Annotated in this window: 102 protein-coding genes and 2 pseudogenes (1 of these 104 running past the window's edge); 60 read left to right on the top strand and 44 right to left on the bottom strand. The window is 73.0% G+C overall.

Going from position 1 to position 115343, the window contains the following annotated elements; genetic code table 11:
• Positions 1–2238, top strand: the 3' portion of a protein-coding gene (locus ACFY3L_RS40935) for a hypothetical protein (protein WP_389337361.1). 471 nt of this gene lie to the left of the window's left edge; the window shows 2238 of its 2709 coding nt (coding positions 472–2709); its start codon lies off the left edge, out of view; its stop codon occupies positions 2236–2238.
• Between the two features lie 37 nt (positions 2239–2275).
• Positions 2276–2512: a CDGSH iron-sulfur domain-containing protein gene (locus ACFY3L_RS40930; protein ID WP_389337358.1), complete on the top strand. Its 237-nt coding sequence runs from the start codon at positions 2276–2278 to the stop codon at positions 2510–2512.
• A 164-nt stretch (positions 2513–2676) separates the two neighbouring features.
• Here the strand turns inward: ACFY3L_RS40930 and ACFY3L_RS40925 are convergent, their stop codons facing one another.
• Positions 2677–3684 (bottom strand): iron-containing redox enzyme family protein, encoded by a 1008-nt coding sequence (locus ACFY3L_RS40925; protein WP_389337355.1) that lies wholly within the window; start codon positions 3682–3684, stop codon positions 2677–2679.
• Between the two features lie 62 nt (positions 3685–3746).
• Here ACFY3L_RS40925 and ACFY3L_RS40920 point away from each other — a divergent pair, with 62 nt between their 5' ends.
• Genes ACFY3L_RS40920 through pth2 form a run of 3 tightly spaced genes read left to right on the top strand, consistent with a single transcriptional unit; the run spans position 3747 to position 6249 of the window.
• Positions 3747–4733, top strand: coding sequence for a methyltransferase (locus ACFY3L_RS40920; RefSeq protein ID WP_389337352.1), 987 nt, complete (start codon positions 3747–3749; stop codon positions 4731–4733).
• Complete coding sequence (locus tag ACFY3L_RS40915; RefSeq protein ID WP_389337349.1) at positions 4733–5884, top strand: glutamate--cysteine ligase; 1152 nt, start codon at positions 4733–4735, stop codon at positions 5882–5884. Before ACFY3L_RS40920 ends, ACFY3L_RS40915 begins: the two co-directional genes overlap by 1 nt.
• A gap of 11 nt (positions 5885–5895) precedes the next feature.
• Positions 5896–6249: a peptidyl-tRNA hydrolase Pth2 gene (pth2, locus tag ACFY3L_RS40910; protein WP_389337346.1), complete on the top strand. Its 354-nt coding sequence runs from the start codon at positions 5896–5898 to the stop codon at positions 6247–6249.
• 152 nt (positions 6250–6401) lie between these two features.
• On the opposite strand, the gene ACFY3L_RS40905 is transcribed toward pth2, so the two are convergent.
• From ACFY3L_RS40905 to ACFY3L_RS40890, 4 genes are read right to left on the bottom strand one after another with little or no spacing between them, the layout of a single operon-like run.
• Positions 6402–7238: a carbohydrate ABC transporter permease gene (locus ACFY3L_RS40905; protein ID WP_389337343.1), complete on the bottom strand. Its 837-nt coding sequence runs from the start codon at positions 7236–7238 to the stop codon at positions 6402–6404.
• Position 7239: 1 nt separating this feature from the next.
• Positions 7240–8247, bottom strand: coding sequence for a carbohydrate ABC transporter permease (locus ACFY3L_RS40900; protein WP_389337340.1), 1008 nt, complete (start codon positions 8245–8247; stop codon positions 7240–7242).
• Between the two features lie 51 nt (positions 8248–8298).
• Positions 8299–9522, bottom strand: coding sequence for an extracellular solute-binding protein (locus ACFY3L_RS40895; protein WP_389337337.1), 1224 nt, complete (start codon positions 9520–9522; stop codon positions 8299–8301).
• Between the two features lie 29 nt (positions 9523–9551).
• Complete coding sequence (locus tag ACFY3L_RS40890) at positions 9552–10544, bottom strand: LacI family DNA-binding transcriptional regulator (RefSeq protein WP_389337334.1); 993 nt, start codon at positions 10542–10544, stop codon at positions 9552–9554.
• A 122-nt stretch (positions 10545–10666) separates the two neighbouring features.
• On the opposite strand from ACFY3L_RS40890, the gene ACFY3L_RS40885 reads away from it, so the two are divergent.
• From ACFY3L_RS40885 to ACFY3L_RS40865, 5 genes are all read left to right on the top strand, one after another.
• Positions 10667–12598, top strand: a complete 1932-nt coding sequence (locus ACFY3L_RS40885) for a glycogen debranching N-terminal domain-containing protein (protein WP_389337331.1) — start codon at positions 10667–10669, stop codon at positions 12596–12598.
• Between the two features lie 33 nt (positions 12599–12631).
• Positions 12632–12979, top strand: a complete 348-nt coding sequence (locus ACFY3L_RS40880) for an ArsR/SmtB family transcription factor (protein WP_389337328.1) — start codon at positions 12632–12634, stop codon at positions 12977–12979.
• Positions 12976–13620 (top strand): SRPBCC family protein, encoded by a 645-nt coding sequence (locus ACFY3L_RS40875; RefSeq protein WP_389337325.1) that lies wholly within the window; start codon positions 12976–12978, stop codon positions 13618–13620. Before ACFY3L_RS40880 ends, ACFY3L_RS40875 begins: the two co-directional genes overlap by 4 nt.
• Before the next feature lie 244 nt (positions 13621–13864).
• Complete coding sequence (locus ACFY3L_RS40870) at positions 13865–15163, top strand: ABC transporter substrate-binding protein (protein ID WP_389337322.1); 1299 nt, start codon at positions 13865–13867, stop codon at positions 15161–15163.
• A 15-nt stretch (positions 15164–15178) separates the two neighbouring features.
• Complete coding sequence (locus ACFY3L_RS40865; protein ID WP_389337320.1) at positions 15179–15697, top strand: PRC and DUF2382 domain-containing protein; 519 nt, start codon at positions 15179–15181, stop codon at positions 15695–15697.
• Between the two features lie 150 nt (positions 15698–15847).
• Here the strand turns inward: ACFY3L_RS40865 and ACFY3L_RS40860 are convergent, their stop codons facing one another.
• Positions 15848–16165 carry a DUF6401 family natural product biosynthesis protein gene (locus ACFY3L_RS40860; protein ID WP_389337317.1) on the bottom strand — a complete coding sequence of 106 codons (318 nt, stop codon included), beginning with the start codon at positions 16163–16165 and terminating at the stop codon, positions 15848–15850.
• A gap of 122 nt (positions 16166–16287) precedes the next feature.
• Here ACFY3L_RS40860 and ACFY3L_RS40855 point away from each other — a divergent pair.
• Positions 16288–17364: pseudogene (locus tag ACFY3L_RS40855) on the top strand (Hsp70 family protein); the annotation flags it as partial.
• A gap of 464 nt (positions 17365–17828) precedes the next feature.
• On the opposite strand, the gene ACFY3L_RS40850 reads toward ACFY3L_RS40855, so the two are convergent.
• The 6 genes from ACFY3L_RS40850 to ACFY3L_RS40825 form a co-directional block, all read right to left on the bottom strand.
• Entirely contained in the window at positions 17829–17939 is a 111-nt protein-coding gene (locus ACFY3L_RS40850; RefSeq protein WP_389337584.1) for a pentapeptide repeat-containing protein, read from the bottom strand.
• 1540 nt (positions 17940–19479) lie between these two features.
• Positions 19480–19677, bottom strand: a complete 198-nt coding sequence (locus ACFY3L_RS40845; protein WP_389337315.1) for a hypothetical protein — start codon at positions 19675–19677, stop codon at positions 19480–19482.
• 149 nt (positions 19678–19826) lie between these two features.
• Positions 19827–20618, bottom strand: coding sequence for a carbohydrate ABC transporter permease (locus ACFY3L_RS40840; RefSeq protein ID WP_389337312.1), 792 nt, complete (start codon positions 20616–20618; stop codon positions 19827–19829).
• Positions 20615–21475: a carbohydrate ABC transporter permease gene (locus ACFY3L_RS40835; protein WP_389337309.1), complete on the bottom strand. Its 861-nt coding sequence runs from the start codon at positions 21473–21475 to the stop codon at positions 20615–20617. The genes ACFY3L_RS40840 and ACFY3L_RS40835 overlap by 4 nt, the downstream gene beginning before the upstream one ends.
• 1 nt (position 21476) lies before the next feature.
• On the bottom strand, positions 21477–22760 hold the full coding sequence (locus ACFY3L_RS40830; protein ID WP_389337306.1) for an ABC transporter substrate-binding protein: 1284 nt from the start codon (positions 22758–22760) through the stop codon (positions 21477–21479).
• 178 nt (positions 22761–22938) lie between these two features.
• Complete coding sequence (locus tag ACFY3L_RS40825; protein WP_389337303.1) at positions 22939–23496, bottom strand: NADPH-dependent FMN reductase; 558 nt, start codon at positions 23494–23496, stop codon at positions 22939–22941.
• Between the two features lie 145 nt (positions 23497–23641).
• On the opposite strand from ACFY3L_RS40825, the gene ACFY3L_RS40820 reads away from it, so the two are divergent.
• From ACFY3L_RS40820 to ACFY3L_RS40810, 3 genes are all read left to right on the top strand, one after another.
• Entirely contained in the window at positions 23642–24007 is a 366-nt protein-coding gene (locus tag ACFY3L_RS40820; protein WP_389337300.1) for a winged helix-turn-helix transcriptional regulator, read from the top strand.
• A gap of 62 nt (positions 24008–24069) precedes the next feature.
• A complete protein-coding gene (locus ACFY3L_RS40815) occupies positions 24070–24846 on the top strand; it encodes a hypothetical protein (RefSeq protein ID WP_389337297.1) in 777 nt (258 codons plus the stop codon).
• The gene (locus ACFY3L_RS40810) at positions 24843–25214 is read left to right on the top strand and encodes a GntR family transcriptional regulator (RefSeq protein WP_389337294.1); all 372 of its coding nucleotides are present in this window, start codon (positions 24843–24845) and stop codon (positions 25212–25214) included. Before ACFY3L_RS40815 ends, ACFY3L_RS40810 begins: the two co-directional genes overlap by 4 nt.
• Before the next feature lie 46 nt (positions 25215–25260).
• On the opposite strand, the gene ACFY3L_RS40805 is transcribed toward ACFY3L_RS40810, so the two are convergent.
• Complete coding sequence (locus ACFY3L_RS40805) at positions 25261–26289, bottom strand: LacI family DNA-binding transcriptional regulator (RefSeq protein WP_389337291.1); 1029 nt, start codon at positions 26287–26289, stop codon at positions 25261–25263.
• Between the two features lie 195 nt (positions 26290–26484).
• On the opposite strand from ACFY3L_RS40805, the gene ACFY3L_RS40800 reads away from it, so the two are divergent.
• The 8 genes from ACFY3L_RS40800 (at position 26485) to ACFY3L_RS40765 (ending at position 39783) form a co-directional block, all read left to right on the top strand.
• Positions 26485–28263, top strand: a complete 1779-nt coding sequence (locus tag ACFY3L_RS40800) for a glycoside hydrolase family 127 protein (protein ID WP_389337289.1) — start codon at positions 26485–26487, stop codon at positions 28261–28263.
• A gap of 25 nt (positions 28264–28288) precedes the next feature.
• On the top strand, positions 28289–31597 hold the full coding sequence (locus ACFY3L_RS40795) for a discoidin domain-containing protein (protein WP_389337286.1): 3309 nt from the start codon (positions 28289–28291) through the stop codon (positions 31595–31597).
• 31 nt (positions 31598–31628) lie between these two features.
• Positions 31629–32633, top strand: coding sequence for a LacI family DNA-binding transcriptional regulator (locus tag ACFY3L_RS40790; protein WP_389337283.1), 1005 nt, complete (start codon positions 31629–31631; stop codon positions 32631–32633).
• Between the two features lie 38 nt (positions 32634–32671).
• On the top strand, positions 32672–33943 hold the full coding sequence (locus tag ACFY3L_RS40785; RefSeq protein WP_389337280.1) for an ABC transporter substrate-binding protein: 1272 nt from the start codon (positions 32672–32674) through the stop codon (positions 33941–33943).
• A 104-nt stretch (positions 33944–34047) separates the two neighbouring features.
• Positions 34048–34962: a carbohydrate ABC transporter permease gene (locus tag ACFY3L_RS40780; protein WP_389337277.1), complete on the top strand. Its 915-nt coding sequence runs from the start codon at positions 34048–34050 to the stop codon at positions 34960–34962.
• Between the two features lie 10 nt (positions 34963–34972).
• Entirely contained in the window at positions 34973–35755 is a 783-nt protein-coding gene (locus ACFY3L_RS40775; protein WP_389337274.1) for a carbohydrate ABC transporter permease, read from the top strand.
• A 74-nt stretch (positions 35756–35829) separates the two neighbouring features.
• Positions 35830–38286, top strand: a complete 2457-nt coding sequence (locus ACFY3L_RS40770; protein ID WP_389337271.1) for a beta-L-arabinofuranosidase domain-containing protein — start codon at positions 35830–35832, stop codon at positions 38284–38286.
• A gap of 9 nt (positions 38287–38295) precedes the next feature.
• Positions 38296–39783: a family 43 glycosylhydrolase gene (locus ACFY3L_RS40765; RefSeq protein ID WP_389337268.1), complete on the top strand. Its 1488-nt coding sequence runs from the start codon at positions 38296–38298 to the stop codon at positions 39781–39783.
• Between the two features lie 75 nt (positions 39784–39858).
• Here ACFY3L_RS40765 and ACFY3L_RS40760 read toward each other — a convergent pair whose 3' ends face one another.
• Positions 39859–40413 (bottom strand): hypothetical protein, encoded by a 555-nt coding sequence (locus tag ACFY3L_RS40760; protein WP_389337265.1) that lies wholly within the window; start codon positions 40411–40413, stop codon positions 39859–39861.
• A gap of 479 nt (positions 40414–40892) precedes the next feature.
• On the opposite strand from ACFY3L_RS40760, the gene ACFY3L_RS40755 reads away from it, so the two are divergent.
• The 5 genes from ACFY3L_RS40755 (at position 40893) to ACFY3L_RS40735 (ending at position 46940) form a co-directional block, all read left to right on the top strand.
• On the top strand, positions 40893–41750 hold the full coding sequence (locus tag ACFY3L_RS40755) for a metallophosphoesterase (protein ID WP_389337262.1): 858 nt from the start codon (positions 40893–40895) through the stop codon (positions 41748–41750).
• Positions 41751–41921: 171 nt separating this feature from the next.
• Complete coding sequence (locus ACFY3L_RS40750) at positions 41922–43559, top strand: ABC transporter substrate-binding protein (RefSeq protein WP_389337259.1); 1638 nt, start codon at positions 41922–41924, stop codon at positions 43557–43559.
• Positions 43556–44488, top strand: coding sequence for an ABC transporter permease (locus ACFY3L_RS40745; protein ID WP_389337256.1), 933 nt, complete (start codon positions 43556–43558; stop codon positions 44486–44488). Before ACFY3L_RS40750 ends, ACFY3L_RS40745 begins: the two co-directional genes overlap by 4 nt.
• Positions 44485–45321 carry an ABC transporter permease gene (locus ACFY3L_RS40740; RefSeq protein ID WP_389337253.1) on the top strand — a complete coding sequence of 279 codons (837 nt, stop codon included), beginning with the start codon at positions 44485–44487 and terminating at the stop codon, positions 45319–45321. Before ACFY3L_RS40745 ends, ACFY3L_RS40740 begins: the two co-directional genes overlap by 4 nt.
• Positions 45318–46940 (top strand): dipeptide ABC transporter ATP-binding protein, encoded by a 1623-nt coding sequence (locus ACFY3L_RS40735; RefSeq protein ID WP_389337250.1) that lies wholly within the window; start codon positions 45318–45320, stop codon positions 46938–46940. The genes ACFY3L_RS40740 and ACFY3L_RS40735 overlap by 4 nt, the downstream gene beginning before the upstream one ends.
• On the opposite strand, the gene ACFY3L_RS40730 is transcribed toward ACFY3L_RS40735, so the two are convergent.
• The 3 genes from ACFY3L_RS40730 to ACFY3L_RS40720 form a co-directional block, all read right to left on the bottom strand.
• Positions 46918–47772, bottom strand: coding sequence for a BTAD domain-containing putative transcriptional regulator (locus tag ACFY3L_RS40730; RefSeq protein WP_389337247.1), 855 nt, complete (start codon positions 47770–47772; stop codon positions 46918–46920). The two genes, ACFY3L_RS40735 and ACFY3L_RS40730, sit on opposite strands and share 23 nt — an antisense overlap.
• A gap of 147 nt (positions 47773–47919) precedes the next feature.
• On the bottom strand, positions 47920–48618 hold the full coding sequence (locus tag ACFY3L_RS40725; protein ID WP_389337244.1) for a TetR/AcrR family transcriptional regulator: 699 nt from the start codon (positions 48616–48618) through the stop codon (positions 47920–47922).
• Between the two features lie 51 nt (positions 48619–48669).
• Positions 48670–49371, bottom strand: coding sequence for an SDR family NAD(P)-dependent oxidoreductase (locus ACFY3L_RS40720; RefSeq protein WP_389337241.1), 702 nt, complete (start codon positions 49369–49371; stop codon positions 48670–48672).
• A 107-nt stretch (positions 49372–49478) separates the two neighbouring features.
• On the opposite strand from ACFY3L_RS40720, the gene ACFY3L_RS40715 reads away from it, so the two are divergent.
• From ACFY3L_RS40715 to ACFY3L_RS40670, 10 genes are read left to right on the top strand one after another with little or no spacing between them, the layout of a single operon-like run.
• A complete protein-coding gene (locus ACFY3L_RS40715) occupies positions 49479–50801 on the top strand; it encodes a beta-ketoacyl-[acyl-carrier-protein] synthase family protein (protein WP_389337238.1) in 1323 nt (440 codons plus the stop codon).
• Complete coding sequence (locus tag ACFY3L_RS40710) at positions 50798–52063, top strand: ketosynthase chain-length factor (protein ID WP_389337236.1); 1266 nt, start codon at positions 50798–50800, stop codon at positions 52061–52063. The genes ACFY3L_RS40715 and ACFY3L_RS40710 overlap by 4 nt, the downstream gene beginning before the upstream one ends.
• Positions 52060–52323 carry an acyl carrier protein gene (locus tag ACFY3L_RS40705; RefSeq protein ID WP_389337233.1) on the top strand — a complete coding sequence of 88 codons (264 nt, stop codon included), beginning with the start codon at positions 52060–52062 and terminating at the stop codon, positions 52321–52323. Before ACFY3L_RS40710 ends, ACFY3L_RS40705 begins: the two co-directional genes overlap by 4 nt.
• Positions 52320–53963, top strand: a complete 1644-nt coding sequence (accA, locus tag ACFY3L_RS40700; RefSeq protein WP_389337231.1) for a carboxyltransferase subunit alpha — start codon at positions 52320–52322, stop codon at positions 53961–53963. The genes ACFY3L_RS40705 and accA overlap by 4 nt, the downstream gene beginning before the upstream one ends.
• Complete coding sequence (locus ACFY3L_RS40695; protein ID WP_389337229.1) at positions 53960–54442, top strand: acetyl-CoA carboxylase biotin carboxyl carrier protein; 483 nt, start codon at positions 53960–53962, stop codon at positions 54440–54442. The genes accA and ACFY3L_RS40695 overlap by 4 nt, the downstream gene beginning before the upstream one ends.
• A gap of 5 nt (positions 54443–54447) precedes the next feature.
• Positions 54448–55812, top strand: coding sequence for an acetyl/propionyl/methylcrotonyl-CoA carboxylase subunit alpha (locus tag ACFY3L_RS40690; protein WP_389337226.1), 1365 nt, complete (start codon positions 54448–54450; stop codon positions 55810–55812).
• A complete protein-coding gene (locus tag ACFY3L_RS40685; RefSeq protein ID WP_389337223.1) occupies positions 55809–56591 on the top strand; it encodes an SDR family NAD(P)-dependent oxidoreductase in 783 nt (260 codons plus the stop codon). Before ACFY3L_RS40690 ends, ACFY3L_RS40685 begins: the two co-directional genes overlap by 4 nt.
• A gap of 16 nt (positions 56592–56607) precedes the next feature.
• On the top strand, positions 56608–57528 hold the full coding sequence (locus ACFY3L_RS40680) for an aromatase/cyclase (protein ID WP_389337220.1): 921 nt from the start codon (positions 56608–56610) through the stop codon (positions 57526–57528).
• Positions 57525–57953: a nuclear transport factor 2 family protein gene (locus ACFY3L_RS40675; protein WP_389337217.1), complete on the top strand. Its 429-nt coding sequence runs from the start codon at positions 57525–57527 to the stop codon at positions 57951–57953. The genes ACFY3L_RS40680 and ACFY3L_RS40675 overlap by 4 nt, the downstream gene beginning before the upstream one ends.
• Positions 57950–58372, top strand: coding sequence for a nuclear transport factor 2 family protein (locus tag ACFY3L_RS40670; protein WP_389337214.1), 423 nt, complete (start codon positions 57950–57952; stop codon positions 58370–58372). Before ACFY3L_RS40675 ends, ACFY3L_RS40670 begins: the two co-directional genes overlap by 4 nt.
• Positions 58373–58378: 6 nt before the next feature.
• Here ACFY3L_RS40670 and ACFY3L_RS40665 read toward each other — a convergent pair whose 3' ends face one another.
• Together ACFY3L_RS40665 and ACFY3L_RS40660 are read right to left on the bottom strand one after the other, a co-directional pair.
• The gene (locus tag ACFY3L_RS40665) at positions 58379–59320 is read right to left on the bottom strand and encodes a septum formation family protein (RefSeq protein WP_389337211.1); all 942 of its coding nucleotides are present in this window, start codon (positions 59318–59320) and stop codon (positions 58379–58381) included.
• Positions 59321–59419: 99 nt separating this feature from the next.
• Positions 59420–60349 carry a septum formation family protein gene (locus ACFY3L_RS40660; RefSeq protein ID WP_389337208.1) on the bottom strand — a complete coding sequence of 310 codons (930 nt, stop codon included), beginning with the start codon at positions 60347–60349 and terminating at the stop codon, positions 59420–59422.
• Between the two features lie 182 nt (positions 60350–60531).
• On the opposite strand from ACFY3L_RS40660, the gene ACFY3L_RS40655 reads away from it, so the two are divergent.
• Together ACFY3L_RS40655 and ACFY3L_RS40650 are read left to right on the top strand one after the other, a co-directional pair.
• Positions 60532–61797, top strand: a complete 1266-nt coding sequence (locus ACFY3L_RS40655; RefSeq protein ID WP_389337206.1) for a sensor histidine kinase — start codon at positions 60532–60534, stop codon at positions 61795–61797.
• A complete protein-coding gene (locus tag ACFY3L_RS40650) occupies positions 61794–62453 on the top strand; it encodes a response regulator (protein ID WP_389337203.1) in 660 nt (219 codons plus the stop codon). Before ACFY3L_RS40655 ends, ACFY3L_RS40650 begins: the two co-directional genes overlap by 4 nt.
• Before the next feature lie 40 nt (positions 62454–62493).
• Here the strand turns inward: ACFY3L_RS40650 and ACFY3L_RS40645 are convergent, their stop codons facing one another.
• Positions 62494–65637 (bottom strand): hypothetical protein, encoded by a 3144-nt coding sequence (locus ACFY3L_RS40645; protein ID WP_389337200.1) that lies wholly within the window; start codon positions 65635–65637, stop codon positions 62494–62496.
• Positions 65638–65903: 266 nt separating this feature from the next.
• Here ACFY3L_RS40645 and ACFY3L_RS40640 point away from each other — a divergent pair, with 266 nt between their 5' ends.
• Positions 65904–66986, top strand: a complete 1083-nt coding sequence (locus tag ACFY3L_RS40640; protein WP_389337197.1) for a glycoside hydrolase family 19 protein — start codon at positions 65904–65906, stop codon at positions 66984–66986.
• 63 nt (positions 66987–67049) lie between these two features.
• Here the strand turns inward: ACFY3L_RS40640 and ACFY3L_RS40635 are convergent, their stop codons facing one another.
• Together ACFY3L_RS40635 and ACFY3L_RS40630 are read right to left on the bottom strand one after the other, a co-directional pair.
• Positions 67050–67943 (bottom strand): MBL fold metallo-hydrolase, encoded by an 894-nt coding sequence (locus ACFY3L_RS40635; protein ID WP_389337194.1) that lies wholly within the window; start codon positions 67941–67943, stop codon positions 67050–67052.
• Between the two features lie 49 nt (positions 67944–67992).
• A complete protein-coding gene (locus ACFY3L_RS40630; protein WP_389337191.1) occupies positions 67993–68292 on the bottom strand; it encodes an antibiotic biosynthesis monooxygenase family protein in 300 nt (99 codons plus the stop codon).
• 121 nt (positions 68293–68413) lie between these two features.
• Between ACFY3L_RS40630 and ACFY3L_RS40625 the strand changes: the two genes are divergently transcribed.
• Entirely contained in the window at positions 68414–69931 is a 1518-nt protein-coding gene (locus ACFY3L_RS40625) for an MFS transporter (RefSeq protein ID WP_389337189.1), read from the top strand.
• 84 nt (positions 69932–70015) lie between these two features.
• Here the strand turns inward: ACFY3L_RS40625 and ACFY3L_RS40620 are convergent, their stop codons facing one another.
• A complete protein-coding gene (locus ACFY3L_RS40620) occupies positions 70016–70858 on the bottom strand; it encodes an SDR family oxidoreductase (protein ID WP_389337186.1) in 843 nt (280 codons plus the stop codon).
• Between the two features lie 140 nt (positions 70859–70998).
• Between ACFY3L_RS40620 and ACFY3L_RS40615 the strand changes: the two genes are divergently transcribed.
• The 4 genes from ACFY3L_RS40615 to ACFY3L_RS40600 are packed head-to-tail and all read left to right on the top strand — an operon-like array spanning position 70999 to position 75085.
• Positions 70999–71988: a methyltransferase gene (locus tag ACFY3L_RS40615; RefSeq protein WP_389337183.1), complete on the top strand. Its 990-nt coding sequence runs from the start codon at positions 70999–71001 to the stop codon at positions 71986–71988.
• 4 nt (positions 71989–71992) lie between these two features.
• On the top strand, positions 71993–73027 hold the full coding sequence (locus ACFY3L_RS40610) for a phosphotransferase family protein (protein WP_389337180.1): 1035 nt from the start codon (positions 71993–71995) through the stop codon (positions 73025–73027).
• The gene (locus tag ACFY3L_RS40605) at positions 73024–74019 is read left to right on the top strand and encodes an LLM class flavin-dependent oxidoreductase (protein WP_389337177.1); all 996 of its coding nucleotides are present in this window, start codon (positions 73024–73026) and stop codon (positions 74017–74019) included. The genes ACFY3L_RS40610 and ACFY3L_RS40605 overlap by 4 nt, the downstream gene beginning before the upstream one ends.
• A 10-nt stretch (positions 74020–74029) precedes the next feature.
• Positions 74030–75085, top strand: coding sequence for an LLM class flavin-dependent oxidoreductase (locus tag ACFY3L_RS40600; protein WP_389337174.1), 1056 nt, complete (start codon positions 74030–74032; stop codon positions 75083–75085).
• Here ACFY3L_RS40600 and ACFY3L_RS40595 read toward each other — a convergent pair.
• The 4 genes from ACFY3L_RS40595 to ACFY3L_RS40580 all read right to left on the bottom strand — a co-directional run bounded on the left by ACFY3L_RS40595 (position 75078) and on the right by ACFY3L_RS40580 (position 78829).
• Positions 75078–76619: a hypothetical protein gene (locus tag ACFY3L_RS40595; protein WP_389337171.1), complete on the bottom strand. Its 1542-nt coding sequence runs from the start codon at positions 76617–76619 to the stop codon at positions 75078–75080. The genes ACFY3L_RS40600 and ACFY3L_RS40595 overlap by 8 nt on opposite strands.
• Positions 76620–76702: 83 nt before the next feature.
• Complete coding sequence (locus ACFY3L_RS40590) at positions 76703–77545, bottom strand: alpha/beta fold hydrolase (protein ID WP_389337168.1); 843 nt, start codon at positions 77543–77545, stop codon at positions 76703–76705.
• 44 nt (positions 77546–77589) lie between these two features.
• On the bottom strand, positions 77590–78510 hold the full coding sequence (locus ACFY3L_RS40585) for a zinc-binding dehydrogenase (protein ID WP_389337165.1): 921 nt from the start codon (positions 78508–78510) through the stop codon (positions 77590–77592).
• A 4-nt stretch (positions 78511–78514) separates the two neighbouring features.
• Positions 78515–78829 carry a muconolactone Delta-isomerase family protein gene (locus ACFY3L_RS40580; RefSeq protein ID WP_389337162.1) on the bottom strand — a complete coding sequence of 105 codons (315 nt, stop codon included), beginning with the start codon at positions 78827–78829 and terminating at the stop codon, positions 78515–78517.
• 306 nt (positions 78830–79135) lie between these two features.
• Here ACFY3L_RS40580 and ACFY3L_RS40575 point away from each other — a divergent pair, with 306 nt between their 5' ends.
• Positions 79136–79834, top strand: coding sequence for an SDR family oxidoreductase (locus ACFY3L_RS40575; protein ID WP_389337160.1), 699 nt, complete (start codon positions 79136–79138; stop codon positions 79832–79834).
• On the opposite strand, the gene ACFY3L_RS40570 is transcribed toward ACFY3L_RS40575, so the two are convergent.
• From ACFY3L_RS40570 to ACFY3L_RS40560, 3 genes are all read right to left on the bottom strand, one after another.
• The gene (locus ACFY3L_RS40570; protein ID WP_389337157.1) at positions 79806–80231 is read right to left on the bottom strand and encodes a hypothetical protein; all 426 of its coding nucleotides are present in this window, start codon (positions 80229–80231) and stop codon (positions 79806–79808) included. The two genes, ACFY3L_RS40575 and ACFY3L_RS40570, sit on opposite strands and share 29 nt — an antisense overlap.
• A gap of 121 nt (positions 80232–80352) precedes the next feature.
• Complete coding sequence (locus ACFY3L_RS40565) at positions 80353–81141, bottom strand: hypothetical protein (protein ID WP_389337154.1); 789 nt, start codon at positions 81139–81141, stop codon at positions 80353–80355.
• A complete protein-coding gene (locus ACFY3L_RS40560) occupies positions 81138–81686 on the bottom strand; it encodes a SigE family RNA polymerase sigma factor (RefSeq protein ID WP_389337151.1) in 549 nt (182 codons plus the stop codon). Before ACFY3L_RS40560 ends, ACFY3L_RS40565 begins: the two co-directional genes overlap by 4 nt.
• Before the next feature lie 141 nt (positions 81687–81827).
• Here ACFY3L_RS40560 and ACFY3L_RS40555 point away from each other — a divergent pair, with 141 nt between their 5' ends.
• Positions 81828–82709, top strand: a complete 882-nt coding sequence (locus ACFY3L_RS40555) for a UbiA prenyltransferase family protein (RefSeq protein WP_389337149.1) — start codon at positions 81828–81830, stop codon at positions 82707–82709.
• 207 nt (positions 82710–82916) lie between these two features.
• Positions 82917–83384: a DinB family protein gene (locus tag ACFY3L_RS40550; protein ID WP_389337146.1), complete on the top strand. Its 468-nt coding sequence runs from the start codon at positions 82917–82919 to the stop codon at positions 83382–83384.
• A gap of 5 nt (positions 83385–83389) precedes the next feature.
• Here the strand turns inward: ACFY3L_RS40550 and ACFY3L_RS40545 are convergent, their stop codons facing one another.
• Complete coding sequence (locus tag ACFY3L_RS40545; RefSeq protein WP_389337143.1) at positions 83390–83875, bottom strand: DUF5997 family protein; 486 nt, start codon at positions 83873–83875, stop codon at positions 83390–83392.
• A 23-nt stretch (positions 83876–83898) separates the two neighbouring features.
• On the opposite strand from ACFY3L_RS40545, the gene ACFY3L_RS40540 reads away from it, so the two are divergent.
• From ACFY3L_RS40540 to ACFY3L_RS40525, 4 genes are all read left to right on the top strand, one after another.
• The gene (locus ACFY3L_RS40540; protein ID WP_389337140.1) at positions 83899–84687 is read left to right on the top strand and encodes a LysR substrate-binding domain-containing protein; all 789 of its coding nucleotides are present in this window, start codon (positions 83899–83901) and stop codon (positions 84685–84687) included.
• Positions 84688–84719: 32 nt separating this feature from the next.
• Positions 84720–85178 (top strand): nucleotidyltransferase domain-containing protein, encoded by a 459-nt coding sequence (locus ACFY3L_RS40535; RefSeq protein ID WP_389337137.1) that lies wholly within the window; start codon positions 84720–84722, stop codon positions 85176–85178.
• 20 nt (positions 85179–85198) lie between these two features.
• Complete coding sequence (locus ACFY3L_RS40530; protein WP_389337581.1) at positions 85199–86005, top strand: DUF72 domain-containing protein; 807 nt, start codon at positions 85199–85201, stop codon at positions 86003–86005.
• A gap of 134 nt (positions 86006–86139) precedes the next feature.
• Complete coding sequence (locus tag ACFY3L_RS40525) at positions 86140–87072, top strand: SDR family NAD(P)-dependent oxidoreductase (RefSeq protein WP_389337134.1); 933 nt, start codon at positions 86140–86142, stop codon at positions 87070–87072.
• A gap of 61 nt (positions 87073–87133) precedes the next feature.
• On the opposite strand, the gene ACFY3L_RS40520 is transcribed toward ACFY3L_RS40525, so the two are convergent.
• Positions 87134–87898, bottom strand: a complete 765-nt coding sequence (locus ACFY3L_RS40520) for a hypothetical protein (RefSeq protein ID WP_389337131.1) — start codon at positions 87896–87898, stop codon at positions 87134–87136.
• A gap of 74 nt (positions 87899–87972) precedes the next feature.
• Positions 87973–90726 carry a BTAD domain-containing putative transcriptional regulator gene (locus tag ACFY3L_RS40515; RefSeq protein WP_389337128.1) on the bottom strand — a complete coding sequence of 918 codons (2754 nt, stop codon included), beginning with the start codon at positions 90724–90726 and terminating at the stop codon, positions 87973–87975.
• 479 nt (positions 90727–91205) lie between these two features.
• Between ACFY3L_RS40515 and ACFY3L_RS40510 the strand changes: the two genes are divergently transcribed.
• Positions 91206–91364 carry a hypothetical protein gene (locus ACFY3L_RS40510; protein ID WP_389337125.1) on the top strand — a complete coding sequence of 53 codons (159 nt, stop codon included), beginning with the start codon at positions 91206–91208 and terminating at the stop codon, positions 91362–91364.
• 177 nt (positions 91365–91541) lie between these two features.
• On the opposite strand, the gene ACFY3L_RS40505 is transcribed toward ACFY3L_RS40510, so the two are convergent.
• Positions 91542–91955 carry an ATP-binding protein gene (locus ACFY3L_RS40505; RefSeq protein ID WP_389337122.1) on the bottom strand — a complete coding sequence of 138 codons (414 nt, stop codon included), beginning with the start codon at positions 91953–91955 and terminating at the stop codon, positions 91542–91544.
• Between the two features lie 103 nt (positions 91956–92058).
• On the opposite strand from ACFY3L_RS40505, the gene ACFY3L_RS40500 reads away from it, so the two are divergent.
• The gene (locus ACFY3L_RS40500; protein ID WP_389337120.1) at positions 92059–92364 is read left to right on the top strand and encodes an STAS domain-containing protein; all 306 of its coding nucleotides are present in this window, start codon (positions 92059–92061) and stop codon (positions 92362–92364) included.
• Between the two features lie 161 nt (positions 92365–92525).
• The gene (locus tag ACFY3L_RS40495) at positions 92526–93755 is read left to right on the top strand and encodes a PP2C family protein-serine/threonine phosphatase (protein ID WP_389337117.1); all 1230 of its coding nucleotides are present in this window, start codon (positions 92526–92528) and stop codon (positions 93753–93755) included.
• A 58-nt stretch (positions 93756–93813) separates the two neighbouring features.
• Here ACFY3L_RS40495 and ACFY3L_RS40490 read toward each other — a convergent pair whose 3' ends face one another.
• Positions 93814–94428, bottom strand: a complete 615-nt coding sequence (locus tag ACFY3L_RS40490) for a hypothetical protein (RefSeq protein WP_389337114.1) — start codon at positions 94426–94428, stop codon at positions 93814–93816.
• Between the two features lie 63 nt (positions 94429–94491).
• Here ACFY3L_RS40490 and ACFY3L_RS40485 point away from each other — a divergent pair, with 63 nt between their 5' ends.
• Positions 94492–94905 (top strand): ASCH domain-containing protein, encoded by a 414-nt coding sequence (locus ACFY3L_RS40485; RefSeq protein WP_389337111.1) that lies wholly within the window; start codon positions 94492–94494, stop codon positions 94903–94905.
• Positions 94906–94909: 4 nt separating this feature from the next.
• Here the strand turns inward: ACFY3L_RS40485 and ACFY3L_RS40480 are convergent, their stop codons facing one another.
• From ACFY3L_RS40480 to ACFY3L_RS40470, 3 genes are all read right to left on the bottom strand, one after another.
• Entirely contained in the window at positions 94910–95503 is a 594-nt protein-coding gene (locus ACFY3L_RS40480) for an HIT family protein (protein ID WP_389337108.1), read from the bottom strand.
• An 88-nt stretch (positions 95504–95591) separates the two neighbouring features.
• Positions 95592–96317, bottom strand: a complete 726-nt coding sequence (locus ACFY3L_RS40475) for a GAF and ANTAR domain-containing protein (RefSeq protein ID WP_389337105.1) — start codon at positions 96315–96317, stop codon at positions 95592–95594.
• 191 nt (positions 96318–96508) lie between these two features.
• Positions 96509–97024 carry an AAA family ATPase gene (locus tag ACFY3L_RS40470; protein WP_389337102.1) on the bottom strand — a complete coding sequence of 172 codons (516 nt, stop codon included), beginning with the start codon at positions 97022–97024 and terminating at the stop codon, positions 96509–96511.
• Between the two features lie 99 nt (positions 97025–97123).
• Here ACFY3L_RS40470 and ACFY3L_RS40465 point away from each other — a divergent pair, with 99 nt between their 5' ends.
• The 3 genes from ACFY3L_RS40465 (at position 97124) to ACFY3L_RS40455 (ending at position 99080) form a co-directional block, all read left to right on the top strand.
• Positions 97124–97426 carry a nitronate monooxygenase gene (locus tag ACFY3L_RS40465; RefSeq protein WP_389337099.1) on the top strand — a complete coding sequence of 101 codons (303 nt, stop codon included), beginning with the start codon at positions 97124–97126 and terminating at the stop codon, positions 97424–97426.
• Between the two features lie 27 nt (positions 97427–97453).
• Positions 97454–98092, top strand: coding sequence for an NAD(P)H-dependent flavin oxidoreductase (locus tag ACFY3L_RS40460; RefSeq protein WP_389337578.1), 639 nt, complete (start codon positions 97454–97456; stop codon positions 98090–98092).
• 256 nt (positions 98093–98348) lie between these two features.
• Positions 98349–99080 (top strand): SDR family NAD(P)-dependent oxidoreductase, encoded by a 732-nt coding sequence (locus ACFY3L_RS40455; RefSeq protein ID WP_389337096.1) that lies wholly within the window; start codon positions 98349–98351, stop codon positions 99078–99080.
• Between the two features lie 162 nt (positions 99081–99242).
• Here the strand turns inward: ACFY3L_RS40455 and ACFY3L_RS40450 are convergent, their stop codons facing one another.
• The 6 genes and pseudogenes from ACFY3L_RS40450 to ACFY3L_RS40425 form a co-directional block, all read right to left on the bottom strand.
• The gene (locus tag ACFY3L_RS40450) at positions 99243–101153 is read right to left on the bottom strand and encodes a DUF4118 domain-containing protein (RefSeq protein WP_389337094.1); all 1911 of its coding nucleotides are present in this window, start codon (positions 101151–101153) and stop codon (positions 99243–99245) included.
• Between the two features lie 3 nt (positions 101154–101156).
• Positions 101157–101531, bottom strand: a complete 375-nt coding sequence (locus ACFY3L_RS40445) for a SpvB/TcaC N-terminal domain-containing protein (protein WP_389337091.1) — start codon at positions 101529–101531, stop codon at positions 101157–101159.
• A 35-nt stretch (positions 101532–101566) separates the two neighbouring features.
• Positions 101567–101755 (bottom strand): annotated as a pseudogene (locus ACFY3L_RS40440) (SpvB/TcaC N-terminal domain-containing protein); the annotation flags it as partial.
• A 393-nt stretch (positions 101756–102148) separates the two neighbouring features.
• Positions 102149–108535, bottom strand: coding sequence for an RHS repeat domain-containing protein (locus ACFY3L_RS40435; RefSeq protein ID WP_389337088.1), 6387 nt, complete (start codon positions 108533–108535; stop codon positions 102149–102151).
• Positions 108532–111675 (bottom strand): FG-GAP repeat domain-containing protein, encoded by a 3144-nt coding sequence (locus ACFY3L_RS40430; protein ID WP_389337085.1) that lies wholly within the window; start codon positions 111673–111675, stop codon positions 108532–108534. Before ACFY3L_RS40430 ends, ACFY3L_RS40435 begins: the two co-directional genes overlap by 4 nt.
• Positions 111676–111793: 118 nt before the next feature.
• Positions 111794–115078, bottom strand: coding sequence for a BTAD domain-containing putative transcriptional regulator (locus ACFY3L_RS40425; RefSeq protein WP_389337082.1), 3285 nt, complete (start codon positions 115076–115078; stop codon positions 111794–111796).
• A 35-nt stretch (positions 115079–115113) separates the two neighbouring features.
• On the opposite strand from ACFY3L_RS40425, the gene ACFY3L_RS40420 reads away from it, so the two are divergent.
• The coding region (locus ACFY3L_RS40420; protein WP_389337079.1) for a hypothetical protein at positions 115114–115343 on the top strand (230 nt) is incomplete at its 3' end.

The raw sequence follows: 115343 nt of genomic DNA, 5'->3' as shown, positions 1-115343 counted from the left end.
CTGCACGCGCCGTGGACGCACGGGCAGCCGCCGCACCTCGTGCCGGATGCCCTGCCCCACCTGCTCCGGCTGCGCGGCGCCGACTGGTGCGCGACCCTCGGGCGCGGCCTGCTGCGCCGCTCGCGGTCCCGCGCGGCGGCGGCCCTGTGGCCGTTCACGGAGGCACTGCTGCGGGCCGTCGGCGCCCCACCGCCCGAGGAGCCCGCCGCCGTCGCCTGCTACGTCCGGATGTGGCGCGGCGACCAGCACGCCGAGTTCCTCGCCGCGGACCCGTGGTTCGACCGGATGCTGCCGCACCTGTTCGACGACGACCAGGTCGCCACCGCGTTCGCCGGCCGGTCGGGCTGGCCCGAGTTGCTGCTGGAGCTGGTCGCGACCGGCCGGGTCGAGCGGGGCACCCTCATCGCCGGTTGCCTGCGCCGCCTGCGCGCCGGCGGCCGGCCGGGGGTCCTGCAGCCGTTCCTCGCCATGCTCAAGCAGCTCGCCCCAGCCCCCGACGAGCTCGCCGGGCACCGGCAGGAGTTGACCGGGCTGCTCGGCGCGCCGCTGTCGACGGTGACGGACTGGGCGTACACGTCGCTGCGGGCGCTGCACGACACGGCACCCCTCGACCCGGCGACCCTCGCCGAGATCACCGCGGCCATGCTCAGCCGGCCGGAGAAGAAGCTGGTCCGCGCCCACCTCGGCTGGCTGCGGCAGCTGCCCCTCGATGGCCTCCTGGCCGACCTCCTCGACGGTCTGGTGGCGGGTCTGCACCACCCGATGGCGGAGCTCGCCGGGCGCACCCTCGACCTGATCGAGCCGCGGCTGCCGCACCTGCCGGCCGCCGCCCGCGACCGCCTCCGCGACGAGGTGCCGGCGCTCGACGGCGCTGTCGGGCAGCGCCTGGCCGCGCTGCTGGGCACGGCGGCGCCCGTGCCGCCGCCCGTCCCGGTCCTCGTCGCGGCGCTGCCGGTGGAGTTCCCGGCGCCGCTGGACCTCGGCGCCCTCGCCGGCGAGCTCGCCACCACCCTGCGCAAGGGCGACGACGACCCGGTCCGGCACGAGCTCATGCTCGACGGGCTGCTGCGCGCCGCCCGCGGCGACCGGACCGCCGCCGCCCGGGTCCTCGCCGCCGTCATGCCGCAGTGGGCCGGCCCGTGGCCCGACCTGATCGCCGCCGCGACCGGGTTGACGGCGCCGCCACCGTACGAGAACCAGTTCGCCCACCTGTACGTCACCACGCTCGGCACCTTCATCGAGCGGCGGTCCGTCGAGCTCGCCGCGCGACTGGCCGCCGACCCGCCGCCCGCGCTGCTCGCCACGCCGGCCACGCTCGCGGGGCACGTCGACCCGGACCGGGTCCTCGGGCTGCTGCGGCAGGCGGAGCGCGACGGCTGGCAGCCCGGCCCGGCCGACCTGACCCAGGCGCTGCTCCGGCTGCCGCGGACCGTCGACGCCACGGTCGCCGAGGCCGCCGCGCGGCTCAGCTCGCCCGCGGGCCGCCGGTTCGCGGACCACATCGGCACGGCCTCGGCCGAACCACGCACCTGGGTCGAGGAGGTGCCCGGCCAGGCGTACCACTCAGGCCGCCGGATCGCGATGCTGGACGCGGCGGGCCTGCCGGCCGACGTCGCCGACCCGCGCACCGGGGCACAGCGCGTCGCCGCCGTCCACCACCTGCCCCGCCTTGCCCTGTGGCCGATGGTCACGCCGTCGCACCGGGAGGTGGCGGCCGCGCACATCCAGCCGTTCCTCGTCACCCCGCACGGCAGCCCCGGCACCACGTTCCTCGAAGGGCTCGCCGCCGCCGACGGCCCGCCCGGACCGGCGATGTCGCTGGTCCTCGCGTACTTGTCCGGCTCGTCGCGGCAGGAGATGCGCCTCGCCGCGGCCGACGCGCTCGTCACCCTCGCGGCCCGGCCCGGCTGGGACAGCACCGCCGTCGGCGCGGAGATCGCGGCCCTGTCCGGTGACGAGCGGATCGTGCTGCAGCGCACCGTCCAGCCGCTCACCGAGGCGCTCAAGGCCGGCGCGCACACCGCCGTGTGGCAGGCGATCTCGGCGGCGCTGCCGGGACTGCTCACCGCCACCGCCCGCCCCGGCCTCGCCGACCTGCTGACCCTGGCCGCCGACGCCTGCCCGGCCGGCGGCCGCCTGGACCTGCCCGAGCTGCACGCCCTCGCGGCGCGCCCCGGCCGCAGCCGGCTGGCCGAGTCCGCCCGCCGCCTCGCCGGGCTGGTGACGGGCGACCGTTGACCGTTTGCCCCCACCGCGACGGGGGAAATCCAGAGGCATGACAGAGCCGGTTGCGTCCGTCACCGTCTGCGAGGACGGGCCACTGCTCGTGCGCGGGCAGTTCACGCTGCTCACGCAGGACGGCCAGGTCGTCGACCCCGGGCGGGCCACCGTGGCGCTGTGCCGGTGCGGGCGTTCGGCGATCAAGCCGTTCTGCGACGGCACCCACAAGGTGATCCGCTTCCAGGCCCCCAGCGCCCCGACCGGCGACCGGCCCCTCACCGGCGACGACTGACCCGCTGCGTTACGCCGCTGCTCACGACACTGGTTGATCGAAGGACGGATCCGGTCGCTCGCGTGACCAGATCCGTCCTTCGATCATGAGCACCGAGTGGTGCGCGACGGAGCATGAGCACCGAGTGGTGCGCGGCGGAGCGTGAGCGCCGCGGATGCGCGACGTCAGCCGACCGGTGCCAGCACCGGCTGCAGCGACGAGCGACCGGCGGCCCACGAGTCCAGGACGTGGGTGGCGAAGCGGCCGTCCAGGGCGAGCGCGCACGCCGCGCCGAACAGGACCTGCGCCGCCTGCGAAGGGTGCTGGGCGCAGAAGCCGCCGCACAGGTCGTGGGCGGCGACCTGCTCGTGGACGGCGTCGGCCTCGACGTGCTCGTCGTAGAAGCGGGTCGCGGTCGCGTTGCCGCCGAGGCGGCGCAGGCCGTCGCCGTAGCGGCGGTTCGGCAGCGACGACGTCATCTCGAAGGCGGCGAGGTGGCCGACGATCGCGCCGCGCAGGCGGCGGTGCAGGCCGAACAGCGACATGAGGTTGTTGGTCGCGAGCGTGACGGCCGGGACCACGTCGAGGTAGGCGCCGTAGGTGTCGTCCAGGTCGAGCTCCCGCATCGTGGCGCGGAAGAGCTCGGCGTGCATCCGCTCGGCGCGGCCGCCGCCGTACTCGTCGGACTGGATCTCCACCAGCGCGGCCTTGGGGCGGCCGGTCAGGCGCGGGATCGCCCAGGTGTGCGGGTCGGCCTCCCGCAGGTGATAGATCGAGCGGTGCTGCACGAACTCGCGGAACTGCTCGAGCGTCGCGCGCCCCTTCAGGAACTTCGACAGTGACGGGGAGTCGTCGGCGTCGACGAGCGCCGTGAGCGCGTGCGGCACCTCGTGCGGCGCAGGCGCCGCCGGCACGGCCACCGTCGCGCGCAACGCGTCCTCGAACCGCTCCTCGCAGGCCTGGCGCAACGCCAGCAGCGACGGCTGCCACTCCCACCGCTCGTCGACGCCGTCGAAGCCCCGGTAGTGCAGCTCGTAACAGATGTGCAGGCTCAGCTGCAGGTCCTCGTCGGTGCAGGCGTCGGTGCCCGCCGGCAGCTCCCGCCAGGCGCCGCCCGGCAGGTCGCGCGGCGGGCCGGCGAGCGCGGCGGCGAGCGTGGCGGAGACGGGTCCTCGCGGTCGGGGCAGGCGCATGGTCACCGTCTTCCCCGCGAACGAGCTGGTTAAGCGGGAACTTCCGGGGGAAAAGGGGCGGCATGATCTCGGCCACGGACGTGCCCGTCTACGCTGACGCCGCCCTGCGCCGCCTCGGCGACGCCATCAAGGACACCGGCTACCAGTTCACTGCGGTCACACCGGCCACACACGAACGGGTGAACCGGCGGCCGGAGAACGCCCGCGCCCGGACGCTGCGCGACGTGCTCGGGTGGAGCCGCCCGTTCGGACCCGGTGTGCTGCCCGACGACCTCGTCAGGCTGCTCGACGAGGCCGGCGCCCTGGAGCGCGACGGCGACAGCAACCGCGACGGCGGCACCTGGCGCAGCCGGGTCCGCTGTTCCACGCACGACGGCCAGCTGTTCTTCCACTCGGCCTACCCGCCGGCCGAGCCGGACGCCGTCTTCTTCGGCCCGGACACGCTGCGCACCTGCGACGCCGTCACCGCGCACCTGCGGACCCTGCCGGCCGCGCCGCGGCGGGTCGTGGACATCGGCACGGGCAGCGGCGCGGTCGCCGTCACGGTGGCCCGCATACTGGCCTGCGATGGGGGCCCGGACGCGGAGGTCCTCGGCGTCGACGTCAACCCGGTCGCCCTGCGGTACACGGCCGTCAACGCGGGGCTCGCCGGCGTGCGGGTCACGCCGGTGCGCAGCGACCTGCTGAACGGGGTCGACGGGCAGTTCGACCTCATCGTCTCCAACCCGCCGTTCATGATCGACCCGCAGGGCCGGCGGTACCGTGACGGCGGCGGCGAACACGGGCACGACCTGCCGCTCGCCGTGCTCGACACCGCGCTGACCCGCCTCGCGCCCGGCGGGTCGCTGGTGCTCTTCAGCGGCACCGGCATCGTCGATGGCCACGACCCGCTGCTCGCCGCGGCCGCGACCCGGCTCGCGGGCACCGGCTTCGCGTGGCGCTACCGCGAGGTCGATCCCGACGTGTACAGCGAGAACCTCGACGACCCGTCCTACGCGCACGCCGAACGCATCGCCGTGTGCCTCCTCATCGCTGAAAGGCGCCGCTGATGCCGCCGACCGTCGCCGCCACCGCGCCGAGCCCCGCCGCGCGGGTCGCCGAGAGCGCCGGCGCCCTGGCCGGGCAGACCCTGACCCTGGGCGTCGAGGAGGAGTTCCTCCTGCTGGACCCGGTCACGTGGCGCAACGCGCCCGTCGCCGACGACGCCCGCGCCTGCCTGCCCGACCCCGCCCGGGAGCAGACCAGGGTCGAGTTCCGGCGCAGCATGATGGAGATGGTGACGCCGGTCTGCACGACCCTGCCCGAGCTGCGCCGGCGGATCACCGCCAACCGGGCCGTGGCCGCGCTCGCCGCGCAGTCCGCGGGGGCGCGGCTCGTCGCCGTCGCCGCCACCCCGGTCGCCGAGCCCGACCTCAGCGTCGAGGACACGCCCCGCTTCCAGGCGATCGCCCGCCACTACGGGCCGATCGCGCACGACCCGGCGCTGTGCGGCTGCCACGTCCACGTCGGCGTGCCGGACCGGGAGGTCGCCGTGCAGGTCTGCAACCACCTGCGGCCGTGGCTGCCGGTGGTGCAGGCGCTGACCGCGAACTCGCCGTTCCACGCGGCGGCGGACACGCGCCACGCGAGCTGGCGCAGCATCCAGCTGGACCGCTGGCCGAGCCTCGGGCCGGCGCCGTACCTGACGTCCGTGGCCCACTACGAGCGCACCGTCGCGGAGTTGGTCGGCAGCGGCGTCATGCTCGACGACTCGATGGTGCTGTGGTGGGTACGCCCGTCGCGGCGCTACCCGACCGTCGAGATCCGCGTCGGCGACGTGTGCCCGACCGCTGGTGACACGGTCCTCGTCGCCGGGATCGTCCGCGGGCTCGTCGCCACCGTCCTGGACGACATCGCCGCCGGCCGCCCGGCCGTGCGCCCACCGGAGCACCTGCTGCGGGCCGCGCACTGGAACGCCGCGCACCAGGGCCTCGGCGGCACCCTCATGGACCTTCGTGGCCGCCGCGCGGTGCCGGCGTGGGACCTGGTCGACCTGCTCGCCGACACCATCGGCCCGGCGCTGCGCCGGCACGGCGACGACGGCGTCGTCGGCAAGGAGCTGGCCCGGCTGCGCGAGGAGGGGACCGGCGCCGACCGGCAGCGTGGCGCCGGCGACGTGTCCGGCGCGATGCGACTGCTGGCGGACCTGACCACGCACTAACATCGCTGGTCGTGAAGATCGAACCGAAGATGGTCCTCGTCGTGCGCACCGACCTCGGCATGGGCCGGGGCAAGATCGCGGCGCAGGTCGCGCACGCGGCGGTCTCCGCGGTGCTGCAGGGGCCGCACGGCGCGGTGTTCGAAGCGTGGCTGCGGGCGGGTCAGCCGAAGGTGGTGCTGAAGGTCGCCGGGGAGGCGGAGCTCGCCGAGCTGTGCGAGCACGCCGGTGCGGCGGGACTGCCGGTGCAGGTCATCCACGACGCGGGACGCACGCAGGTGGCCGCGGGCACGGCCACCTGCTGCGCCATCGGCCCCGCCGTCCCGGCCGACGTCGACCCGGTGACGGCGGCGCTGAGCCTGCTGTGACGGTCCACTGTGGACCCGCGGCGCCCCGGCGGCAGAACAAGCGCCGCGGCAGAACAAGCGCCGCGGCAGAACAAGCGCCGCGGCAGGGCCGGCGCCGCGGCCGCCGGCCCGACGGCCGGCATGCCGGGGTGGGAGACAGCGGCGGCGGGCCTTCAGCCCTTGACGCCGCTGCTGGCGACGCCACGGACGAAGTACCGCTGGAAGACGATGAACACGATCGCCACCGGGATGATGGTGAGGATCGAGCCGGCCATCATCACCGGGTAGTCGAAGCTCTGCCCGCCCGCGCCGCCGCGGCCCAGGGTCGACAGGCCGAAGGGCAGCGTCCAGTGCGAAGGGCTGGCCCGCACCACGATGAGCGGCATCAGGAACTCGTTCCACACCCCTTGGAACGACAGGATCGTCAGCGTCAGCAGCGCGGGCCGCGCCAGCGGCAGCACCACGTGCCAGTAGGCCTGGAAGATCGAGGCGCCGTCGATGCGGGCCGCCTCTTCCAGCTCCTTGGGCAGCTCGGCGAAGAACTGCCGCATCAGGAAGATCCCCATGGCGTCGACCGCGAGCGGCAGGATGAGCCCGGTGTACGAGTTGAGCAGGCTCAGCTCCTTCAGCACCAGGAACCGCGGCACGGTCAGCACGATCGGCGGCACCGCGAGCACCGCGATGATCCCGGCGAAGAGGACACCGCGGCCGCGGAAGTGCAGCCGCGCCAAGGCGTAGCCGGCGAGCGAGTCGATGAAGACCCGCCCAAGGGTCGCGGCGACCGTGACGAAGATCGAGTTGAAGGTCCACAGCGGGAAGTCGCTGTGCACGAGCACGTCCGACCACGCGCGCAGGTCGAAGGAGCGCGGCCACGGCGACACCGGATGAGCGGCGACCTCGGGTCGCGACTTGAACGACGTGCCCAGCGACAGCACGAACGGGTAGATGAACACGACGGCGAAGCCGGCCAGCAGCGCGTACCGCAGCACACGGCGCAACGAGAACGGCATCTCAGCGCTCCTTCCGCAGCACGAGCCGCTGCACGCCGGTGAAGACCAGGATGATGACGAGCACGATGAACGCGATCGCCGCGGCCCGGCCCATCGCGCTGTTCTGGAACCCTTCGCGGTAGATGAGGTACGCGGGGGTGAGCGTGGTCTTCTGCGGCCCGCCGGACGTCATCGCGTAGACCTGGTCGAACACCTGCCAGGTGCCGATCACGCCGAGGGTCAGCACGAGGAACAGTGTCGGCTTCAGCAGCGGCAGTGTGATCCGGAAGAAGCGCTGCCGGGCGGAGGCGCCGTCGATGGCGGCGGCCTCGTCGAGCTCCTCCGGGACGTTCTGCAGGCCGGCGAGGAACATCAGCATGAACGTGCCGGTCGTCGTCCAGGTCGCGAGGATCATCACCGAGCTGAGCGCGACGCTGGGCCCGGCGAGCCAGTCCCACCACGACAGGTCCATGAACTCGCCGCGCAGCGCGCCCGGCGGCTCGTGGACACCGGCCGCGCCCAGCAGCAGGTGCAGCAGCCCGTCGGAGTCGTCGAGCCACACCAGGTCGACCTTGCCCGGCAGCACCGCCGACAGCACCGTGTTGACCACGCCGGACGGGCTGAACAGGAAGACGAAGATGAACGCGACCGCGATCGAGCTGGTCACCGACGGGAAGTAGAACGCGGTGCGGAAGAACGTGCGGCCCTTGAGCAGCCGGGCGTTGACGACGAGCGCGAGGAGGAACGCGAGCGCGGTCTGCGCGGGGACGACGCCGAGCACGTAGTACAGGTTGTTGCGCAGGCTCTTGGCGAAGTCGCCGCGGACGACCCCGGGATCGGTCAGCAGGTCCTGGTAGTTGGCGACGCCGGCGGGTTCGGAGGCGCCGAGCGGGGTGAGCCCGCTCCAGTCGCGGAAGCTGACCCACAGGGCGAGGACGATCGGCGCGACCATGAACGCGCCGAGCCCGATCAGCGCGGGCGACACGAAGAGCCAGCCGGCCAGCCCCTGCCGGCCGTGGATGCGTGACATGCGGACTCCTCAGTGAAGGGGCCGCCCGGAGACGGCCCCTTCGTAACCTCGTCAGCCGAGGACGTCGGTCCCGGCCTTCTGCGTGCTGGTGACGACGTCGGCGACCTGCTTGTTGCCCTTGGCGAGGCCCTGGATGCCGTCGTTGAACGTGTCGATCGCGGTGCTGAAGCCCGGCACGAACACCGACTTCTTCGCGTAGTCGCCGCCGGCGACGAACGCCTTCAGCTCCGGCTTGTCCGCCAGCCACTTGTCCGCCAGGGACTTGCGCGACGGCATGACCGGGAACTCCTTGGTCACCGCGAACTGCTCGTCCGGCGAGGTGAGGAACTTGACGAAGTCGAGCGCGGCGGCCTTGTTCTTCGCCGCCTTCGCCACGCCGTAGCAGACGGAGAACGACATCGTGCCCTTGCCCTTCGGCCCGGCCGGCAGCTCGGCGACCGCGTACTTGACGTTGGGGAAGTCGTTCTTCATCGCGCCGACGATCCAGTTGCCCTCGATCGTCATCGACGTGGCGGCCTTGCCGAACGCCTCGCCGCCCCAGCCCGCGCCGACCGACGCCGGGGTGCCGAACCAGCCGGCCTTGTGGTTGTCGGTGACGTACTGCAGCGCGGTGCGCATCTCCGGCGTGTCCATCGTCATCTTGGTGACGTCGTCGTTCGTCGGCCAGGCGCCGGCCTGCGCCATGAACGCACCCCAGCGGTAGAACTCCGGCGCGAGCACCAGGCCCGGGTGGCCCGGCTTGGTGAGCGCCTTCGCCGCGGCGGTCAGCTCGTCCCAGGTCGTCGGCGGCTGCAGGCCGGCGGCGGTGAAGTCGGCGGTGTTGTAGACCAGCTGCAGCGTGGAGAAGTCCTTCGGCGCGCAGTAGTAGGTGCCCTTGTACGTGAAGGACTGCTTGAGCGTGTCGTAGAAGTCGCCGGGGTTGTCGACCTTGTCGCCGATCGGCTCCAGGACGCCGTTCTTGCCGAAGTCGGGCAGCTTGTTGTCGTTGACGTAGAAGACGTCCGGCGGTTCGCCGCCGGCGAGCGCGGTGGTGAGGGCCGTGTCGTACTCGGGCAGCACCTTCAGCTCGACGGTGTTGCGGCCCTGCTTGTTGTAGTCCTCGACGGCCTTGCGCAGCACGGCGTCCTCGGCGGGGGAGGAGGAGAACGCGTACATCGTCAGCTTCGCGCCGGTGGCGCTGCCCTCGGTGCCGCCGCCGCTGCCGTCGTCGCCGCACGCGGCGAGCAGCAGGACGGTGGCGATCAGCGCGGTCAGGAGGCGGGGTGTTCGTAACATGATGGTCGCTCCCAGGGGGTCGGGGGATTTCAGGGCAGAGCGCTGGAGGCTCGGACGATCAGCTCGGGTGCCAGCAGTTGCCCGGCCGGCTCGCTCGTGGCGGGGCTCAGCAGGGCGCGGATCATCGCGTGCCCGACGGCCTCGATCGGTTGCCGGACGCTGGACAGGTCGAGCGCGCCGGCGGTCGGGGTGTCGTCGAAGCCGACGACGGCGAGCCGGGCGTGCCGCTGCCGCACGGTGCGCAGCACGCCCGCGGCGAGCGTGTCGGTGGCGGCGACGACGGCGGTCGGTGGGGTGTGGTGGTCCAGCAGCGCCTCCGCGAGGCGCGCGCCGGTGGCGAGGGAGTCCTCCCCGCGCAGGTCGAGGTGGCGGGATCCGTCGAGCAGGCCGCGCTTGTCGAGCGCGGAGCGCCACCCGTCGGCGCGCCGGTCGCCGACCGCGACGCCCTCCGGGTAGCCGAGGAAGGCGATCCGCCGGTGCCCGCGGGTCACCAGGTGTTCGACGGCGGCGGCCGTGCCGGCGGTGTTGTCGATGTCGACCCACGGGTGGGTGTCGTCGGCGCCGGTACGGCCGAACGCGGCGAACGGGATCCGCAGCTGCCGCAGCGCCGGCGGGCGCGGGTCGTCGGACTGGATGCCGTAGAGCACGACGCCGTCGATCGCGCCGGCGCGGTGCAGCGCGTCGACGTTGGCGACCTCGTCGCCGGGCTCGTCGGCGGTGAACAGCAGCAGGTGGTGGTCGGCGGCCCGGCCGGCCTCGGCGAGCGCGTGCAGCAGGCGGTCGTGCATGCTGCCCAGCGCGTGCGGGTGCAGCGGCTCGATCCGGTAGCCGATCATGCGTGAGGTGGCGGCCCGCAGCGACTGCGCGACCCGGTTGGGCCGGTAGCCGAGCTGCTCGATCGCCGCCTCGACCCGCTGCCGGGTCTCGGGCCGCACCCGCTGCGGCGCATTGAGCACGTTGGACACGGTCTGCCGGGAGACGCCGGCAGCTCGTGCGACGTCCTCGACGGTCGGCGGATGCACGGGACCTCCCACGGTGGCGGTGTTGAACGTTCAAATCGGGTCTTGCGGGATGCCCGTTTGAACGTTCAACATGGGTGTTCGGACAGTCTCACCCCGCCCAACGGCTTGTCAAGAGGAGCGATATGGGGCAGCAGCCCTACCTTCACGAGCACGTGACGTGTGTCGCCGCGCCGGCCACCTGGCTCTCCGGCGCCTCGGGCCAGCTCCGCGGCGGCGCCGACGGCCTGTACGTCGACGACCGCCGGGTCCTGTCGACGCTGGTCGTCACCGTCGACGGCGTCGAACCCGTCCCGGTCCAGGTCACCCGGACGGGGGCGTCGTCGGCCCGGTTCGCCGCGGTGCTGCCCGGTCTCGGGGACGACGGTCCCGACCCGACCGTGACGCTCGTGCGGGACCGCCGCACGACGCCCCGCGGCGGGACCGAGACGCTCACGCTGACCAACCTCTCCCACACCACCCTGGCGGTGGAGATCGCGATCGCCGCCGCGACCGACTTCGCCACCATGGGTGCCGTGAAGGACGGGCAGCCGTCAGCGTCCACAGTGGACGTTCTCGGCGCCGGTACCGACGCGGCGGACGGCAACGGGATGCGCGTGGCCGTGACGGCGGACCCGCTGCCGGACGCCGGGCCGTTGGGCTGGCGGGTCGCGGTCGAGCCGCGGGCGAGCTGGACCACCACGGTGCGCTTCGCCCGCGCCGACGCCCCGCCGATCACCCGCTCCGCCTCGCCGGGCGAGCTGCGGGTCACCGCGGACGACCGGCGCCTCGACGCGCTCGTGCGCGCGAGCGTCGACGACCTCGAGGCACTGCGGCACGCCGACGGCGACGACGCCTACTACACCGCAGGCAGCCCCTGGTACCTCACCCTCTTCGGCCGCGACTCGCTGTGGGCGGCCCGGCTCGCCCTCCCGCTCGGCACCGGCGTCGCCGCCGGCACGCTGCGTGCCCTCGCCCGCCGCCAGGGCACGAAGCACGACCCGGACACCGACGAGGAGCCCGGCAAGATCCTGCACGAGGTCCGCCCCGCCGACGCCGCCCACTGGCTGCCGCCGGTCTACTACGGCACCGTCGACGCCACCGCCCTGTTCGTCAGCACCGCCGCCGACGCCTACCGCTGGGGGCTGCCGGCCGCCGAGGTCGAGCCGCTGCTGCCGCACGTCGAGCGGGCGCTGGCGTGGCTCGCCGGGCACGACGGCTTCGTCGCCTACCGGTCCAGCGCGAAGGGCCTGGCCAACCATGGCTGGAAGGACTCCGGCGACGGCATCCAGCACGCCGACGGGCGCATCGCGCGCGGGCCGCTCGCGCTCGCCGAGGTGCAGGCGTACGCCTACCGGGCCTTCATGGACGGTGCCTGGCTCCTGGAGTCGTTCGGCCGCGACGGCGCCGCGCACTGGCGCGAGCGGGCCTCGGCGCTCGCGGCGCGGTTCCGGGCGTCGTTCTGGTGCCCCGGCGGCTATCCCGCGGTCGCGCTCGACGGCGACGGCGAGCAGGTCGACAGCCTCACGTCCAACATCGGCCACCTGCTCGGCACCGGCCTGCTCTCGCCGGAGGAGAGCGCCCGGGTCGCCGGCCACCTCGCCACGCTGCGCTCACCGTTCGGCATCCGGACCATCGCGCCCTCGTCGGGCGGGTACAACTTCCTGTCCTACCACCTCGGCTCGGTGTGGCCGCACGACACCGCGATCGCCCTGCTCGGCCTGGTCCGCGACGGTCACGGCGCCGAGGCGGCCGAGGTGATCCGCGCCCTGCTCGCCGCCGGTGAGCGCTTCGACGCCCGCCTGCCGGAGCTCTTCGGCGGCGACGACGCACCCACCCCGTACCCGGCCTCGTGCCGTCCCCAGGCCTGGTCCGCCGCCGCCGGTCCGGCGCTGGTGACCGCCCTGCTCGGCCTCGACGTCGACGCCCCTTCGGGCCGGTTGACGCTCGCCCCACTGGCCCCGTCCCCGGTCGGTGCCTACCGCGTGCGCGGCCTGCGGATCGCCGGCGGTTCGCTCGACGTGAGCGTCACCGCCGCCGGTGAGGCGACGGTCCACAGTGATCCGTTTAAGGCTTGACTTATATAAGCTGCAGATGACATTGTACGTGCCGTGCATGCGTTCGATGTGCTCGGCGACCCCGTGCGGCGCCGGATCCTGGAGCTGCTCGCCGACGGGGAGCAGCCCGCCGGCGCGGTCAGCGAGACCGTGCGGGCCGAGTTCGGGATCTCGCAGCCGGCGGTGTCGCAGCACCTGAAGGTGCTGCGCGAGTCGGGGTTCGCGACCGTCCGCGCCGATGGCACCCGGCGCCTGTACGCCGTCGACGCCGCGCCGCTGCGCGAGGTCGACGCCTGGCTGGAGCGGTTCCGCGGCTTCTGGGAGCAGCGCCTGGACGCGCTCGGCACCGAGCTCGCCCGGGGCAAGCGCTCGCGATCCTCGACAGAAGGGCCTACATCATGATCGACATCATCAACCAGATCAACGCCGTCCACCGGGAGGTCGGCAGCCATCCGGTCAGCACCGGCGAGGGACGGTCGCTGTTGCTGCGCCGCACGTACGACGCCGACGTCGCGGACGTGTGGGACGCCTGCACCGATCCCGGGCGGCTCGGCCGGTGGCTCGGGCAGGTCGACGGCGACCTGCGCCCGGGCGGCACGTTCCAGATCAAGGACAACGCCGGCGGCCGGATCGTACGCTGCGAGGAGCCGCACCTGCTCGCGGTGACCTGGTCCTTCGGCGGCGGCATGGACACCGAGGTCGAGCTGCGGCTGGCGCCCGGCCCCGGCGGCGGCACGGTGCTGGAGCTGGAGCACTCCTCGCCCGCGGAGATCGTGGACGAGCTCGTCCGCCAGTACGGCCCGGGCGGCACGATCGGCGTCGGTGGCGGCTGGGACCTGGCGCTGCTCGGCCTCGACCTGCACCTGCGCGGCGCCGAACTGGACCCCGCCACCTGGGAGGGCTCCCCCGAGGCCAAGGAGTTCGGGACCCGCGCCTGCCACGCCTGGGGCGCGGCGATCCAGGCGGCCTGGGGGACCAGCGACGACGACATCGCCGCGGCGATCGCGTTCGGCGTGCAGCAGTTCGCTCCCTCTGCTCCCTGAGCGTGCCGTCGCGTAGCGGAAACGTGACTCACCATTATCGTATTGACGTTCGGTGATGCTTCTGGTCACCCTCCGGTCGTGCGACGCCCGCCGGCGCAAGTTTTCCTCAAGGTCTGTTTTCTGCGCTCGGGCGGGCGCCGCGAACTGCTTATGGTCTGCGGGGCCCGTAGGCGGACGAGAGGCAGGAGCGGTGGGATCCAGGACGACCCGGACGGTCGTGGCATTGGCCGGGGTGGTTTCCCTCGTGGCGGGTTGCGGAACGACTTCTGGCACCGCGGACGCGGACGCGGACCGGCCGCCGCTCGTCGTGCGGCTCTACGGGTCCGACGCGAACATGAGCAACTCGCTCAAGGACAAGCTCGTGGAATCTCCCGGGATCCTGACCGGCATGGTCGGCACCACGCCGCTGGTGGCGCTGCCCGAGTGGTTCCGGGAGCGGCTGCGGGGGGTCGACCCGTCGCTGGTGGACTACGGGTACGCCGCCGAGGCCTACGACGCGGTCATGCTGGCCGCCCTCGCCGCCGAGTCGGCCCGCACCACCCAGCCCTCGACCGTCGCGAAGTACGTCGTGAGCGCCTCGACCTCCGGCACGACCTGCGACTCGGCCGCCGCCTGCCTGGCGCTGGCCAAGGCGGGCAAGGACTTCGCCTACCGCGGCGTGTCGATGCGCCGCAGCGGCCTCAACGACGGCGGCGAGCCCTCCTCGGCCTCCTACGGCACCCTGCACTTCGGCCGGGACAACACCATCAACGCCAACATGACCGAGTTCATCGGCGCCGGCGACGAATCGCTCGCCTCCACCGCGCCCGCCCCGCCGTTCACCGCCTATCCGAACTTCGGCGCGGGCGCCAAGAAGCCGGCGCCGCTGAAGGTCGGCGGGCTCATGCCGCACACCGGCCGGCTCGCCTTCCGCAGCCCGCCCCGCTTCGCCGCCGCCAAGCTCGCCGTCCTGGACGTCAACGCCGCCGGTGGTGTGCTGGGGCAGCCGGTCGAGTGGGTGGACGGCGACGACGGCACGGACGCCACCGTCGCGGCCGCCACCGTGGACCGGTTCGTCGGCCTGGGCGTGCAGGTCATCATCGGCGCGTCCTCGTCCAGCGTGACGAAGGCCGTCATCCCGAAGATCGCCGCGGCCGGCCGGATCCTCATCTCCCCGTCGTCCACTTCGGACGAGCTGAGCGCCGTCGCGGACAACGGCCTGTTCTTCCGCACCGCACCGCCCGACACCCTGCAGGCCCGCGCCCTCACCGACGTCATCATGCGCGACGGCCCCCACAAGGTGATGATCCTGGCCCGCGAGGACGCCTACGGCCTCGGGCTGCAGAAGAACGTGAAGGCGAACCTCGTCACGGCCGGCGTGCCGGAGGGTGCCGTCGAGCTCGTGACCTACCCCGGCACCGGTCAGGACTTCACCGGTCTGGCCGACCGCGTCCGGTCCGCCGCCCCCGACGCCGTGCTCATCCTCGGGTACGAGGAGACGGCCCTCATCGTGGAGACGCTGTTCGCCCAGAAGATCGGCACGGCCGGCGCCCTCGGCCGGTGACCCCGCGCACGGCTCTTGCCATCCGGCAAGAAGTTCTGCCCCGCGGGCCTGCGTGGGCACGACCTCTACGACCGTGACGGCGACAAGGTCGGCACGATCGGCCAGATCTACGTCGACCGGTCGGGCCGCCCGGCGTGGGCGAGTGTCCACACTGGACTGTTCGGGATGAACGAGTCGCTTGTGCCGCTCGCCGGCGCCGGCCAGCACGGCGACGGCGATCTGCGCGTCGGCTACGAGAAGGCGAGAATCAAGGACGCGCCGAACGTCGACGTCTCGCACGACGAACCGCTCGGCGCCGACCAGGTGCAGGAGCTCTACCGGCACTACGACCTGGGCTGGGACAGCACCGGGACCGAGCACGAGGTGACCCTGCACGCCGGGCGGCCGGTGGTGAACACGGAGACCGTGCCGGTCGAGCAGGTCCGGCTGGGCACCGAGACCGTCACCGACCACGAGACCGTCGGCGGCCAGGTCCGCAAGGAGCGGATCGAGGCCGACCTGCCCGGCGAGCACGGCACCCGCCGCATCGACTGACCGGGTCGCGGCACTGTCCGGCCCCCGGCAACAGCCGGGGGCCGCTTGCTGTACGGCGGCGGCCGACAGGGCGGCGCCAGGGGCCCCGCTTGTCACACAGCCGGGGCAGACAGGGCGGCGCCGGCCCCGCTGGTTAGCCGGCCCCGCTTGCTATACGGCGGAGGCCAACAGGGCGCAGATTGCGCGCAGCCGCAGCATCGGCCACTCCGTCGCGCCGGACTCGTCCAGCCGCCAGCCGCGCCGCTCGGCGGAGTCCAGCACGCCGTCGGCGTACGCGGCCAGCCGCACCACCGGCAGCCGGCCCGCGGCGTCGAGCAGCGCGTCCCGTACCTCCGCGGCATGCTGGTCGACCAGCGCCACCTGCCACGGGTGGTCGCCGCCGGTCGTGAGCCGCCCGGCCAGCTCGGCGAGGGCGGTCCGGGCCGCCGGCTCGCGCACCGATCCTCGCAGGTCGTCGTGGTCGTCCATGGTGGAGCGCCGTACGAAACGTTCACTTCGGGCACAACCACCTTTCGGCCACCGCCCGACGCTGGGTGACGATTGGCTGATCGGACGGTGCTCTGTTGCGGCGCACCGGCTACGTTGTCCGCATGGGCGCAGATCGGGTCCGGCTCGGCATCGACTTCGGGACGTCCAGCACCGTCGCCGTCGTCGGGCAGCCCGGCGGCCAGGTCCGGCCTCTGCTGTTCGGTGAGACGCCGATCCTGCCCTCGGCGGTCTGCGTCGACTGGCGCGCGCCCGAGCCCGCGTTCCTCGTCGGTCGCGACGCGATCCACGCCGGCCGGGCGCACCCCGGCAGCTTCGAGCCCAACCCGAAGCTGCGCATCGACGACGGGTCGGTCCTGCTCGGCACCGCCGAGCTGCCCGTCACCGAGCTGATCGGGGGCGTGCTGCGCCGGGTCGGCACCGAGGCGGAGCGGGTCGCCGGTGCGCCGGTCGGCGAGGTCACGCTGACCTATCCGGCGTCGTGGGGTCCGCGGCGCAGGTCCGTGCTGCAGGAAGCCGCCCGGATCGCCGGGCTGGCGGAGCCGGCGCTGGTCGCCGAGCCGGTCGCCGCCGCCGCGTACTTCGTCGACACCCTCGCGCAGAGCGTGCCCGTCGGTCACTGCGTGGTGGTGTACGACTTCGGCGCCGGCACCTTCGACGCGTCGGTCGTCGGCCGCACCGGCGACGGGTTCACCGTCCTCGCCGAGGAGGGCCTGCGCGACGCCGGCGGCCTGGACATCGACAACGCGGTCGTGGCGTACTTCGGCGCCACCTACGGCGTGTCCGACGGCGCGTCGTGGCGGCGGCTCACGCACCCCGAGACCCCGGGGGACCGGCGGGTCTCCAGGCACTTCTGGGACGACGTCCGCACCGGCAAGGAGATGCTCTCCCGCGCCGCCTCCACCTCGATCTACCTGCCGCTCGTCGAGACCGACGCGCTGCTGGGCCGGGAACAGCTCGAGCACCTGGCCCGCCCGCTCCTGGACCGCACGGTCGCCGCCACCGCCGCCGCGATCCGCGCCGCCCAGGTCGACGCCTCCCGCATCGCGGGCGTGTTCCTCGTCGGCGGGTCGAGCCGGATCCCCCTCGCCGCGACGCTGCTGCACCGCACCCTCGGGATCGCCCCGACGATCATCGAGCAGCCCGAGCTCGTCGTCGCCGGCGGCAGCCTCATCGCGACCGCGACGTCCCCGGCCCTTCCGGCGGCTCCGGTCTCACCTGCGGCGTTTTCCGCGTCTGTACCGGTGCCGCCCCCCACGACGCCTGCGGCACCCGTCCCACCGGTCGTGGCGGTGCAGCCCGAAGCCGCGCCGGTGTACACGCTGCCGCCGACGGAGGTGTCCTCGGCCTTCGAGCAGCCCGCGCCGCCCGCACCGGGGGAGGCGACACCGGCCGGCCCGCCCGTCACTGCTCCGGCGTCGCCGTCCGTCGACCCGATGCCGGCACCGCCTGTGAGCGCCGCGCCGGTCTCGCCGGCCGTGGATGGGCCCCCGGTGTCGCCGGCCGTGGGCGCCGCGCCGGTTTCGCCGGCCGTGGGTGGGCCCCCGGTGTCGCCGGCCGTGGGCGCCGCGCCGGTTTCGCCGGCCGTGAGCACCGCGCCGGTCTCGCCGGCCGTGGGTGGGCCCCCGGTGTCGCCCGTCGCCGGTCACCTCGCCGCACCTCCAGTGAGCGGTGCGCCGGACAGCGTCGCGCCGGTGAGCCCCGCGCCTGAGAGCGCGACACCCCTGAGCGCCGCGCCGGACAGCGCGATGCACATGAGCGCCGCGCCGGCCAGCGAAATGCCTGCGAGCTCGGTGGCAACGGGTCGCGTCGCCGTCGTTCGTGGTCTGGGGATCGCCGTGGCGGGCACGGCGCTGCTGCGGTGCCTCGTCATGCTGATGCGCGCCGAGCCGTCCGAGGTCGTCCTGAGGATCGGGTTCGAGCCGGTCTTCGACTACATCGCGCTCGGCGTGCTGGTCGTCCTCGGCGGGTGGCTGGTCGTCCGCCCGGCACACGCGAGGCCGGTGCTCGGCGTCGCCGCCGGGTTCGCGCCGTGGGCCGTGCTCCCGATCGTCGGGGACATGGCCCTGGTCTCCAGCTACTTCGACTGGACCGACGGATATTCGCTGATGCTGCCGATGCTGGCAGCCCAGCTGGCCGCCCTGCTCGCCGTGGTGTGGCTGGTCGGCCAGGCGGCGCTGCGTGGCCGTACCGCGCCGCGGCTGCTGCCGCTCGGGCTCGCCGCCGTCGCCGTCTGGACGCCGCCCGCCGCGCTGCTGTGGCTGAGCACCGGCCGCTACCAGGTCGTCGTGTCGGGCCAGGTGCTCCGGATCGGTCTCGCGGTCGGCGTCGGCTCGCTGCTGGTCTACGCGGCGGCCGGCGCCAGGCCGTGGGCGGGCTGGACCGTCGGCGCGTGGATCGGCGGCGCGCTGGTGTGGCTGGCCGGCGGCAACCTCGGCGACCGCGCTCTGGGCCCGGAGACCCGGTGGGCGGCGCCGATGCTGCTGCTCGTGGGGTTGGCGGCGGTCCTGCTGCTGATGCTGCTGCGGGCCGGCCGCGGCGGCGCCCGTCCGCCCGCCGGGCCGGCGAAGGGCCCGGCCGCCGTGCTGCTCGTCGCCGCCGGCATCGCCGCCGCCGGGCACGCATTGATCCTGTGGGACCAGCTGGAGCGGTGGTCGCACCGTGCCACCCCGACCGTCAACGCGTCGAGTTTCTCCGTCGCCGCGGGCACGTTCGTGCTGCTCGGAGGGGTGCTGCTGCTCGTCGCCAGGCGCAGCGCGGGCGCGGCCGCGTACGTCATCGGTGCCGCCGCCGGGCCCGTCAGCGTGCTCGCCGGCCCGACCGCCGGCGCGTTGGCCTGGAGCAGCGGCGTCGGCCTGATCCTGCTCGGCGCCGCGACGCTGCTGCTCGCCGCCGTGCTGATCCGCTCCGTGCCGACCCGGCTGTCCTGGCCGCACCTCGCCGTCGCCGCCGCGTGCCTGCTGCTGATCATGTGGACCACGAGCGCCGCGCCGTACAACCGCCTCGACCGCGGCGACCAGTGGCTGATGCTGCTGGTGTTCGTCGCGATCCCCGCCACGGTCCTCTGGAAAGGCGGCGTGGTCACCGCAGGCGCGCTCCTCGGCGTCGCCGCCGGCACCCTCGGCGATCAGTTCCTCACCGCCTACCGCACGATCGACGACACCCCCGGCATCATGCTCGGCCTCGCGGTCCTCGCCACCGTCGCGACCGGCCTGTTCCTGGCGAGGTCCGCCCCCGAGCGGACGGGCTGACCCCGCCACCTGCCTGCTCCGCACACGATCGGACGGGCCGACCGCTCAGGCGCGGCCGGTGGCGACGAAGGCCAGCGACTCCTGAGCCAGGGAATCCGAGGGCTCGTCGCTGGTGGGGGAGAGCGCCAGCGATTCGCGCATCGGCCTGCCCTTGTCGGCGTCCCAGCGGTCGCCGTGGCCGGCGGCCAGGGCGTCGACTCGGGGCTCGGGGAGCTTCAGGACGAGCCGGTCCTGCACCAGCACGGCGGAGATCCTGCTGTTGACGCGCAAGGCGCCGGCGCCGAAGCCGGTGCCGCCGGACTCGCCCGGGACGGTGACGCCCCGCTCGGCGCTGAGTGCGTCGGTGAGCGCGTCGAACCGGTCCCGCGGGGTCGCGGTGCCACGGTTGCCGATCAGCCCTTCAGGGCGCCCTTGACGAAGCCGCGCACGTAGTACCGCTGCAGCAACAGGAACAGGAGCACGCACGGCACCGCGGCGGTCACGACACCGGACAGCAGCGTGCCGTGGTCGACGGCGCCCAGGCTGCCGGACTGCAGGTTGAACAGGGCGACCGGCAGCGTGAACTTCTCGTCGTCGGTGATGAAGATGAGCGGGGCGACGAACTCGTTCCACGAGGCGAGGAACGAGAACAGCGCGACCGTCACGATGCCCGGCACGACACCGCGGAGCAGGACGTGGCGCAGGACGCCGGTCGGGCCGCAGCCGTCGATGAGGGCCGCCTCGTCGAGCTCGACGGGCAGCGCCTCGAACGAGTTGCGCATCATGAACAGCCCGAACGGCAGCTGGAACATGGCGAGCACGAGCGCGAGGCCGACCAGCGAGTTCTGCAGGCCGAGCCAGTCGAGCATGATGTACAGCGGGATCAGGATCGTGCTGTGCGGCACCATGAGGATGGTCAGGGTGGCCATGAAAAGCAGGTTCTTGCCGCGGAACGAGAAGCGGGCGATCGCGTAGCCGCCCAGGGTCGTGGCCACCACGGTGACGGCGACCGTCACGAGGGCGACGAACGCCGTGTTGCGCATGTAGACGGGCAGGCCGCTGCCGTACACCAGCAGCCGCCGATAGTTGTCGAGCCCGAGCGGCCCGGTGCCGGTGCGGCCGTGCACCGACGCCCAGAGCGCCCACAGCATCGGGGTCAGGAACAGCACGGCGAGCGCGGCGCAGGTGGTGATGCGGGCCTTCACGCGGACGCTCCCCGGTTGAAGCCGCCGCGCAGGAACCGCACCTGCGCGCCGTTGACGGCGTACAGGACGGCGAGGATGCCGACGGAGATGGCGGCGGCGCGGCCGAGGTCCTGTGACGTGAACGCCTCGCGGTAGATGCCGATGACGACGGTCGCCGTGCCGTGGCGGCCGCCGGTGAGGATGAAGAACTGGTCGAACGCGAGCAGCGAGCTCGTCACCAGCAGGACGAGGACGAGGACCATGGTGGGGCGCAGCAGCGGCAGCGTGATCCGCCGCATCATCTGCCAGCGGGTCGCGCCCTCGAGGGTCGCCGCCTCGTACAGGAGCGGATTGATCGACTGCAGGCCGGCCATGATGATGACCATGTAGTAGCCCGCGAACTTCCACGTGATCATGATCGCGGTCGAGTAGAGCGCGTTGTCGCCGTCGCCGAGCCAGTCGATGCCGTCGCTGCCGAACAGCGCGGCGAACGTGTTGAGCGGCGAAGCGTCGTGGTTGAACATGCCGTAGAACAGCAGGCTCGCCGAGGCCAGACCGACCGCGGCGGGCAGGAAGAACACGGTCCGGAACACGGTCACGGCCGGACCCGGGCGCTGCACGAGCAGGGCGAGCCCGAACGCCATCAGCCCGACGAGCACCGTGGCGACGAGGGTGTACTTGAGGCTGAACACGATCGCCCGGGTGAACAGCGGCTCGCGCAGCGCCTCGTAGTTCGCCACTCCGTTCGGGGCCGAATCGCCCAGCAGCGGCCAGTCGTTGAGCGACATCCACGCCATCAGGCCGAGCGGTCCGATGAACAGCACCGCCACCAGGACGGCCATCGGCAGGGCGTAGCCGAGTCCCGCGCTGCGCCGCACGTCAGCCCTCCTTCAGGGAGGCGGTGATGCCGGCGTTGTGCCGGTCGAGGGCGGCGCCCACGTCGCCGGTGCCGAACACCGCGTCGGCGACCGCGTCGATCCACGGGCCGTTGGGGTCGTTGAACGTCTTGCCGAACGCGACGGCGTACGGCGTCTGGCCCTTCCGCGCGATCGCCGTGAACGTCACCAGCCGCGGGTCCTGCTGGGCGTGGACGTTGTTGTCGAGGTCGCTGCGGACGGTCACGTACCGGTTCTTCGCCACGACGTCGACCTGCGCCTGCTCCGACAGCGTCCAGGCGATGAAGTCCCACGCCTGGTCCGCGTGGCGGCTGTTGGAGCTGATGCCGAGCACGTCCCCGCCGATGAACGACGACGCGCCGCCCTCCAGGCCGGGGATCGCGGCCACGCCGACCTGCAGCCGCGACGCCTCCTCGATGTTGCGCAGGGCGGTGGCGCCCATCGGCTGGATGCCGATCAGCCCCTCGCTGAACGCCTGTGTCCACGACGGCCCGCTCTCGTTCTTCGCGGACCGGGGCACCAGGCCGTCGGCGTACATGCCCCGGTAGAACTGGAAGACCTGCGTCGCGTCGGCGCTGTTGAGCATCGCGGCGGTGCCGTCCTCGTTGAGCACCTTCGACCCGGACGCCCAGATCATCGGCCACGCCGTGGCGAACATGCAGTCCGGGCACGCGCCGCCGAAGTTGAACCCGTGCACGCCGCCGCCGAGCCCGTTGACCTTCGTGGCGAACTCGCGCAGCTCCCGCAGGCTGGCCGGCGGCCGGTCGCCGTCGAGCCCGGCCCGGATGAACAGGTCCTTGTTGTAGAACAGCGCGGCCAGGTCGATGTCGTGCGGCACGCCGTAGGTGCGGTTCGCGTGCCGCGCGGCCCGCATGTGCGACGGCGCGAGGTCCTCCCGGAACGGCAGCGTGGCGACCCGCGCCGTGATGTCGGCGAACACTCCCTGGGCGGCGTAGTTCGGCGCGTACACCACGTCGACGGCGAGCAGGTCCGGCAGCTGACGGGTGCCGGCGGCCGCACCGACCCGCTGCTGGTAGGAGTCTCCCGGCATGACCGTGAGCTTGACCTTGTTGCGGTGGGTGCGGTTGTACTGGTCGATGAGGGCCCGGCTGAACGCCCCGGTGAGCGAGCGCGTCCACATGGTCAGCACCGTCCCGTCGTCGGTGGCCGCGGTCCCCGACGGCGCCGGCCCGTCGTACGCGCGCTGACACGCGGCGAGCGTGAGCACGGCGACGAGCGCCAGCATCCCGGCCTTGCGTAAGCCCATTGATCGCCTCCGCTCCTCGCGGAATGTTAGCGATCACATGAACATTGTCAACACCACCGTCTGGACGTTAAATCTCGATGCCGTACTGGGTTCGCGGAGATGTGATCGGTAACCTGCGCGTTCCCCGTCGCCGGACCGGCCCGGCGGCACCCCTCGCGCGCCGCCGGGCCGGACGGCGTCAGACGCGCAGCTTCGCCAGGGCGTCCGACCAGGCGACGACCTGGCCGAGCGTGGCGTCCAGGGCGTCGAGCTGCGCCTGACCCGGAGTGAGCTTCGTGAAGTTCTCGAAGTCGGTGTAGAACGACAGCGCGACCTGCGAGCAGACCGTGGCGAGCTGCAGCTCGGCGGCGATGAGCCGAAGGTGCTCGACGGCGCGGGCGGCGCCGACCACGCCGTAGCCGACGAACCCGGCGGCCTTGTTGTTCCACTCCGCGTACAGGTAGTCGATGGCGTTCTTCAGCACCCCGGTCGTGGAGTGGTTGTACTCCGGCGTGACGAACACGTAGCCGTCGAAGCTGCCGACGACCCGCGACCACGCCTTCGTGTGCTCGTTGGCGTACTGGCCGGCCGACGCCGGAATCGGCTCGTCGAGGTGCGGCAGGGGGTGGTCGGCGAGGTCGACGATCTCGAACTCGGCGTCGTCCCGCCGGGCGGCGGTCTCGAGCACCCAGTCGGCGACGAGCCGGCTGTACCGGCCGGGCCTGACGCTCCCGACGATGATGGCGATCCTGGTCACGGGCGTGCACTCCTCACGTCACCGCCGCTTCCGTCGCGGCGTCTGTGAGATGTGAGCGGTTCTGACATACGCTGCATTTCCGGTCTGAATTCCGCACTTTGAGGTGCGTCGCGCACCTTGACGTGCCTCTTGGAGGTGAGCAGGTATGACGGCATCCGACGCGGTTTCCACATGCCGGGACGACGATCTGCGCTCGGTGGTCCGCGGACTGCTGACGACGATCGGCGACAAGTGGACGCTCGTGGTCGTGTCCACGCTGGTGGCCGGGCCGCGCCGGTTCACCGCGATCCAGCGGGAGGTCGACGGCATCTCGCACCGGATGCTCACCAAGACCCTGCGCGACCTCGAGCGGGACGGCCTGGTGGCGCGGGAGGTGCACGCCGAGGTGCCGCCGCGGGTCATGTACGAGCTGACACCGCTGGGCCGCACGCTGCTGGACCCCGTCGACGGGCTGGTCCGCTGGGTGGAGGAGCACGGCAGGACGGTCCTGGCCAACCGGTCCCGCGCTTGACTTTGTAGCAAGTAATGTCTCACGATAGTGATACAAGACTTGCTACAAGATTGGGAGGGATCATGACCTCGAAGGACGAGCGGTCGGCCCGCGCCTGGCTGGACGGCAGAGGGCTGCCCGACGCTCCGGTCACCGACCTGCTGGTCGCGCGGCTCGCGGCCCGGCAGCGGGCGCGCCTCGCCGACTCCGTGGTGCTGGCCGTGGTCATCATCATCGCGTCGTTCGCCCAGGCCGCCAGCCTGTCCGACAATGCGCCGCGCCGGCTGGTGCTGGCGGTGCTCGCCACGGCCACCGTCGGCCTGCTGCTCGCCCGGCTGCTCATCGCGCGCCGGCTGGCCGAGGCGGACCGCCGGGCGGGGGCGGCGCTGCCGCGCCGGGCCGCGCACACCGTGAAGCCCGGCTGGCGGGTGTTGCTCGGCCGGGCGCGTGCCGCCCTGGGCCTCGCCGCGATCGGCGTGACCGTCGGGCTCGCGCTCAGCGCGCTGACCGTCTCCGATCCGCAGGTCCGCCAGGGCGCGGTGATCCTGCTCGTTGCGGTGCTCGGCGTCGCCGCCGGCACCGTGGTGCAGCTCCGGCACCTGCTGACCAGCCCGGTGGTGGCCGAGGACGAGACCTCGCTGGCGGTCGACGTCATCCTGCGGCTCGAGGACGCCAGGGAGACCAACTCCCCGGCGGTGATGTGGTCGCTGCCGGTCGTCCTGCTGTGCGGCTTCGCACCTGCCTGGTGGAACGTGGCCGCGTTCGGCGCCGTCGTCCTGGGCACCCTGGCGCTGGTGCTGATCGAGGCCAGGAAGCCGGCGACTATCGCGGCAGTCCGCCAGACGATGATCGTCCGATGATCGTCATCGACGCCGCCTCGGCGGTCCCGCCCTTCGAGCAGCTGCGCGTCCAGCTCGCCCGGCAGATCCAGGACCACACGCTGCCGGTCGGCTTCCGCCTGCCGACGATCCGCAGCCTGGCGACCGACCTGGGGCTGGCCGCCAACACCGTCGCCCGGGCCTACCGCGAGCTGGAGGAGGCGGGCCTCATCGAGACCCGCGGCCGGGCCGGCTCGTTCGTCTCGGCGGCGGGCGAGGCCAGCCGCGAGCGCGCCCGCCACGCGGCGGCCGACTACGCCGCCGTGATCGCCAGCCTCGGCCTCGACCTGGACGAGGCGCTCGCTATCGCCCGCGCCGCCCTCACCGCCACCCGGCTCAATTCCCCGTGATCCGGCAACTGTCGCCAGGGCGGCAAGGAGTCTTCCGGATCGTGGGTCATGGGCGGGTGGCCGGGGCGACGCCGGTGGATTCGCGGACGACGAGGCGGCCCGGTTGGCGGACGACGCCTGAGTGCTGGTCGCCGTCGAGCGCGGCGAACAGGTGGCGGACGGCGGTGGCGCCGAGCTGTTCGAGGTTGAGGTCCACCGTGGTCAGCGGGGGGCGGCACTCGGTGGCGAAGACCTCCCAGTTGTCGTAGCCGACCACGGCCACGTCGTCAGGGCAGGTGCGGCCCAGGTCGCGCAGGGCCTCGGTGACGCCGGAGGCGATCTGGTCGTTGCCGCAGAAGATGGCGTCGATGTCGGGGTGCGAGGCGAGGAGCCGCGAGGTGGCGTGGCGGCCCCAGCGCTGCGACCACTGGCCGAAGAGCGGCTCGCCGACCAGGGACTGGCCGGCTTCTTGGAGGCGGGAGTTGAAGGCCAGGGCGCGGTCGCGGGCGGCACGGTAGCCGTGGTCGCCGGTGATGTGGGCGATGCGGCGGCGGCCGAGGGAGACGAGGTGCTCGGCGGCGAGGTGGGCGCCGCCGGCGTCGTCGGCGACGACGGACAGGTCCGCGGGGTCGTCGGACTCGCAGTATGCGTAGACGACCGGCACGGGGATGCTGCGGGTCAGTGAGGGGCGCAGGTCGTTGGCGTCGCCGAGGATGATGAAGCCGTCGACCTGCCGGGCGAGCAGCGTGCGGATGTAGTGCTGGCGGCGGATGGCGTCGCCGCGGGCGTCGCAGAGCAGGACGCTCATCTGCTCGTTGCCGAGGGCGTTCTCGGCGCCGAGCAGGACCGGGATCGCGAAGCGGGCGGCCGACAGCTCGTCGGTGAGCAGGCCGATCGTGCGGGTGTTGCCCGAGATCAGGCCGCGCGCGAGGACGTTGGGCTGGAAGGACAGCTCCTCGGCCGCCTGCTGGACCCGCCGCCGGGTCGCCGGGGCCACCTCGTCACGGGCGTTGAGCGCCTTGGAGGCGGTCGCGACCGAGACGCCGGCCAGCTTGGCGACGTCGGTGAGGGTGACCTGCGCGCGTTTCCTGCTCACCAGCGGCCTTTCTGAAACAAGGGAAGCACCGAAAACTTTTCGGTGAGCATACACATGCTCGGTTGCGTGTCACAACCTGTCACAAGGGCCCGCCCAGCCCGGCGGGGCGAATGAGTGCGCACAAATCGACCGTTGACACGGGGATGCGGTGCTGCCATCCTTCCGAAAAGGTTTTCGACAGGAAGGCGGTGCCGGGTGGACGTACGGCTGGCCAGTGGAGGGCCGGTGCTCCCGTCCCGCGGGGTGTTGCGGCCCGTCGACCCGCGACGGGTGCGGATCACCGGCGGGTTCTGGGCGCAGCGCCAGGCGGTGAACGGCATCGCGACCATCGAGCACTGCCGCACCTGGCTGGACCGGCTCGGCTGGACCGGCAACTTCGTCACGACCGGCACCGGCACGGTGCGCCGCCGCGGCCGGGAGTTCTCCGACTCCGAGATCTACAAGCACGCCGAGGCGATGTGCTGGGAGTCCGTGCGGCCCGGCGGCACCGACTACACGGAGAAGCTGGACGAGCTCGCTGCCATGATCGCCGGTGCGCAGGCCGCCGACGGCTACCTGCACACCGCGTTCGGCCGGCCGGGCCAGCCGGAGCGGTACAGCGACCTGAACTTCGGCCACGAGCTGTACTGCGCCGGCCACCTCATCCAGGCCGGCGTCGCCGCCGCCCGCACCGGCCGCGCGCAGGAGCTGGTGCGGGTCGCCCGCGGCGTCGCGGACCACGTGTGCGACACCTTCAAGGACAGCCCCGCCGTCTGCGGCCACCCGGAGATCGAGACGGCGCTCGTCGAGCTGTTCAGGGTCACCGGCGAGCAGCGGTACCTCGACCAGGCGGCCCGGTTCGTCGAGCGGCGCGGGCACCGCAGCCTCCCCGAGCACGAGTTCGGCTGGCGGTACTTCCAGGACGCCGTGCCGGTCCGCGACGGCGAGGCGTTCGCCGGTCACGCGGTCCGCGCGCTGTACCTCGCCGCCGGTGCCGTCGACGTGGCCGTGGAGACCGGCGACGACGCGCTGCTCGGCGCCGTCGTGCGGCAGTTCGACCGGACCCTCGCCCGGCGCACCTACATCACCGGCGGGATGGGCTCGCGGCACCTCGACGAGTCCTACGGCGACGACTTCGTGCTGCCGCCGGACCGCGCCTACTCCGAGACGTGCGCCGGCGTCGCCACGGTGATGCTCGCCCACCGGCTGCTCCTGGCGACCGGTGACCTGCGCTACGGCGACATCGTCGACCGGGTCCTGCACAACGTGATCGCCACCGCGGTCGCCGACGACGGGCGGGCGTTCTTCTACGCCAACACCCTGCACCAGCGCACCCCCACCGAGGCGGTGCCGCCGGACCGGGAGCAGCTGCGTTTCGGCGGCGGGCCGCGGGCCCCGTGGTTCGAGGTCTCCTGCTGCCTCAACAACGTCGCCCGGCTCCTGGCGTCCCTCGGCACCTACCTGGTGACCGAGAGCGACACGGGTCTCCAGGTGCACCACTACGCGCCGATGACGGTCGACGAAGACGTCACCGTCGACACCGAATACCCCGAGGGGGGCAGCGTCGTCGTCACCGCGGACCGGCCCGTCACCCTGCGGGTCCCGGCCTGGGCGCACGGCACGACGCCGTCGCAGGAAGACGGCCGGACGAGCCTGGACCTGCCCATGAAGCCCCGCTGGACGTTCCCCGACCAGCGCATCGACGCGACCCGCGGCTGCGCCGCCGTCGAGGTCGGACCGGTCGTGATGTGCGCCGAGTCCGTCGACCAGGAGGACGGCGTCACCCTCGACGACATCCAGGTCGACACGTCCGTCGCCCCCGAGGCCACCGCCGTCAAGGGGCGCCTGTCGCGACGCGTCGACAGCGTCTGGCCGTACAGGAGCAGCACCGACAGCACCGAGAGTTCCGATCCGATCGTGGTCACCCTCGTGCCTTACCACCGCTGGGCCCGGCGCGGGCCCTCCACGATGCGGATCTGGCTGCCCACCACCTGACCCCCACCCGAATGGAGGTGACGCGATGCCACACCCCCGCTGGAAACTCAGGCTGGCAATCGCGTTGACGACCGCCCTGACCGGCTCGATCGGTGCCGCGACGCTGGCCGCCAACCCGGCGTCCGCGGCACAGACGATCGGCTACCCGACGTTCAACGGGCCCGCCGTGCCCGCACCACCGGTCGCGATGAGCACCGGCAACACGATGCAGGCCATCTTCGACGCGGAGAGCGGCGGCACGGACTTCTGGATGGACCGGCTCCTCGCGCGGCCCGGCAACGACCCCGCCGGCACCTGGCTGATGACCCGCGGCCGGGGCGTGTTCATGAAGACGCACACGCCGGCGACGCTCGGCTTCGGCGGTGACGTCGCGTACTGGGAGAGCATCAACGGGCAGGGCGCGTTCACCGTCACCGCCGGCACCGGCACCTGGACCGAGCAGGTGTCGCAGCGCTGGCAGGCGCCCAGCCACTGGAAGAGCGTCCACACCAACGGATCCCTGCGGATCAACCAGACGAAGTTCATCACCCACAACAACGTCGCCGTCGACAACCTGGCGATCACCAACACCGGCACCGCCTCGCAGACGATCGCGCTGCGGGTCACCTCGCCCTACGCCACGTCCGGCAGCGGCGACGAGCTCACCGGCCAGGTGGGCGTGAAGAACGCGCTCACCACCCTGTACCCGCGGCTGTCGGCCGACGGGTTCACCGCCACCAGCGGCGGGCTCAACCGGTCGGTGACGATCGCGGCCGGCGCCACCGTCACCACCAAGGTGCTGCTCGGCTTCGTCGCCAACGAGCTGCCCGACTCGCTCACGGAGTACAACGCCTACAAGGGCTACAGCGCGGCGACCGCCTTCTCGACCCACGTGCGGGACTACAACCGCTGGTGGGCGCAGAACGTGCCGTACCTCGACGTGCCCGAGCCGGCCATCAAGAAGAACATCTACTACCGCTGGTGGCTGATGCGCTTCAACTACCTCGACGTCGACATCCCCGGGCAGGACTTCCAGTTCCCGGTGTCGGTCGAGGGCGCGCTCGGCTACAACAACGCGATCGCGCTGACCCAGCCGATGCACATCGACGACCTCAAGTACCTGCGCAACGCCGCATACTCCTACGGGCCGTGGCTGTCGGTCGGGCAGACGTCCAAGGGCGGCCGCTTCATGGACAACCCCGGCGACCCGGAGAACTGGTCCAACAGCTACACCCAGTACATCGCCGAGGCGGCCTGGCGCAGCTACCAGATCCACGGCGGGCAGCCCGCGATCGCCGGCAATCTCGCGAGGTACGCCGAGGGCGACGTGAAGGGCCAGCTGTCCTACTACGACCACAACAACAACGGCCTCATCGAGTACGACTGGGGCGCGCTCACCGGCAACGACGCCGACGCCGTGTCGTTCCACTGGCGCTCCGGCAACATGGACCGGGCCGAGTCCGCGTACGTCTACAGTGGAGCGCTCGCCGCGGTCCAGGCGTACACGGCGATCGGCAACACCGCGAAGGCCGCCGAGATGCAGGCGATCGCCGACCGCATCCGCAACGCCATCGTGTCGACGCTGTGGGACTCGACCAACAAGCTCATCGAGCACCGGCACGTCTCCACCAACACGCTCGTGCCGTGGAAGGAGATCAACAACTATTACCCGTACTCGGTCGGCGCGATGCCCAACACCGACGAGTACAAGCAGGCGCTGCGGCTTTTCGCCGACCCCGCCGAGTACCCGGTCTTCCCGTTCTTCACGGCCAACCAGAAGGACAAGGCGGCCGCCGCCGCGGCGGGCCAGCCGGGCAGCAACAACTTCTCCACCATCAACTCCACGGTGCAGTTCCGCCTGTACAGCTCGGTGCTGCGCAACTACCCCAACCAGTGGATGTCCACCGACGACTACAAGAAGCTGCTGTACTGGAACGCCTGGGCGCAGTACATCGGCGGCAACACCCAGTGGCCGGACGCCAACGAGTTCTGGGCCGACTGGAACGCCGGCACGAAGAACATCGACTACCGGTCCTGGATCCACCACAACATCCTCGGCAGCAGCAACTGGACCGTCATCGAGGACGTGATGGGCCTCCGGCCGCGCAACGACAACCAGGTCGAGCTGAGCCCGCTCAACATCGGCTGGCCCAACTTCGCCGCCAACAACCTGCGCTACCGCAACGCCGACCTCAGCGTCGTCTGGGACGACCCGGCCGACGGCGTCGTCAAGTACAGCGGCATCCCGCAGGGCTACTCCATCTTCGTCAACGGCACCCGCGTGGCGACCGTCGACAAGCTGGTCCGCCTGGTGTGGAACCCGAGCACCGGCGCGGTCACGTTCCCGGCCGGCGGCGGCGCGACCGTGCAGTTCAGCGCGGCGTACTCGGGCCTGCAGGCGCCGGCCCAGGTGAGCCAGACCAGCGCCCAGCTGGTCGACATGTTCAACAAGGCCGGCGTCGACCTGACCTCGACCCTGCCGAACTACGCGCAGGGCGTGGCCACCTCCGCGTCCTACACGGCGAGCGGCACCGCCGGCGCCAACGCGGTCGACGGGTTCCCGATCAACGAACCGACGTGGGGCACATACGGCTCGCCGAACGCCACCGACTGGCTGGAGCTCAACCTCGGCCAGGCGCGGACGGTCGACGAGGTGCGGCTGTGGTTCCGCAACGACCGGGCCACCAACCGGTACCGGCAGCCCAGCTCGTACCAGATCCAGTACTACAACGGCAGCGCGTGGGTGAACGTGGCCGCGCCGGTGAAGACGCCGGGCACGCCACGGGCGAACTACAACGTCGTCAACTTCACCGCCGTCAACACCAGCAGGCTGCGGGTGCAGGTGACCCACGCGTCGGGCTTCAAGACCGCCCTGACCGAGGTGAAGGTGTACAACCGGGGCGGCGGGACCGTGCCACCGCCGACGGGCGGCAACCTCGCCCTGAGCGCCACCCCGAGCGCGTCCTACACCTCGTCGTGGGAGAGCGTGGCCGCGCTCAACGACGGCATCGACCCGCCGAGCTCCAACGACACCGTCAACCCGCGCTGGGGCACCTGGCCCAACACGGGCGAGCAGTGGGGCCTGCTGACCTGGTCGAGCGCGCAGACGCTCAACTCCGCCGACGTCTACTTCTTCGACGACAACGGCGGGGTGCGGCTGCCCGCCTCGTGGAAGTTGCAGTACTGGAACGGCACCGCCTACGTGGACGTCGCCGGCGCCTCGGGCTACCCGCTCGGGATCAACCAGTACAACCACGTGACGTTCACCGCGGTGAGCACCACCAGGCTGCGGGTGCTCCTGCAGAGCGGCACGGCGTCGGTCGGTCTCCTCGAAGTCAAAGCATTCGGTCCGTAACGACATGCACACCGCTCGAAGGCCCCCGGCGATGCGGGACGTCGCCCACCTCGCCGGGGTGTCACACCAGACCGTGTCCCGGGTGGTCAACGACCACCCAAGCGTACGGTCCGAGACCCGAGCCAGGGTCCTCGCCGCGATGCGGGCGCTGGACTACCAGCCCAACGTCGCGGCCAGGACCCTGGCGACGAACCGGTCGCAGACCGTCGGCCTGGTCACCTTCGACACCACGCTGTTCGGGCCGTCGTTCATGGTCCACGCCATCGAACGCGCGGCCCGGGAAGCGGGTTACTTCGTCAGCATCGCCAGCGCCCGGGAGCTGAATGTGCCCTCCGTGTCCGAAGCGATCCGCCGGCTGAGGGAACAGGCGGTCGAGGGGATCATCACCCTCGCCCCGGTTGCCGCGGCCTGGACGGCGCTCGGTCGCTCGCTGCTCCACGTGCCCGCGCACGTGCCGATCGTCGGCATGGGCATCGACGTGGCGGCGATGCCGGAGGTGCCGATGGTGGCCGTCGACAACGCGTCAGGTGCTGGGCTCGCGACCCGGCACCTGATCGAGCTCGGTCACCGCACCGTCCACCACGTGGCGGGTCCGCCCGAGTGGCCGGAGGCCCGCGAGCGGCAGGCCGGCTGGCAGGCAGCGCTGGAGGACGCCGGCCTGCCGGTGCCCGTCCCGCTGCCCGGCGACTGGAGCGCCCGGTCCGGCTACGCCGCCGGCCGGGCACTCGCCGCCGACCCGTCGGTGACGGCCGTGTTCTGCGGCAACGACCAGATGGCGATCGGTGTGCTGCGCGCCTTGCACCAGGCCGGCCGGGCCGTGCCGGACGAGGTCAGCGTCGTCGGGTTCGACGACATGCCGGAGGCGCCGTACCTGCAGCCTCCGCTGACGACCGTCCGGCAGGACTTCGCCGAGCTCGGCAGGCGCAGCATGCACCTGCTCGTCACCCAGATCGCGGCGGGCGTGCGGCAGACCGGTCAGCACCGGTCCGCCCCCGACCTCGTCGTGCGTGAAAGCACCTCCGCTCTTGCCCTTTGATAGCGCTCACAAACAATGTGTCCAGGAAGGGACCGACCTTGAAGCGTTTACTGAGCGGCACCGTCGCCGCCACCCTGCTGCTGGCGCTCGGCGCCTGCGGCGACTCCGCTGACTCCCCGGCGGCGACCGGCGAGGCCGCGGACAGCGGTGCCACGCTCACCCTGTGGACCCGCGCCGCCACCGAGTCCGTGTCCAAGGCCTACGCCGCCGCCTACAACGCCACCCACAAGAACCAGGTGCAGGTCACCGCGTACCCGAACGAGGAGTACCCGGCGAAGCTCGCCTCGGCCGCCGGGGCCAAGGCGCTGCCCGACCTGTTCGCCTCCGACGTGGTGTTCGCGCCGCAGTACGCCTCGCAGGGGCTGTGGCTGGACATCACCGACAAGTTCAACGCCCTGCCGATCAAGGACAAGGTCGCCCCGGCGCACGTGCGCAACGGCACCTGGAACAAGAAGAACTACGCCGTCCCGCACACGATCGACATGTCGGTCATGCTGTACAACAAGGACCTGTTCACGAAGGCCGGCCTCGACCCGGAGAAGCCGCCGAAGTCGCTGACCGAGTTCGCCGCGGCCGCCCGCGCCATCGACAAGCTCGGCGGGGACATCAACGGCACCTACTTCGGCGGCAACTGCGGCGGCTGCAACGTCTTCACCCTGTGGCCGTCGGTGTGGGCCGCCGGCGGCGACGTGATGAACGCCGAGGGCACCGCCTCGACCATCGACTCGAAGGAGATGGCGGAGGTCTTCGCGCTCTACCGGAAGCTGTACGACGAGGGCGTCGCCGCGCCGGCGTCGAAGGACGAGGCCGGCCCGACGTGGCTCGGCGCACTGCAGAGCGGCAAGATCGGCATCGCGCCGGCGCCGTCGGCGTGGCTCGGCATCATCGAGGAGAAGGCCGCCTTCAAGGTCGGCATCGCACCGATCAGCGGCATCAACGGGGGCGAGTCGACGTTCGTCGGCGGCGACTCGATCGGCATCGGTGCCACCAGCAAGCACGCCGCGCAGGCCTGGGACTTCCTCGCCTGGACCCTCGGCGACGAGGCGCAGGTCGAGGTCGTCGCGAAGAACAAGGGCGTGCCGACCCGCACCGACCTGGCGTCCAACAAGTACTCCTCGGCCGACCCGCGGGTCGTGACCATCAACAACCTGATGGGCAAGGGCAAGACGCCGTATGCGAAGAACTTCAACGCCACCTACAACGACCCGCAGAGCCCGTGGAACACCGCCTTCCGCGGCGCGCTGTTCGGCGACGCGCAGAAGTCCCTCGGCGACGGCGCCACCGCCCTCACCGCCTCACTGAAGAAGTAGCCGTGCCCGCCCGCCCCCGCTCGAGCGGGGGCGGGCCGCCCGCCCCCGCCAACACACCCCTCGAACCAAGACACCCCTCGAACACGGTCGCACCGGAGAAGATGATGACCTTGCTGGCGCCAACGCGACCGACGGTCCTGCCGTCGGCGCCGCCGCGAAGGAAACGCAAGAAGCAGTGGATCGGCGCCCTCTACGCCGCGCCGACCGCGTTCGTGGTGGGCATGTTCTTCGTCGTGCCGCTCGGCCTGGTCGTGTGGATGTCGCTGCACCACTGGCCGCTGCTCGGCGCGCCCACGATCAACGCGCCGGAGAACTACGCCGGCCTCGCCGACGACGACCTGCTGCGCACGGCCGTGTGGTTCACCCTCAAGTACACGGTCGTCGTCACGGTCCTGCTGTTCGCGCTGTCGTTCGGCCTGGCGCTCATGGTGCAGCACCGCGGGCGCGGGGTCGGGCTGCTGCGCACCGCGTTCTTCCTGCCTGCCGCCGTCGGCTTCGCCAGCGCGTCGCTGCTGTTCCTGGGGCTGCTCAGCGACGAGATCGGCCCGGTGAACGACCTCCTGGCCGGCGACGGCTACGTGTCCCTCACCAGCGGAAGCCCCAACACCGCGCTCGGCTCGGCGGTGGTGCTCGTGCTGTGGCGCTTCGCCGGGTTCAACATGCTCATCCTGCTCACCGGCCTGCAGGCGATCCCCCTGGACGTGTACGAGGCGGCCCGGCTGGACGGCGCGACCCGCTGGCAGATCTTCCGCCGGATCACGGTGCCCCTGATGCGCCCGACGATCGCACTGGTGCTCACCCTGATGATCACCGGCTCGCTGCTCGCCTTCGACCAGTTCTGGATCCTCACCCGCGGCGGGCCCGACAACAGCACCACGTCGCTGGTCATGGTGATCTACCGGGAGGCGTTCATCGAGCTGGATCTCGGCTCCGCCGCGGCGATCTCGGTCGCGCTGCTCGGGGTGCTCATCGTGTTCAACGCCATCCAGCTTGGCGTCCTGCGCCGCCGATCGCAGTAGGGGACCGGTCTTGACCCGCAAACTCACCGCCGCCGCCCTCGCCGTCCTCTTCCTGTTCCCGCTGCTGTGGAGCGCGTGGGCGTCGGTACGCACTCCGTCCGGCTTCGGCCTCGAGAACTACAGCCGGCTGTTCACGTCGGACAACGGCATCCGCTTCGAACACATCGTCAACAGCGTCACCGTGTCCGCCCTGACCATCGGCGGCACGCTGCTGGTCGCCACCCTCGGCGGCTACGCGTTCGGGCGGTTCCAGTTCCCCGGCAAGAACGCCCTGTTCCTGCTCACCCTCGCGATCCTGATGGTGCCCTACGCGACCATCCTCATCGCCCTGTACGTGCTGCTGGAGTGGATCGGCCTGCAGGACTCGCTGCTCGGGCTCAGCCTCGTCCTGATCATGTTCCAGCTGCCGTTCTCGATCTTCATGATGCGCAACGCGTTCGAGGCGATCCCGAAGGAGCTGGAGGAGTCCGCGCTCATCGACGGGTGCACCAGCTTCGGCGCGCTCACCCGCATCATGCTCCACGCGGTGCGGCCGGGCCTGATCACCGTCGGGCTGTTCGCGTTCCTCACCTCGTGGAGCGAGTTCTTCGCCCCGCTCATCCTGCTCAACTCCACGGACAAGTTCACCGTCATGCTCGCCGTGGTCAACATGCGCACCGCCACGTTCGGCGCCATCGACTACGCCGCCCTGGAGGCCGGCGTCACCTTCATGGCGGTGCCCTGCCTGCTGCTCTTCCTCGTCCTGCAACGCAGCTACGTCCGGGGCTTCATGTCGGGCGCGCTGCGCGGATAGCACTTCCCCGGCACCACGGCGGACCGTCCACGGATGGACGGTCCGCGGACACCCCATACCCTCGGGAGGGACCCATGTCCTCACCACCGGTGACCCGCCGCAGCGTGCTGCGGACCACCGCCGCGGCCGGCGCCGCCACCGCCGTCGCCCCGCTGCTGTTCTCCGGGGCGGCCGGCGCCGCCCGCCCCGACACCGGCGTCTCCGCCTACGCCTTCCCGCTCACCGCCGTGCAGCTGCTGACCAGCCCGTTCTCCGCCGCCGCCGGGCGCATCCACGCCTACCTGCTGTTCCTGGACAACGACCGGCTGCTGCACACGTTCCGGCTCAACGTCGGGCTCTCCTACTCCGCCACCCCCTGCGGCGGCTGGGAGTCACCGACCACCGAGCTGCGCGGGCACTCCACCGGCCACATCCTGTCCGCCCTCGCCCAGGCGTACGCGAGCACCGGCAACACCGCCTTCAAGACCAAGGGCGACCAGCTCGTCACCGTCCTCGCCCAGTGCCAGTCGCGCGCCGCCACCGCCGGCTACAACACCGGCTACCTCAGCGCGTTCCCGGAGAGTTTCATCGACCGGGTCGAGGCGCGGCAGTCCGTCTGGGCGCCCTACTACACGCTGCACAAGCTCATGGCCGGCCTGCTGGACATGCACCAGCTCGCCGGCAACGCGCAGGCGCTGACCGTGCTCACCGGCATGGCGTCGTGGGTCAAGTTCCGCAACGACCGGCTGACCCTGACCCAGCGGCAGAACATGCTCGACACCGAGTTCGGCGGCATGAACGAGGTCCTCACCAACCTGTACCAGCTGACCGGCGACGCCGCGCACCTCGCCGCCGCGCAGCAGTTCGACCATGCCGAGATCTTCGACCCCCTCGCGGCCGGCACCGACAACCTGAACAACTACCACGCCAACACGCAGATCCCGAAGATCATCGGCGCGATCCGCGAGTACCACGCGACCGGGACCGTTCGCTACCGCACGATCGCGGTCAACTTCTGGGACATCGTCACCCGCCGGCACACGTACGCGATCGGCGGCAACTCCAACGGCGAGTACTTCAAGGCGCCCGACCGCATCGCCAGCGAGCTGTCCGACACGACCGCCGAGTGCTGCAACACGCACAACATGCTGAAGCTGACCCGGCAGCTGTTCTTCACCGACCCGTCCCGGGTGGACTACCTCGACTACTACGAGAAGGCGCTCTACAACCACATCCTCGCCTCGCAGGACCCCAACTCCGCGCACGGCTTCCAGTGCTACTACGTGCCGCTGCGCGCCGGCGGGATCAAGACCTACAGCAACGACTACAACAGTTTCGTCTGCTGCCACGGCACCGGCATGGAGAGCAACACCAAGTTCGGCGACAGCATCTACTTCCACGACGGCGCCAGCACCCTGTACGTGAACCTGTTCATCCCGTCGGTGCTGACGTGGTCGGCGCGCGGCGTCACGATCCGGCAGGAGACCGGCTTCCCGGAGGCCGGTTCGACGAAGCTCACGGTCACCGGCTCCGGCACGTTCACCATGAAGGTCCGCATCCCGTCGTGGGCCGCGTCCGCCACGGTACGGGTGAACGGCGCCGCTCAGCCCGCGCCCGCGCCCGGCTCGTTCGCCACCATCGCGCGCACCTGGGCGTCCGGCGACGTCGTCGACGTGACGCTGCCGATGGCGCTGACCCGCGAGGCCGCCAACGACAACAGCAGCGTGCAGGCGGTGAAGGTCGGCCCGATCGTGCTCGGCGGGCTGTTCGGCACCAGCGATCTCAGCGCGCTGCCCGTGCTCAACCCGGCCACGCTCACCGCGACGGCGACCCCGTTGCAGTACACCGCCGGCGGGACTACCCTCCAGCCGTTCTACAAGGTGCACGGCCAGCGCTACAGCGTCTACTGGTCGGTCAACAGCACCCCACCGCCGCCGCTGTTCGTCGCGCACTACCAGTTCGAGGGCAACGGCACCGACGCCACCGGCAACGGCCGCACCGCCACGGTCACCAACGGCACCTACGTGACGGGCCGCACCGGCAGCGCCGTCAACCTCAACGGCACCAACGGATACGTGTCCCTGCCGTCGGGGATCCTGGCCGGCGCCACGAACTTCGCCGTCGCCCTGTGGGTCCGCGTCGACACGCTCGCCAGCTGGGCCCGTGTCTTCGATTTCGGCAGCGGTACCGGCGTGAACATGTTCCTCGTCGCGAGGTCGGGATCCGGCACCGCGCGGTTCGCGATCACGGCCACCGGCGCCGGTGGCGAGCAGCGCATCGACGCCCCGTCCGCGTTGCCGGTGGGCGCCTGGACGCACGTCGCCGTCACCCGCGACAGCAACCTCGGCGTGCTCTACGTCAACGGCGCGGAGGTCGCCCGCAACACCGCGCTGACGCTCAACCCGTCGAGCCTCGGCGCCACCACGCAGAACTGGGTCGGCCGCTCCCAGTACGCCGACCCGTACCTCGACGGCGCCGTCGACAGCCTCCGCATCTACAGCCGCGCGCTGACCGCCGCCGAGGTCGCCGGCTTCGCCTCCAACGGAACCTGAGAGGTCCTGATGTTGCATCGACCAGTCGTGCTCGCCGTGCTCGCGGCGACGACCGTCTCCGTGCTCAACTGGCCCGCGGTGGCCGCCGCCGCGCCGGTCACCTTCGCCAGCACCGTCGTCAACCAGTCCAGCGGGCAGTGCGCGAACGTGCCGGGCGGCGCACCCACCAACGTCCTGCAGCTCGTCCAGGCCGCCTGCAACGGCGCCACCAGCCAGAACTTCACCTTCGTCCCGGTGGCGAACGCGACCGGGACGTACACCGTGAACACGCTCACCTCCGGGTCATGCGTCGACGTGACCGGGCGCTCCACCGCGGACAACGCGACGATCATCCAGTACACCTGCAACGGCCAGACCAACCAGCAGTTCCGGCTGCAGGCGGTCACCGTCTCCGGTGCCACGAACACGTTCAACCTCGTCAGCGTCGAGTCCGGCAAGTGCGTCGCGCCGGCATCGGCCGGTCTCGTCCAGCTGACGTGCTCCTCCGCGTCTACGCAGGTATGGCGCCTGCCGACGTACAACGGCGGCACGACGACCACGCGCACCTTCACCAACCCGCTCGACCCGCAGGGCCCGGACCCGTGGCTCACGTACTACAGCGGCTACTACTACCTGGCGTCCACGACGTGGAACCGCACGATCACGATGCGGAAGAGCCGCACGCTCGGCGGCCTGGCCACCGCGCCGGAGACGGTCATCTTCAACCTCACCCGGCCCAACGGCGCCGGCACCATGTGGGCGCCCGAGTTCCACCTGCTGAACGGCCCCAACGGGCAGCGCTGGTACTTCTACTACACCGCCGGCGCCGAGCCGTACAACCTCGGCACGCAGCGCATCCACGTGCTGGAGAGCGCGGGCCTCGACCCGATGGGCCCGTACACCTTCAAGGCCGACCTGCTCGACCCGACGTCGGACAACACGTGGGAGCTCGACCCGAGCATCCTGCAGCTCAACGGCCAGCTCTACCTGCTCGGCACGTTCTACAACGGCTCACAGCCGATGTTCATCCGCCCGCTGTCGAATCCGTGGACGGCCAGCGGCACCCGCCGCATCCTCTCCACGCCCACCTACAGCTGGGAGACGGTCGGCGGCGCCGTCAACGAGGGCGCCGAGGTCCTCACCCACGGCGGGAAGACCTTCATCATCTACTCCGCCAGCCACTGCTCCACCCCGGACTACAAGCTCGGCATGCTCACCTGGAACGGCGGCGACCCGCTCAACTCCTCGTCGTGGGTGAAGTCCCCGAACCCGGTCTTCCAGCGCTCCAACGCCAACTCGGTCTACGCCCCGGGCCACAACGGCTTCTTCAAGTCCCCCGACGGCACCGAGGACTGGTTCGTCTACCACGCCAACAGCTCCACCAGCGGCGGCTGCGACATGAACCGCAGCACCCGCGCCCAGAAGTTCACCTGGAACGCCGACGGCACCCCCAACTTCGGCGTCCCCGTCGCCCTCGGCACCCAGCTCCCCGTCCCCTCGGGAGAGCCCGCCTCCTGACCCTGTGACCCGGTGGACGGGCGGGATCCACTCCCGCCCGTCCCGGACCATCCCGCGCCGTGAGCTGCGGGCGCTTCAGGGGCGCCAGCCCGGAAGGCGGCGCGCGGACCCGGCCGGCCAGTGGTCCTCGGGACCGGTCTCCCGGCTGGTGCCGAGGGTGTGCCACGGGTAGGTGGGGCGGCTGCGGGCGGCCGCGGCCAGGCCGGCGAAGACGAGCAGGCCGATGACCAGCATGCTGGCGCCCCAGGTGAGGACGTCGGTGACGGCGGGGCGGGGGCGGTCGGCCCGCTGGAAGTTGGAGCAGGGCTGCCAGCGGGAGTAGTGCACGGTCGTGGCGTCGCCGACCACGACGTGGCGGTCCTCGGGGTACAGGCGGGCGGTGGTCTCGCAGCGGGTGCCGTCGGGCAGGACGAAGACCGACGTGTAGGACCAGGGTGGGAGACCGGTCGGCCACGCGTCCGCGGTGATCGCGACCCCGTCGACCTCGATGGGCATGTGCTGGTCGACGCGCTGGACGGTGGCGACGGCCTCGCCGCCGTGGGCGTCCTGCCAGGTCAGCCACAGGGCCAGGGCGAAGCCGGCCGTCATCAGCGTGAAGAAGATGCCGGCGAACCAGCGCAGTCCTCGCATGCCCGCCTCCCCACAGAGCGTCACTGCAGTCTATACGCCTCCGATCGGTTCCAGGTCTGCAGCAGTGTGGCGGCTTCCCTGGTACGCGGGTGCTCCGGCCCCTGGACGGCGGTCATCCGACCGAGGCCATCGGCCTCATCGCCGAAGTCCCGCACGGCGGTCACGACGGCTCGGCCCGGTCCTCGCGCCGGGGGAGCGGGATTGGGCTGATGTCATAGCCGAGGTCGACGATGGCGCGCATGAGGTAGGCGCCGAGGCGGCGCAGGATGTCCACGCCTCAGAGCCTGGCCCGCGCTGATGCAGCAGCGCTCTGATTCTGCGTGGAGCGGTCCTTCAGGCGACCTCCATCGGCGCCCGAGCCGGCCTGGGGCCAGGAGCAGGCCGCGTTCCCGGTCGTTCGGTGGCAGGATCTGCCGGCGCGGCGGTCACGGCGGCTCGGGACGGTGGACTGCGGGTCGCCGGTGTGCCATCGTGGGCGGATGTCACGCGTGGTGACGTTGCCGTCGGCGGGCAGGTTGCTTGCCGTCACGGACCTGCACGGCAACATCGCGGACTTCCACGCGATCGTGGCCCGGTTCAGGTCCGTCATGGACACTGGCGGGCCGCGGCCGCACCTGCTGTTCTGTGGCGATCTCGTGCATGGTCCGGCCATCGACCCGCAGGCGTGGCCGGAGCATCTCGGCGACTTCTACCGCGACGAGACGCCGCGGCTGCTCGCCGAGGCCCGGCAGCTCCAGGAGGCCTACCCACAACAGGTCCACTTCCTGCTGGGCAACCATGAGCACGCCCATCTGGGCGGCCCGCGACTGGCCAAGTTCCATCCTGACGAGGCGGCCCACCTGGAGCGGCAGTACGCCTCGGGAGAATTCGCCCCGATCCGGCGGTGGATGGCGGGTTGGCCGCTCGCGGCAGTCGCGCCGGCCGCGGCCATCGCCTTCACCCACGCCGCGCCGCACGCGCAGATCTCCGGCCCGCGTGACCTCGACGGCCTGGCGCTGACCGGGTACGAGTCGACGCCCCCGGCCGACATGACATCGACCGGACCGCTCGGGGCGCTGCTGTGGGCCCGGACCACCCCTGCCGAGCGGGGCCATGCGTATCTTCGCGCCCTGCACCACGGGTGCAAGGTGGCCGTCTTCGGGCATGACATCGTGCGGGAGGGGCACCTGATCGAGCATGAGCCGCTGTTGTGCGTCTCCAGCAGCTTCGGGTGCCACAACGGCGACAAGGTGTACCTGGAGTGGGATCTGGCCCGGCCGGCGGGCAGCGCCGCCGAGGTCGCCCGCGACGGTCTGCGGCGGCTGCACCCCGGCGCCCGGCCGGTGCATCGCATCTGAACAGGCCCGCTCTGCGCGTGATGGCGATCTCGTCCGTTCGAAACTCCAGGACCGGATTCTCCAGGGAGACTCGAGGCGGACTGTAGCGGAACTGTGGGGAAGATCTACCTGAGTCGATCACGCTGGGTGACATCTCGTCCCCCGGTAACGTCGACGACAGGACCTTTCGATATGCGAGCTATTCGTACGCTGGCGGCCGCTGCCGCCTCGCTCAGTCTCTTAGCCGCCGCCGGGTGCGGGTCCACGCCCGCGGCCGGGGAGAAGGCGGCGGCGGAAGGGGCGCCGGTCGCCGGTGGGACCTTCAACTATGCGATCGACTCCGAGCCCAGCTGCCTCGACCCGCACGTGAGCCTGGCCGACGCCACGGCGTTCATCACGCGGGGAGTTGTCGACTCTCTCGTCGTGCAGGATGCCGACGGGTCGTTCAAGCCGTGGCTGGCGAAGTCGTGGAAGGTCTCCGACGACCTGAAGACGTACACGTTCGACCTGCGGACCGATGTCACGTTCCACGACGGGACGAAGTTCGACGCGGCGGCGGTGAAGGCGAACTTCGACCGGATCGTGGCGAAGGAGACGAAGTCGCAGTACGCGAGCACGCTGATCGGGCCGTACGCGGGCACCACCGTCGTGGACGAGCACACCGCGGAGGTGAGGTTCAGCGCACCGTTCCAGCCGTTCCTGCAGGCGGCGAGCACCGCGTACCTCGGCATCCAGTCACCGAAGGCGTTCACCGACTACGCGGGGGCGCTGTGCGAGCACGTCGTCGGGTCGGGGCCGTTCGTGTTCACCAGCCACACCCGGCAGCAGAACGTGACGCTGACGCGCAGCGCGACCTACCCGTCGGCGCCGCCGAACGCGAAGCACACCGGGCCCGCGCACCTGGACAAGGTCGTCATCCGGTTCCTGTCGGAGAGCGCGACCCGGCTCGGCACGCTCACCAGCGGTGAGGTGCAGGGGATCAGCGCGGTGCCGGTGCCCAACGTCGCGGCGGTACAGGCGAACACCGCACTCCAGCTCATCCGCACCGACGCGCAGGGGGCCGTGTACACGCTCTACCCGAACACGTCACGCGCGCCGTTCGACGACGAGAAGGTCCGTAAGGCGTTCCAGCAGGCGCTCGACGTCGACACCCTCGTCAAGAGCGTCTACTTCGGACAGTACAAGCGGGCGTGGGGCGTCCTGTCGCCCAACACGAAGTACTACGAGCCGGCGGTGGAGCAGAAGACGAAGTACGACGAGGCGGCCGCGAACACGCTCCTCGACGAGGCCGGCTGGACCGCCCGCGACGCCGACGGGTACCGCACGAAGAACGGCAAACGGCTCGCCGTGGTCTGGCCGTACACCCAGCAGCAGGCCGCCGTCCAGCAGCGCGGCACGTTCGCCCAGGCGGTGCAGGCGGCGGAGAAGAAGATCGGCATCGAGGTCGTGCGGACCAGCGTGCAGACCGCCGAACTGTTCGGGCTCGTCGCCAAGGCCCAGTACGACATCTTCGACGAGAGCTGGACCCGCGCCGACCCGGACCTGCTGCGCATCTTCTTCGCCTCCACCAGCAAGCCGCTCACCGGCCAGAACATCTCGTGGGTCAACGACGCGACCGTCGACGGGTGGGTGAACGGCGCCGCCGCCACCGCGGACGACGCCAAGCGCAAGGACGCCTACAGCAGGACGCAGCTGTGGGTGCAGGAGCACGCCGCCGCGTTCCCCGTCTACGTGCCCGCGTACCTCCTCGCGGCGTCGACCAAGGTGCACGGCCTGCGCTCGGACCCGGCCTCGTTCCCGCTGCTCTACGATGCCTGGCTGACGAAGTGAGCCGGGTGCGGTGGCTGCTGCGCCGGCTCGCCGGTGGTCTCGGCGTGCTCCTCGGGGCCGCCACCGTCACCTTCCTCGCGATGGAGCTGATCCCCGGTGACCCGGCGCGCGCCCTGGTGGGCAGCGCGCCGGCCACGCCGCAGACGATGGCGCTGATCCGGCACGAGATGGGGCTCGACCTGCCGCTGCCGGTGCGCTACGGGCACTACCTGGCCCGGCTCGCGAGCGGTGACCTCGGCCGCTCGTACCAGCTCCAGCAACCGGTGTCGACGATCATCGGCGAACAGGTGTGGCCGACGGTGCAGCTGGCGCTCGCCGCGACGCTCCTCGCCTTCGCGGGCTCCGTGCTCGTCGCCACGCTCACCGCCGGCCGGTGGCGGCTCGCCCGCGGGGTCGCGCAGGCGGTCGAGCTGGTCGCGGTGTCCACGCCGAGCTTCTGGCTCGGTCTGCTGCTGCTGTCGGTGTTCGCGTTCCGGCTGCGGCTGGTGCCGGTCGGCGTCGACCAGGGCCCGGCGGCGTTGATCCTGCCCGCCGTCACCCTCGCCGTCCCCGTCGGCGCGATCCTCACCCAGGTGCTGCGGGACGGGATGGAAGGAGCGCTGCGGCAGCCGTTCGTCGTGTCGGTGCGGGCCAGAGGCGTCGGCGAGCTCGGCGTGCGGGCGCGGCACGTGCTGCGGCACGGCCTGAGCCCGGCGGTGACCCTGTCGGGCTGGCTCGTCGGGCACCTACTCGGCGGTGCCGTGCTCGTCGAGACGGTGTTCGCCAGGCCCGGCCTCGGCCGGGTCACGCTCGCCGCCATCAGCAGCCGCGACTTCCCGGTCGTCATCGCGATGGTGCTGTTCGTGGCGGCGGTGTTCGTGGTGGTGAGCACGGTCGTCGACGGCCTGTACCGGGTCATCGACCCGCGCCTGCGGGAGGCGGCGCCATGACCGACATCGCCACGACCGCGAGGGTACGACCGCGGGTGCCGACCGCGGGGGCCGTCGCCGCCGGGATCGTCCTGGCCGCGCTGCTCGTCGCGGTGGTCGCTCCGGGCTTGCTGGGCACGGGCCCCGACGAGGTCGACCCGATGGTCGCGCTGCGCGCGCCGGACGGCACGCACTGGTTCGGCACCGACCAGCTCGGCCGGGACGTCTTCACCCGGATCGTCCACGGCGCCAGGATCTCGCTCGTCACCGGCGTCGCCGCGACCGTTCTCGCCGTCGTCGCCGGCACCGTCCTCGGGCTGCTCGCGGCGCTCGGCGGGCGGCTCGTCGACGAGGCACTCATGCGCGCCGTCGACGTGCTGCTCGCGCTGCCCGGCATCCTCCTGGCGCTGCTGGTCATCGCCGTGCTCGGGCCCGGCCCGGTCAGCGAGCTCGTCGCGATCGCGTTCGCGGCCGTCCCCGGCTACGCGCGGATGATCCGCGGGCAGGCGCTGGCGGTGCGTCGCGCCGACTACGTCACCAGCGCCGTCGCCGTCGGCGTCCGCCCGCTCGGGCTGGTCTGGCGGCACGTGCTGCCCAACTCGCTCGGGCCGGTGCTGGTCCTGGCGACGCTCGGCACCGGCAGTGCCATCATCATCGGCTCGTCGCTGAGCTTCCTCGGCCTCGGCCCGCGCCAGCCGACCCCCGAGTGGGGCGCGATGCTCGCCGACGGCCGCGACTTCCTGTCCACCGCCTGGTGGGTGGGCCTCTTCCCCGGCCTGGCCATCACCGTGACGGTCGTCGCGGTCACCGTGCTCGGCCGCCGCTGGCAACGACGATTCGAGGGAATCCGATGACCCTGTTGCAGGTCGACGATCTGCGCGTGGCCTTCCACAATGGACGGCGACGGGTCGAGGCCGTGCGGGGCGTGTCGTTCCAGATCGAGGCGGGCGAGTGCCTGGCGATCGTGGGCGAGTCCGGGTCCGGCAAGAGCGTCACGGCCCGCACCCTCGTCGGCCTCACCGGACCTTCTTCCAGGGTCGAGGCCGCCCGCGTCGAGTTCGCCGGGCGCGACCTGCGGCGGCTGGGGCCGCGCGGCTGGCGGGAGGTCCGCGGCCGGGGGATCGGGCTCGTGCTGCAGGACGCGCTGGTCTCGCTCGACCCGCTGCGCACCGTGGGCGCCGAGATCGCCGAGGCCCTGCGACCGGACGTCAAGGACCGCCGGGGACGGGTGCTGGAGCTGCTGCACGAGGTCGGGGTGCCCGAGCCGGAGCAGCGCGCCCGGCAGCACCCGCACGAGCTGTCCGGCGGGCTGCGGCAGCGGGCCCTCATCGCGTCGGCGATCGCGGCCGGGCCGTCGCTGCTCGTCGCCGACGAGCCGACCACCGCGCTCGACGTCACCGTCCAGGCACAGATCCTCGCGTTGCTCGCCGAGCGCAAGGCGGCCGGCACCGCGCTGCTGCTGATCAGCCACGACCTCGCCGTCGTCGCCGGCCTCGCGGACCGCACCGCGGTGATGCGCGACGGCGTGATCGTCGAGTCGGGCCCCACGGCGCAGGTGCTCGGCGATCCGCGGCATCCGTACACCCGCCAGCTGCTCGCCGCGGTGCCCGGCGCGCACCCCCGCGGCACCCGGCTCTCCGGCGGTCAGGCCACTCAGGTGGCGTTCGCGGCGTCGGTACCGGGGGAGCCCGTCCTCGAGCTCCGCGGCGTCACGAAACGGTTCAGGCTGCCGGGTGGTGGCTCCCGCGACGCCGTGCGGGACGTGTCGGCGACGCTGCGCGCCGGCGAGATCCTCGGCCTCGTCGGCGAGTCCGGGTCGGGCAAGAGCACCGTCGCCCGGGTCGCGCTCGGACTCCTGGCGCCGGACGGCGGCGAGGTGCTGCTCGAAGGCCGGCCGTGGAGCGGGCTGCGGGAGCGTGACCGGCGGCCGCTGCGGCGCAGGATCGGCGTCGTCTTCCAGGACCCGCTGAGCTCGTTCGACCCGCGGCACCCCGTCGAGCGCATCGTCGCCGAGCCGCTCGGAGTCATCGGCCATCCCCGCCGCGACCGGCGCCGCCGCGTCCTGGAGCTGCTCGACCAGGTCGGGCTCGGCGCCGCGGTGCTCGACCGGCGGCCGGTCGAGCTCTCCGGCGGGCAGCGGCAGCGGGTCGCGATCGCCCGCGCGCTCGCGCCCGGCCCGGCGCTGCTGGTCTGCGACGAGCCCGTGTCCGCCCTCGACGTGTCGATCCAGGCGCAGGTCCTGGACCTGCTCACCGACCTGCGGGCGGAGCTCGGGGTGGCGATGCTGTTCATCTCGCACGACCTCGGGGTGGTGCACCACCTCAGCGACCGGGTCGCCGTCATGCGCGCCGGCGAGATCGTCGAGCACGGGCCGGTCGAGACGGTCTTCGTCGCGCCTCGGCATCCGTACACACGACAGCTGCTGGACGCGGTGCCGCGGCTGGAGGTGGTCACACCCGGCACGGCTCGCTGAGCACACGGCGGATGCGGCCGAGGTCCAGGTCGATCGAGAAGCGTGACGGCACGTGCACCGGCGGCGCGTCGAGGGCCGGGTCGAAGGAGAGCACGGCCTGGTGCAGGCGGCGCAGCGCCGGCGACGGTTCCAGGCCGAGCTCGTCGGACAGGACCGTCCGCAGCCGCGTGAAGACCTCTAAGGCGTGCACCTGGCGGCCGGAGCGGTACAGCGCCAGCATCAGGTGCGCGTGCAGGTTCTCGTGGACGGGGTGCCGCTCGACCAGCGCGCTGAGCTCGCCGATCAGCTCCTGGTGCCGGCCGAGACGCAGGTCGACCTCGATGCGGCGCTCGATGGTGGACAACCGGCTCTCCTCCAGGCTCGCCAGCCACGTGCGCAGCACCGGGCCGGGCTGGACGTCCACGAGCGCCGGGCCGCGCCAGACCGCGAGCGCGTCGCGCAGCGCTGCCGCGGCGGCCGGGTCGTCGCCGTCGGTGAGGGCCTGCCGGCTGTCGCGGAGCCGGTCCTCGAACGCGTCGACGTCCAGCTCCCCCTGCCGCGACACGAACAGGTAGCCGCGGTCGCGGGTGACGAGCCGGCCGGCGCAGGTGGTGTCCCGCTCGTTGCCCAGCCGCAGGATGCGGCGCAGCTGCATGATGTAGGTGTGCAGCGTCGACACGGCGCTCGCCGGCGGGTTGTACTCCCACAGCTCCTCGATGCACTGGCTCACCGGCACCACCTGGTTGGCGTTGAGCAGCAGCAGCGCGAGCAGCTGGCGTTGCTTCGGCGCGGTCGGCACCTTGATCGCCCCGTCGGCGCACAGGAGGAGCGGGCCAAGAACTCCCAGTTTCACGGTATCTCCTATCGGTTTAATAGGATTTTGGACCGACTTCGCCGCTTGCGTCTTTGCAGGGATTGGGCGCGGTCGTTGTTGCGGCATTACCGCTTGTATTGAAGCCTATCGCAGGTAAATACTACGGTCAAGGTAGGAAATCCGACGCTATCGGCGACCTTTGGCACGCGTTTGACCAGGCGAAACTCGGTATGCACGAAGGAAGAGATCGGTTGCATCCGCACAGATCTCGTCGATTTCCCAGGGTGCCAAACTGAGCGTGCCATATTTTGAGCGCTGCTGTCCCTCGTAGGTGAGCTGGGACACGAAATGCGCCGCGGCGCGGTCCGGACGGTCGGCGCTCAACACGCCCTGGGCGGTCAGCACGGCCACTCGCTGGATCAGCCAGCCCAGCAGCTTCGGCCCTGACTGCGGCTCGTCCGCGCCGCAGGAGCGGTGCAGCTGCGGATGGTGCGAGACCTCGGCGATGATCAGCCGGCGCAGCGCCGACACCTCGGGGTCGAGCGTCGCGGCGAGGAACTGCCGGCCGAGCCGCAGCAGGTCCTGCTCCAGCGCCGCCGGGTCGGTCAGCAGCGACTCGTCGAGCTCGGTGTCGCGGTCGGCCCCGGTGCGCGCCTCGTCGACCACCGCGACGAACAGTCGCTCCTTGTCGCCGAAGTGGTTGTAGATGGTCTGCTTCGACACGCCCGCCTCGGCCGCGATCGTGTCGAGATTGGCCCGCTCATAGCCGGCGGTGATGAAGATCCGGGTCGCCGCCCGCATGATGGCGGTGCGCTTGCCGGGCAGCCCACGGGGCGCGGCCTCGGAGGTGGCCCGCTGTGCCGTCGTCGTGCCCGCCACCCGCATCACCCCTCCGTCGCCGCCCGTCGATCATACTAGACGGTACAGTCCAGACCGCTACCAGTCCAGACCGCCGTGCACCTCCACGACGCTGCCGTTGACGTAGCCCGCGCCCGGGCCGGCCAGGAAGACCGCGACCGCCGCGACCTCCTCGCCGGTGCCGGGCCGGCCCGAGGCGAGCCGCGGGCCGTACTTCGCCCACACCGCCGCGTTGCCGATGAGCTGCTCGCCCATGCCTTCGGCGATGATCCCCGGGGACAGGCAGTTCACCGTGATGCCGTGCGGCGCCAGCTCCACCGCCGCGGTGCGGGTGAGCGCCTCGATCGCTGCCTTCGACGCGCTGTAGGCCGCCGCCCCCGGTGTCGCCCGGGTCGCGAGGGCAGACGACAGCGTCAGGATCCGGCCGCCGCCGGCCCGCCTGAGCGCCGGGACCGCCGCCTGCACGGTGTGGAACGTGCCCGTCACGTTCGTGGTCAGCACGTCCGCGAACGCCTCCGGTGCCTGCCCGGCGACCGGCCCGGGGCGGCTCACCCCGGCGTTCGCCACGACGATGTCGACCCGCCCGAACCGCGCCTCGACCCGGTCGAAGAGGTCCCGGACCGAGCCCGGGTCCGTCACGTCGACCCGCTCGTCCGGTGGCTCCGCGGACCGGGCCGCGACCACCACCTTGGCGCCCCGCGCCGCGAACGCCGCCGCGATCGTCCTGCCGATGCCCCGGGTCCCCCCGGTCACCACCGCCACCCGCCCGTCGAGACTCATGCCGACAGCCTCCGCAGCGCCCGTCCATGGGTGCTACACAACACCTGGAGCCCGTCTCCAGGCCGGCCGTGGTCGCCGCTCCATCGACCGCTGTCAGCGTTTTCGGCATGGCAGATGCGAGGCGAGACGGGCGCCGGGTCGCCGGCGCTCCACGTGGCGGGGGGCAGGCGCCGCGAGACCGGCGGCGGGTGGCGATCACCGGCATCGGCGTGGTCGCCCCCGGCGGGGTCGGCACCAAGGCGTTCTGGGCGCTGCTCACCAGCGGGCGGACCGCGACCCGGACCATCACCGCGTTCGACGCCGGTGCGTTCCGCTCCCGGGTCGCCGCCGAGTGCGACTTCGACCCGGCGGCCGCCGGACTGACCCAGCAGGAGATCCGCCGCATGGACCGGGCGGCGCAGTTCGCCGTCGTCGCGGCCCGCGAGGCGCTCACCGACAGCGGTCTCGACTTCGACGCCCGCGACCCGAGCCGGACCGCGACCGTCATCGGCAGCGCCGTCGGCGCGACCACCAGCCTCGAGCGCGAGTACGCCGTGGTCAGCGACGCCGGCCGGCACTGGCACGTCGACCCCCGGTACGCGGTGCCGCACCTGTACGACTACCTGGTGCCGAGTTCCCTCGCCGCGGAGGTCGCCTGGGCGGCCGGCGCCGAGGGCCCCGCCGCGGTCGTCTCCACCGGCTGCACGTCGGGCCTCGACGCGCTCGGCCACGCCGCCGACCTGATCCGCGAGGGCTCCGCAGACGTCGTCATCGGCGGCGCGACCGACGCGCCGATCTCCCCGATCACCGTCGCCTGCTTCGACGCCATCAAGGCCACCACCGCCCGCAACGACGACCCTGCGCACGCGTCACGCCCGTTCGACCGCAGCCGCGACGGCTTCGTGCTCGGCGAGGGGTCGGCGGTGTTCGTCCTGGAGGAGCTGAACCAGGCACGGGCCCGCGGCGCACGCGTGTACGCGGAGATCGCCGGGTTCGCCGGGCGCGCCAACGCCTTCCACATGACCGGCCTGCGCCCCGACGGGGTCGAGATGGCCGAGGCGATCCGGGTCGCGCTCGACGAGGCCCGCCTCGACCCGACCGCCGTGGACTACCTCAACGCGCACGGCTCCGGCACCAAGCAGAACGACCGGCACGAGACCGCGGCGGCGAAGCTCAGCCTCGGCGCGCACGCGTACCGCACCCCGGTCAGCTCGATCAAGTCGATGGTCGGGCACTCGCTCGGCGCGATCGGCTCCATCGAGATCGCCGCGAGCGCCCTCGCGATCGAGCACGGCGTCATCCCGCCGACCGCCAACCTGCACGAGCCCGACCCCGAGTGCGACCTGGACTACGTGCCGCTGCACGCGAGAGAACAGCGCACCGACGTCGTGCTGTCCGTCGGCAGCGGCTTCGGCGGCTTCCAGAGCGCCATGGTCCTGGTGCGGCCGTGACCGCGCTGGTCGAAGACGCGGTCGGCGCACGGCCGGCCGCGGTCATCACGGGGATCGGTGTGGTGGCGCCGAACGGGTTCGGCACCGAGGAGTACTGGCGCGCGACCCTCGACGGGCGCACCGGCATCGGCCGGATCACCCGCTTCGACCCGGAGCGCTACCCGGCCCGGCTCGCCGGTGAGGTACGCGGCTTCGAGCCGCGCCGGCACCTGCCCAGCCGGCTGCTGCCGCAGACCGACCACATGACCCGCCTCGCGCTCGTCGCCGCCGACCTCGCGCTCACCGACGCCGGCCTGGACCCCGCCGCCCTGCCCGCGTACGCGGCCGGGGTGGTCACCGCAAGCGCGTCCGGCGGGTTCGAGTTCGGCCAGAGAGAGCTGGAGAAGCTGTGGAGCCTCGGCGGCGAGCACGTCAGCGCCTACCAGTCCTTCGCCTGGTTCTATGCGGTGAACACCGGTCAGATCTCGATCCGGCACGGTCTGCGCGGCCCCAGCGGCGTCCTTGTCACCGAACAGGCCGGCGGCCTCGACGCGCTCGCGCAGGCCCGCCGGCACATCCGCAAAGGGATCCCGGTCGTGCTGTCCGGCGGTGTCGACAGCGCGCTGTGCCCGTGGGGATGGATCGCGCAGGTCGCCAACGGCCGGGTCGCGACAGGTGAGGACCCCGCGACCGCGTTCCGCCCGTTCCACCGCGACGCGGCCGGCTACGTGCCGGGGGAGGGCGGCGCGATCCTCGTCGTCGAGGACGCGGCCGCGGCGGCCACCCGCGGCGCCGCACCCCTGGCCGTCGTCGCCGGGTACGCCGCCACGTTCGACCCGCCGCAGGGCAGCGAACGGCCGGGCACGCTGCGCCGCGCCATCGAGCTGGCGCTCGCCGACGCCGGTGCCGGCGCCGCTGACGTCGACGTCGTCTTCGCCGACGCGGCCGGGGTGCCCGCCCTGGACCGGGCCGAGGCCGACGCGCTCGCCGCCGTGTTCGGCCCGCGCGGCACCCCGGTGACCGCGCCGAAGACGATGACCGGCCGGCTCGCCTCCGGCGGCGCCGCACTCGACGTGGCCACGGCGGCGCTCGCCCTGCGCGACGGCGTCATCCCGCCGACCGTCAACGTCGGCGCCCCGGCCGCCCACGACCTGGACCTGGTGACGTCGGCGCGCCCGGCGCGGCTGCGCACGGCCCTCGTCCTCGCCCGCGGGTACGGCGGCTTCAACGCGGCCGTCGTCCTGCGCCACCCGACCGCAGCGCACCCACAAGGAGCAGCATGAGCAGCGAAGAACTGACCGTCGACGGGGTCCGTGAGCTCCTGCGCGAGGTCGCCGGCGAGGACGAGACCGGCGGCCTCGACGGCGACATCGGCGCCGTGCCGTTCGAGGACCTCGGCTACGACTCCCTGGCGCTGCTGGAGCTCGCCGGGCGGGTCGAGCGTGAGTACCGGGTCCGGCTCGCCGACGACACCGTCGTGCAGGCCCGCACCCCGGACGAGTTCGTCGGCATCGTCAACCAGGCCCGGGCCGGTGCGCGATGAGTTTCGCCCTGTGCGCCGGTTGCCGGATCCCCCTGTACGAGCCGAAGCTCGCCCGCACTCTGGGGGTGTGCCCCGAATGCGGGCACCACCACCGGCTCACCGCCCACGAGCGGATCGCCCAGCTGCTCGACCCGGGGAGCGCGGCGCCCCTCGACCTCGAGTCGTCCGCCGGCGCCGACCCGCTGCACTTCGACGGGTACGCCGGCAAGGCGGAGCGGGCACGAGCCGCGACCGGGCTCGCCGAGGCCGTCGTCTGCGTGCGCGGCACGATCGGCGGGGTCGGCGTGGTCGCGGCCGTCATGGACTTCCGGTTCCTCGGCGGCAGCCTCGGCTCCGCCGTCGGCGAGCTCGTCACCCGGGCCGCCGAGACCGCCCTGGCCGAGCGCAGCCCGCTGCTGCTGGTGCCCGCGTCCGGCGGCGCCCGCATGCAGGAGGGCGCCGTCGCGCTCATGCAGATGGCGAAGACCAGCCAGGCGATCGGCCAGCTCGACGAGGCCGGGATCCTGACCGTCGCGCTCATCACCGACCCGACGTACGGCGGTGTCGCCGCCTCCTTCGCCTCGCTGTGCGACGTCACGATCGCCGAGCCGGGCGCCAGGCTAGGGTTCGCCGGGCCGCGCGTCATCGAGCAGACCATCGGCCGGCGGCTGCCCGCCGGCTTCCAGACCGCGGAGTTCCTCCTCGAACACGGCCTCGTCGACGCGGTCCGGCCCCGGGCGGCGCTGCGCGACACCCTCGCCCGGATCGTCGCCACCGGCAGCCGCCGTGAGGGGCCGCCGCACCCGGTGCCCACCGGCGACGTCGTCATCCGCGACGCCGACCGCCTGGAGGACCGCGACGCGTGGGACACGGTCCGGCTGGCGCGGGACATCGGCCGGCCCAGCACCGCCGACTACCTCGACCGGATCTTCACCGACGTCGTGCGGCTGCACGGCGACCGGATCTCCGGTGAGTGCCCGGCCGTCATCGGCGCGCTGGCGAGGATCGACGGGATCCCGGTCGTCGTCGTCGGCCACCAGAAGGGGCACACCGCCAAGGAGCTGGCCCGCAGCCGGTACGGGATGCCGACGCCCGCCGGCTACCGCAAGGCGGCCCGGCTGATGCGGCTCGCCGCCAAGCTCGGGCTGCCCGTGGTGACGCTCGTCGACACGCCCGGCGCGTACCCGGGGCCGGAGGCGGAGGAGCAGGGGCAGGCGGTCGCGATCGCGGAGAACCTGCGGCTCATGGCCGGCCTGCCCGTGCCCGTCGTCGCCGTCGTCACCGGCGAGGGCGGCAGCGGCGGGGCGCTCGCCCTGGCCCTGGCGAACCGAGTCCTCGTCCTGGCCAACGGCGTCTACTCCGTCATCAGCCCCGAAGGGGGTGCCGCGATCCTGTGGAACGACCCGGCACAGGCGCCGCGGGCGGCCCGGTCGCTGCGGCTGCGCCCCGCGGACCTGCTGCGCCTCGGCATCGTCGACGGTGTCGTGCCCGAGCCGCCGGGCGGTGCGGCCACCGACCACGCGGAGGCGGCGCGGCTGCTGCGGGCGGCGCTCGTCACCGAGCTGCGGGCCCTGTTGCCGCTGAACGCGCCGCGGCTCGTCGTCGGCCGCCACGCCCGCTTCCGCCGCTTCGGCGCCCCCGCCGACCAGGTCGCGGCATGACCACGGTGGCGGAGACCCTGGACGGCGCCGCCCCGGCTGCGGCCGGGGTGCTGGACGCCGTCCGGCGGACCGTCCTTCTCCTGGCCAACGAGGCAGGGGCGCGACCGGAGCTGGTGCGGGTGAGCGTCGGTGACGTCGCGGTGGAGATCTCGTTCGGCGCCGTGCGGTCCGTCCCCGCCGCCGTGCCGACCGCGGACGCCGCGGCCGGCTCCGTCGTACCGACGCCGCAGACGCCGGCAAGGGCGACGCTGACCTCACCGGCGGTGGGCGTGTTCTACCGGGCGCCGGAGCCCGATGCCGCACCGTTCGTCGCGGTGGGGGACGTCGTCACCGAGGGGCAGCAGATCGGCATCGTGGAGGCGATGAAGCTGATGATCCCGGTCCACGCCGAGCGGGCCGGGCGGCTCGCCGAGGCGCTCGTCGCCGACGGTGCCCCGGTCGAGTACGGCGAGCCGCTCTTCGCCCTCGACGGCGGGTGACGGCGGTGTTCGGGACCGTGCTCGTCGCCAACCGCGGCGAGATCGCGCTGCGGGTCGCCCGCACCTGCCGGGAGCTCGGCATCCGCGTCGCCGCCGTGCACTCCACAGTGGACAAGGAGTCGGCGGCCGTGCGGTACGCCGACGCGACCGTCCAGATCGGACCCGCCCCGGCGCGGCGCAGCTACCTGGACTACGCCGCCGTGCTCGCCGCCGCCGAACGGGTCGGCGCCGACGCGATCCACCCCGGATACGGCTTCCTGTCCGAGGATCCGTCGTTCGCGGAGGCGTGCGAGGCGGCCGGGTTCACGTTCATCGGCCCGCCCCCGAAGGTCATCGCCGCGCTCGGCGACAAGACCGCGGCGCGGGCGCTGATGGCGGCGGCGGGCCTGCCGTTGCTGCCCGGCGAGCCGGTGGCCGACGTCACGCGGGCCGCTGCCGTCGCCGCCGGCGTCGGCTATCCCGTCATCATCAAGGCCGCGGCCGGTGGCGGTGGGCGCGGCATGCGGGTCGTGGAGCGGTCGGCCGACCTGGCCGACGCCTACCTGCGTACCCGAGCCGAGGCGCAGGCGCTGTTCGGCGACGACCGGGTGTACGTCGAGCGGTACCTGCCCAACGGCCGCCACGTCGAGATCCAGGTCCTCGCCGACGCCCACGGCAACGCGGTGCACCTGGGCGAGCGCGACTGCTCCGTGCAGCGCCGTCACCAGAAGCTCATCGAGGAGACCCCGGCGCCCGGGGTACCGCGGGACGTCGTCGCGCGCATGGGCGAGGCCAGCGTCCGCGGCGCGCTCGCGGCCGGCTACGTCGGCGCCGGCACCTTCGAGTACCTGCTCGACGACGCCGGCGACTTCTACTTCCTGGAGGTGAACTGCCGCATCCAGGTCGAGCACCCGGTCACCGAGGCGGTCACCGGGCTCGACCTGGTCGCCGAGCAGCTGCGGATCGCCGCGGGGGAGCCGCTCGGCCTCACCCAGGGCGACGTCGCGCCGCGCGGCGTCGCGATCGAGTGCCGCGTCAACGCCGAGGACCCGGCCCGCGACTTCGTGCCCGCGCCGGGCCGCCTGGACTCGTTCACCGTGCCCGGCGGGCCGTTCGTGCGGGTCGACACGCACGCGTATCCCGGCTACAGCGTCCCGTCGGCGTACGACTCGCTCCTCGCCAAGCTCATCGTCTGGGCGCCGGACCGCGACACCGCCATCGCGCGCAGCCGCCGGGCCCTCGCCGACTTCCAGATCGAGGGGCCGGGCGTGCACACCACGGCCGGCTTCCTGCGCGACGTCCTCGCCGACGCGTCGTTCCGCGCCGGCACCCACGACACCGGGCTCGTCGCCCGCCTGCAGTCCCAGCCCGACACCGAGGAGGATTCATGACCGACACCCGACGGCACGCGCTGGTCACCGGGGCGACCAGCGGGATCGGCCTGGCCGTCGCCCGCACTCTGGCGAGCGCCGGGCACGCGGTCTACCTGTGCGCCCGCGACGCCGACGCCGTCGCACTCACCGTGAAGGAGCTGCGCGACGAGGGGCTGGACGTCGACGGGCAGGCCGCCGACGTCCGCGACACCGGCCAGATCCGCACCCTCGTCGCCGGTGCCGTGCAACGCTTCGGCCCGGTCGACGTGCTCGTCAACAACGCCGGCCGCAGCGGTGGCGGCGTCACGTCCACGATCGGCGACGAGCTGTGGGACGACGTCATCGCCACCAACCTCACCGCCGTGTTCCACGTGACCCGCGAGGTGCTCACCGCCGGCGGGCTGGAGGGGCGCCGGGGCGGGCGCGTCATCAACATCGCGTCCACCGGCGGCAAGCAGGGCGTCGTGCTCGGCGCGCCGTACTCCGCCTCCAAGCACGGCGTCATCGGCTTCACCAAGGCGCTCGGCCTGGAGCTGGCCCGCACCGGGGTCACCGTCAACGCCGTCTGCCCCGGCTACGTCGAGACGCCGATGGCGCAGCGGGTCCGCGCCGGCTATGCGGCCGCCTGGCAGACCACCGAGGACGACGTCCTGGACCGGTTCCAGGCGAAGATCCCGCTCGGCCGCTACTCCACACCGTCAGAGGTGGCCGCGCTCGTCGGCTACCTCGTCACGCCCGCCGCCGACCCCATCACCGCCCAGGCGATCAATGTCTGCGGCGGGCTCGGCAACTACTAGGAGACGAGGACCGACGATGACTGTTTCGCACGAGATCACAGTCGCCGCGCCGCCCGACCGGGTGTACGCGCTGCTCGCCGACGCGGCCGGCTGGCCGGCGCTCTTCCCGCCGACCGTGCACGCCGTGGTGACCCCGCTGTCGGACGGCCACGAACGACTCCAGCTGTGGGCGACCGCCAACGGCGCGGTGAAGACCTGGACCTCGCTGCGCACCCTCGACCCCGCCGCCCGCCGGATCACCTTCCGGCAGGAGGTGTCGGCGCCGCCGGTGGCGTCGATGGGCGGCGAGTGGCACGTGTCGCAGGCCGGCGACGGGCGCAGCCGGGTCGTGCTCACCCACACGTACAGCGCGATCGGCGACGACCCGGCGGGGCTGGCGTGGATCGAGGAGGCGGTCGAGCGCAACAGCGGCGCCGAGCTCGCCGCGCTGGAGGCCGGTGCGCTCGCCGACCCCGGCATCGACTTCGAGTTCTCCGACTCGGTGGAGTTCGCCGGCTCGGCGCGCGACGCGCACGCGTTCATCTGGGACGCGCAGCACTGGCCCGCGCGGCTGCCGCACGTCGTGAGCGTCGACCTGAGCGGTGAATCGGACGGGGAGCCCGCCGGGGTGCAGCGGCTGCGCATGGAGACCCTGGCCAAGGACGGCTCCAGCCACACCACCGAGTCGATCCGGGTGGGCCTGCCGGGCCTGCGCATCGTGTACAAGCAGACCCGGCCGCCGGCGCTGCTGACCGTCCACACGGGACGGTGGACGTTCGAGGAGCGCGACGGGCTCGTGACGGCCACCTCCCAGCACCGGGTCGTCCTGCGCCCGGCAGCGATCGAGCAGGTGCTCGGCGCCGGCAAGACCGTCGCCGACGCCCGCACGTTCGTGCGCGAGGCGCTCGGCGCCAACAGCCTCGCCACCCTGCGGCACGTCGCCGGGGTGACCGCATGACGACCGCCGTCGACACCGGCCTCTACCAGCGGGTGCAGCAGTTCTACGCGGTGCAGATGCGGCTGCTGGACGAGGGCCGCGCCGAGGAGTGGGCGGACACCTTCACCGAGGACGGCGAGTTCGGCCAGGACCGCCGCCCCGCACCGCGTCGGGGCCGGTCGGAGATCGGCGGCCGGCTGCGCAAGGCGGCCGACGCGCTCGCCGCCCGCGGCGTGGTCCGCCGGCACTGGCTCGGCATGCTCGCCGTCGACCCGCGACCCGACGGGACGGTGCAGACCCGCTATTACGCGCTGGTCATCGAGACCCCGGCCGGCGGCCCGTCGGCGCTGCACCTGAGCACCGCCGTCGACGACGTCCTCGTCCCCCACGGCGACGCGTTCCTGGTCCGCCGCCGGTACGTCGTGCACGACGGCTGGACCCCGTGACGCCGCACGACTTCTACGTGCGGCAGCTGCACCTGCTCGACGCCGGGGAGGTGGACGCGTGGGCGGCCACCTTCACCGGCGACGCGGTCTTCACCCAGGTCGCCCCCGCCGGCCGCGCGTTCGCCGGCGGGGCACCGGCCCAGCGCCGGGGCCGGGCGGCGATCGCCGGCGCGCTGCGGGCCGCGGTGGCGAAGCGCGCCGGTGCGGCCGTGGTCCGCCGGTACTGGCTGGACATGCTCATCGCCGACCCCGCGCCGGACGGTGCGCTGCGGACGAGGTTCGCCGCCTTCAACGTCGAGACCCCCACCGGCGGCCGCCCGGTGATCCACAACAGCACCACCGGCGAGGACCTGCTGGTGCCCGCACCGGGCGGCTGGCTCGTCGCCGCCCGGTGGATCACCCACGACGCCGTCAGGTGACCGTGATCAGACCGGCAGGGCCTTCTTGCCGAGGCCCTTGATCGAGGCCTTGGCCTTCTTGCCCGGGACGAACAGGGCGAAGCAGCGCTGGGTGCGCTCACCGGCCTCCCAGTCCGCCTTGGAGAAGCCGTCCCAGGCCATGCCCATGTCGGTGCGGGTGTCCAGCTGCGACTCGGTGAGGCCCAGATACTTCGCGATGGCGGGCCAGCAGCGGTCGGTCGTCCACTTCTCCAGCAGGTCGAGGGACGGCAGCGCGCCGCCGACGCCGGCGCCGACCTGGACGACGCCGACGAACTCCGCCTCGTGCGGCTGGGCGCAGTCGATCTGGGTGAGCGCGCGGATGTCGCCCCACCAGTTGTCCTTGCCCTTGTCGCCGTTGACGTCGATGCACCGCAGCGCCTGCGGCGCGGCGCCGGTCAGCGAGCCCTTCAGGGACGTCTTGGCCAGAGAGTTGGTGCTGGAGCCGTAGATGTCGCTCAGCGCGTAGACGGAGCAGACGTAGGTCCGCAGGCCACCGCCCCAGGGCGTCCGGTTGGGCAGCTGGACGTTGATGGCGAGCATGCCGGTGTGCCAGTCGCCGCCGACGTAGTCGGTGACGGCCTTGCTGCAGGACGCGTACGCCGCCGTGGCCTCCTCGCTGCCCTCGGCGGGCGGCTCCGAGGCCTGGGCGGCGTTGCCCTCGACGGTGCCGGTCATGACCACCTCGAGGGAGTGCGGGCGGTCGCACTCGACCCGCGCGCCGAGCAGCGACGACGGGTTGTAGGAGGGCTGCGCGCCCCGGTCCAGGCAGGTCCCGGCGGTGGGCAGCTGGAACGCCGGCGCCGCCATCGGCTGCCAGTCGTCGACCAGGTTCCCGTCCACGCCCGGAACCTTGACGGCGCAACCGGACATTCCGAGCAGGACCGCGGCGAGGGCGGCGGCGATCGCCGCCCGGGCAGGCGTCAACATCGTCTCTCGTTCCCCCATGTGTGCCACCGGACGGTGGCGATCAAGACTGTCGGCGTCGGTCGTCCGGAAGTCAATGGCGATCCGGTCACAGTTGCCGGGTCAGGCGGGGAACGCCTGCTTGCCGAGGCCCTTGACCGTGGCGCGGGCCTTCTTGCCCGGGCGGAAGAGGGCGAAGCAGCGCTGGTACGGATCGCCGGCCTCCCACTGGTCCTTGTCCATGCCGTCCCAGGCGGCGCCGAACTCGTCGCGCGCGTCGAGCTGGTCGCCGGTGAGGCCGACGAACTTCGCCACGACCTCCCAGCACGGGTCGAGCGACCGCTTGCGCATCACGTCGGGCGCGGGCAGGGTGCCGGCGGTCGGTCCGACCTGGATGGTGCCGGCGAACTCGGCCTCGTGCGGCTGCGCGCAGTCGACGGGGGTCAGCGCCGACATGTCGTCCCACCAGCCGTCCTTCGTGGTGCCGACGGCGGTGAGGCAGCGGATCGCCTTCGGCGCGGCGCCGGTGAGCGCGCCCTTCAAGGACCCGCTGGCGAGCTGCATCACGCCGTACGCGTCGCTCAGGGAGAACACCGAGCAGATGTAGTCGCGCAGCCCGCCCTGCCATGCCTGGCTGGTCGGCTGCCGCACGTCGATGCCGAGCATGCCGGTGTGCCACTCGCCGCCGACGTACTCGTTGACCGCCTTGCCGCAGGCGGTGTAGGACGCCTGGAAGCCTTCGCTGCCGGGCTTGGGCGGCTCCGACGCCTGGCCGGCGTTGCCCTCGACGGTGCCGATCAGGACGACCTCGAGAGTGTGGGACCGGTCGCACTCGATCGGGCTCGCCGCGGTGTACCGCGGGTCGAACGGCGCCTTCGACGTGGTGCCGAGGCATGTCCCGACGGCCGGCAGGTCGAACTTCGGCGCGGCCAGTGGCCGCCAGTCGTCGACCAGGTCGCCGTCGGTGCCGGCGACGCGCAGTCCGCACCCTGACGCGCCGGGCAGCACCCCGGCGAGCACGACGGCGATCGCCGCCCGGACTGCCAGTTTCATCGACTCTCGTTCCCCCGTGGACCCCACTGGACAGTGGAGACGATGACTGTCTTCGGCGTGGGCCGGAATGTCAACAGCCATGCGGATTGATGTTCGCCGCCGAACGTTCGCCGCGTTTTGCGCGGCGGTCTACGCTCGGCCGGCCGGATCGAGTCACCGTCAGCTGGAGGCGCTGCCCACACATGGTCGCAACGGCCTGGATCCTCACCGCGGCCGGGGCCGGCGGTGCGCTTTCCGTCATCGTGGTCGTGCTCCGCCTGCGCCTGAGGCGGACCGGCCTGGCCGTGCGGCGCACCATGCTGTGGCTGCTGATGACTACGCCCGTCGTGGCGGGCTACGCCGCGACGCTCGCGCTGGTCGGTGCCGCCGGCGCACCGGCACCGCAGATCCTGGCGACGGCCGCGGTCGCGATCGCATTCGCACCGGTGCGCCAATGGGCGCAGCGCCGCGTCGACCGGCTGGTGTACGGCGAGCGCACGACCGACCTGATCCGCACCGTGACCAGCGGGCTGACCGGCGCGGATCAGCCCGACCGGCAGCTGCGCGACGTGGCGGAGGGGATCGCCGCGTCGCTGCGGCTCGTCGGGTGCGTCGTGACGGTGGACGGCGCGGCGGTCGGCGTCCTGGTGACGGGGCAGGCCGGCGAACCGATGCGCGTCCCGCTGACCCGGGACGGGCGGACCGTCGGGGAACTCGTGGCGTGGCCGCCGGCCGGGGAGCGGCTCGACGGGCGGTCCGCGGCGACCCTGGATGGCCTGGCGCCGGTTGTCGCCGCGCTCGTGGACCTGACCCGGCTGCACGGCGAGCTGACCCGGTCGCAGGCCCGGGTGGCGCGGGCGCGCGACTCGGAGCGGCGGAAGCTGCGCCGGGACCTGCATGACGGGCTCGGCCCGGCGTTGAGCGGGATGGGGTTCGCCCTCGCGGGAGCGCGCAACCTCCTCCGGGCGGACCTGGACCGGCCCGGTGTCGCGGCGGCCGACAAGCTGCTCGCGGGGCTGGGCGACGAGGCCGCCCGCTATGCGGGACAGGTGCGGGACCTCGCCCGCGACCTGGTCCCGCCGGTGCTGGACACGGACGGGCTGCTGCCCGCGCTGCGAGAGCTGAGCCGGCGGTACGCGGCCGCCGGGCTGACGGTCCGGGTGGAGGGGGAGGCGGTGCCGCTCCCGCCGGACGCGGCCGTCGCGGTCTACGCGGTGGTGACCGAGGCGGTCCGCAACGTGCACCGGCATTCCGGCGCCGACGGGTGCACGGTCGCGGTGCGGCGGCAGGCGGAGCGGGTGGAGGTGTCGGTGCTCGACCACGGCAACGGTTTCGACCCGCGGAAAGGCGTAGGAGTGGGGCTGCAGTCGATGCGCGAACGGGCGGAAGGCCTCGGCGGCGAACTGACGGTGGAGGGCGGCACCGGCGGCACCGAGGTCCGGCTGAGCATCCCGGTGCGGCGGTCATGACCGCGGCGGACCGGCCGGTGCGGGTGGTCGTCGTCGACGACCACCCGGTGTTCCGGATGGGCATGGTCGCCCTGCTGTCCACGCTGGACGGCATCAGCTGCGTGGGGGAGGCCGACGGCGTGGCGACCGCCCTGGCGGTCATCGCCGAGCGGTCGCCCGACGTGGTGCTGATGGACCTGCATCTGGGCGACGGGTCCGGGGTGGCCGCGACGCGGGCCGCCGTGCAGGCGCACCCCTGGCTCGGGGTGCTGGTGGTGACCATGCTGGACGACGACGACTCGGTGTTCGCCGCGCTGCGCGCCGGGGCCCGCGGCTACCTGCTGAAGACCGCCTCGCCGGACGAGGTCGAGCGGGCGGTGCACGCGGTCGCGGGCGGTGACGTGCTGCTGGGCCGCGGTGTCGCGGCGCGGGCGGTGGAGCTGCTGCGCCCCGCCGCACAGCGGACGCCGGTGGCGTTTCCCCAGCTCACCGAGCGCGAGCGGGAGGTCCTCGACCTGGTCGCGGCGGGTCTGGACAACACGGCGGTGGCCCGGCGGCTGGCCCTGAGCACCAAGACGGTGCGCAACCACCTGTCGCGGGTGCTGACGAAGATCCGGGCGGACGACCGTGGTCAGGCCATCGTCCGGGCCCGTGAGGCCGGTCTCGGCGGGCCGTGATCCCGTGAGGCGGGCGGGGTGCCCGCCCCACGGGCTGCCACTACGAACTGGGCACGGCGTGCTGAGCGACGGCCTTGGCGGTGACGATGCTCTGGATCATCATCTCCACCGCCGGGATGCCTTCCGTGTAGCCGGGCTGGGTGGCCAGGCGGACGCTCGCGCCCTCCAGCGAGTCCCGGACGCGGTTCGAGCGCAGGGCCGACAACCACCAGACGCAGTCCACCACCGGGTCGGGGTTGACCACGGGGCGGTCCGGGTTGGTCGTCCAGGCGCACGGCAGCAGCTTGACCCTGCCGTCGTTCTGCCCGGTACGCGGATCGAACACCCCGTTCGGCCGCACGACGCACTGGTTGTTCGCGACCGCCGAACAGTATGTGTCCCGCGCCTTGCTGAACGGCCCCACGACCTGGGACCAGCCATACTCGTACGGCAGTCGATCCACGCCCACCAGGTGCAGGGCCAGCTGCTCGTCCTGCTGGAGCGAGCGGGCGAACCCGAGCCGCACGTACGCGTCGAGCAGCCGTGCCGACGTCGTCATCTGGCGGACGAGCGTGTTCAGCGGGTCACCCGCCGTCGTCATCCTGCGCTCCGCCTCAGCGTAGTAGTTGCCGGCGACCGAGTTGTGCCAGTCGCGGACCCGGGTGACGGCGGCGGCGTCGTCCGAGACCGTCATCGGCGCCGACGCCTCGAACTGCGCCTTGTAGGTCGGGCCCCACTTCTCGCTCAGCCCCTGGTCGGGCGCCGTCAGCCAGGACGCCTTCCCCGAGCGCGGCGGGTAGTACTGGCCCATCTTGCCGTACGGGAACACCTTCTCCCACTGCCGCACCGTGACGAACTTCCCATCCCAGCCCTGCTGGATGCGCATGGTCACCTTGAGGTCCGCGTAGATGGCGTACGGCTTGTCACCGCCCGGTTCGTCCGGTTCGATCATGTTCTCCCAGTTGGCGTCGTAGCACAGGCGGACCGAGGTGTTCGGCCGGGCGTACGCGGCGACCCACAGCTCCTGCGGCACCGCCAGCAACTGCACGTTGGCCGGTCGGCTCGGCTTGAAGGCGGCCTCCCTCGTGCAGTTGGCGACGACGGTCGGCTCGGCCGCCGGCTTGTCCGGCACCGCCTGGTTCGCCGGGCCGAACTGGTTGTACGCCGGGTGCCCCGCCCGCGGCAGGTCCCGCAGCTTCTCGAGCTCGATGATGATGCCGTCCGATCCCGCGCGGTACTTCCGGATCAGGTTCTCGATGATCGGGTTCAGTCGGGCCGGGTTGTCGCTGGTCGGCGTGCGCGGCTTGCTGAACGTCGCCGCGCCGTTGAGGATGGAGTACCCTGCCCCGACGAGCAGGTCGGACCGGGTCGGCTGGACCCTGGAGTGGTCCGGATTCTGCGTCATCAGCATCTTGTAGGGCTCCGCGGCCGCCAGCCAGAACTCCACGTCGGGAGTCGCGCCCACCGCGTCGCCGTCGGGCATGCCCAGGTACCGGCGGGCGTAGTCGTTGAGGTACTGGATCGCCCCGGACGCGTGGTAGCTGTCCAGCACCGCGTTGACATCGGCGTCAGGGTTGCCGGTGTTCACCATGGTCGTCCGGGCGAGCGGCTCGCGCCGGCTGGTGTCGTTGGCCTCCGTCACGAACGTGGTGGCCGCGTTCAGGTAGCTGGCCGGAGCCGGGTCGTTCCAGGGCAGCTCGCGCCCGTTGTTCATCGCCTTGAAGCCGACCGCCCCGTTGGTCCAGTAGGACAGTGGGCTGTGGCGATCCGCCCGCTGGCCCTCCACGAGCACCTGCCCCCAGAAGTCGACCTTGTAGGTCAGGTCGGCGAGCTGGCGGGTGATGTCGGCCAGCTGCTGGGCCGTCGCGTCGTGCAGCTTCAGCAGGATGTCGAACTGCTGCAGCATCTGGCTGTAAATCTCGGTGAGCGCGGATTCGATGCGGTCGAACCGTGTGTTCATCTGGTTCGACATGTTGACCACCTCCTGGCGCAGCTGCCGCAGCTCCTCCTTGATCTGTTCCTCGGGCGAGGGCCCCCCGCCGAACAGCGGCACCAGCGCCTGGATGGCGCCGAGCACGTTGCCCGCCATCGCCAGCGTGCTCATCGATGTCAGCGCCGCGACGAGTCCCTTGGACGCGATCGTCGGCAACCAGGCGTTGACCGCGGTGGCGATCTGGATCGCCGCCTTCCCGGTGCCGGCGGCGATCTCACCGGCCCGCGGGTTGGCGAACCCGATCAGCGTCGACAGCAACTGGACCGCGCCGGCGGCGCCGTCGATCCACTGCTGCCGCTGGGCCGCCTGCGCCTTGGCCTGATCCAGCGCGGCCTGCGTCGGGTTGGCGCCGTTGATCGGGAACTGGACGTTCAGCGAGTTGGCCGCCGCGGCGGAGTCGGCGAGCCGGGCGTTGATCTGGTCCAGCAGCTGCTTGAGCTCGCTGTTGCCCTTGAGGAGGTACTCCTGCATGACGTCCGCGTGGTCCAGCAGGCCCTGGACGTTGACGTAGGTTGCGATGACCGGGTCGGCCTGCAACTGGTCCGAGCTGGCCGTGGACGACACGTTGTACCTGACGCCGAACTGTCCGTCCCAGGCCGCCGCGAACGTCGAATCGGTCTCGCCGAGCCGGGCCACGGAGCCCCACACCCGGTCCTGGATCGCATACACCTGGTCGAAGAACGAGTACATGAACTGCGACGCCGCGACCCGGTCGACCATGTCGCCGTAGCCGCGCAGCTGCTCCCCGAGCGTCGACTCGATCAGCTCTTTCATGATCGGCGACGCGACGGCCCCGGCCGGGTGGGTGGCCGACAGCTCGATCAGTTTCATGACGAACTCGTACGCCGGCCGCTCCAGGTCCTCCACCCGCAACTTGCTGTCGTACCAGTTGCTCATGACGACCGCGTGGTCCATCAGGTCCTTCGCGGTGGCGCCGGGGTGCGTCTGGCGGTAGCCGACCATCTCGGCACTCAGGAACATGTGCTCCAGCCCTTGCACGCCCTGCGCCCGGTTGCGCATGTGCGCCGAGAAGAGCCGATCCCGCAGCACGTAGTTGTCGACCGGCACCGAGGTGTCCGCCGCGTACGCGACACCGGCCTCCCCGACGCTGCCGCCGGCGATCGCCACCAGCGCCAGCATCGCCGCGAGGAGGACCCGCCATCGTCCGGTGAACAATCTCGACCGCGGCCGCTGCCGTCGTGTTCTGAGCATTGTGTTTCCCCTTCCGGCCGCGGCGGCGTGCCCGGTCGGGCGCTGCTCGCCGCAGGCCAGCCCGACCCTGAGCGGGGAGCGGGCCCGGGCACCAGGGACAGGTGTCCCGGCCACCCCGGACCGCCGCTGTCGGCTGGTGGACACAGATCGCAGGCAACCATGAGCGCTTCTGACAACAGTATTTACAACTGAAGAAGTTTTGTTTACAAATAGGCATGGACGAACGTCCATCTGTGGCAGTTCCCCATCGCCGGAAGGTGACCCCCATGCCCAGACCACGCGTTTTTGCGTTGCTCGCCGCGGCCGGTATAGCGCTGGCCGCCGCCGGCGCCGCCATCCTGCCGGCGACCGCGTCCAACGCGGCGACCGCCTGCGCGGCCGCGTACAACAACTCCGCCGTCTACACCGGCGGCATGCAGGTCTCGTACAACAGCCACAACTGGACCGCCAAGTGGTGGACGCAGTACGAGGCGCCGAGCACCGGTGGCTCCGGCGTGTGGGCCGACAACGGCTCGTGCGGCGGGTCCGGTGGCGGCGGTGGCGGCACTGCCTGCAACTACCCCGCCTGGGTCGCCGGGCAGTACTACGCCGTCGGTGCGATCGTGCGCTACACCAACGGTCTCTACTACCAGGCCACCCATGAGAATCCCGGCTACGACCCGACGATCAGCACCTGGTTCTGGAGCCCGTACGCGTGCTCCGGAGGCGGTGGCGGGGGTGGTGGCGGCACCACCGGGTTCGTGGTCAGCGAGGCGCAGTTCAACCAGATGTTCCCGAGCCGGAACGGCTTCTACACCTACGCCGGCCTGACGGACGCGATGGCGAAGTACCCGGCGTTCGCCAAGACCGGCAGCGACACCGTCAAGCGCCAGGAGGCGGCCGCGTTCCTGGCCAACGTCGGCCACGAGACCGGCGGCCTCGTCTACATCAACGAGATCAACACCGCCAACTGGCCGCACTACTGCGACTACAGCCAGCCGTACGGCTGCCCGGCCGGCCAGTCCGCGTACCACGGCCGCGGCCCGATCCAGCTGAGCTGGAACTTCAACTACAAGGCGGCCGGCGACGCGCTCGGCGTCGACCTGCTCAACAACCCGGACCTGGTCGCCACCAACTCGTCGATCTCCTGGCAGACCGGCCTCTGGTACTGGATGACCGGCACCGGCAACGCCGGCACGACCTCGCACAACGCCATGGTCAACGGCCAGGGCTTCGGCACCACGATCCGCGCGATCAACAGCATCGAGTGCAACGGCGGCAACCCGGCGCAGGTGCAGAGCCGGGTCAACCTGTACAACCAGTTCACCGCCATCCTCGGCGTCCCCGCCGGCGGCAACCTCACCTGCTGAGCCGCGGGCCGGGACCCGGGCGTGTCCGGTGGGTGGGGTCGGACCCCACCCACCGGGCGCGTGTCAGGCGGCGCAGGGGAGCGGGCCGCCGCGCCAGCGGACCATCTCGGCGAAGGCGGGGGCGGACGGCAGGTAGGTGCCCGGTGGGGCGCCGGTGCGCTCGGCGTAGGCGCGGTGCAGGTTGGCGACGAGGCGCTCCGGCTCGCCCCACTCCGCGAACCCGCCGAGGTCGGCCTCCAGGGCGGTCTCCAGCGGGGTGAGGCCGGCGGCGAGCCCGCGGTCGGCGAGGTCGTCGAGCCAGCGCAGGTAGGCGGTGGTCGCCTCCAGGGCCTCGGGCCCGGCGACCGGGCCGTGCCCGCCGACGATGACCGCGGGCTCCAGGGCGGTGAGGGCGGCGACCGCGTGCAGGCTGCCGTGGACGGAGCCCATCAGCACGAACGGCGTGCGGCCCGGCATGACGACGTCGCCGGTGAAGAGCACCCGCTGCGCTGGCAGCCACGCGACGACGTCGCCGGTGGTGTGTGCCGGGCCGGGGTGCCACAGGCGCACCTCCGTGCGTCCGACGTGGACGGTGAGCCGGTCGGTGAACGTCAGGTCCGGCAGGAGGAGCGGCTGGTCGCCCCAGTCGACGCCGGGCCAGACCTGGCGCAGCGCGGTGCCGCGGGCCGCCATGTCCTCGCGGGTCGTGGCGTGGGCGACGATCGTGGCGGGCGGGGCGAAGACGGCGTTGCCGAGGGTGTGGTCGCCGTGGTGGTGGGTGTTGACGACGACGCCCGGCGGCGCCGGGGCGACCCGCCGCACCGCGTCGCGCAGCGCCAGGGCCCGGGCGTGGGTGGCGGCGGTGTCGACGAGCAGGGCGGCGGTGCCGTCCTGGACGAGCCCGGCGTTGTTGACGCACCAGCCGCCGTCCGGCTGCACGTACGCGTGCACGCCGTCGCCGATCTCGTGCAGCGTCACACCGTCACCTCCGCCCGGGTGCGTGGCTCGCCGATCGGCCGCGGACCGCTCACGCCGGCCCCGTGCCGGCCGCGACGACCTCGCAGACGTGCGGGTCGCCGGTGGAGACGGTGGAGACCCGTAGCGCGGTGCGGAAGGCCTCCTGCGACGTGGCGGTCCGGAACGCGGCGAGGTCGCGCCACTCGGCGATGTTGACGTAGACGTCGGGGTCGGTGGTGGAGCGCACGAGCTGGTAGCGGACGAGGCCCGGCTGGGCGCGGAAGAACGTGGCGACGCCGGCGTAGATCCGCTCGAGGTCCTCGGCCGGGCCGGTGAGCCGCAACGTGTTGACGAACACGACGGTGGTCATGGACCGACCCTGGACCGTCCCTCTCCAGCCGCCCTGGAGTCACGCTGCATCATGCTTGCCCTACTAGACGGGTAGGTCTAACGTAATGGACTATCAAGTCCAACAACTATCGGGAGTGATCATGGCAGTCGCCGAGCCCCCACCGGGGGAGACCGGGCGCCGTGGAGCGGACTGGGCCGTGCTGTCGCTGCTCTGCCTCGGGCAGGTGATGGTGGTGCTCGACGTGTCGATCGTGAACGTCGCACTGCCCGCCATCCGGGCCGACCTCGGCTTCAGCGACTCCGGCCTGCAGTGGGTCGTCAACGCCTACACGCTGACCTTCGCCGGCTTCCTGCTGCTCGGCGGCAGGGCCGCCGACCTGTTCGGCCGGCGCCGCATGTTCATCACCGGCCTGGTGCTCTTCACGGTCGCGAGCCTCGTGGGCGGCCTCGCCCAGGACGAGCTCACCCTCATCATCGCCCGCGGCGCGCAGGGCCTCGGCGGCGCGATCCTGTCGCCGGCCACGCTGACCCTGCTCACCACCACGTTCGTCGAGGCGCCGAAGCGGGCCAGGGCGATGGCCGCCTGGAGTGCGGTGTCCGGCGGCGGCGCCGCGATCGGCTCGCTGCTCGGCGGCGTGCTCACCGACCTGATCAACTGGCGCTGGATCCTGTTCGTCAACGTCCCGATCGGCGTGGCCGCGGTCGTCGCGGCGCTGCGGGTGCTGCCGCTGGGCCGCCCCGAGCCGGCCGCCGGCCCGCGCCGTCTCGACCTGCTCGGCTCGCTGCTGGTCACCGCCGGCCTCGTCGCCGTCGTGTACGGCACGGTCAACAGCCAGTCGCACGGCTGGGGCGACCCGGTCACCTTCGGCCCGCTCGCCGCCGGCGCCGTGCTGCTCGCCTGGTTCGTCCTGCACGAGGCGAAGGTCGCCGAGGCGCCGGTCGTGCCGCTGCGGCTGTTCGCGTCCCGCGGCATCACCGTGGCCAACCTCGTCATGTTCTGGCTCGGCTGCGCCGTCATCGCGCACTTCTTCTTCCTGTCGCTGTACATGCAGAACGTCCTCGGCTACGACGCGCTCGCCGCGGGCCTGGCGTTCCTGCCCGGCGCCATCGCGATGACCGCCGGTGCCTACGCCGGGCCGGTCCTGCTCAAGCGGGTCGGCGTCCGGCCGCTGCTCATCGGCGGGCCGCTGCTGTCCGGCGTCGGCCTCGCCTGGCTGTCGGTGATCCCGGTCCGCGGCTCGTACGCCGCCGACCTGCTCGTGCCGATGATCCTGGTGACCCTCGGCGCGGGCATCGCGATGACGCCGCTGGCCATCACGGCCACGTCGGGCATCCCGCGGCACGAGGCCGGCCTCGCCTCCGGCGTCATCAACACCACCCGGCAGGTCGGCGGGTCGCTCGGCCTCGCGGTGCTCGCGACGATCGGCGCGACCCGCGCGCAGCACCTGCTCGAGGCGGGCACGGCCCAGGCCGACGCGGTCGTCGCCGGATACCGCCTGGCGTTTCTCGTCGGCGCGGCGTTCGCGGTGGTCGGCGCGCTCACGTCGATCGCGGCCCCCGGCCCGGCCCCGGCGCCTGCCGCGGCCCCCGAACCGGCGGCCGAACCGGCCTCCGGGTCCGCCGCCGCCGAGCCCGCCACGGCCAAGTCCGCGTCCTGACCCACCCGGGCCAGGTGCCATCGCTCTCAAATCGGTGCCGGCCGGTCCCTCGCCGGCCGGCACCGCCCTCCCTGACGACGATCTCTAACGAAAGGTGTCGGCGTGGTCCTCGGCCCACTGGCGGAAGCTGCGCGGCACCCGGCCCGTCACGTCCTCGACCGTCGGCAGGACCCTGGCGCGGAACGGGCCGGCCGCGGCACGTGCGGCCAGCACCGCGTCGACCACCTCCGCGGGCACCCGCCGCGCCATCGCGGCCCGCGCCTGCGCCACGTCGAGCTCCTCGAAGCGCAGCGGCCGGCCGAGGACGCCGGCGAGGACCTCGACCTGCTCCGCCGGGCTGATCGCCGCCGGGCCGCTCAACGGCAGCACCGCGCCGTCGTGCCCGCCGTTGAGCGCCGCGACCACCACCGCGGCGATGTCGCGCGGGTCCACGATGGACGCGCGCAGGTCGCCGAAGGGCGCACGGACGACACCGGCCTCCCGTACCGACGGCGCCCACTCCAACGCGTTGGACATGAACCCTCCGGGCCGGACGATCGTCCAGGCCGGCCCCGCGTCCCGCACGGCGCGTTCCCCGTCGGCGTGCCAGCGGCCCAGCAACCCGTCAGGGTCCTCCTCGGCGGCGAGGGACGACAGTGCGACGAGCCGGGCCACGCCTGCCTTCGCCGCGGCCTGCGCCAGATGCGCGTCGTGTTCGGCCTTTCGCGGCCCGACCGACAGGAGGAACACCCGGTCCACACCGTCCAACGTGGACGGCAGGCTGTCCGGATCACCCAGGTCGCCGGCGACGAGCTCGACCTCCGGCAGCAGCGGCGCCGCCCGTGCCGGGTCCCGGGTCAGGGCGCGCACCGGCTCGCCCGCCTCCAGCAACTGCCGCGCCACCGCGCGTCCGACGGTGCCGGTGGCACCGGTCAACAGGATCGTCATGCATCCGTGTCTAACCGCACGCCCTCCAGGCCCGCTGGAGCCCCGTGCGGCGGCGCCGCGGTGGAGCCGGGCTCCATGGCAGCTCCAGCGGTCGCTCCTAGCGTCGGACAGCAGCGTCCGACGACACCTGGGAGTCCACAGTGGAGCTGAACCCCGCACCGATCCTCGACATCGCGTCGGGTGCCCGCCGCGCGCGGGTGCTGTTCGCCGCCGCCGACGTCGGTGTCTTCGGCGCCCTCGCCGAGGCGCCGGCGACCGCCGAGGACGTCCGCGCGCGGCTGGGGCTGCACCCGGCGGGTGTCGGCGACCTCCTCGCCGGGCTGGAGGCGCTCGGACTCGTCGAGCGCCGGGACGGCCGATACCACAACAGCCCCGCCGCCGGCCGCTACCTGGTGCCCGGCCGGCCCGAGTTCCTCGGCGGGTTCCTGGACTTCCTCGACCACACGCTGCACCCGGCCTGGGACGGTCTGGCCAACAGCCTCCGGACCGGCGAACCCGCGAACACCCAGGCCGGCGGCGGCGACCCCTATGCGCCGGTCCACGCCGACCCCACCTCGCGGACCGCGTTCTTCGACGCGATGGACGTGCTGAACGCGCCGATCGGCGCGGCCCTCGCCGACCTGGACTGGGGCGGCTTCGAGCACGTCGTGGACGTCGGCGGCGCCCGCGGCAACATCGCCGCGCACCTCGTCAAGGCACACCCGCACCTGCGGGTCACGGTGTTCGACCTGCCGGACGTGCGGCCCGCGTTCGAGGCGCACGTCATCTCCGATCGGGTCACGTTCGTCGGCGGCGACTTCTTCACCGACCCGCTGCCGGCCGCCGACGCCGTGCTCTTCGGCCACGTCCTGCACAACTGGCCGGTGGAGCGGCGGCGGTTCCTCGCCCAGGCGGCGTTCCACGCGGTGCGGCCCGGCGGTGCCGCGTTCGTCTACGACCCGATGCTCGACCCCGACCACCCGCAGCTGCCCAACGTCCTCGCCAGCCTCAACATGCTCGTCTGGTCCGCCGGCGGCGCCGAGTACACCTTCACCGACGCCGCCGCCTGGTTCACCGACGCCGGGTTCGCCACCGTCACGCACACCCCGCTGGTCGCGACCACGAGCCTGCTCACGGCGCGGAAGGAGTGAGGCGGTGGCCGTCCGCGTCGCCCGTGACCCCGACATCACCCGCAAGGCGCTCACCGGGTGGCTCGCCGACCGGTTCGGCGCGCCCGACCTGCGGCTCGGGCCGGTGACCGTGCCGCCGTCGACCGGCTTCTCCGCGGAGAACCTGGTCGTCGACGCCACCTGGACCGGCCCGGAGGGCCCGGCCCGGCGGCGGCTCGTCGTGCGCATCGCACCCACCAGCTACCGCCTGCACCCCCGGCCGCGGTTCTGGCAGCAGTACCACCTGCAGCGCCTCCTGGGCGAGCGCACCGACGTCCCGGTCGCGCCCGCGCTGGGCTTCGAACCCGACCCGGGGCTCCTCGGCGCGCCGTTCTGCGTGCTGGGCCACGTCGCCGGGCTCGTCCCGGCGGACCTCCCCTCGTACCACCGCGAAGGCTGGCTGCACGACGCGCCCGCGCCCATGCGGGCGGCAGCGTGGCGCAACGCCGTCGAGGTGCTCGCCCGCATCCATCGCGTGCCCCCACTGCCGCTCGATCTCGGCCCCGCGTCGCAGGTCGAGGAGCTCGCCGCGGACCTCGACTTCTACGGCTGCGCGACGGACCCGCACATCCGGGCCGGGATCGGTGTGCTCCGGGCCGCCGTGCCGGCGCAGGCCGGGCCGCCGGTGCTGCTGTGGGGCGACGCGCGGCTCGGCAACATCGTCTTCGACGGTGTGGCCGTCGCGGCGGTCCTCGACTGGGAGCTGGCCGGGGTCGGCGCGCCGGAGTCGGACCTCGCCTGGTTCCTGCACCTGGACCGGCACCTCAGCGAAGGCATCGGCGCCGAGCGGCTTCCCGGGCTGCCGGACGCCGCCACGACCGTCGCCCACTGGGCCCGCCGGACCGGTCGCGTGCCGCACGCCCTGGACTTTCACCGGGTGCACGCCGCGGTGAGGTTCGCGGCCTACACCGCCCGGGTCACCGCCCTGCTGACCGGGCACCGCCTGGTCCCTGCCGACTTCCCCCTGCACCGCAACGCGACGCGCCTGCTCGCGACCACACTCAAGGAGGTCGGCACGTGAAACTGTCCATCCTGGACCAGTCCCCGATCGGGACGGGCCAGTCACCGGCGCAGGCCCTGCGCAACACGGTCGAGCTCGCCGAGCTCGCCGACCAGCTCGGCTACACCCGCTACTGGGTCGCGGAGCACCACGCGATGCACTCCCACGGCGGGAGCGCGCCCGAGGTGCTCGTCGCCGCGATCGCCGCCCGCACCTCCCGGATCCGGGTCGGCTCCGGCGGGGTGCTGCTGAGCCACTACAGCCCGTTCAAGGTCGCGGAGGTCTTCCGTACCCTCGAGGCCCTGTACCCGGGCCGCATCGACCTCGGTATCGGCCGGTCCGCAGGGTCCAGCCCGATCGAGACGTACGCGCTGCGCGGCACGTCATCGTCGGCGGACGACTTCGACGACAAGCTCGTCCAGCTGCTCGCGTTCCTCGACGGCACGTTCCCGCCCGGGCACCCGTTCCACGACATCGTCGTCACCCCGACCGGCACCGGACGGCCCGACGTGTGGCTGCTCGGCTCCAGCCCGCGCAGCGGCGCCGTGGCCGCCCAGCTCGGCCTGCCCTACGCGTACGCCCACTTCATCAACCCGGCCCCGACCCGCGCCGTCTTCGCCGACCACCGGGCCCGCACCGGCGGCACCGGCAAGGCGATCCTCGGCATCGGCGTGTACTGCGCGGACACCGACGCCGAGGCGGAGCGCATCTACGCCACCCAGCGGGCGTTCCGCAAGCGGCTGACCCGCAACGACGTGCGGCCGGTGCCGAGCCCCGAGCAGTCGCTGCGGGAGCTCGCCGACGGCGACGACCCGCTCGGCGCGGAGCGCTTCGAGTTCCCGCGCTACGTCTACGGCACGCCGGACCGTGTCCGCGACCAGATCCTCGCCATCACCGAGGCGACCGGCGCCGAAGAGGTCATCGCGCTCGCCACCATCTACGACCATGCCGACCGCCTGCGCTCCTACGAGCTGCTGGCCAAGGCGTTCGCGCTGCAACCCGCGCTCGCCTGAGAGGACTCCGATGCGCTTCGGTATCAACCTGTTCCCGACCGTCGGGCCGGCCGACAAGGACGCCGCGTCGTACTTCGACGACGCGCTCACCCTGGTCGAGCTCGCCGAGCAGCTCGACTTCCACCACGTGAAGACGGTGGAGCACTACTTCTTCGCCTACGGCGGCTACAGCCCCGACCCCGTCACCTTCCTGGCCGCCGCGGCCGCCCGCACCTCCCGGATCCGGCTCATCACCGGCGCCGTCATCCCGGCCTTCACGCACCCGATCAAGCTGGCCGGCAAGCTCGCCATGCTCGACAACATCTCCCACGGCCGCCTCGACGTCGGCTTCGGCCGGGCGTTCCTGCCCGACGAGTTCGCCGCGTTCGGCATCCCCCTGGACGAGAGCCGCGCCCGCTTCGACGAGGGCGTCTCCGCCGTCCGTCAACTGTGGACCTCGACCGATCTCGTGTTCGACGGGCAGTTTCACCGGTTCGGCCCGGTGACGCTGCTGCCCCTGACCTACCAGCGGCCGCACCCGCCGATCCTCGTCGCCACCGCGATCACCCCTTCGTCCGCGGCTTCCGCCGGTGCCGACGGACACGGGCTGCTGCTCGTCCCGTCGATCAACAAGCGGGAGAAGGTCCAGGAGATGATCGCCGGCTACCGCGAGGCCCGCGCCGCGGCGGGACTCGACCCCGACGGAGGGGACATCCACCTCAGCTACAACTGCTACCTGTCCGAGGACGCCGACGAGGCGTACCGCAACGGCCGCCGCTACTCCGAATGGACCAACGCCCGCCTGCTGGAGGCGGTCTCGGCGTGGTCCTCGACGCGCAGCTCCGGCTACGAGGGGTACGAGAACATCGTGCGGAAGGTGTCGTCGGCGGACTTCGACAGCTCGCTGCGCGACAACAAGGCACTCGTCGGCACCCCCGCCGAGGTCGTCGACCGCATCACCACGATCCGCGACTGGTTCGGCGACGTGACGATCAGCCTCCAGGTCGTCTCCGGCAACATGCCCCTCTCGGAGTCGCAGCGCACCATCCGCCTCTTCGGCGAACAGGTCCTGCCGAAGTTCAGCTGACCGCCTGCTGGATCAGCGCCCGCATGACGTCCTGCGGCAGGGACGGGTTGGCGGCGGCGGCCCCGGCGAGGTCGGGGCCGCCGTGCTCGAGGAGTGCCAGCAGCGTCTCTGGGTCGAGGGCCGGGTGCCGGGCCGCGCTGCGCCCGGCCCGCTCATCGGCGAGGCACGCGGTCAGCGCCGGCGCGGTGGCGTTGGGATGTCTCGCGATCTCGCGGAGCGCGAGCTTCGCCGGCGGCCGCAGCGTCGCGATCCGCAGCAGGAGGTCCGCGGGGCAGGCCGGATTGCCGGCGAGTCCGGCGGCGACGCGGACCCCGTGGGCGGTGAACATGGCGTGCATGCGGCCGGGGGAGACGCGGGGGTTGGGTGCGATCGCCCGCAGCACAGCGGCGTCGCGGTCCGCGGCGAGGACGTCGACGAGGTCGTCAGGCAGTCCGGGGTGCCGCGCGACGAGCATCCGGACGACCGGTTCCTTGGACGTGGCGAGCTCCCGCAGCTCGCCGGCCGTGGCGGCGGCGATACGCGGCAGGACCGCCGGCCCGGCCCCGTCGGTGTCGACCGCGATCCATGGCGGCCTCGGCCCGGGCGGGCCGGTGGCCGCGAGGGTGGTGAGGACGTCGAGCGGGATGTTCGGGTTGTGCATGACGTACCGCTGCACGAAGTCTGTCTGGTCGGTGGCCAGGCTCCGCAGGATCGCGACCCCGACGGCCGGGTTGGTGGCGAGGGCGTGCCGGACCCCTGGGACGGGGTCGGTCGCCAGCCGGGCGTACACCTCCTGCGGCAGGCCCGGCCGGCCCGCCACGTGCCTGCGAATCCACGGCATCGGGTGACGGGCGAGGCCGACCATCGCCGGCGCGGGGGTGGACGGGTTGCGGGCGGCGGCGTTCTGGATGAAGTCCACGGACCGGGGATGGTCGCTGCCGTCGCAGGGCCCCCACGACGACGCATGGTCCGTGCCGTCGCAGCCGGGGCAGGCCTCGACAGGCGGCCGGCCGCCGTCGAGCGCCAGGCTCGCCAGGATCTCGGCGGGTGCGGCCTTGTTGGCGGCCAGTGCCATCCGGACCCGGGTGTGCGGGTGCCGGGCCAGCCTCTCGGCGAGCTCCGCGGTCATCGCCGGCGACAGCGCCGCCTCGGCGGCGACGTCCACGTCGGGGTCGTCGGCGAGCTGCGCCACCACCTCGACGGGTGTGTGTGCGGCGTAGGCGAGCAGTTCCCGGATCCAGCGATCGGGCGATGCCGCGAGTGCGTGCGCCCATTCCGCCGGTGCGCCGGTGGCGTCGAACAGCGCGGCGACCACGCGAGGGTCGCGCCCGTCGACGTCACCGGCCCGCAGCCGTCCACTGTGGACGAGCCCCACGGCGGCGCCGGTGCTCCGTGCCGCGATGGCCCGGACCTGGGCCGCGGAGAGGTCGTCACGCCCGGCGAGGTCGCCGAGCAACTCGTCGTCGCCGGCGGCGATGAGCATGTCGATCAGGTCCGCCGGCAGGGCCGGGTTGTCCGCCAGCCCGGCGAGGCGCGGGTCGTCCGCCTGTTCCACCCGTGCAGTCTTGCGCCCCGGCCGTCCCGGCGCGACGGAATTCGGACGGGTGGCGCCGCCCCGGAGGGCGGCCCCCCGAGCGGTCAGGCGACCAGGAAGCCGGTGACGGCGGCCGCGAACGCCTCCGGTTCGTCGACCCACGGGTAGTGGCCGGCGCCCGGGATGGTGACGTGGCGGGCGTGCGGGAGGCCGGCGGCGGCGACGTCGCCGATGCGGACGCCGGTGAGGGCGTCGCGGTCGCCGGTGACGACCAGGACCGGGGCGGGGACGGTGGCGAAGTCGTCGAGCCAGCCGGTGGAGGTGCCGGCCCAGAAGCCGGCCCACGCGTCGAGGGCGAACTCGGCGCGCTGCGTCGCGGCGTGGGCCTGCTGGCGGGCGTCCCAGCGGCCGTACGCGGCGGGGGTGTAGCGGTCCAGGACGTCGAGGACCTGGGCGGGTGGGGTGTCCGGGGGCAGGCTCAGCAGCTCACCCGCGGCGGTGCTGACCGAGGAGAACCAGGGGGCGTCGGTACGGGTGGCGAGGATGTCTCCCACGTCGTCGCCGCCCTTGCCGTACAGCTGCGGGCTCGGCGAGACGAGGACCAGGCGCTCGATTCTGGTGGGGTGCACGGCGGCGTAGGCGCTGGCGACGACCGAGCCGGCGGAGTGGCCGAGGAGGTCCAGGCGCTCCAGGCCGAGGTGTGCGCGCAGCGCCTCGACGTCCTGGGCGAGGCTCGGGTACGCGTAGGTGGCCGGGTCGGCGGGCCGGGCGGAGGCGCCGGTGCCGCGGGCGTCGTAGCGGATGAGCGTCCGCGCCGCCGACAGGCCGCCGAGGTCCTCGAGGTACCCGGCGGCCCGTGGACCGCCCGGCACCAGGACCAGCGGCGGCCCGTCGCCGATCGACTCGTAGTGCAGGACCGTGCCGTCGAAGCTGGTGAAGGTAGCCATGCAGCGACGCTACGAACGGCCGGTCGACGCCCGCTGCAGTCCCGCTACAGCGAGAAGCGCAGGACCGCCTTGCCGTTGACGTTGCGGTCGCGCAGCGCGTCCCACGCCGGCGCCGGGTCGGTCCACGGCGTCGTGAGCGCGACCTGCGGGTCGAGCCGGCCCTGCGCCACGAGGCCGACGAGTGTGGCGAGGTCCCGGCCGACCGGCTGCCGTCGCGTCTCCTGGAACAGGTGCAGGTACCGCAGCGACACCCCCGGCCGGAGCCGTCCCCAGTCCAGCGGGAGCCGCAGCGGCTCACGGGTCGTGTTGCCGTAGCTGACCACGATCCCGTCCTCGGCGACCGACGCCCACGCCCGCTCCAGGGCAGCGCCGCCGACGCTGTCGAGGAGGACGTCCACCGGTTCGGCGACGGTTTCGCCGTACCCGCCGACCGCCGCCGCACCGAGCTTCGCCAGCCCGTCGCCGCGGCTTGCCGCGCCCACCCGGGCGATGACCCGCGCGCCCGCGGCGGCCGCGAGCTGCACCGCGACCCGGCCGACGCCGCCGCCCGCGCCGGTCACCAGGACCGTCCGGCCGAGCAGCCAGCCGGCGTGCCGCAGGGCGTAGATGGCGGTGAGCCCCGCGACCGGCAGTGCCGCACCGGTCGTGTCCGGGATCGTGTCGGTCAGCGCGGCGAGATGGCCGGTGGGGATCGCGACCCGCTCGGCGAACCCGTCCCGTCCGGCGAGACCGACGACCCGCGTGCCGGCGGGCGGGCCGGAGCCGTCGAAGGCGGCCCGCTCGACGACCCCGGCGACGTCCCAGCCGAGCCGCGACCCGGCGGGCAGGCTCGCGGCGACGGTCAGGTCACCGCGGTTGAGCCCGGCGGCCTTCACCGCGACGACGGCCTCGCCGGGCGCCGGGTCCGGTTCGCCGACGTCGGCGGGGGCGACGCCGGCCCCGCCGGTCGTGACGAGCGCCCGCACAGGCTCAGCCCGCGGGCGCGAGGTCGCGGTTGGCGAACGCGTCGACGTCGAACCCGCCGGGCGTCGACAGCGGCAGCACCTCGAGGCGCAGGTGCGAGGAGAGCGGGTTGCCGTAGAGGACGTCGGTGAGCTCCTCGTGCGAGGCGACGTCGTAGATGTTGAGCCCGCCGGACTGGCCGACGACGATCCAGCTGTGCTTGATGATGCCCTTGTCGATCAGGCCCTGGATGTAGCCGAAGCCCTCCGGCAGCCGGTGGCGGAACTCGTCGGAGCTGATCCCGACGGGGTTCTGGTGCGTGAAGACGGCGAACAGTGCCATGAATGCCCTCCAGGATGACCGTCCCGCGTGCCGCGGGCTCACGGACCAGCCTGTTCGCGGCCGGTGCAGCGAGACTGGAGCGCTCCTGGAGCCGTTGACCGGGGCCGGTCGCACGACAGGACGGGCAGCGGCGACTCCTGGCCCGCCGGTGAGGTGCGCCCAGACCTCCATCGGCGCCGCGCTCAACGACACCAGCCAGGAGGTCGCGAGCAGCCTCGTCCTCCGGGCGATCCGCCGCAGCCGCAAAGGCTGAGTCGCTCGACACATCGATGCCCTACGGTGATCGGACGACCTCAGGAGGTAGTCATGAAGATCGAGGGATCTGTCGCGCTGGTCACCGGCGCCAACCGCGGCCTCGGCCTGCACATCGCCCGCGAACTGCTCGCCCGCGGCGCGGCCGTGTACGCGACGGCCCGCGACCCGCGCACCGTCGACCTGCCCGGCGCGACGGTCCTGCCGCTCGACGTCACCGACGCCGCATCGGTGGCGGCCGCCGCGGCCGCGGCCGGCGACGTCACGCTGCTGGTCAACAACGCCGGCGTGGCGACGTTCGCCAACCTCGTCGACGGCGACCTCGACGACATCCGCCTGGAGATGGAGACGCACTTCTTCGGCACCCTGCGCATGGTCCGCGCCTTCGCCCCGATCCTGGGCGCCAACGGCGGCGGGGCCGTCGTCAACCTGCTGTCGGTGCTGTCGTGGATCACGTTCCTCAACGCGACGTCGTACGCCGCGGCCAAGGCGGCCGAGTGGAGCCTCACCAACGGCATCCGCCTCGAGCTGGCCGCCCAGGGCACCCAGGTCTCCGGCGTCCACCTCGGCGCCGCCGACACCGACATGATGGCGCGCTGGGACGTGCCGAAGATCGACCCCGCGGCCGTCGCGACCGCCGTGGCCGACGGCGTCGCCCGCGGCGACCTCGAGATCCTTGTCGACGACGCCGCCACCGGCGCCAAGCAGGCCCTCGCCGCCGACCTCAGGATGGTGTACCCGCAGCTACCGTGACCGTCGCGCCCGCCGCGGCCAGCCGGTCGGCGAGGAGCTGGACCTCCGCCGGGGTGCCGGCGATGCCCTCGCCCGTCAGACGGGCGTAGGCGTCGACGGCCTCGGCGATCGTCGTCCCCTCCTGGCGGAGCACCGCGAGCAGCCGCACCCGCGCCGCACGGTTGACCCCGGGGTCGGCGTGCACCCGGGCGAGCCCGACGCGGGCGAGGTACGCCTCCCGCGCGATCCCGGTCAGCGGGCCCGGGCCGCAGGCCACGCTCTCGGCGCCGCAGTCGCACCGCATCCAGACGGACGACTCGACGCGCCCGTGGACGATGGACTCCTCCGGCCGGCCCCGGCTGGTGCCGCCGCATCGGGCGCACGGCGCCAGCAGCACGTCACCTTCACGCCGTCGCACGCCGCCACTGTACCGACGACCGGCGGCGCCGCGGGGGTCGCGACCGCGGCCGGAGCCGTTCACCGTGCCGGGTGTGGCAGGCGTGGACGGAGCTACGCCTGCCACACCCGGTGAGACGACGTCAGGGCAGCATCGCCGGGTTGCCCGCCAGCGCCGCGACCTGGTCCATGGTGAGGAACGCCTTGTCCAGCGCGGGCTTGCGGTCCGTGGCGGTGTCGCGGGGGTAGACGGGGACGGTGCGCTGGGCGGCCACGCTGAAGTGACCGCCCTGCAGGTAGCGGCGGGCGACGATGACGTCGCCGTCACCGTGGTCCTCCAGCCAGACCACGACCGGCACCCCGGCGACGTCGACGACGCGGCACTCGCGGCCCGCGTCGGGCAGGGCGCACAGGCCGCCGGGCGGCACGGTCTCGCTGGTCTGCGCGATGTACGCCCCGAGGTAGCCCTCCCCGTGCCCGTCCGAGACGACGACGCGGGTCCACATGGTCACGAGCGCCGTGCCGGACGGTGATTCCAGGCGCATCGGCGCGGTGCTGGGACCGGCGAACGGGTACTGGCTGCGGCCCGTGTACCCCGCCGGCAGGGCCGCGACGAGCAGGTCGTACACCACGCGGTCGTGCGTCGGCAGCGCCTGCGCCGACGGGACGGGCGCGGCGGACGCGACCTGGGAACCGGTGGGCTGCGCAGCGGGCACGGCCACGAACGGCGCCGGGGCCGCCGGGCCGGACGGCAGCAGGGCGGGCGCGACCAGGGCCGCCGCGACCGTCACACCGGCGAGGCTCGCGGTGGCGGCGACGATGCGGTCGCGGCGCGCCGCGGCCCGGGCGGCGACCGCGAGGACCCGCTCCGCCTCGCGCAGCGGCGGCGCGTCGTCGAGGGCGAGGTCGCACAGCATTTTCACGTCGTTCACTGGATTCCTCCTGGGCTGATCGGTCTGAGGTCTTCGAGGGTGTCGCCGAGCACTTCGCGCAGGTTGTCGAGGCCGCGGGCGGTCTGGCTCTTCACGGTGCCGGTGGAGCAGCCGAGCACGTCGGCGACCTGCTCGACCGACAGGTCCGCCCAGAAGCGCAGGACCAGCACCGCCCGCCGCCCTTTCGGGATGCGCAGCAGCGCCCGCTTGAGCACCTGCCGGTCCTCGACGCCCCGCTGGTCGGAGACGCTCGCGTCGAGCACCTCGTCGTCGGGGGTCGGACGTTCCCGCCGCCACGGCCGCCGCCGCTCGTCGAGGAAGGCGCGCAGCAGGACCCGCCGCGCGTACTGGTCGAGCACGTCGTGCCGGTCGACGCGGCTCCACACGCGGTACAGCTTCGTGAACGCCGTCTGGGTCAGGTCCTCGGCGAGGTGCCAGTCACCACACAGCAGGAAAGCCGTGTTTCTCAGGTGTCCGGCGCGGGCGGCGTAATACGCGACGAACTCGTCGTCGTGCGGTCGCCGGCCGCGCCTCAGGATTCGCATCATCATCGCGTTAGACACGTACACCACCCCGGAACGGGTTGCCTGGGGGACCCGCGCGCCCCGGAGAGCCGCCGCGGTCGCGGTCGCCGGCATGACGCGGCTCTCAGTGCGGGCTCAGGTATCGAGGACGATGATGCGAGTATGACGGCGGTGTTGGAACGTCCGGCCGCGGTGCTGGTCGCGGTCTCCCGGCCGTGGTTCTGGCCGGTGTCGTGGGTGCCGGCGTACCTCGGCACGGTGCTGGCGGGTCACAGCTGGCTCCCCGCACCGGCCGACCGGGGGCGCGCGCTCGTGGCGTTGCTCGTGCTCGGGCCGCTCATCTGGGGCGCCGTGCTGGCCCAGAACGACCTGCAGGACCTGCGCAGCGACCGCGACAACCCACGCAAGGCGACCGCGCCACTGGTCACCGGAGCGGTCTCCGCCAGGCGTCTGCGGGTGTGGTACCGGTGGCTGGCGGTCGCCTGCGTCGCGGCCGCCCTGTACGTGGGGCCGCTGTTCGTGCTCGGGGTCGCCGGCGTGCTGCTGCTCGGCTGGGCGTACAGCGTGCCGCCGCTGCGGCTGAAGACCCGGCCCGGCTGGGACGTCGCGGTCAACGCGCTGGTCGTCGGGGTCGTGTCGCCGGCCGCGGGCTGGGCGATCACGCGGCCGCCGTGGGAGTTCCCGTGGCAGTTCGGGCTGATCGGCCTGCTCTTCGCCGCTGCCCTGTACGTGCCGACCACCGTCACCGACCTGGCCGCCGACACGGGTGCGGGCGACACGACGTTCGCCGTGCGGTTCGGCCCGCGGTTCGCGCACCGGCTCGGCGTCGCGCTGTGGGCGGCGGCGCTCGCGTGCTCCGTGCTGCTGGCGTGGCTGGACGTGCTGGTGCCGCGCTCGACGCTCGTGCCGCAGCTGCTGATGACGCCGGTCCTGCTCGCCGCCTACGCGATCCTGACCCGCCGCCCGACGATCACCAGGATGGCCGTGGTGTCGATCGTGTTCGGCATCCCCACGATCGGCTTCGCGCTCGCGTGCATCGGCTGACGCGCGACCGCTCCGGCGAGTATCACGCGCTCGCCGGAGCGGTCCGGGTCCGGGGCGTCGCCGCGACCAGGGCCTCGGCTGCGAACGGGCGCCGGACGCGCTCGGCCGGACCTCGGCCGTCCACAGTGGAGGAACGCTGCCGCCGCCCTGGCCCGCCCTACGGCCGGCTCGGCGCGGCGCTGGCGGCACCACCGCTACGATCTTGACATGGACTTTCACGCGCCGATGCGGGTGCAGCTGGAGGCGTTCGTCGACGAGCACCGCGAGGCGCTCGCCGCGTGCCTCGACGGTCTCACCGAGGAGCAGGCGCGCCGGTCGCTGGTGCGGTCCCGCACGACCCTGCTCGGGCTGGTGAAGCACGTCACATTCGTCGAGAAGGTGTGGTTCGACGAGGCGGTCACCGGCCGGGCGCGGTCCGAGATCGGGATCCCGGACACGCCCGACGAGAGCTTCGCCCTGGACGACGCCGACACGATCGCCGCCGTGCGTCAGGCATACCAGGAGGCCTGCGCGGCGTCCCGGCGGGCGGTCGCCGGGCTCGACCTGGACGACCTGCTGCCCGGCAACCGCCGGGGGCCGCTGCCGCTGCGCTGGGTCTACCTGCACGTGCTGCGCGAGCTGGCCCAGCACTGCGGCCACGCCGACATCCTGCGCGAGCAGCTGCTGGACGCGTAGCGGCGCTACCGGCCGCGGCGCGCGGCGGCGGCCTTCCTCGGGGCGGGCTTCTTCGCCGCCGCCTTCTTCGCGGGCGCCGCCTTCTTGACGGGGGCCTTCTGCTGGGCGGGCGCGGCCGCGGCCTCTTCACGGGCGGCCTGCAGGCGGCGCTCCTCGCGCTTGTTCTCCGCGTGGATCTCGCGCTCCTTGACCAGCCACTCCGGCGGATCCGCGGCCAGGGCGGCGATCTGCGCGGTCGTGAGCGGATCTGTGATGCCGCCGCGCGCCAGCCCGCTGTTGGACACGCGCAGCCGGGCCGCGACCACGTTGCGCGGGTGCGGGCCGTCCTTGCGCAGGTCGGCGAGCCACTGCGGAGGGTTGCGCTGCAGCTCGTCGAGCTCCTCGCGGGACACCATCCCGTCCTGGAACTCCTGCGGGGTCGCGGGCAGATACACGTCGAGCTTCAGCGCCGCCGTGGCGGGCTTCATCACCTGGGACTTCTTCGGGCTCACGCGGCCAAGGGTACCCTGGCCGGATGCCCACGCCGTTTCGCCTGCTCGTCGTCCCAGGGGTGACCATGGACAAGTGGACCCGCCTGTGGGCCGAGCGGCTGCCCGACGTGGAGCTGGTGGTCGAGCCCGTGCCGGCCAAGGACGCGCCGGGGCTGCTGCTCGACGGCGCCGACGCGGGGCTGGTCCGCCTGCCGGTCGATCCGGACGCGTTCCACGCCATCCCGCTGTACACCGAGACCACCGTCGTGGTCGTCCCGAAGGACCACCTGCTCACCGTGGCCGAGGAGCTGACCGTCGCCGACCTGGCCGACGAGACCCTGCTGAGCCCGCTCGACGACGTCCTGAGCTGGCCGTCGATGCCGGCGGCGGTGCTGGCGGAGCGTCCGGAGACGACGGCCGCCGCGGTCGAATGGGTCGCGGCGTCGGCAGGTGTACTGGTGGTGCCGCAGTCACTGGCCCGTGCCCACCACCGCAAGGACCTGACCTACCGCGTGCTGACCGACGCCCCGACCTCCTCGGTCGGCCTCGCCTGGGTCCGCGACCGCCACACCGACCTGGTCGAGGAGATGATCGGCATCGTCCGTGGCCGCACCGCCAACAGCACCCGCGGCCGCACCTCCGACCAGCCCGTCCGCCGCCAGGACGACCAGCCCGCCAGCCGCCAGCCGGCCAAGAAGACGGCCGGGCACAAGCCGAGCGGGCAGAAAACGGCCGGGCAGAAGACGGCTGGTCAGAAGACGGCTGGGCAGAAGACGGCCGGACAGCAGGCCGGCAAGCGCGCGAGCGGCCCGGCGAAGCGTCGGGGCCGCTGACCGTGACGATGGACGCGGCCCAGGTGCACGCCGTGCTCGACGCTCTCGCGGCGGCCGGCTGCCGGTGCTGGATCTCCGGCGGCTGGGGGATCGACGCCCTCGTCGGCCGGCAGACCCGCGAGCACCGCGACCTCGACCTCGCCGTCGACGCCGCCCGGGAGGCCGAGGCGCTGCGGGCCCTCGAGGCGCTCGGCTACACGGTCGAGACCGACTGGCGCCCCGTCCGCGTCGAGGTCGCGGAGCCCGGCGGCGGCTACGTCGACCTGCACCCGGTCGCGTTCGGCGAAGACGGGGACGGAAGCGGCGACGGCCGCCAGGAGGCGTTCGACGGCGCCTGGTTCGACTACCCGCGCGCCGACCTCACCACCGGCACGATCGCCGGCCGCACCGTGCCGTGCGTCTCGGCCCGTCTCCAGCGCGTCTTCCACCAGGGCTACGAGCCCCGCGACGTCGACGTCATGGACCTCGCACACCTCGGAGAGCGCGCGTGAAGCTGCACGTGGGGTGTGCGATGTGGACGCACAAGGCGTGGCAGTGGCCGGGGAAGGAGCGGCTGAAGGCGTACGCCGAGCGGTGCACCGCGGTCGAGGGCAACACCACGTTCTACGCCACACCGGCCAGGGACACCGTCGAGACGTGGGCGCGGCAGACCGGGCCGGACTTCCGGTTCGTGGTGAAGCTGCCGAAGCGGGTCACCCACGAGCGGCGCCTGACCGACGCCGGCGCCGACGTGCGCGCGTTCCTCGACGCGATCGAGCCGCTGGGCCCCCGCAACCACGCCGTGTGGATCCAGCTGCCCGGGTCGTTCGGCCCGGGGGACGTGCCGGTGCTGGAGCGCTTCCTGCGCCGGATGCCACCCTCGCTGCGGTACGCCGTGGAGGTCCGTCACCAGGACTTCTTCACCGACGCGGCCGCGGCCCGCGACCTGGAGACGGCCCTGGCGGCGGTGGCGGCGGAGTGGGTGCCGTTCGACACGACCGCGTTCTTCGCCAGCCCGCCGACCAGCGACGCCGAGCGCGACGCGTGGACGAAGAAGCCGCGGGTGCCGCGGCGGACCAGAGCGCTGACCGGGACGCCGATCGTGCGGTACCTCGGCCGCGACGACCCGGACATGACGGTCGACGGCTGGCAGGCCTGGCTCGACGTCGTGACCGGCTGGCTGCGGGAAGGCCGGTCGCCGACGGTCTTCGTACACACGCCGGACAACGCCGACGCGCCAGCCCTCGCCCGCCGCTTCCACGACCAGGTCCGGGCGCGCCTGCCGCAGCTCGCGCCGCTGCCGGAGCCCGAGCCGGCGGAGCCCCTCACCCTGTTCTGAGGACGATTTGCCTTCGAGCGCGCTCGAAGGTGCAGGGTTGCGAGCATGAGCAGTCCGGAGCGCAGCGGAGGAGCTGCGAATCAGCATCACAGGTTCGGCTCAGGCCGACGCCGGAGCGCAGCGGAGGTGGCGGCATGAGCTTGAACGTTGGAGCGAAGACCACGGCCGCCGAGGTGATCGACGGCGTCGACCTGCACGGACGGACCGCGATCGTCACCGGCGGCGCGTCGGGCATCGGCACCGAGACGACCAGGGCGCTCGCCGCCGCCGGCGCCCGGGTGATCGTCGCCGTCCGGGACGTGGCGAAGGCGAGAGCGGTCAACGCTGCGGTGGAGGTCGCCGAGCTCGACCTGGCGTCGATCCGGTCGGTGGACGCGTTCACCGCCGGCGTCGACGGCCCGGTGCACATCCTGGTCAACAACGCGGGGGTGATGGCGGCGCCGTTCACGCAGACCGCCGACGGGTTCGAGCTGCAGTTCGGCACCAACCACCTCGGCCACTTCGCGCTCGTCCAGGGGCTGCTGCCGCGGCTGCTGGAGGGCGCCGCGCAGGCCGGCGAGGCGCGGGTCGTGTCGGTGAGCTCCGCCGGGCACCGGCACAGCGACGTGCACCTCGACGACCCGAACTTCCACCATCGGCCGTACGACCGCTGGCAGGCATACGGCCAGTCGAAGACCGCCAACGTGCTGCTCGCCGTCGAGCTGGACCGCCGGCACGCCGGGGACGGGATCGTGGCGAACGCGCTGCACCCGGGCGGCATCCTGACGCCGCTGCAGCGGCACCTGAGCGTCGCCGAGCAGGTCGAGCTCGGCTGGATCGACGAGCGGGGCCGCCCGCTGCAGGACTTCAAGACGACCGAGCAGGGCGCGGCGACGTCGGTCTACGCGGCCGTGTCGCCGGACCTGTCGAAGCGGGGCGGGCAGTACCTCGAGGACTGCGCGGTCGCCGCGGAGTACGGCGGCAGCGGGCCGTTCCGCGGCTACATGCCGTATGCCCGGGACCCGAAGCGCGCCGCCGAGCTGTGGGAGCGCAGCGAGGCCTGGGTCGAGCAGGCCCGCAAGGGGTGAGGTGAGGCACCGGCCCCGGCGGCGCGGTGTTGCCGGGGCCGGTGCGGTCAGGAAGGACCTCTCAGTAGAGGTCGGTGGTGCTGGCGCCGCCGAAGCCGGGCGCGGTCACGGTGAGCCTCGTGGCGTTGATGGTGCGCTGGTCGGGCATCGTCACCCGGCCGGTGCCTTCGTGCGCGGGCAGCGTGTACGTCCAGTACCGCGGCGTCTGCACCCGCTCGTGGGTGCCGGGGATCGTGTACCAGACCCAGTAGTCCCAGCGGACCGTGAAGCCGGTCTCGCCGATGACGTTGTCGTCGAACGAGATCATCCACTGCTGCCCGTTGTGGAACGACACGATGTTCGAGATCGCCGGCGCGTTGTAGGTGCGGCAGCCGAGCTGCGGGTTGCCCGCCGGGGTGGCGCCGGACGGCGTCACGTTGATGGCGTAGGCGCAGACGGTGTGCGAGCCGTGCTTCGCCGGGATCACCGCGTCGTAGCCGCGGTACGCCCCGAAGTACGGGTACACGGCCGCGACGTCCGGGCGGTACGTGTTCGCGACGGCCGAGCCGGCGAACGCGCCGTCGATGTACACGTGGACCTGCAGCGCCGCGGCGGTGTCGCCGTCGGCGGCCCAGCCTTCGACGCGGACGCCGTTGCCGGTGAACGTGATCGCGTCGAGGGCGCCGCGGGCCGGGGTGTCGATCGGGCCGGGGTCCGGGTCCGGGTCGTAGTCGCCGCACGCGGGCGGCGGCACCGGCTGGTCACACAGCGGCGAGGCGTGCGCCGCCCCGGGCACGGCCATGGCGCCGGCCAGGGCGAGCAGCGCCGCCGCGGTAGCTCTGGTCAAGGACTTCATCGAATACTCCGTAGTGGTAGCGGAGCCCCATGATGCGGCCCGCCGCGTGCAATCCACGTGCAGGATCAGAGCGCTTCGATGTACGCGCGCACCGCCGCCCGGTCCATCAGCTGTCCGCGCCGGTGTGCCTCCTCGTACTCCGCCGGGCTGAGCCGGGACATGACCGCGGCGACGTTGCGGGGGCCGTTGAGCGGGTCCATGCGCTGCGGTGAGTAGCCGAACTGCCCGCCGAGCGCGTCGACCGCGCCGAGCAGCACCGCGCCGGCGCCGGGCCGGCCGGTGAGGGCGAGCGTGCAGGCGAGCAGGTGCGTGGTGGCGAGCCAGCCGGTGACGTCGTCCTCCTCGTCCAGGTCGCGGGTGGCGCGGCGGGTGAGGGTGTATGCCTCGGCGTGCTCGCCGTTGACGAGGGCCTGCTTGGCGCGGATCCAGCGGGCAGAGCCGGCCGACCAGACGAAGCCGCAGCGGGTGCCGACCTCGATCGCCTCGTCGAGGGCCGCCGCGGCGGTCTCCGCGTCGCCGCTCGCACCGGCGATCAGACCGATACTGATCAGTGCCTCGGGCAGGACCCAGTCGGCGCCGCTGGCGATGGCCTGCTGGCGGGCCTCCTCGCCCATCTTGGCGCCCTCCTCCAGCTGACCGCGCAGGCCCAGCGACAGGGTGAGGTACGCCGACGCGCGGGCCAGGGTCGTGGGGCGGCCCGCCGCCCGGGCGATCTCCAGGGCGACGAGGATCGCCTCGGTGCCGGCGGCGACGTCCCCGGCGAGGTACTGCAGGCAGGCGATGCCGGTCAGCGCCCTGGCCCGGTCGTCGCCGGGTGCGTCCGGGGCGGCGTCCAGGCCGGCCCGCAGCCAGCGCAGCCCCTCGGTGATGTGGCCGGTGCGGTACCAGAACCAGGCGAGATCGGCGGCGAGCCGCAGCCCGGTGGCCGGGTCCTCGCCGCCGAGGGCGAACGCGAGCGCGGCGCGGGTGTCGTCCTGCTCGGTCGCGAGGGTGCGCAACCAGCGGCGGGCGTGGGGGCCGCGCAGCTCCCGGTCGGCGGTCGCGGTCAGCTCCGCGATGCGGGCGAGGTGGCGGCGGCGGACCGCGCGGCGCTCGTCGTCGCCGAGGCGGCGGCCGGCGTACTGCCGCAGCGTCTGCAGCATGCGGTAGCGCCGCGGCGACGTGCCCGGCAGCGTCGTGACCAGCGACGCGCTGATCAGCCCGGTCAGCGGCGTGAGCACGTCACCGGCGACCCGTTCGGCGGCGTCGAGGTCGAACGTGCCGGCGAAGACGCTGAGCCGCGCGAACGCCTCCTGCTGCGGCTGGTCGAGGAGCCGGTACGTCGCGTCGATCGCGGTGTCGAGGCTGCGGTGCCGGGCCGGCACGTCGCGGCGGACGGTCCGCAGCGCCGCCGGGTCGTCGAGCCGCTCCAGGATCTGCGCCGGGGCCAGCGCGACGAGCTGCCCGGCGGCGAGCTCCACGGCGAGCGGCAGGCCGTCGAGGCGTTCGCAGATCCGGGTGACGACGGTGCGGTCGGCGGCGTCGCAGTGCCACTCGGGGGTGACGGCGGCGGCACGGTCCAGGAACAGCTCGACCGCCGTGGTCGCGGCGGGCAGCGGCGGCACGGGGTGGCGCCGCTCGCCGCCGATGCTCAGCGGCACCCGGCTGGTGACGAGGATCCGCAGGCCGGGAAGGCCGGTGAGCAGCCGGGGCACGACGCGGGCGAGGGCGTCGACGAGGTGCTCGCCGTTGTCGACGAGCAGGACGGTCCGCCGGTTGCCGACGGCGGCGGCGACGCCGGCGAGGTCGGTGGAGACCGCCAGGCCGAACGCCTGGGCGAGGGTCGGCTCCAGCAGGGTGTCGTCGGCGAGCCCGGCGAGCTCCGCGACGCACACGTCGCGGCCCAGCCCGCGGCACACCTCGACCGCGAGGCGGCTCTTGCCGCTGCCGCCGGGCCCGACGAGCGTGACCAGCCGGTGGTCGCGCAGCAGCGCCCGCACCTCGGCCACCTCGACGTCGCGGCCCAGGAACCGGTCTGCGGGCACCGGCGGCGGCTGGGGCAGCATCGGTGGCTGAGGCGGCTGGGGGAGTGCCGCGGGCGCCGGGTCGAGGTGCGGGGCCTGCCGCAGGATCGAATGGGCGAGGGTGGCCAGTTCCCCGCCGGGGTCCAGGCCGAACTCGTCGGCGAGCAGCGTGCGGGCCTCGTGGTAGGTGGCGAGCGCCTCGGTCTGCCGGCCTTCCCGGTACAGCGACAGCATCAGCCTCGCACGGCTGCCCTCCCGCAGCGGGTGCTCCGCGACGAGCGCCGACGCCGCGGCGACGGCTTCCGCGGTGCGGTCGAGCGCGAGCAGGGCGTCGACCCGCAGCTCCGCGGCGACCTGGCGCAGCTCGGTGAGGCGGGTGATCTCCGCCTGCGCGGCCGGGTCGTCGGCGAGGTCCATCAGCGCCGGACCGCGCCACAGCGTGAGGGCCGCATCGACGCTGTGCAGCGTGACCGCCGGGTCCGCGGTGAGCGTCTCCCGCCCCAGGGCGACCCCTTGCTCGAAGCGCTGCGCGTCGATCTGCCGGGCGCAGATGGCGATCCGGTAACCGCGGTGGTGCCGTTCGAGCGTTTCGGGGCCGAGCACCCGGCGCAGCCGCGACAGGTAGGTCTGCAGGGCGTTCGTCGCGCTGGGCGGGGGGTCCTCGCCCCACACGCCGTCGATGAGCCGGTCGACGCTGACGACCTGGTCGGCGTCGAGCAGCAGGGTGGCGAGGACCGCCCGGGGTTTCGGCCCGCCGAGCGGGACGGCCCGGCCCGCGGCGACGACCTCCAGCGGACCCAGGATCCGAAACTCCATGTGACTCCTTGCGGTGGTTCGAGCGCGTCGAGGGTGTCACATACGTGCCACCCTGGTGGGTGTGTCGGTCTTGTGAACGACACATTCGAAACGGCTTCGGGATCGTCGGTTCGGGTCCATGCGGTGTCGGCATGTCGCGACGGTTCCTCACCGTCCTGGCGCTGCCGGCGCCGCTGCTGGTGCCCGTCGCGGCGCCGGCCGGGGCCTCGACCTTCGCGCCGCCGGCGGGCGGCTGATGTTCGCCAGCCAGTCCACGCAAGCCGATGATCGTGCCGGAGTCGCGCCGTCCGCGTCGTCGTATCTGCCGGTGTCGGTGTCCAGCGGCACCGCGGCTTCGTCACCACCCGCTCCGGCCGCAGCACCGGCACCGTCAACCGGATCATCGGCACGGGCTCCAACCGCTGCGTCGACGTCAGCGGCGGCCGCACCACCGGCGGCGCCGCCGTCCAGCTGTTTCGCCGGTCTTCGCGGCGACGTCGGTGTGGCCGTCGAGCACCTTCGACACGGTCGAGTCCGACAACGGGGTGCCCCGCGCATGGGGCTTCACCGGCGCGTTCTTCGGTCTTTGGGTGCAGGACATGACCGGCGCGGGGCGGCCGGCGGACTTCTCCGCGGCGACCTGCAAGCCGCAGCCCTGACCGGGCCGGCCGGGCGTCAGACTGCCCGGTGCCGTTCTCCGTGGGTAGCGTCCGGCCCCTGACCGGGGCCGGACGCCGGGCTCCTCTCCACTGCGGTTTCCGCACGCCGAGGAGCCCGGCGACGCCCCGCCGTGTCCCTGCTGATGGCGTCTTCGTTCGGCGGTGTCGGCGCCGGCCTTACGCGGCGTCAGCGTTGGCGGTCAGGCGGACCAGGCGCTTGCCGGCCGCGGTGTCGACCGTGAGCTCGTCGGAGAGCTTGTCGGCCAGCCACAGCCCCCGGCCGTTCAGCTGGTCCGGCGGGGGAGCCTCCGCCGGCACGCGGAACTGCCACGGCGCGCTGCCGGTGTCGGCGATCTCGACGACGAGCCTGCCGACCTCCAGGATCAGGGTGACCGCGGCCGTGCCACCGCCGTGCTCCACCGCGTTGATGACGATCTCGTGGACGGCTACGGTGAAGCCGTTCACCCGGTCGGGTGAGAGCCCGGTCTCGCGCGCGGCGTCCGCCACCCGCTCACGGATGTCGGCGACGCCGGCCGCCGTCACCGGGGGTAGCGCCACCAGTGCCGACGGTGTGTCAGAATCCTCCCGCATGTCACATCCACAAGGTTGTGCGTGTGCCGCGGCGCTGTCGCGCCCCCGTCGCAGCCACCATATAGGGTCAGGGTGTGCTTGTCGTTTCGTGCCGGGAGGGGCCATGACGCTGTCGATGTCGACCACCCGCGATGACGACACCTGCACGGTCAGCATCCGCGGGGACGTGGACCTCTCCACCGCCGCGGACCTGGACCGTGAGGTGCTCGCCGCCGTCGACAGTGACGCCACCAGGGTCGTGGTGGACCTGGCGGAGGTGACCTTCATCGACTCAGCCGGCATCAACACGCTGCTCAAGGGCCGCCGGCACGCCGAGGAGCGGGGCCGGAGCCTCCGGATCGCCAACGCGTCCGGCATCGTGCACGACGTGCTCGACATGACCGGCGTCCTGGCGCACCTGTCCGGCTGAGCCTCCAGATCCGCGCCGGTGACCTTGCGCATCGCGGATGCCTCGGCGAGGCTAGCGGCCAGCGCTCGTCGTCGGGTCGCACGGCGGTGCCGCGCGGGTGCGGCGTGGTGCTGATGCGACACTGGGCGGGCGTGTTGGAGCGGGCGGGAGGCAGGGGCAGGGTGCCGAGGCGCGGCGGGAAGGCGTTGGCGGACAGCGAGGAGAGGCTGCGCCGGCTGCAGGCGGTGACCGATGCCGCCCTGTCGCAGCTCGGCCTCGAGGACCTGCTGCACGAGTTGCTGGAGCGGACCCTGGACATCCTGCGCGCCGACAGCGCGGCCGTGCTGCTGCTCGACCAGGACGGCAGCGAGATGGTCGCCATGGCGACCGCCGGTCTCGACCGGGAGCCCCGGCACGAGGTGCGGGTGCCCGTCGGCCACGGCTTCGCCGGCGGTGTCGCCGTCCGCGGCGAGCCCGTCGCCGTCGAGTGCTTCGACCGGACCGGCCGCGGCGCCACCGACTTCGACGCGGCGCTCCTGCCCGCGCACACCACGTCCGTCCTCGGTGTGCCGATGTTCAGTGGCGGCCGGGTCGTCGGCGTGCTGCACATCGGCACACTGCAGCGGCGCTCGTTCACCGCCGACGACATCGCGCTGCTGCAGCTCGTCGCCGACCGGGCCGGCCTCGCCACCGAGGCGCGCCGATCACACCTGGACCGGGCCGCGGCCGTGGCCCTCCAGCGCAGCCTGCTCCCGGCCCGCCCGCCCGTGGTCCCCGGCCTGGACGTCGCCGTCCGGTATGTCCCCGGTGCCCAGGTCGGCGTCGGTGGCGACTGGTACGACGTCTTCGACCTCCCGTCGGGGCACGTCGGCATCGTCATCGGCGACGTCGCCGGCAGCGGCCTGCACGCGGCGGTGGTGATGGGCCGGATCCGCAGCGCCCTCCGCGCGTACGCGATGGAGACCGACGATCCGTCGGACGTCCTCACCCGCCTGGACCGCAAGGTGCAGCGCTTCGAGCCCGACGCCATGGCCACCGCCGTCTACGCCGTCCTGGATCCGGACCTCAACGCCGTGACCTTGTCCAACGCCGGCCACCTGCCTCCCGTCCTGATGGCACCGGACCAGCCGAGCCGGCTGCTCAAGATCCCCCCGGACCTGCCCCTGGGTGCGTACCGTGGCGCCGCCCGGCGCAACACGCGGCTGCCGCTGGAGCCCGGCCAGGAGCTGTTCCTGTACACCGACGGCCTCGTCGAGCGCCGCGCCCATGGGATCGCGCCGGGCCTGCAGCGGATGGTCGGCGTGCTCGCCGCCGTGGGCTCCGCCGACGCCACCTGCAATGCGGCGATGAGCCTGCTGGACAACGCCGCACCGACGGACGACGTCGCCGTCCTCGCGGTCCGCCGCGCCTGACCGCCGTCTCTTTGGTCCTGCTGCACCTGGCAGGCCGTCACGTTGCGCGACTTCTGTCCTACGCCGAGCTGTCGGTGGGAACGTGGGCGCGGATGGCCGGGTCCAGGACGCCTGTGGGGTCCCAACCGGCGTCCTCGCCGTCGGCCGGCGAGGCGGCGAGGAACGCGGCCTCGACCGGGCGCAGCGACTCGATCAGCGCACCGACGGGGTAGTGGTCGGTGAACCTGGCGCCGTCCCGGTCGACCAGCAGCACGGCGAGGGGCCTGTCACCGCCGAGCGGCAGGTCCGGGTAGACGTCGCCGCCCCAGTGCATGACCGGGGCGCCCGCGTCGGCGAACCGTCCGGCGCCCGCGAGCATGAGCAGGTCGGTCTGCGTGCTGTACGGGTCGGCGTGGTAGTCGTACAGGTAGATCTCCAGCGCGCCGTCGCGGTGCCGGGCGAGCGTGAATCCGCCGGCCGCGCGGGCCGCGAGCAGCTCCAGCGGGGTCCTGGCGCGGGCGGCCCGGATCCCGGCCACGGCGGCGGGGGAGCCGGCGAGCGCCGTGAGGTCCCAGTCGGCGTCGGCGCCGTCGATCGCCCAGCCGGTCCACATCGCCGCCGGGTTGGCGATCACGTCGAGCCCGGGCAGCGGCGCCGCCAGCCAGCCGTCGAACCCGGCCCTGGACATCGGCATCCGCGTTGCCACCATGTACGAGCGACCACCCATCCGCCAGACGATAGCCCTAGAGTTGGCCGGATGACCGAGCTCCCCACGTTTCAGTTCGCGTTCCCCGGCCCGCTCCGCGACGCGCTCGTCGCCGCCGTCCTGGACGGCGCGAAGACGACGACGACCGGGCTGCTGCAGGACTGGGAGCTCGACGGCGAGCCGCTGCCCGCCGCCGGCGACCGGTCGGCCGTGGTCGACTCCGGCGACCGTCCTGTCGCGGTGATCGAGCTGACCAGCGTCGAGGTCCGCCGCCTCGGCGACGTCGACGCCCGGCACGCCCGCGACGAGGGCGAGGGCCACGACACCGTCGCCGCCTGGCGGGCGGGGCACGAGGAGTTCTGGCACGGGGCCGACTACCGCGGCTGGCTCGGCGACCCGGCGTTCACCGTCGACGACGACACTCCCGCCGTCCTGCAACGCTTCCGGGTCGTCGAGCAGCTCTGAGCCCTCAGTACACCGTGCCGCCGTCGACCGCGAGCGCCTCGGCCACCTCGGTGAGGACCGCCCGCCACTGGGCCTCGTCCTGCTTGGGCAGCACGTCGTCCCACAGGACCAGGCAGCTGCCGCGCAGCTGCTCGAAGCCGGCCGGCCGGCCCATGAACCACAGGTGCAGGTGCGCCGCGCCGTCGCCGATCTTCGACGCGTGCACCCTGGCGATGCCGCCCACGGACATGATGGCCCGCTCCACCCGCTGCAGCATCGGCCCGACCTCGGCGGCCCGCTCCGGCGGCAGGGTGCCCAGGTCGTAGTGGCCGATCGGGCAGAGCAGCACCACGACCGGCACGGCGCTGGGCCCGCCGGCGTGCCGGAGCATCCAGTGCTCGTCCGCCCACACCGCCTTCGCCGGCCCTTCCGCGCAAATCATGCACGACTCGGGCCCGTCCTCACCGTTGCGCGGCGGCTCCGGCAGCACCGGCGGCTGGAGCCCTCGCACCCGCAGCTCGCCCTCGAACGGAAACGTGTCCCACCCCGGAATCCCGCTGCCGTCGAACGGCGTCGACGGTGCACCGACGGGCAGGTGCCGTACGAAACGATCGGTCATGCCGCCGATGATGCCAGGATGGCCGCCATGGATCTGTCCCGCCATCCTGGACGACCTGCGGGCGGCGGCCGGCTGACAGGGCCGGCGGTCAGACCGTGAAGTCCCGCCGGGGCTCGGGCGGGGCGCCGCTGATCTTCGCCACGATGTCGCCGGCCACCTCGCGGAGCTTGCGGTTGCGACCCTGCGACGCCCGGCGCAGCAGGTCGAAGGCGGTGGCGGCGGTGCAGCGCTGCTGCGCCATCAGAATGCCGATGGCCTGGTCGATGACGCTGCTGGAGACCATGGCCTCGGCGAGCTGATCCAGCAGCTGGGACTGGCGCACCTGGCGGACGGTGAGCGTCAGCGCGTCGGTGCACTGCGCCGCCATCCCTTCCGCCTGTTTCCGGACCGGCGTGGTGAACACCCCGGTGGAACCCGCGTAGAGGTTCATCGCGCCGAGGCTCTGCCCCTCGATGATGAGCGGCATCGACAGTGAGCTCGCGACGCCGTGCGCGACCGCGTGCGGCCGGTACGCGTCCCAGCGAAGCTCCCGGCGGAGATCGTCGACGAGAATGACCGCGGCGTCCCGCATCGCGTCGAGGCACGGCCCTTCGTCGGCGCCGTACTGCAACTCGTCGACCTGACCGGCCAGCGCGTTACTGACCGCCACCGAGAACGGCTGCCCGTCCCGCCGCACCGTCACCCCGCACGCCACGGCCGGCGTCACCGCCGCGGCGGCGACGTGCACCAGCCGCTCGAGGAAGTCGTCCAGGTCCGGCGCCTCCACGAGCAGCCCGAGCAGCTGCCCGGCGGTTGAGTGCGGCTGCTCGGTCACGGCGGGCCGCCTTCCTGAGGTCGGCACTGGAGTCTTCTGATCTGTTCCGTGCTGCCCGAATCGTTGCGTCCTACTCGCTCAGCCGTCCTGTATCTGCGCCGGCTCCGCGGATGGTGCTCGGCGACCGCGATCGGCTTCCGTCACTGGAGCGCGGCCACCGGTGCGGTCCAGATGGTCGACGGCGCGTTGTCTCAGTGGGTGGTGCGCACATACGCGAGCGCGCGGGCGACGTTGGCCGGGACGTCGTCGACCGAGTCGAGGACGAGACGGTCGTCGGTCCAGCCGGCGAAGCCGTCCCGCCGGGCCAGGACCGACTCCCAGGTGGGTTCGGCGTCGCCCGCGATCGCGTTGTCGGCGCGTTCGGCGAGGCGGCGGCGGTGCAGGGCCTCGTCGGAGCAGATCACCTCGACGAAGCGGAGCGGCACCTCGTGCCGGGCGGACAGGTCACGCCACTGCCGGCGGGCGACCTCGGCGTCGTTGACGGCGTCGACGATGACGGTCTGGCCGAGCTTGAGCATCGCGCCGGCGAGAGCGCCGACCACGACGAACGCGGCGAGCCCCGTCGGCTGGTCGCGGTCGACGCCGGCGGCCCACAGCGCGACCTCGACCGGGTCGACGGGCAGGATCGGCGCCGGCAGCTCCCGCGCCAGCTGCCCGGCGATGGTGCTCTTCCCGGTTCCCTGCAGGCCGCACATCACGATCAGCACTCAGACAGGTTGCCACAGGCCGGTCGAACGGGTCCCACTCGCCGCGCGCTTGCTCAGCGGCCCTTCGATGTGCGTCCGGCACACGAGTACCGTGCGGTGATGCTGTCGACGCCGTTCACGAGCCTGGCAGGGGTCCAGCACCCGATCATGCTGGCGCCCATGGGTGGCTCGGCCGGCGGCGCGCTCGCGGCGGCCGTCTCGCGGGGCGGCGGGCTCGGCATGCTCGGCGCCGCCGACGGAGACCCGGCGTGGCTGGCAAGCGAGGCGCCGGTCGTCGCGGCCACCGGGCTGCCGTGGGGCATCGGCTTCCTCACCTGGATGACGACCGTCGACGCGGTGCGGCGGTCGCTCATGTACGAGCCGCGAGCCGTCATGCTGTCGTTCGGCGACGCCCGCCCGTAAACCCGCGTCGTCCGCGACTCGGGCGCCCTGCTCATCCTCCAGGTCACCGACCTCGACGAGGCCCGCCAGGCGCTGGACCTCGGCGCCGACGTCGTCGTCGCGCAGGGCACCGAAGCGGGCGGGCACGGCGCGCTGCGCGGACGCTCGACCCTGCCGTTCGTGCCGGCGGTCGCCGACCTCGCCGGGCACGTGCCGGTCCTCGCCGCGGGCGGCATCGCCGACGGCCGGGGCGTGGCGGCGGCGCTGGTCCTCGGCGCGGCCGGGGCGGCGATCGGCACCAGGTTCCAGGCGACCACCGAGGCGCTCGTGGACCCCGCCACCGCGGCGGCGCTGGTGGCGGCCCGCGGCGACGACACCGAGCGCAACCGCGTGCTGGACATCGCCCGCGGCTCGCGCTGGCCGTCGCGGTACGCGGCCCGCACGCTGCGCCACCCGTACATCGACCGCTGGCGCGACCGCGAGGACGAGCTCGCCGCCGACGAGCAGGCCCACCGCGACTACCAGGCCGACGTGGCCCGCGGTGCCGTCCCGCCGCTGCCGATCTGGGCCGGCGAGGGCGTCGACCTCATCGCCGACCTGCCCTCGGCCGCCTCGCTCGTGCCGGCGCTCGCCGCCCAGGCCGAGGCCGCACTGGCCCGCTGTTCACGCGGCGCCCCGCCGGGTTGAATGCAGTACCGCGAGCTCAGCCCGGGCGGCCCCGGCGCCCATGCCGGACGGAAAGCGCGGGTGGGTAGGGTCGCTTCATTGCCGGCTGCGGCCGCGTCCTGATCGGAACCGCCCGTCATCTCGTCGCCGGCGCGCCTGATGAGGAGCTCGTGCGGCAGCACCGCGACCAGGTCGAGCTGCTCCTGCGCTGCCTGCGGCACGGCGTCTTCAACGGTCTCGCCGAGCATGGCGTCACCTGCAACGAAAGAAGGAACGAATGAGTCAGCAGGTCGCACTCGTCACCGGCGCCGGCCGAGCCAGTGGTCTCGGCGTCGCCACCGCCCGCGCGCTCGCCCAGCAGGGCTTCCACGTCATCCTGACCGCGCGGACCGACGCCCAGGCGGAGGAGCAGGCGAGCGCGCTGCGCGCCGAGGGGCACAGCGCCGAAGGCTTTCGTCTCGACCTCGGCTCGACCGACGAGTTCTCGGGCGTCGCCGAGCGCGTTCGGGCAGACCACGGCCACCTCGACGTCCTCGTCAACAACGCGAGCGTCTTCCCCGACATGAACACGGGCACCGCGCTCGACGCGTCGATCGACGACATCCAGGCCGCGTTCGCCGTCGACGTCGTCGGCCCGTGGGCGCTCACCGTGGCGCTGCGCCCGCTGCTCGAGGCGGCGCCTGCGGCGCGCGTCGTCAACATCTCCAGCGGCGCCTGTCAGCAGATCACCTTCCTCGCTGAGCAGCCCGGCGACGTCGGAGCCCCGGCCTACTCGTTCGCCAAGCACACGCTCAACCACCTCACCGTGATGCTCGCGGCGGCATTCCGCGACACGAAGGTGCTCGTCAACTCGGTGGACCCCGGTCGTGTCGACACGCACCCCGAGCTCGGCACCGACGAGGAGGACGTGCCGCCGTCGGTGGCGGCCGCCTGGATCGCGAAGGCCGCGACATTCCCCGAGGACGGGCCGAGCGGCGCCATCTTCCTCGACGGCCGGCGCATCGGCTGACCCGCACAGCAGGGCGCTGGCACGCGCGGACAGCCTGCGACCTCGAGCCGGTCGCCGAGCACCATCCGGAGCCGGGCGATCCCGCCGGGTGTGCAGGTCGCCTGGATCTCGAGGGGCGTCGGACTCGGTACCGAAGCCGACGGCACCATGCAGGTGCCCGAGCTACAACGGTCCGGTTGCTCCTTGCCGGCGTGCTTCTCCGGAAGGCCGAACGCCGAGCGGGCTGAACTCCGGGGACGCGACCGGGATGGTGGCCTGAAGCGTGGTGCCGCCGTTGGTGGGGCTGGTGATTGTCAGCTGTCCGCCCAGCGCTTCGACCCGGTCCCGCAGTGCGGTGAGGCCGGATCCGCGACCGGGGTCGGCGCCACCGACACCGTCGTCGCGGATGGACACGCGCAGGGTGTCGTCCTCGGTGGCCGCCCGCAGGTGCACGACGGTGGCGTGGGCGTGTTTGGCCGAGTTCGTCAGCGCCTCGGAAACGACGTGGTAGGCGGCGATCTCGACGACCGGTGGCAGGCGCCCGTCGGCGTGGGTGTCCAGTTCGACCGGTACCGGTGACTTGCGGGCGAGCGACCTGATCGCGGGCTGCAGCCCGCCTGCGGCGAGCAGCGTCGGATGGATGCCCCGCGAGATCTCTCGCATGTTGTCCACGACGTTGTTCAGGCCGTCCACGGCGCTCGAAAGCTCCGTTCTGGTCTGCTCGAGCTCGGGCGGCAGGCCGGCCTGCACCAGGCCCAGCCGCAGCCCGACGCCGATGGCCTGCTGCAATGCGCTGTCGTGCAGGTCGCGCTCGATCCGCTGGCGCGCCTGGTCCGCGGCAGCGACCAGCCGGGCGCGCGATGCGACGAGCTCGGCCCGGCTGTCGGCGTTGGCGATCGCGGTGGCCGCAAGGTCCACGAAGTTCGCGACGCGCTTCTCCGTGCCGGGTGGCAGCGGACTGGGCCGGTTCGACGCGACGGCGGCCACACCCCACAGCTGCCCCTGGACAATGATCGGGACCCCGACCGCGGAGCGGATGCCGAGCTCTCGTGCCAGCGCGGCGGCTGGGCCGATGGCACCCTCGAAACTGTCCATCCGGGCGGCCCGGCCTGTGTCCCATACGAGTGCCAGGACGTTCTGGCCCTCGGACGACCAGTGCATCTGCTCGGGCCGCAGATCGGCGAGGCTGGCCGACACGACGGTGACCATGCCGTCTGCTTCGTAGCGAAGCAGCCACGTCGTGAATTGATCCTGCGGGGTGTCCTTGGCCAGGAGCCGGTGCAGCTCCGTGGTGATCGCCTCGAATACCTCGGGTGGTTGGCCGCCTCGCGCCACGAGCGTCGCCACCCGCCGCAACGCGGCCTGCTCGGTGACCAGCCGGCCAAGTTGCTTCCGGCTCGCTTTCAGCGAGTCCACCATGGCCACGCGTTCGTGCCCGGCCTGCAGCAGCGACGCGAGCGACGGCGCGACGCGCTCCCGCAGGCGCTGCACGGTCGGCTCAGGCACCCCGCGCGGCACGCGGAGGGTGCCCAGCGAGGTGGCGCCGGCACACAGTGGAAACGCCCAGTACCGGTCGTCGCCGGCGACGGCGGCGCGATCGATGACGGCATCCGGCAGGTCGAGCGTCTTCGCGATGCATTGCGCGACTCTGGGCAGGACGCCGGGAAGATCGTCCGCGTGCAGCAGCAGCCGGGCCATCTCAGCGGTGAGGTCGGACTCCTCCGCCTGCACGATCCGCAGCCGGAACATGTTCGCGATGACACTCGTGGCCATCGCGACGACGAGGAAGGCCAACACCTCGGCCAACTGCTGCGCATTCGAGACGGCGACCCTGCCGAAGGGTGGGACATGGAAGACCACGAAGGCGAGCGAACTCGCCACCGCTGTGACGATGCCCAGCCACATCCCCCACACCATCGCGGTCACCAGCACGCCGATGATGTAGATGAGGCCCGGGGACAGCGGTGTCACAATCGATCGCAGCGGGTAGAGCAGAACCGTCTCTACCACGATCATCAGAACGGCGACGGCGATTCCGACTCTACGCGACGGGGGTGTCAGCCGGACCAGTCGTGACCGCGAACCGACGCGCACTCGTCAAACGTAGCTCGACTCGAGCCGCCCCCGTGCAGCGCCGTGCTCGCCGTAGTCGGGGGACGACCTCGAAGCACCAGTCGCCGGCGACGCCGGGCGGCGGTTCGCGTAGCGGACGCGTTTCAGGTGCCGGGCCGCGGCGTCGGCCTCGTAGTCGCAGCGGATCAGGTTGCCGCGGTCGTCGGCCGCCTCGGCGAGCAGCCACGTGGCGACCCGGCTCGGGTCGGCGGGGTCGCTGGCGCGGGTGGCGGCGTCGACGCCGTAGCGGCTGACCACGTTCTCCGGCGAGCGGGTCCGCCAGTGCATCTCACCGGTGGCCAGGTCACGGACCCGTTCGACGCGGGTGAAGTCGACCTCCACCCGGGACCGGAACCGCACCACCTCGACCCGGCCGTGACCTCCCGGCCGGCCGGGACCAGCTCCACACCGCCGGACATGACGAAGGTGTCCGCGCCGGGTCCAGGGCCGTCGACGTACCGCGGCAGGAACGGCTCGGTGACGCGGCCGACCGTGGGGACGTCGACGCTCCAGCCGAGCCCGAACACGCTGTTGCCGCGCCCCGACGCGTACGCCAGGGCCAGGTCGGGGCCGAAACCGGTCCGGCAGCGGCAACGGCACGCCGGCCGTCATCGCACCGGTCGCCGGGACCGCCGCGACCCGCTCGCTGACCGGGCGGTGCGCACCGCCGCCCTTGGGCGGGCCCGGCACGGGCGGCGCGCCCGGCGGGTCGGCGCCCGCCGCCCAACCGGCAGGGGATCCCGCGGCCCAGGCCCGCCCGGACTGCGCCGGCTCCGCCTGCCGTCCGCTCACATGCCCTCCCGCACGCCGCCGGCCGCACCCTCCGTGCCGGTACTGTGACCGGCCGCTGCCGCTCGTGGAGTCGCCGCAATACCCGGTCCGCTGTCCGGTCCAAGACATCCGGCCCTCCGGCGGGGCGGGCGGACACGCAGGACCCGCCGCGGGGCGTCCCGCGGCGGGTCACTGAGTGGGCGTTCCTACTTGATCGGGTCCCACCAGCCCGGCGAGGGTGCCTCGTCGTCACAGCCGAACGGCTCCGTGCCGCAGTACGGCGCGCCGAACCCGAATCCCGCGATCCAGCCGCCGACGTACTCGAGACCGGACTTGACCTTGGGTCCCGCCTTCCAGGCCATGGCCGCGATGCCCTTGCCGGCCCACGGGCCGACCGCGAGCCCGACCACCGTGGTGAACAGCTGCCGGTTGGCCTTGTCGGTCTCGCCGCCCACGTAGTACGAGTACGCGGACAGGAGCCCGGCACCGGTCCCCAGCACGGTGCACGTGGGCAACGGACAGAACCCGAGCAGGAACTGCGCGAACGACAGCTGGTTGCCCAGCCGGCAGCCCGGGTCGTGGCTCTCGCACTCGAACTTGTCGTACTGCCGCTCCGGCATCGGCTTCGTCGGCCTGGTCGCGGGACCCATCACCGGTGGCGCCGGGTTGCAGCCCCGGTCCGGCTTCGGGGTCTCCGTCATCACGCTCGGGGTGCAGCCCGACTGGCTGGCCGTGAACGGGCAGTACGCGTGACCGTAGAAGTCGTGGTACCAGCCGTCCCCGGAGGCATAACAGGCATTGCCCTTCAGGTTCCCCCAGTTGCACTCGACGGCGGCGCCCAGGTGCTCGGGCGCGGAGCAGGCGGGATTGTTCGTCGGGCCCTGCTGGTAGAAGTCGCAGGTCTGCAGAAACACCTGGCCCTTGTGCTTGATGACCTTGTAGTGCTTGGGCGTGCCGGTGATCTTGCCGGCGGGGTTGACGCGCGCGACGTCGTACTCGTGCACCACCTCCGGCTGCGGTTCCGGGGTCGGTGGTGTCGGATCACATTCCCCGGGGCGGCAGGCGTACCGGCCGTCCGGGTCGGCCAGGGTCACCGGGTTGTTCTCGGCGTACGAGTAGCCGTTCATGCCCTGCGACTTCTCGGAGTCCAGGACCGGGTCGACGGAGATGAAGCGGCCCGACCGAGGGTCGTACTCGCGAGCGCCGAGGTGGACCAGGCCGGTGTCGTCGTCGGTGCCGTCGACGAAGCCGCGCCTGGAGGGCCACGTCACCACCGGGCCGCGCGGGTTGCCGAACGGGTCCGCCCGGCGCACCGTCTTGGTCAGGTCGGTGGCCTTGAACGACAGCCCCGCCGTGCCCTGGTGGTCGCCGCACTGCCAGCTGAGCCCCTGCGGGGTCCGCACCGCGACCGTCCGGCCCGCGTGGACGTAGGACCGGGTGCCGGTGGCGACACCGCCGGCCAGCCGGTACTCCACGTCGCCGAGGTACAGCGTGGTGCCGCCCGGGTCCTTCGCCAGGAGCCGTCCACCGTCGGCGTCGTAGAGGTAGGACGTGGTGCCGGCGCTGTCGGTGACCGTCTCCAGCTGGTTCGTCGCGGTCCACGTCAGCGTCTGCGACGGCCGGCCGGCGATCGACCGGGTGGTCATGTTGCCGGTCGGGTCGTAGCCGTACGAGTCGGTGCCCGTCCCGCCGGTGGTGGTGGCGACCTGGGTCACCGCGTGCGGACGGCCGGTGCCGACGCCCTGCGCCGGGTAGGTGTACGTGCGGGTCACGTCACCCGTGGCCAGGTGGCTCACCTCGCTGGTCCGGTTGCCGCTCGCGTCGCTCACGTACGACTTCCAGTACGCCGCCGGGCCGCCCAGCGCGTTCGCCGCCGGGTTCGTGGCGCAGTTGCCCGAGGCCGGCGTCCACGCGTCGCTGAGCCGGAACCGGTCGTCGTACCGGAAGCACTGCACGTCGTCCTGGCCGGCGCTGTACTGCGCGATCCTGTCCGCGACCGACGTGACGTTGCCGGACGCGTCGTAGGTGTAGGTGCTGTTCTTCGCCACGGTGTTGGGGATGTCGCCGTACACCAGGTGGTTGGACAGCAGCCCGGTGCCCGGGTAGTACGACCACAGCTGCCGCAGGTTCTTGCCGGCCGCCGAGTCGCGCAGCTGCATGCTGCCCAGCTGCCCGTCCGCCTTGTACTGGGTGTCCACGACGTACGTGCCGAGGTTGGACTGCAGGGTCAGCGGGTTGCCGAGGGCGGTGTAGCCCAGCTGCAGCGTCTCGTCGGTGAGCCCGGCGTAGTTCGCCGCGTTCACCTTGGTCGAGCCGGTGGCCGTGGCGACGCTGCCGTCGGCGTTGTACGTCGTCCCGGTGATGTACTCACCGGCGAGGGTGCCGGTCATGGCGTTCGCCGGGATCGTCACCTTCGCCTTCTTCGCCTTGCCGGTCGCCGTGTACTCCAGGATCTGCCGGGTGTAGGCCTGTCCGCCGGAGTAGCGGATCGCCGCGGTCGGCAGGCCGTGGACGAGCGAGTCGAAGGTCCACTCGGCCGTCTTGTTCGCCAGGCTGCCCGTGTACTCGGCGGTCTTTCGGCCCAGTCCGTCGTAGGTGTACAGCATGGTGAGGTTGCGGGCGTTCACCGACTTGGTCTGCGCGCCGCGTTGGTCGTACTCGAACGTGCTCCTGCCGGTGTCGGGGTCGTTGGCCTCCGTGATCCGGCCCATGGCGTCGACCACGAACATCCAGGTGTTGCCCGACACGTCGGTGGTCGAGGCGACCGCGCCATTGGGGTGGTAGGTGCGGCTCATGACGTCGTGCGCGCCGCTCACCGGGTTCGCGATGTTGCTCCGGTAGGTCCACAGCGCCGTCGTCCTGCCCCGCACGTCGGTGAACGTGGAGGTCGCCGGGCTGCCCGCGGCGGGGCTGGCGTCCACCCGGTCGCCGCCGTAGGCGGTGGTGGCGGTCCACTGGGTGACGCCGCTGAGCTGCCACGCCGAGGCGATCGACCGGCCCGCGCCGTCGTAGGTGACGAGGGTCTGCGCCGGCACCTCCGTGTCGAGGGCCAGCCGCAGCGTGCCGCCCGGCGCGCCGGTGGCGCCGTACCCCGGCCGGGTGAGTTTCACCAGGCCGCGGCTGTCGTAGTGGGTCTCGCTGATGAGCCGGTTGCCGCCCTCCGCCGGGACCTGCTCCTGGCGGGTGCGCAGCTTGCTGTCCAGCAGCGCGTAGCTGGTCAGGTATCCGCTGCCGGTGGTGTCGAGCTTGCTGGTGGCGAGGCTGGACGCGCCGGTCTGGCGCAGGTCGTAGGCGAACTTCACCGACGCCGTCTCGGTCGCCTTGTCCCGGCCCGGCGCCCACACGGACGTGAGCTGGCCGAGCTTGTCGTAGACGAAGTCGGTCCGGCGGGTCGTCCCGGGCCCGCTGACGTCCTGGTCCACGACGGAGACGGCGCGGCCGTTGGCGGGGTCGACGTCGGTGACGGTGACCCAGCCGAGCGGGTTCGTGACGGTGGTCTTCGTGACCGGTCCGCCCGTCGCCGGCGTGTACGCGGTGGCGGTGCGGAAGTTCTCGGCGTCCCACGACTCCACGGTCCGGCCGTGCTCGTCGGCGGCCGCCCTGGTGGTGGTCGTGTACACCGGGTTCGTGGCGTGCGGCGTCGAGACCTGCTCGACCCGCGACGTGAAACCCTTGGTGAGCGTCGTGGAGTAGGAGCTCGCCCCGTCGTACCACACCCGCACGTCCGAGACGACGTCCGTGACCCGGTTCGGGGTTGCCGCGCAGCGCACCGCCACGACCTCGACCCGCGACACGTGCGAGACGTTGGTTCCGGCGGTGTTTCCGGCGTACCAGTGCCGTGCGCACTGGTCGTCGGCGGTCGTGGACAGGTCGGCCTCGTCGTCGATGCGGTCCACGCGCCCGGTGCGGTCGGCGAGGAAGGTGTTCGTGGTGCGGGTCCTGCGGGGTTGCCGGCCGCCGTCGAGCGTCGTGGTGACCTGGGTCGACTTGATGTTCGTCACCCAGGCCTTGACGGTGATGCCGAGGACGTCCTGGGTGGCGGTCGGCCCGTACTCGTACGGGTCGGTCTTGGTCTTGTCGACCACGGTCGACGTCTCGCCGAGGTAGGTGATCTGCTCGCGGACGGTGCCGGCGAAGCGGTCCTCGTCGGCCCAGGTGCCGCCGTCGGAGTCGGGGACGGATGCGGTGCGGGTGCCACTGCTGAGCTTGTCGCCGTGCATGCCGCGGAAGTACGTGGTCTCCGACTTCAGCCGCACGCTGGTCGCGGCGCCGCGCAGGACGCGGACCTTCTCGTAGCCGCGCCACATGCCCCAGCTGCGCCGGTTCGGCATGGTCATGGGGTTCTGGTCGGAGTGCCAGGCGGGCGAGCCGAGATAGACGTAGCTGGTCTCCTCGTCCTCGGTGCCGTCGGCCCCGCCGCCGTCGCCCTCGGCGATCTTGTCCACGCGGTACTTGTGGAAGTACTCGAGCTTCGGCGTGCTGGTGCCCGTCGGCACCCAGTACTGCGGGAAGCACAACCGGCTGTTGTTGTCGGGGGCGGCCGGCATGCTCTGCCCCGCGACGCAGTCCTTCCCGGAGTAGGTGATGGCGATGGTGTTGCCGGACTCGGTGAGGATCGAGCTCATCCGGTACCGGGTGATGCTGTTGGTCGTGCCAGCCATGTCGACGCGGTTGCTCATGCCGACCGGGGTCAGCCGCACCGCCGGCAGGCAGGCGTCGGTGTCGTCGGTCGTGCCGCAGCCCTGGATGGTGGACAGCCACAGCACCTTCTGCAGGTTGACGCCGGGGTCGTTCCACTGGTGGCTGAGCTTGGTCTGCGACACCCGCCGCCACGTCCGGTTCCCCGTGGCGACCTCGGTGGTGATCTTCGTCAGGCGTTTTGTGGTGAAGAACGCCGGCGAGTATCGGCCGGAGCAGTTGGTGGTGCTGGCGCACAACAGGTCGACCGGGACATCGGGGAAGTTCGCCGCGTTCGCGGTGTTCGGCACGCACGTGGTGCCCGGGGTGACGCACCGTTCCTCGGTGTCGAACAGCACCCGGGCGGGCGCCGTGCCGGCGAAGCGGGTGTCGGCGCCGGACGCGTTCTGCCGCGTGCCGTAGTTGATCTCCCGCACGTACAGGTCGCGGACGTACGCCGAGACGGTGGTGTCGCTGCCGTTGCGGGCGTAGTTGTTGGTGTGCCGGTCGTAGAAGAACGACATGGTGTTCTTGAACGGGTCGACGACATAGTCGAGGTTCCACCGGTAAGCCTGCTGGCACCAGCCGGGCGCGGCGTTGCACGGCTCGCCGGTGTTGTTGCCGTAGACCGGCTCGTAGCCGACCGACTTGGTCTCGTTGGCGGCGTCGCCGTCCCAGCCGGGCAGGCGGTTGAGGCCGAAGTAGTACTCCATGCCGTCGGTGGTGGTGACCCTCCAGTACTCGCCGTCGTTGTCGCCGTTGCCGGTGGCGAGGTCGGCGAGCTTCTCGACCTTCGCGCCGTTGTCCGACGATGGCCGCCACTGCCCGTTCTCCAGCACCAGCGTGCTGGACAGCCCGTTGAGGGTCATCGTGGCGTTCTCGCCGACCCAGCACAGGTCGCCGTTGTTGGGCCTGTTGTCGTCGGTGCAGCCGCGGTACCCGCGCTCGATCGACCCGGGCTGCCAGTTGAAGCCCTCACCGACCCAGCTCGGCTGCGAGTTCGCGGCGGCGGTCATCCCGTCGACGGACTGCGAGGAGTAGCCGAGCTGCACCTGCGGCGACGGGCCGCCCGCGGCGGGCGGCAGCCCGATCGGATAACCCCAGGAGAACCCGCCGCTGCTGCCGCCCGCCGTCCACTTGTTCGCGGCGTTGAGGTCGGTGGCCTTGTAGTCGCCACCGTCGGAGGACGCGCCGGCGGCGAGCGCGACCAGCATGCCGGAGCGCGACTGGGGCGCGGCCGCCGTCGTCGCGTCGAGCCGCTGGTCGAGCAGGGCCGGCGCGGCGACCTCGGCGGAGACGACGCCGGACACGGGATCGTTGCTCGAGTCGAGCACCCGCTCCTGGCAGCCCGGCAGGTCCGGAGTGCTCAGCGCGCACTCCGGCAGGGCGACCAGGCGCAGCCGGCGGGACCAGTCGGCGCCGTAGGCGTCGCGGAAGCCGGTGTAGTCGACGCCGACGACGACCGCGCCGGTGCCGGACCGGCCGTCGTTGCGGCCGACCCGGAACACGACGTCACGGCCGCCGCTGCCGTGCGGCAGCAGGCTCACCCGTACCTTGCCGGGTGGGGTGCCGAGCGCCTCGCCGGACAGCCGCTGCTGCGGGCCGAGGACCGCGCCGGCCCTGGCCCCGATCGGCAGCCCCGGCGCCCAGGCGAGGACCGGGGTGGCCGACGCCTGCAGCGACGCCGACGCGGGCAGCGACACGTCGGCGCTGCCGGCGGCGGGCCAGGCGACCGGGGGCGCCGCCTGCACCGTCGCGGTGGTGTCCTTCGCGGGTGCGCGGTACACCGCGTCCCGGGTCTGCACCAGGGGCTGGTCCTTCGGTAGGTCGAGCTCGACCGGCCCGGCGTTCGCCGGTGTCACGACACCGGCGACGGCCAGGACGGTGAGGACGACGACCGCGGCACGCGCCCTCACAGCGCACGCACCGTGGTCGGGTCGAGCGTGCCGGCGACACGGGTGGAGTTCCACCAGTTCCACTCCGTCTTCGAGTCGCCGGCGACGAACCCGCCGGTCACGACCTTGATCGAGGTGCTGGTCGTGCCGTCGAAGCTGACGATGTCGCAGCGGCCGTTGCCGTCGATGTCACCGCCGGTGAAGCGCCACGCCGGGGCGGTGGCGAGGCCCGGGATCGCCATGCAGGAGGCGGGCGTGAAGGCCTGCCCCGTGGAGATCGCCGCGCAGACGCCGGAGCCGTTCTTGAGGATCTCGTAGAGGTCCTCGTCGCCGTCGCCGTCGGCGTCGCCGGTGAACACCGTGACCGTGTTCGTCATGCACCGCGCGCCGGCGCCGGAGCGCCAGATCGGGTTCGTGGCGAACGTGCTGTTACCCGGCGGGCGGAAGCGCCACAGGCCCGTGTCGCAGTTGCCGTAGTCGTAGTACAGCAGCACCTCGGCCTTGCCGTCCTTGTCGAAGTCGCCGGCGGCGGTGGCCTTGATCCGGTTGCCGTCCCAGTTGCCGACGCCGGAGTCCCAGTACGGCACGGGCCAGCTGAACCCGGAGCCGTCGGACTTGGCCTCGAACACGAACCCGCGTTCCTGGGCGTTGTCGTAGCGGTAGAACGCGGCGATGTCGGTCTTCCCGTCGCCGGTGAAGTCGCCCGCCACGGCCAGCGTCCGGTCGTAGCACCAGCCGCCGTTGCCGGAGTCCCACAGCTGCGCCGCGGCGCGGTAGCCGTTGCCGTCCGACAGCCACCACGACAGGGTTGTGCGGCAGTTGCCGTGGTCACGGAACATGGCCACGTCGGCGCGTCCGTCGCCGTTGAAGTCGCCGTTGAGCGACTTCACCGACGCCATCGGGTAGGCGTTCGGGTCGTTGACGACCGACGTCACCGGCGAGGTCGTGCCGCTGCCGTCGGGCTTCGTCGTCCACCGCATCAGCGACGTGCGGTAGCCGCCCGGGTCGACGACGGCGACGATGTCGGCGTTGTCGTCGCCCGTGGCGTCGGCCCGCTTCTTGGCCGGGGTGCCGCCGTTGGCGAAGAACATCCACAGCCCCGGGGCGTGGAAGTTGCCGACGTTCGGTGCCTGCGGCGACCGGTTGCCGCTGGCGTCGACGGCGACGACGCTGAGGATGTTGATGCCGCCGGCACCGTCGACGGGCACGACCGGCGCCGTCGCGACGCCGCTGCTGTTGGCCGGGACCCAGATGTAGGGCGTCTTGTCGACCGTGGCGACCGAGTAGTAGTAGCCGACGACCCGGTCGAGGGTCTGGTCGACGGGGCTGAAGGTCACTGTCGCCGGCGCCCCGACGACCGCGCCGGGACCCGCCGGGAGCGGAAAGTCCTTCAGGTCGGCGCTGGTGAGCAGGGGCTGCGCCGGCGCGGTTCCGTCGACGACGAAGTGGCACCAGGGCGAGTATGCGCTGTGGTGCGCGCCGTCCCAGGCCCGGACCCGCCACTGGATGTCGTGCCCGTTCGGCATCGAAGCGGCGGGTACGTTGACGGTGATGGTGCGCGGTGCGGGCAGGCCGGGCGAGTCGGGCACCGTCACCACCGCCCCGCCGGTGGTCAGGTCCTGCCACTCGAACTTGCCGACGATGTTCTGGTCGTTCTCGGCGTCCTGCACCTTGGTGCTGAGCTGCACGCCGTTGTGCGAGCCGATCGCCGGCTGGCCGGTCGTGCCGCTGGTGTAGCAGCCGACGGTGCTGCCGTCGCCGGTCGCGGTCTGGTCCGACACCGTCGGCGGCGTGTTGTACTGCACGACGAGGTTCGTGTTCGCCGCCGACAGCTTCTTCCACTGCTGGGAGTCGCTCTCCGAGCCGAGGAACACGAACGTGTAGTCGTTGAACCGGGCGTCGGCCCAGCCCTGCATCTGCGAGGTGAGGATCCAGCTCGGGTTGTTGCCGGGCGCGCTGCAGCTCTGCGCGGACCGGGCGCCGAACGACGTGAGCACGCCCGGCGCCCAGCCGATCCGGCCGCCGTTGATCCCGGCCTGGATGGCGCCGCTCTGCGCCAGGGTCAGGTCGGTGCCCGTGCAGTTCCACGAGTGCGTGACGATCGTCTTGAGCTCGGCGGCGATGATCTGCTTGCCGTGCACCTGGGACAGGCCGAACGCGAAGTACGCCCGCCAGCTCGTGCCGCAGCACTCCGGGTTGCGCCCGACCCGGGCGACGTCGCCGACGCCGCCGGAGTAGTCGTAGTTGTCGATGTTGGCGTACGCGAAGCTGGTCCGCGGCATGCCGATCTGCGGGTCGACGTACAGCGGCAGGGTGAGGCTCTCGTCGGCCAGCCACGCGGGGTCGGGGCGCAGCACCAGCTCACCGCCGGTGAGCTCGGACGCGACCTTTCCGGTGCGGGTCAGGTCCTCGGCGCCGCGGGCGGTGCCGCCGTTGGAGGCGTCCCACATGCCCGCCGGGGCCGAGGCGAGCACCGCGGCGCCCGTGTCGTCGAGGACCTCGAACGTGCCGTCGGCGCGGGACCGGGTGGCGGGGCCGGTGACGGCGACCGCGATGCGGCGCAGCGCCGGGTTCGCTGCGGCCGCGCGGGTCTTCACCACGAGCACGTAGTTGAAGCTGTCGGCGAAGGCCCGCACCCGCAGGTCGACGCCGTCGTACACGTCCGGGTACACGACGGTGTCGCCGTCGAGCCGGGCCGCGGGCAGTGCCGTGGGCCAGCGCAGCGAGAACGCCCCGGCCGAGGTCTGCACGGTGGCGAACGGTTCGCTGCCACCGCCCTTCGCGAACGTCATCGGCAGCGTGGTCGTCGCGGCGTACCCGCCGGTCTTCGCGGCCCGCAGCGTCGTGTCGATCGGCGTCCAGCCGCCGGCGGTCTTGACCCGCTTCGGGGTCGCCGACGCCTCGTAGGTCATCGTGCCGTTCGGGTTCGCGAACGTCTGCGACTTCGCGGTGCGGGCGGCGGCCACCTCGACGCGCTTGCCGCACAGCAGGGCGGATGCCCTGGCCGCCTTCTCGTCCTGGCGCACCGTGTCCGTGGCGCACTCGGCGCTCGGCGGGGCCGCGGTCGCGGCGGGCGGCACGACGGCGACCCAGCCGAGGCCGAGGCCGGCCCCGGCGATGACCAGTGCGGCGCGCCGGCGCGCCGAGGAGAACCTGCCCATGCGTTGTCCCTCCGTGGAATGGGCGTGCGGCAGACACGTCCGGGGGGATCATGGGGAACGGGTCTTTCAACCGGCGCGCGCGCCGCTACCCGTACGACTCCCGTACCCAGGTGGGCGTTCAGTCGTTCGTCGTCGCCAGCTGGGCGCGGAGCTGGGCGGCCTCGGGAACGCCGAGGTCGTCGTAGAGGGCGAGGGCCCGGGCGAAGTGCTCGCGGGCCAGGTCCGGCGCGTGCGACGCGCGGTGGGCGTGGCCGAGCCCGGCGTGCGCCCGGGCCTGCTGGTCGCGGATCCCGGACCGCACCGCGGTGTCGAGCGCGGCGGAGTGCTCCGCGAGCGCGTCCACCGGCCGGCCGGCGCGGGTCGCCGCCTCGCCGAGACCGTTGCGGGCCCATGCCTCGCCGTGCCGGTCGCCGGCCTCCAGGAACAGGGCCAGGCTGCGGGCGTGCTGCCCGGCCGCCCGCCGTGGCTGCCCCCGTAGCGTCTCGATGATGCCGAGGTCGGTCAGGGCGGTCGCCTCTCCGGCCCGGTCGCCGGCGCGCCGGTGCACCGCGATCGCCTCCCGGTAGTGCCCGGCGGCGGCCTCGTGCTCGCCGAGACGGAAGCGGACCATGCCGAGGTTGATCAGGGTGCCGCCGACCCCGGCGTCGTCGCCCTCGCCGCGGAACACGGCCAGTGCCGCGCGGTAGTGTCCGGCGGCCCGCGCGTGCCGGTGCAGCACCTGATCGACGCCGCCGAGCCCGTACAGCGCCCGGCCCAGCCCGAGCTGGTCACCGGACTCCTCGAACGCCGTCCGGGCCCGCCGGAAGTGCCCGGCCGCCGCCTCGAGCTGCCCCAGCTGGTGCTGCGCCATGCCCAGCCCGAGGTCGGCGTGGCCGGCGCCCCGGGTGTCGCCGAGGGAGACGGCCGCGTCCCGGGCAGCCCGGTGCACGGCGAGCGCCTCGGTCGCCGACCCGCCGGCCAGGTACCGGAACAGGGTGCGGGCCAGGACCACGGCGTGGCCGGGCAGGCCGTGGTGGGCCGCGGACCGCACGACCGCCGTCAGCCCGGCGAGCTCCGCCTCCAGCCACGCCCGGGCGGCGTCGCGGTCCGGTAAGGGCGGGGTCGTCGCCGTCGGCGGCACGACCGGGCGGTGCCGCCGGGCCGCCGGGAACAGCACGTCCATCGCCGCCGCGGCGGCCGCCGCGCAGTGGTCGAACAGCCGCGCCCGCGCCGCCCGGACCGCGTCGTCGCCGGCCGGTCCCGGCACGGAAACGTCATCGTCGCCCTGGCCGCCCGACGGCCCGCCACCGTTGGCCCGGCCCGCCACCCGCGCGCCGCCGCTGCTCCCGGCGAGCATGGAAGCGTCACCATCAGGGCGGTCCAGCGCTTGTGCGTCACCGTCGGCCCGGTCCAGCGCGTACGCGCGCAGCAGGTCGTGCATCGCGAACCGGCCGCCGGGCGTGGCGTCCAGCATGTGGCCGCGCACCAGCGGTGCCAGCAGCCGCCGGGCCTCCGGCACGGTGACGTCCGCGAGGGCCGCCGCCGCGTGCACGTCGACGTCCGCGCCCGGATGCAGCGCGAGCAGCACGAACAGCCGCGCCGCGGCGGGTGGCAGGTGCCGCAGCGACCAGGAGAACGCGGCCGCGACCGAGGCCCGCGGGTCGCCGCCGGCGTCCAGCAGCGCCAGCCGCGACCGCTGGTCGCCGAACTCCGCCGCCAGCTCCGCCAGGCTCGCGCCGGGCCGGGACACCACCAGCTCGGCCGCGACCCGCAGCGCCAGCGGCAGCCGCGCGCACAGCTCCGCCATGGCGACCGCGGCCGCCGGCTCCGCCTCGGCCCGGTCCCCGATCAGCCGCCGCAGCAGGGCGCCCGCCTCGACCACCGACAGCAGCCCCACGTCGACCCGCCGGGCACCGTGCACCGCCACCAGCCCGGCGAGCCGGTCCCGGCTGGTCACCAGGACCGTGCACGACGCGGTCCCCGGCAGCAGCGGCCGGACCTGCTCGACCGTGGCGGCGTTGTCCAGCAGGATCAGCATCCGCCGGTCGGCGACCTGGGTGCGGAAGCGGGCGGCCTGCTCGTCGACGTTGTCGGGCAGGTCGGCGCCGGACCCGCCGACGGCGCGCAGCAGCTGCCGCAGCGCGTCCGTGGCGCTCACCGGCTCGTCCGGGTCGTAGCCGCGCAGGTTCAGGTACACCTGCCCGTCGGGGTAGCGGACCCGTACACGATGTGCCCAGCGGACGGCGAGCGCGGTCTTGCCGACCCCGGCGGTGCCGGAGATCGCCGCGATCACGACCGCGGTCGGCTGCGCATGGCCGGCCTCGACGATCCGGTCGAGCTCGGCGAGCTCCGCCGTCCTCCCGGCGAACCCGGCCACGTCCGGGGGCAGCTGCGCCGGCACGACCGCGACCGGGTGCGCCGCGACGGGCTCCTGCCGCAGCACCCGCCGGTGGGCGTCGAGGAGGTCGGGGCCGGGCTCGACGCCGAGGTCGTCGACGAGCCGCCGCCGGATCCCCTGGTACACCGTGAGCGCCGCCGCCCGCAGGTCGCTCGCGGCGAGCGCGGCGATGAGCCTCGCGTGCAGCGGCTCGTGCAACGGGTCGGCGGTGGCGAGCTCCCACAGCACCGGCAGGCACCGCCCGGCCTGCCCGGCGGAGAGGGCCGCACCGGCGAAGCGCAGCGCCACCGCGACCCGCTCGTTGGCCACGGCCGTGACGAGTGGATGGTGCCGCAGCTCGGGCACGTCGGCGAGCGGGCCACCCCGCCACATCGCCAGGGCCGCCTCGAGCAGGTCCAGCGCGCCGGCGGGCGGCGCCGTCCCAGCCCGCTCCACCCGCTGTCGGAAGCCAGCGAGGTCGAGCCGGTCGGGCCCGAGGTCGAGCCGGTAGCCGCCCGGCGTCCGGCTGATCACGCCGGCCCGGCCGGCGCCTGCCTGGTCGAGCGCCGCCCGCAGCCGCGACACGTAGGTGTGCACGGCGTGCGCCGCGGACACCGGCGGCTCGGTGTCCCACAGCAGGTCCACCAGCTCGGACACGGCGACTGCGGTGCCGGCCGACAGCGCCAGCCGCCCCAGCAGCGCCCGCTGGCGCTCCGAGCCGACCGCGACCGGCCGCGCTCCACGATGGACGGTCACCGGTCCCAGGACGGACACCTGGGCCGGCCCGTCCGCGCCGGCGGGCGGCGCCGGCTCCTGCGGGGCCACGGCCGTCCGCAGCGCCGCGGCCCGCCCGCCGGTCACGCCCAGCCCGGCGATCAGCGCCTCCACGGTCTGCGGCTGCGGCCGCCGGGTCCGTCCCTGCTCCAGGTCCCGGACCGCCCCGACGCTCATCCCGACCCGGTCCGCCAGCTGCCGCTGGCTGAGCCCTGCCGCCTGTCGCGCGGCACGCACCAGCTCGCCGACCCCGCCGACATCCCCGTCGCCCATGCCACGCCCCCGTCCGCGTCGATGCGCCGACCCTAGTGGAGCGTCCGCCGGGTGGCGGCGACGGAGCCCTTGGTCGCGAGGGTCGCGGTGGTGAAGGCCGCGGGGTCGTCGGTCTCCTGGATGTCGACCGGCTGGTTGTACTGCGTGCCGAGCTGGGCGGCCAGGTCCCGGGCCGTGCCAAGGACCTACTCACCTACCTGGCCCTCCACCGCGCCGGCGCGGAGCTCTCCGACATCATGGAAGCGCTGTGGCCCGACGCCACCAT

The organism is Dactylosporangium sp. NPDC000521 (genome assembly GCF_042898305.1).
Classification (GTDB): Bacteria; Actinomycetota; Actinomycetes; order Mycobacteriales; family Micromonosporaceae; genus Dactylosporangium.
Note: the sequence above shows the minus strand (reverse complement) of the source record. Positions and strands in the feature narration are given on the sequence as shown.

Coding starts and splice junctions, on each gene's coding strand:
- ACFY3L_RS40930 (WP_389337358.1), top strand. CDS start 2,276: ATGACAGAGCCGGTTGCGTCCGTCACCGTCTGCGAGGACGGGCCACTG.
- ACFY3L_RS40925 (WP_389337355.1), bottom strand. CDS start 3,684: ATGCGCCTGCCCCGACCGCGAGGACCCGTCTCCGCCACGCTCGCCGCC.
- ACFY3L_RS40920 (WP_389337352.1), top strand. CDS start 3,747: ATGATCTCGGCCACGGACGTGCCCGTCTACGCTGACGCCGCCCTGCGC.
- ACFY3L_RS40915 (WP_389337349.1), top strand. CDS start 4,733: ATGCCGCCGACCGTCGCCGCCACCGCGCCGAGCCCCGCCGCGCGGGTC.
- ACFY3L_RS40905 (WP_389337343.1), bottom strand. CDS start 7,238: ATGCCGTTCTCGTTGCGCCGTGTGCTGCGGTACGCGCTGCTGGCCGGC.
- ACFY3L_RS40900 (WP_389337340.1), bottom strand. CDS start 8,247: ATGTCACGCATCCACGGCCGGCAGGGGCTGGCCGGCTGGCTCTTCGTG.
- ACFY3L_RS40895 (WP_389337337.1), bottom strand. CDS start 9,522: ATGTTACGAACACCCCGCCTCCTGACCGCGCTGATCGCCACCGTCCTG.
- ACFY3L_RS40885 (WP_389337331.1), top strand. CDS start 10,667: ATGGGGCAGCAGCCCTACCTTCACGAGCACGTGACGTGTGTCGCCGCG.
- ACFY3L_RS40875 (WP_389337325.1), top strand. CDS start 12,976: ATGATCGACATCATCAACCAGATCAACGCCGTCCACCGGGAGGTCGGC.
- ACFY3L_RS40860 (WP_389337317.1), bottom strand. CDS start 16,165: ATGGACGACCACGACGACCTGCGAGGATCGGTGCGCGAGCCGGCGGCC.
- ACFY3L_RS40850 (WP_389337584.1), bottom strand. CDS start 17,939: ATGTGCATCGCGCTGTCCGGCGCGGCGCTCAGGGGTGTCGCGCTCTCA.
- ACFY3L_RS40830 (WP_389337306.1), bottom strand. CDS start 22,760: ATGGGCTTACGCAAGGCCGGGATGCTGGCGCTCGTCGCCGTGCTCACG.
- ACFY3L_RS40820 (WP_389337300.1), top strand. CDS start 23,642: ATGACGGCATCCGACGCGGTTTCCACATGCCGGGACGACGATCTGCGC.
- ACFY3L_RS40815 (WP_389337297.1), top strand. CDS start 24,070: ATGACCTCGAAGGACGAGCGGTCGGCCCGCGCCTGGCTGGACGGCAGA.
- ACFY3L_RS40810 (WP_389337294.1), top strand. CDS start 24,843: ATGATCGTCATCGACGCCGCCTCGGCGGTCCCGCCCTTCGAGCAGCTG.
- ACFY3L_RS40795 (WP_389337286.1), top strand. CDS start 28,289: ATGCCACACCCCCGCTGGAAACTCAGGCTGGCAATCGCGTTGACGACC.
- ACFY3L_RS40790 (WP_389337283.1), top strand. CDS start 31,629: ATGCGGGACGTCGCCCACCTCGCCGGGGTGTCACACCAGACCGTGTCC.
- ACFY3L_RS40780 (WP_389337277.1), top strand. CDS start 34,048: ATGACCTTGCTGGCGCCAACGCGACCGACGGTCCTGCCGTCGGCGCCG.
- ACFY3L_RS40770 (WP_389337271.1), top strand. CDS start 35,830: ATGTCCTCACCACCGGTGACCCGCCGCAGCGTGCTGCGGACCACCGCC.
- ACFY3L_RS40765 (WP_389337268.1), top strand. CDS start 38,296: ATGTTGCATCGACCAGTCGTGCTCGCCGTGCTCGCGGCGACGACCGTC.
- ACFY3L_RS40760 (WP_389337265.1), bottom strand. CDS start 40,413: ATGCGAGGACTGCGCTGGTTCGCCGGCATCTTCTTCACGCTGATGACG.
- ACFY3L_RS40755 (WP_389337262.1), top strand. CDS start 40,893: ATGTCACGCGTGGTGACGTTGCCGTCGGCGGGCAGGTTGCTTGCCGTC.
- ACFY3L_RS40750 (WP_389337259.1), top strand. CDS start 41,922: ATGCGAGCTATTCGTACGCTGGCGGCCGCTGCCGCCTCGCTCAGTCTC.
- ACFY3L_RS40740 (WP_389337253.1), top strand. CDS start 44,485: ATGACCGACATCGCCACGACCGCGAGGGTACGACCGCGGGTGCCGACC.
- ACFY3L_RS40735 (WP_389337250.1), top strand. CDS start 45,318: ATGACCCTGTTGCAGGTCGACGATCTGCGCGTGGCCTTCCACAATGGA.
- ACFY3L_RS40725 (WP_389337244.1), bottom strand. CDS start 48,618: ATGCGGGTGGCGGGCACGACGACGGCACAGCGGGCCACCTCCGAGGCC.
- ACFY3L_RS40720 (WP_389337241.1), bottom strand. CDS start 49,371: ATGAGTCTCGACGGGCGGGTGGCGGTGGTGACCGGGGGGACCCGGGGC.
- ACFY3L_RS40715 (WP_389337238.1), top strand. CDS start 49,479: ATGGCAGATGCGAGGCGAGACGGGCGCCGGGTCGCCGGCGCTCCACGT.
- ACFY3L_RS40705 (WP_389337233.1), top strand. CDS start 52,060: ATGAGCAGCGAAGAACTGACCGTCGACGGGGTCCGTGAGCTCCTGCGC.
- accA (WP_389337231.1), top strand. CDS start 52,320: ATGAGTTTCGCCCTGTGCGCCGGTTGCCGGATCCCCCTGTACGAGCCG.
- ACFY3L_RS40695 (WP_389337229.1), top strand. CDS start 53,960: ATGACCACGGTGGCGGAGACCCTGGACGGCGCCGCCCCGGCTGCGGCC.
- ACFY3L_RS40685 (WP_389337223.1), top strand. CDS start 55,809: ATGACCGACACCCGACGGCACGCGCTGGTCACCGGGGCGACCAGCGGG.
- ACFY3L_RS40680 (WP_389337220.1), top strand. CDS start 56,608: ATGACTGTTTCGCACGAGATCACAGTCGCCGCGCCGCCCGACCGGGTG.
- ACFY3L_RS40675 (WP_389337217.1), top strand. CDS start 57,525: ATGACGACCGCCGTCGACACCGGCCTCTACCAGCGGGTGCAGCAGTTC.
- ACFY3L_RS40665 (WP_389337211.1), bottom strand. CDS start 59,320: ATGTTGACGCCTGCCCGGGCGGCGATCGCCGCCGCCCTCGCCGCGGTC.
- ACFY3L_RS40660 (WP_389337208.1), bottom strand. CDS start 60,349: ATGAAACTGGCAGTCCGGGCGGCGATCGCCGTCGTGCTCGCCGGGGTG.
- ACFY3L_RS40655 (WP_389337206.1), top strand. CDS start 60,532: ATGGTCGCAACGGCCTGGATCCTCACCGCGGCCGGGGCCGGCGGTGCG.
- ACFY3L_RS40650 (WP_389337203.1), top strand. CDS start 61,794: ATGACCGCGGCGGACCGGCCGGTGCGGGTGGTCGTCGTCGACGACCAC.
- ACFY3L_RS40645 (WP_389337200.1), bottom strand. CDS start 65,637: ATGCTCAGAACACGACGGCAGCGGCCGCGGTCGAGATTGTTCACCGGA.
- ACFY3L_RS40640 (WP_389337197.1), top strand. CDS start 65,904: ATGCCCAGACCACGCGTTTTTGCGTTGCTCGCCGCGGCCGGTATAGCG.
- ACFY3L_RS40630 (WP_389337191.1), bottom strand. CDS start 68,292: ATGACCACCGTCGTGTTCGTCAACACGTTGCGGCTCACCGGCCCGGCC.
- ACFY3L_RS40625 (WP_389337189.1), top strand. CDS start 68,414: ATGGCAGTCGCCGAGCCCCCACCGGGGGAGACCGGGCGCCGTGGAGCG.
- ACFY3L_RS40620 (WP_389337186.1), bottom strand. CDS start 70,858: ATGACGATCCTGTTGACCGGTGCCACCGGCACCGTCGGACGCGCGGTG.
- ACFY3L_RS40600 (WP_389337174.1), top strand. CDS start 74,030: ATGCGCTTCGGTATCAACCTGTTCCCGACCGTCGGGCCGGCCGACAAG.
- ACFY3L_RS40590 (WP_389337168.1), bottom strand. CDS start 77,545: ATGGCTACCTTCACCAGCTTCGACGGCACGGTCCTGCACTACGAGTCG.
- ACFY3L_RS40580 (WP_389337162.1), bottom strand. CDS start 78,829: ATGGCACTGTTCGCCGTCTTCACGCACCAGAACCCCGTCGGGATCAGC.
- ACFY3L_RS40575 (WP_389337160.1), top strand. CDS start 79,136: ATGAAGATCGAGGGATCTGTCGCGCTGGTCACCGGCGCCAACCGCGGC.
- ACFY3L_RS40560 (WP_389337151.1), bottom strand. CDS start 81,686: ATGCGAATCCTGAGGCGCGGCCGGCGACCGCACGACGACGAGTTCGTC.
- ACFY3L_RS40555 (WP_389337149.1), top strand. CDS start 81,828: ATGACGGCGGTGTTGGAACGTCCGGCCGCGGTGCTGGTCGCGGTCTCC.
- ACFY3L_RS40550 (WP_389337146.1), top strand. CDS start 82,917: ATGGACTTTCACGCGCCGATGCGGGTGCAGCTGGAGGCGTTCGTCGAC.
- ACFY3L_RS40540 (WP_389337140.1), top strand. CDS start 83,899: ATGCCCACGCCGTTTCGCCTGCTCGTCGTCCCAGGGGTGACCATGGAC.
- ACFY3L_RS40530 (WP_389337581.1), top strand. CDS start 85,199: ATGTGGACGCACAAGGCGTGGCAGTGGCCGGGGAAGGAGCGGCTGAAG.
- ACFY3L_RS40525 (WP_389337134.1), top strand. CDS start 86,140: ATGAGCTTGAACGTTGGAGCGAAGACCACGGCCGCCGAGGTGATCGAC.
- ACFY3L_RS40515 (WP_389337128.1), bottom strand. CDS start 90,726: ATGGAGTTTCGGATCCTGGGTCCGCTGGAGGTCGTCGCCGCGGGCCGG.
- ACFY3L_RS40505 (WP_389337122.1), bottom strand. CDS start 91,955: ATGCGGGAGGATTCTGACACACCGTCGGCACTGGTGGCGCTACCCCCG.
- ACFY3L_RS40500 (WP_389337120.1), top strand. CDS start 92,059: ATGACGCTGTCGATGTCGACCACCCGCGATGACGACACCTGCACGGTC.
- ACFY3L_RS40490 (WP_389337114.1), bottom strand. CDS start 94,428: ATGCCGATGTCCAGGGCCGGGTTCGACGGCTGGCTGGCGGCGCCGCTG.
- ACFY3L_RS40485 (WP_389337111.1), top strand. CDS start 94,492: ATGACCGAGCTCCCCACGTTTCAGTTCGCGTTCCCCGGCCCGCTCCGC.
- ACFY3L_RS40480 (WP_389337108.1), bottom strand. CDS start 95,503: ATGACCGATCGTTTCGTACGGCACCTGCCCGTCGGTGCACCGTCGACG.
- ACFY3L_RS40465 (WP_389337099.1), top strand. CDS start 97,124: ATGCTGTCGACGCCGTTCACGAGCCTGGCAGGGGTCCAGCACCCGATC.
- ACFY3L_RS40455 (WP_389337096.1), top strand. CDS start 98,349: ATGAGTCAGCAGGTCGCACTCGTCACCGGCGCCGGCCGAGCCAGTGGT.
- ACFY3L_RS40430 (WP_389337085.1), bottom strand. CDS start 111,675: ATGGGCAGGTTCTCCTCGGCGCGCCGGCGCGCCGCACTGGTCATCGCC.
- ACFY3L_RS40425 (WP_389337082.1), bottom strand. CDS start 115,078: ATGGGCGACGGGGATGTCGGCGGGGTCGGCGAGCTGGTGCGTGCCGCG.